This is a genomic window from Pseudomonas sp. 14P5.3.2 (assembly GCF_057799175.1).
Genome location: NZ_JBYOKU010000018.1, coordinates 1 through 114071 on the forward strand (window position 1 = coordinate 1; position 114071 = coordinate 114071).

106 protein-coding genes (1 of these 106 running past the window's edge) are annotated in these 114071 nt (G+C 61.2%); 49 read left to right on the plus strand and 57 right to left on the minus strand.

From position 1 onward, the window contains the following. Nucleotides 1-148 precede the first annotated feature (148 nt). Both AC27VU_RS16080 and AC27VU_RS16085 read left to right on the plus strand, forming a co-directional pair. Nucleotides 149-505 carry a hypothetical protein gene (locus AC27VU_RS16080; RefSeq protein ID WP_007963787.1) on the plus strand — a complete coding sequence of 119 codons (357 nt, stop codon included), beginning with the start codon at nt 149-151 and terminating at the stop codon, nt 503-505. A 70-nt stretch (nt 506-575) separates the two neighbouring features. Then, nucleotides 576-1070 (plus strand): GreA/GreB family elongation factor, encoded by a 495-nt coding sequence (locus tag AC27VU_RS16085; RefSeq protein WP_226501097.1) that lies wholly within the window; start codon nt 576-578, stop codon nt 1068-1070. Here AC27VU_RS16085 and gdhA read toward each other — a convergent pair. Both gdhA and ettA read right to left on the minus strand, forming a co-directional pair. After that, nucleotides 1067-2404: an NADP-specific glutamate dehydrogenase gene (gdhA, locus tag AC27VU_RS16090; protein ID WP_488724427.1), complete on the minus strand. Its 1338-nt coding sequence runs from the start codon at nt 2402-2404 to the stop codon at nt 1067-1069. The two genes, AC27VU_RS16085 and gdhA, sit on opposite strands and share 4 nt — an antisense overlap. A gap of 353 nt (nt 2405-2757) precedes the next feature. Next, the gene (gene ettA / locus AC27VU_RS16095; protein ID WP_003228391.1) at nt 2758-4422 is read right to left on the minus strand and encodes an energy-dependent translational throttle protein EttA; all 1665 of its coding nucleotides are present in this window, start codon (nt 4420-4422) and stop codon (nt 2758-2760) included. Between the two features lie 426 nt (nt 4423-4848). On the opposite strand from ettA, the gene morA reads away from it, so the two are divergent. The 5 genes from morA to AC27VU_RS16120 all read left to right on the plus strand — a co-directional run bounded on the left by morA (nt 4849) and on the right by AC27VU_RS16120 (nt 13466). Next, entirely contained in the window at nt 4849-8697 is a 3849-nt protein-coding gene (gene morA, locus AC27VU_RS16100; RefSeq protein ID WP_103485420.1) for a cyclic di-GMP receptor MorA, read from the plus strand. A gap of 351 nt (nt 8698-9048) precedes the next feature. Further along, nucleotides 9049-10302: a serine hydroxymethyltransferase gene (glyA, locus tag AC27VU_RS16105; protein ID WP_003228394.1), complete on the plus strand. Its 1254-nt coding sequence runs from the start codon at nt 9049-9051 to the stop codon at nt 10300-10302. 326 nt (nt 10303-10628) lie between these two features. Further along, nucleotides 10629-11942 (plus strand): C4-dicarboxylate transporter DctA, encoded by a 1314-nt coding sequence (locus AC27VU_RS16110; protein ID WP_003228396.1) that lies wholly within the window; start codon nt 10629-10631, stop codon nt 11940-11942. Between the two features lie 84 nt (nt 11943-12026). Beyond that, the gene (locus tag AC27VU_RS16115) at nt 12027-12731 is read left to right on the plus strand and encodes a FadR/GntR family transcriptional regulator (protein ID WP_262142184.1); all 705 of its coding nucleotides are present in this window, start codon (nt 12027-12029) and stop codon (nt 12729-12731) included. A gap of 24 nt (nt 12732-12755) precedes the next feature. Then, nucleotides 12756-13466, plus strand: coding sequence for a GntR family transcriptional regulator (locus AC27VU_RS16120; RefSeq protein ID WP_488724428.1), 711 nt, complete (start codon nt 12756-12758; stop codon nt 13464-13466). Between the two features lie 116 nt (nt 13467-13582). Here the strand turns inward: AC27VU_RS16120 and yjiA are convergent, their stop codons facing one another. The 3 genes from yjiA to AC27VU_RS16135 form a co-directional block, all read right to left on the minus strand. Beyond that, nucleotides 13583-14554, minus strand: a complete 972-nt coding sequence (gene yjiA / locus AC27VU_RS16125) for a GTPase (RefSeq protein WP_488724429.1) — start codon at nt 14552-14554, stop codon at nt 13583-13585. Between the two features lie 153 nt (nt 14555-14707). Then, nucleotides 14708-14905, minus strand: coding sequence for a YbdD/YjiX family protein (locus AC27VU_RS16130; RefSeq protein WP_003228401.1), 198 nt, complete (start codon nt 14903-14905; stop codon nt 14708-14710). A gap of 15 nt (nt 14906-14920) precedes the next feature. Then, on the minus strand, nt 14921-16987 hold the full coding sequence (locus tag AC27VU_RS16135) for a carbon starvation CstA family protein (protein ID WP_003228403.1): 2067 nt from the start codon (nt 16985-16987) through the stop codon (nt 14921-14923). Nucleotides 16988-17146: 159 nt separating this feature from the next. On the opposite strand from AC27VU_RS16135, the gene AC27VU_RS16140 reads away from it, so the two are divergent. Then, nucleotides 17147-17515, plus strand: a complete 369-nt coding sequence (locus tag AC27VU_RS16140; RefSeq protein WP_400507210.1) for a PilZ domain-containing protein — start codon at nt 17147-17149, stop codon at nt 17513-17515. Between the two features lie 192 nt (nt 17516-17707). Here the strand turns inward: AC27VU_RS16140 and radA are convergent, their stop codons facing one another. Genes radA through katB form a run of 3 tightly spaced genes read right to left on the minus strand, consistent with a single transcriptional unit; the run spans nt 17708 to nt 21257 of the window. Then, nucleotides 17708-19075, minus strand: a complete 1368-nt coding sequence (gene radA, locus AC27VU_RS16145; protein WP_003228407.1) for a DNA repair protein RadA — start codon at nt 19073-19075, stop codon at nt 17708-17710. Between the two features lie 43 nt (nt 19076-19118). Then, nucleotides 19119-19655: an ankyrin repeat domain-containing protein gene (locus tag AC27VU_RS16150; protein ID WP_488724430.1), complete on the minus strand. Its 537-nt coding sequence runs from the start codon at nt 19653-19655 to the stop codon at nt 19119-19121. Between the two features lie 60 nt (nt 19656-19715). Beyond that, a complete protein-coding gene (gene katB, locus AC27VU_RS16155) occupies nt 19716-21257 on the minus strand; it encodes a catalase KatB (protein WP_488724431.1) in 1542 nt (513 codons plus the stop codon). 286 nt (nt 21258-21543) lie between these two features. Between katB and mscL the strand changes: the two genes are divergently transcribed. Then, nucleotides 21544-21957: a large-conductance mechanosensitive channel protein MscL gene (mscL, locus tag AC27VU_RS16160; RefSeq protein WP_003228412.1), complete on the plus strand. Its 414-nt coding sequence runs from the start codon at nt 21544-21546 to the stop codon at nt 21955-21957. A gap of 41 nt (nt 21958-21998) precedes the next feature. Here the strand turns inward: mscL and AC27VU_RS16165 are convergent, their stop codons facing one another. Beyond that, nucleotides 21999-22775 carry a ferredoxin--NADP reductase gene (locus AC27VU_RS16165; RefSeq protein WP_488724432.1) on the minus strand — a complete coding sequence of 259 codons (777 nt, stop codon included), beginning with the start codon at nt 22773-22775 and terminating at the stop codon, nt 21999-22001. Nucleotides 22776-23094: 319 nt separating this feature from the next. Between AC27VU_RS16165 and AC27VU_RS16170 the strand changes: the two genes are divergently transcribed. Together AC27VU_RS16170 and AC27VU_RS16175 are read left to right on the plus strand one after the other, a co-directional pair. After that, a complete protein-coding gene (locus AC27VU_RS16170; RefSeq protein WP_338800051.1) occupies nt 23095-23817 on the plus strand; it encodes an autoinducer binding domain-containing protein in 723 nt (240 codons plus the stop codon). A 158-nt stretch (nt 23818-23975) separates the two neighbouring features. Beyond that, nucleotides 23976-25100, plus strand: coding sequence for a methyltransferase (locus AC27VU_RS16175; protein ID WP_488724433.1), 1125 nt, complete (start codon nt 23976-23978; stop codon nt 25098-25100). Between the two features lie 74 nt (nt 25101-25174). On the opposite strand, the gene AC27VU_RS16180 is transcribed toward AC27VU_RS16175, so the two are convergent. The 3 genes from AC27VU_RS16180 to AC27VU_RS16190 form a co-directional block, all read right to left on the minus strand. Further along, nucleotides 25175-25342, minus strand: a complete 168-nt coding sequence (locus AC27VU_RS16180) for a DUF2474 domain-containing protein (protein ID WP_488724434.1) — start codon at nt 25340-25342, stop codon at nt 25175-25177. Nucleotides 25343-25426: 84 nt separating this feature from the next. Further along, entirely contained in the window at nt 25427-26434 is a 1008-nt protein-coding gene (cydB, locus tag AC27VU_RS16185) for a cytochrome d ubiquinol oxidase subunit II (protein WP_473018235.1), read from the minus strand. A 3-nt stretch (nt 26435-26437) separates the two neighbouring features. After that, entirely contained in the window at nt 26438-27880 is a 1443-nt protein-coding gene (locus AC27VU_RS16190) for a cytochrome ubiquinol oxidase subunit I (RefSeq protein WP_003228422.1), read from the minus strand. 538 nt (nt 27881-28418) lie between these two features. On the opposite strand from AC27VU_RS16190, the gene AC27VU_RS16195 reads away from it, so the two are divergent. The 3 genes from AC27VU_RS16195 (at nt 28419) to AC27VU_RS16205 (ending at nt 30338) form a co-directional block, all read left to right on the plus strand. Beyond that, nucleotides 28419-29657, plus strand: a complete 1239-nt coding sequence (locus tag AC27VU_RS16195; RefSeq protein WP_400507201.1) for an MFS transporter — start codon at nt 28419-28421, stop codon at nt 29655-29657. 100 nt (nt 29658-29757) lie between these two features. Then, nucleotides 29758-30036, plus strand: a complete 279-nt coding sequence (locus tag AC27VU_RS16200; RefSeq protein WP_027612847.1) for a type II toxin-antitoxin system RelE/ParE family toxin — start codon at nt 29758-29760, stop codon at nt 30034-30036. Between the two features lie 14 nt (nt 30037-30050). Continuing rightward, nucleotides 30051-30338 carry a HigA family addiction module antitoxin gene (locus tag AC27VU_RS16205; RefSeq protein ID WP_003228428.1) on the plus strand — a complete coding sequence of 96 codons (288 nt, stop codon included), beginning with the start codon at nt 30051-30053 and terminating at the stop codon, nt 30336-30338. Between the two features lie 5 nt (nt 30339-30343). Here the strand turns inward: AC27VU_RS16205 and AC27VU_RS16210 are convergent, their stop codons facing one another. Both AC27VU_RS16210 and AC27VU_RS16215 read right to left on the minus strand, forming a co-directional pair. Continuing rightward, on the minus strand, nt 30344-30895 hold the full coding sequence (locus AC27VU_RS16210) for a DJ-1 family glyoxalase III (RefSeq protein ID WP_488724435.1): 552 nt from the start codon (nt 30893-30895) through the stop codon (nt 30344-30346). A 67-nt stretch (nt 30896-30962) separates the two neighbouring features. After that, on the minus strand, nt 30963-31412 hold the full coding sequence (locus tag AC27VU_RS16215; protein ID WP_488724436.1) for a DUF4879 domain-containing protein: 450 nt from the start codon (nt 31410-31412) through the stop codon (nt 30963-30965). 224 nt (nt 31413-31636) lie between these two features. On the opposite strand from AC27VU_RS16215, the gene AC27VU_RS16220 reads away from it, so the two are divergent. Together AC27VU_RS16220 and trmA are read left to right on the plus strand one after the other, a co-directional pair. Further along, entirely contained in the window at nt 31637-32932 is a 1296-nt protein-coding gene (locus AC27VU_RS16220) for an NCS2 family permease (protein WP_003228434.1), read from the plus strand. Continuing rightward, nucleotides 32929-34008: a tRNA (uridine(54)-C5)-methyltransferase TrmA gene (gene trmA / locus AC27VU_RS16225; protein ID WP_201136523.1), complete on the plus strand. Its 1080-nt coding sequence runs from the start codon at nt 32929-32931 to the stop codon at nt 34006-34008. Before AC27VU_RS16220 ends, trmA begins: the two co-directional genes overlap by 4 nt. A gap of 55 nt (nt 34009-34063) precedes the next feature. Here trmA and AC27VU_RS16230 read toward each other — a convergent pair whose 3' ends face one another. Next, nucleotides 34064-34510 carry a DUF2442 domain-containing protein gene (locus tag AC27VU_RS16230; protein ID WP_488724437.1) on the minus strand — a complete coding sequence of 149 codons (447 nt, stop codon included), beginning with the start codon at nt 34508-34510 and terminating at the stop codon, nt 34064-34066. Between the two features lie 586 nt (nt 34511-35096). On the opposite strand from AC27VU_RS16230, the gene aroQ reads away from it, so the two are divergent. Both aroQ and AC27VU_RS16240 read left to right on the plus strand, forming a co-directional pair. Further along, nucleotides 35097-35546: a type II 3-dehydroquinate dehydratase gene (aroQ, locus tag AC27VU_RS16235; RefSeq protein ID WP_400497273.1), complete on the plus strand. Its 450-nt coding sequence runs from the start codon at nt 35097-35099 to the stop codon at nt 35544-35546. Beyond that, the gene (locus AC27VU_RS16240) at nt 35543-36397 is read left to right on the plus strand and encodes a shikimate dehydrogenase (RefSeq protein ID WP_473018237.1); all 855 of its coding nucleotides are present in this window, start codon (nt 35543-35545) and stop codon (nt 36395-36397) included. Before aroQ ends, AC27VU_RS16240 begins: the two co-directional genes overlap by 4 nt. A 116-nt stretch (nt 36398-36513) precedes the next feature. On the opposite strand, the gene AC27VU_RS16245 is transcribed toward AC27VU_RS16240, so the two are convergent. Both AC27VU_RS16245 and quiC read right to left on the minus strand, forming a co-directional pair. After that, nucleotides 36514-37191, minus strand: coding sequence for a TetR/AcrR family transcriptional regulator (locus AC27VU_RS16245; RefSeq protein ID WP_201136521.1), 678 nt, complete (start codon nt 37189-37191; stop codon nt 36514-36516). Nucleotides 37192-37293: 102 nt separating this feature from the next. Then, nucleotides 37294-39195, minus strand: a complete 1902-nt coding sequence (gene quiC, locus AC27VU_RS16250; RefSeq protein ID WP_488724438.1) for a 3-dehydroshikimate dehydratase QuiC — start codon at nt 39193-39195, stop codon at nt 37294-37296. A 267-nt stretch (nt 39196-39462) separates the two neighbouring features. Here quiC and AC27VU_RS16255 point away from each other — a divergent pair, with 267 nt between their 5' ends. Then, a complete protein-coding gene (locus AC27VU_RS16255; RefSeq protein ID WP_488724439.1) occupies nt 39463-40800 on the plus strand; it encodes an MFS transporter in 1338 nt (445 codons plus the stop codon). Between the two features lie 130 nt (nt 40801-40930). On the opposite strand, the gene AC27VU_RS16260 is transcribed toward AC27VU_RS16255, so the two are convergent. From AC27VU_RS16260 to AC27VU_RS16275, 4 genes are all read right to left on the minus strand, one after another. Beyond that, nucleotides 40931-41809: a DMT family transporter gene (locus AC27VU_RS16260; protein WP_103521683.1), complete on the minus strand. Its 879-nt coding sequence runs from the start codon at nt 41807-41809 to the stop codon at nt 40931-40933. Nucleotides 41810-41925: 116 nt separating this feature from the next. Further along, the gene (locus AC27VU_RS16265; protein WP_488724440.1) at nt 41926-42741 is read right to left on the minus strand and encodes a sugar phosphate isomerase/epimerase family protein; all 816 of its coding nucleotides are present in this window, start codon (nt 42739-42741) and stop codon (nt 41926-41928) included. Nucleotides 42742-42743: 2 nt separating this feature from the next. Next, nucleotides 42744-43805 carry a Gfo/Idh/MocA family protein gene (locus tag AC27VU_RS16270; protein WP_262142434.1) on the minus strand — a complete coding sequence of 354 codons (1062 nt, stop codon included), beginning with the start codon at nt 43803-43805 and terminating at the stop codon, nt 42744-42746. A gap of 224 nt (nt 43806-44029) precedes the next feature. After that, nucleotides 44030-44806: an IclR family transcriptional regulator gene (locus AC27VU_RS16275; RefSeq protein WP_488724441.1), complete on the minus strand. Its 777-nt coding sequence runs from the start codon at nt 44804-44806 to the stop codon at nt 44030-44032. 175 nt (nt 44807-44981) lie between these two features. Between AC27VU_RS16275 and AC27VU_RS16280 the strand changes: the two genes are divergently transcribed. The 4 genes from AC27VU_RS16280 to AC27VU_RS16295 all read left to right on the plus strand — a co-directional run bounded on the left by AC27VU_RS16280 (nt 44982) and on the right by AC27VU_RS16295 (nt 49573). Beyond that, nucleotides 44982-46721, plus strand: coding sequence for an FAD-dependent oxidoreductase (locus tag AC27VU_RS16280; RefSeq protein ID WP_488724442.1), 1740 nt, complete (start codon nt 44982-44984; stop codon nt 46719-46721). Next, nucleotides 46705-47538: an aldo/keto reductase gene (locus AC27VU_RS16285; RefSeq protein WP_488724443.1), complete on the plus strand. Its 834-nt coding sequence runs from the start codon at nt 46705-46707 to the stop codon at nt 47536-47538. The genes AC27VU_RS16280 and AC27VU_RS16285 overlap by 17 nt, the downstream gene beginning before the upstream one ends. A gap of 190 nt (nt 47539-47728) precedes the next feature. After that, nucleotides 47729-48619, plus strand: a complete 891-nt coding sequence (gene ypfJ / locus AC27VU_RS16290) for a KPN_02809 family neutral zinc metallopeptidase (RefSeq protein ID WP_488724444.1) — start codon at nt 47729-47731, stop codon at nt 48617-48619. Next, complete coding sequence (locus AC27VU_RS16295; protein WP_488724445.1) at nt 48620-49573, plus strand: alpha/beta fold hydrolase; 954 nt, start codon at nt 48620-48622, stop codon at nt 49571-49573. A 115-nt stretch (nt 49574-49688) separates the two neighbouring features. On the opposite strand, the gene AC27VU_RS16300 is transcribed toward AC27VU_RS16295, so the two are convergent. The 3 genes from AC27VU_RS16300 to AC27VU_RS16310 form a co-directional block, all read right to left on the minus strand. Continuing rightward, nucleotides 49689-50282, minus strand: coding sequence for an HAD family hydrolase (locus tag AC27VU_RS16300; RefSeq protein WP_488724446.1), 594 nt, complete (start codon nt 50280-50282; stop codon nt 49689-49691). Further along, nucleotides 50279-51148, minus strand: a complete 870-nt coding sequence (gene tesB, locus AC27VU_RS16305) for an acyl-CoA thioesterase II (RefSeq protein WP_003228466.1) — start codon at nt 51146-51148, stop codon at nt 50279-50281. Before tesB ends, AC27VU_RS16300 begins: the two co-directional genes overlap by 4 nt. A 105-nt stretch (nt 51149-51253) precedes the next feature. Then, the gene (locus AC27VU_RS16310; RefSeq protein ID WP_003228468.1) at nt 51254-51823 is read right to left on the minus strand and encodes a GNAT family N-acetyltransferase; all 570 of its coding nucleotides are present in this window, start codon (nt 51821-51823) and stop codon (nt 51254-51256) included. Nucleotides 51824-51919: 96 nt separating this feature from the next. Here AC27VU_RS16310 and AC27VU_RS16315 point away from each other — a divergent pair, with 96 nt between their 5' ends. Together AC27VU_RS16315 and AC27VU_RS16320 are read left to right on the plus strand one after the other, a co-directional pair. Further along, nucleotides 51920-52840: a histone deacetylase family protein gene (locus AC27VU_RS16315; protein WP_003228470.1), complete on the plus strand. Its 921-nt coding sequence runs from the start codon at nt 51920-51922 to the stop codon at nt 52838-52840. A 292-nt stretch (nt 52841-53132) separates the two neighbouring features. Beyond that, nucleotides 53133-54371 (plus strand): TIGR03862 family flavoprotein, encoded by a 1239-nt coding sequence (locus tag AC27VU_RS16320; RefSeq protein ID WP_488724447.1) that lies wholly within the window; start codon nt 53133-53135, stop codon nt 54369-54371. Nucleotides 54372-54488: 117 nt separating this feature from the next. On the opposite strand, the gene rhlE1 is transcribed toward AC27VU_RS16320, so the two are convergent. Both rhlE1 and yedA read right to left on the minus strand, forming a co-directional pair. Continuing rightward, nucleotides 54489-55829, minus strand: a complete 1341-nt coding sequence (rhlE1, locus tag AC27VU_RS16325; RefSeq protein WP_488724448.1) for an RNA helicase RhlE1 — start codon at nt 55827-55829, stop codon at nt 54489-54491. A 65-nt stretch (nt 55830-55894) separates the two neighbouring features. Then, nucleotides 55895-56836 (minus strand): drug/metabolite exporter YedA, encoded by a 942-nt coding sequence (gene yedA / locus AC27VU_RS16330; RefSeq protein ID WP_488724449.1) that lies wholly within the window; start codon nt 56834-56836, stop codon nt 55895-55897. 162 nt (nt 56837-56998) lie between these two features. On the opposite strand from yedA, the gene AC27VU_RS16335 reads away from it, so the two are divergent. Continuing rightward, nucleotides 56999-57451, plus strand: coding sequence for an Lrp/AsnC family transcriptional regulator (locus AC27VU_RS16335; RefSeq protein WP_488724450.1), 453 nt, complete (start codon nt 56999-57001; stop codon nt 57449-57451). Between the two features lie 135 nt (nt 57452-57586). On the opposite strand, the gene AC27VU_RS16340 is transcribed toward AC27VU_RS16335, so the two are convergent. The 3 genes from AC27VU_RS16340 to AC27VU_RS16350 form a co-directional block, all read right to left on the minus strand. After that, a complete protein-coding gene (locus tag AC27VU_RS16340) occupies nt 57587-58192 on the minus strand; it encodes a 3'-5' exonuclease (RefSeq protein WP_488724451.1) in 606 nt (201 codons plus the stop codon). A 24-nt stretch (nt 58193-58216) separates the two neighbouring features. Further along, complete coding sequence (locus tag AC27VU_RS16345; RefSeq protein ID WP_003228475.1) at nt 58217-58696, minus strand: LabA-like NYN domain-containing protein; 480 nt, start codon at nt 58694-58696, stop codon at nt 58217-58219. Between the two features lie 217 nt (nt 58697-58913). Then, nucleotides 58914-59675: a DUF2076 domain-containing protein gene (locus AC27VU_RS16350; protein WP_488724452.1), complete on the minus strand. Its 762-nt coding sequence runs from the start codon at nt 59673-59675 to the stop codon at nt 58914-58916. A gap of 178 nt (nt 59676-59853) precedes the next feature. On the opposite strand from AC27VU_RS16350, the gene AC27VU_RS16355 reads away from it, so the two are divergent. Together AC27VU_RS16355 and AC27VU_RS16360 are read left to right on the plus strand one after the other, a co-directional pair. After that, entirely contained in the window at nt 59854-60528 is a 675-nt protein-coding gene (locus tag AC27VU_RS16355; RefSeq protein WP_045122649.1) for a YciC family protein, read from the plus strand. Between the two features lie 74 nt (nt 60529-60602). Then, complete coding sequence (locus AC27VU_RS16360; RefSeq protein WP_488724453.1) at nt 60603-61682, plus strand: endonuclease/exonuclease/phosphatase family protein; 1080 nt, start codon at nt 60603-60605, stop codon at nt 61680-61682. Between the two features lie 115 nt (nt 61683-61797). Here the strand turns inward: AC27VU_RS16360 and AC27VU_RS16365 are convergent, their stop codons facing one another. The 4 genes from AC27VU_RS16365 to AC27VU_RS16380 all read right to left on the minus strand — a co-directional run bounded on the left by AC27VU_RS16365 (nt 61798) and on the right by AC27VU_RS16380 (nt 66251). Then, a complete protein-coding gene (locus tag AC27VU_RS16365; protein ID WP_488724454.1) occupies nt 61798-62634 on the minus strand; it encodes an ABC transporter ATP-binding protein in 837 nt (278 codons plus the stop codon). Further along, entirely contained in the window at nt 62622-63425 is an 804-nt protein-coding gene (locus AC27VU_RS16370; RefSeq protein ID WP_103486197.1) for an ABC transporter permease, read from the minus strand. The genes AC27VU_RS16365 and AC27VU_RS16370 overlap by 13 nt, the downstream gene beginning before the upstream one ends. 9 nt (nt 63426-63434) lie before the next feature. Then, nucleotides 63435-64421 carry an ABC transporter substrate-binding protein gene (locus AC27VU_RS16375; protein WP_103486196.1) on the minus strand — a complete coding sequence of 329 codons (987 nt, stop codon included), beginning with the start codon at nt 64419-64421 and terminating at the stop codon, nt 63435-63437. Nucleotides 64422-64760: 339 nt separating this feature from the next. Then, nucleotides 64761-66251, minus strand: coding sequence for an aldehyde dehydrogenase (locus tag AC27VU_RS16380; RefSeq protein WP_488724455.1), 1491 nt, complete (start codon nt 66249-66251; stop codon nt 64761-64763). Nucleotides 66252-66473: 222 nt separating this feature from the next. Here AC27VU_RS16380 and AC27VU_RS16385 point away from each other — a divergent pair, with 222 nt between their 5' ends. Then, nucleotides 66474-67391, plus strand: coding sequence for a LysR family transcriptional regulator (locus AC27VU_RS16385; RefSeq protein WP_488724456.1), 918 nt, complete (start codon nt 66474-66476; stop codon nt 67389-67391). A 3-nt stretch (nt 67392-67394) separates the two neighbouring features. Here AC27VU_RS16385 and hrpB read toward each other — a convergent pair whose 3' ends face one another. After that, entirely contained in the window at nt 67395-69914 is a 2520-nt protein-coding gene (gene hrpB / locus AC27VU_RS16390; RefSeq protein ID WP_488724457.1) for an ATP-dependent helicase HrpB, read from the minus strand. Nucleotides 69915-70276: 362 nt separating this feature from the next. Here hrpB and AC27VU_RS16395 point away from each other — a divergent pair, with 362 nt between their 5' ends. Together AC27VU_RS16395 and AC27VU_RS16400 are read left to right on the plus strand one after the other, a co-directional pair. Then, nucleotides 70277-70696, plus strand: coding sequence for a hypothetical protein (locus AC27VU_RS16395; RefSeq protein WP_003228492.1), 420 nt, complete (start codon nt 70277-70279; stop codon nt 70694-70696). 9 nt (nt 70697-70705) lie between these two features. Beyond that, nucleotides 70706-71614, plus strand: coding sequence for a cation diffusion facilitator family transporter (locus AC27VU_RS16400; protein ID WP_003228494.1), 909 nt, complete (start codon nt 70706-70708; stop codon nt 71612-71614). On the opposite strand, the gene AC27VU_RS16405 is transcribed toward AC27VU_RS16400, so the two are convergent. Next, nucleotides 71608-72657, minus strand: coding sequence for a DUF6515 family protein (locus AC27VU_RS16405; RefSeq protein WP_488724458.1), 1050 nt, complete (start codon nt 72655-72657; stop codon nt 71608-71610). The genes AC27VU_RS16400 and AC27VU_RS16405 overlap by 7 nt on opposite strands. 464 nt (nt 72658-73121) lie before the next feature. Here AC27VU_RS16405 and AC27VU_RS16410 point away from each other — a divergent pair, with 464 nt between their 5' ends. Both AC27VU_RS16410 and AC27VU_RS16415 read left to right on the plus strand, forming a co-directional pair. Beyond that, nucleotides 73122-73601, plus strand: coding sequence for an Lrp/AsnC family transcriptional regulator (locus tag AC27VU_RS16410; RefSeq protein ID WP_007909658.1), 480 nt, complete (start codon nt 73122-73124; stop codon nt 73599-73601). A 279-nt stretch (nt 73602-73880) separates the two neighbouring features. Beyond that, entirely contained in the window at nt 73881-74090 is a 210-nt protein-coding gene (locus AC27VU_RS16415; protein ID WP_003228500.1) for a DUF2788 domain-containing protein, read from the plus strand. Here the strand turns inward: AC27VU_RS16415 and AC27VU_RS16420 are convergent. The 4 genes from AC27VU_RS16420 to AC27VU_RS16435 all read right to left on the minus strand — a co-directional run bounded on the left by AC27VU_RS16420 (nt 74085) and on the right by AC27VU_RS16435 (nt 80577). Next, complete coding sequence (locus AC27VU_RS16420) at nt 74085-74720, minus strand: pseudouridine synthase (protein WP_134787398.1); 636 nt, start codon at nt 74718-74720, stop codon at nt 74085-74087. The genes AC27VU_RS16415 and AC27VU_RS16420 overlap by 6 nt on opposite strands. A 72-nt stretch (nt 74721-74792) precedes the next feature. Beyond that, entirely contained in the window at nt 74793-76292 is a 1500-nt protein-coding gene (amn, locus tag AC27VU_RS16425; protein ID WP_177434769.1) for an AMP nucleosidase, read from the minus strand. Between the two features lie 183 nt (nt 76293-76475). Then, nucleotides 76476-78125 carry an acyl-CoA dehydrogenase family protein gene (locus tag AC27VU_RS16430; RefSeq protein ID WP_488724459.1) on the minus strand — a complete coding sequence of 550 codons (1650 nt, stop codon included), beginning with the start codon at nt 78123-78125 and terminating at the stop codon, nt 76476-76478. Nucleotides 78126-78222: 97 nt separating this feature from the next. Next, entirely contained in the window at nt 78223-80577 is a 2355-nt protein-coding gene (locus tag AC27VU_RS16435) for a 7TM diverse intracellular signaling domain-containing protein (protein WP_488724460.1), read from the minus strand. A 441-nt stretch (nt 80578-81018) separates the two neighbouring features. Between AC27VU_RS16435 and AC27VU_RS16440 the strand changes: the two genes are divergently transcribed. The 4 genes from AC27VU_RS16440 (at nt 81019) to AC27VU_RS16455 (ending at nt 84537) form a co-directional block, all read left to right on the plus strand. Beyond that, the gene (locus AC27VU_RS16440; protein WP_007960553.1) at nt 81019-81816 is read left to right on the plus strand and encodes a hydroxymethylpyrimidine/phosphomethylpyrimidine kinase; all 798 of its coding nucleotides are present in this window, start codon (nt 81019-81021) and stop codon (nt 81814-81816) included. Nucleotides 81817-81834: 18 nt separating this feature from the next. After that, on the plus strand, nt 81835-82458 hold the full coding sequence (thiE, locus tag AC27VU_RS16445) for a thiamine phosphate synthase (protein WP_262141409.1): 624 nt from the start codon (nt 81835-81837) through the stop codon (nt 82456-82458). Between the two features lie 15 nt (nt 82459-82473). Beyond that, nucleotides 82474-83757 carry a glutamate-1-semialdehyde 2,1-aminomutase gene (gene hemL, locus AC27VU_RS16450; protein WP_262141408.1) on the plus strand — a complete coding sequence of 428 codons (1284 nt, stop codon included), beginning with the start codon at nt 82474-82476 and terminating at the stop codon, nt 83755-83757. A 225-nt stretch (nt 83758-83982) separates the two neighbouring features. Next, nucleotides 83983-84537 (plus strand): tetratricopeptide repeat protein, encoded by a 555-nt coding sequence (locus AC27VU_RS16455; protein WP_003228518.1) that lies wholly within the window; start codon nt 83983-83985, stop codon nt 84535-84537. A 138-nt stretch (nt 84538-84675) separates the two neighbouring features. Here the strand turns inward: AC27VU_RS16455 and AC27VU_RS16460 are convergent, their stop codons facing one another. After that, nucleotides 84676-85005 (minus strand): DUF1820 family protein, encoded by a 330-nt coding sequence (locus AC27VU_RS16460; protein WP_003185742.1) that lies wholly within the window; start codon nt 85003-85005, stop codon nt 84676-84678. A 133-nt stretch (nt 85006-85138) separates the two neighbouring features. Between AC27VU_RS16460 and miaB the strand changes: the two genes are divergently transcribed. From miaB to lnt, 5 genes are all read left to right on the plus strand, one after another. Beyond that, entirely contained in the window at nt 85139-86467 is a 1329-nt protein-coding gene (gene miaB, locus AC27VU_RS16465; protein WP_003228520.1) for a tRNA (N6-isopentenyl adenosine(37)-C2)-methylthiotransferase MiaB, read from the plus strand. A gap of 250 nt (nt 86468-86717) precedes the next feature. Further along, the gene (locus AC27VU_RS16470) at nt 86718-87716 is read left to right on the plus strand and encodes a PhoH family protein (RefSeq protein WP_003228522.1); all 999 of its coding nucleotides are present in this window, start codon (nt 86718-86720) and stop codon (nt 87714-87716) included. Next, the gene (gene ybeY / locus AC27VU_RS16475) at nt 87709-88203 is read left to right on the plus strand and encodes an rRNA maturation RNase YbeY (protein WP_096795275.1); all 495 of its coding nucleotides are present in this window, start codon (nt 87709-87711) and stop codon (nt 88201-88203) included. The genes AC27VU_RS16470 and ybeY overlap by 8 nt, the downstream gene beginning before the upstream one ends. Nucleotides 88204-88208: 5 nt before the next feature. Further along, the gene (locus tag AC27VU_RS16480; RefSeq protein WP_003228526.1) at nt 88209-89048 is read left to right on the plus strand and encodes a CorC family transporter; all 840 of its coding nucleotides are present in this window, start codon (nt 88209-88211) and stop codon (nt 89046-89048) included. Nucleotides 89049-89062: 14 nt separating this feature from the next. Continuing rightward, on the plus strand, nt 89063-90586 hold the full coding sequence (gene lnt / locus AC27VU_RS16485; protein ID WP_262141407.1) for an apolipoprotein N-acyltransferase: 1524 nt from the start codon (nt 89063-89065) through the stop codon (nt 90584-90586). Nucleotides 90587-90760: 174 nt separating this feature from the next. Here the strand turns inward: lnt and AC27VU_RS16490 are convergent, their stop codons facing one another. Both AC27VU_RS16490 and AC27VU_RS16495 read right to left on the minus strand, forming a co-directional pair. Beyond that, nucleotides 90761-91522: a YdcF family protein gene (locus AC27VU_RS16490; RefSeq protein WP_488724461.1), complete on the minus strand. Its 762-nt coding sequence runs from the start codon at nt 91520-91522 to the stop codon at nt 90761-90763. A 104-nt stretch (nt 91523-91626) separates the two neighbouring features. Further along, entirely contained in the window at nt 91627-91950 is a 324-nt protein-coding gene (locus AC27VU_RS16495) for a hypothetical protein (RefSeq protein WP_003228531.1), read from the minus strand. A gap of 255 nt (nt 91951-92205) precedes the next feature. Here AC27VU_RS16495 and leuS point away from each other — a divergent pair, with 255 nt between their 5' ends. The 5 genes from leuS (at nt 92206) to AC27VU_RS16520 (ending at nt 98332) form a co-directional block, all read left to right on the plus strand. After that, nucleotides 92206-94812 carry a leucine--tRNA ligase gene (leuS, locus tag AC27VU_RS16500; protein ID WP_003228532.1) on the plus strand — a complete coding sequence of 869 codons (2607 nt, stop codon included), beginning with the start codon at nt 92206-92208 and terminating at the stop codon, nt 94810-94812. 88 nt (nt 94813-94900) lie between these two features. Continuing rightward, on the plus strand, nt 94901-95506 hold the full coding sequence (locus AC27VU_RS16505) for an LPS-assembly lipoprotein LptE (RefSeq protein ID WP_262141406.1): 606 nt from the start codon (nt 94901-94903) through the stop codon (nt 95504-95506). A 39-nt stretch (nt 95507-95545) separates the two neighbouring features. Further along, the gene (gene holA, locus AC27VU_RS16510) at nt 95546-96583 is read left to right on the plus strand and encodes a DNA polymerase III subunit delta (protein ID WP_473018265.1); all 1038 of its coding nucleotides are present in this window, start codon (nt 95546-95548) and stop codon (nt 96581-96583) included. 200 nt (nt 96584-96783) lie between these two features. After that, entirely contained in the window at nt 96784-96948 is a 165-nt protein-coding gene (gene arfA / locus AC27VU_RS16515) for an alternative ribosome rescue factor ArfA (RefSeq protein WP_027612891.1), read from the plus strand. Between the two features lie 61 nt (nt 96949-97009). Further along, nucleotides 97010-98332 carry a lytic murein transglycosylase gene (locus AC27VU_RS16520; protein WP_003228538.1) on the plus strand — a complete coding sequence of 441 codons (1323 nt, stop codon included), beginning with the start codon at nt 97010-97012 and terminating at the stop codon, nt 98330-98332. Between the two features lie 126 nt (nt 98333-98458). Here AC27VU_RS16520 and AC27VU_RS16525 read toward each other — a convergent pair whose 3' ends face one another. The 13 genes from AC27VU_RS16525 to AC27VU_RS16585 all read right to left on the minus strand — a co-directional run bounded on the left by AC27VU_RS16525 (nt 98459) and on the right by AC27VU_RS16585 (nt 111000). Continuing rightward, nucleotides 98459-99409 (minus strand): S66 peptidase family protein, encoded by a 951-nt coding sequence (locus tag AC27VU_RS16525; RefSeq protein ID WP_488724462.1) that lies wholly within the window; start codon nt 99407-99409, stop codon nt 98459-98461. A gap of 127 nt (nt 99410-99536) precedes the next feature. Continuing rightward, nucleotides 99537-100535 carry a lipoyl synthase gene (gene lipA, locus AC27VU_RS16530; protein ID WP_160768663.1) on the minus strand — a complete coding sequence of 333 codons (999 nt, stop codon included), beginning with the start codon at nt 100533-100535 and terminating at the stop codon, nt 99537-99539. A 25-nt stretch (nt 100536-100560) separates the two neighbouring features. Then, on the minus strand, nt 100561-101208 hold the full coding sequence (lipB, locus tag AC27VU_RS16535) for a lipoyl(octanoyl) transferase LipB (RefSeq protein WP_202370594.1): 648 nt from the start codon (nt 101206-101208) through the stop codon (nt 100561-100563). Next, complete coding sequence (locus tag AC27VU_RS16540; protein WP_003228544.1) at nt 101208-101483, minus strand: DUF493 domain-containing protein; 276 nt, start codon at nt 101481-101483, stop codon at nt 101208-101210. Before AC27VU_RS16540 ends, lipB begins: the two co-directional genes overlap by 1 nt. Nucleotides 101484-101569: 86 nt before the next feature. After that, nucleotides 101570-102727, minus strand: a complete 1158-nt coding sequence (locus AC27VU_RS16545; RefSeq protein WP_003228546.1) for a D-alanyl-D-alanine carboxypeptidase family protein — start codon at nt 102725-102727, stop codon at nt 101570-101572. 187 nt (nt 102728-102914) lie between these two features. Beyond that, nucleotides 102915-103925, minus strand: a complete 1011-nt coding sequence (locus tag AC27VU_RS16550; protein ID WP_103486251.1) for a septal ring lytic transglycosylase RlpA family protein — start codon at nt 103923-103925, stop codon at nt 102915-102917. Next, complete coding sequence (gene mltB, locus AC27VU_RS16555) at nt 103925-104935, minus strand: lytic murein transglycosylase B (protein ID WP_103486252.1); 1011 nt, start codon at nt 104933-104935, stop codon at nt 103925-103927. Before mltB ends, AC27VU_RS16550 begins: the two co-directional genes overlap by 1 nt. A 17-nt stretch (nt 104936-104952) precedes the next feature. Next, the gene (gene rodA, locus AC27VU_RS16560) at nt 104953-106056 is read right to left on the minus strand and encodes a rod shape-determining protein RodA (protein ID WP_049827977.1); all 1104 of its coding nucleotides are present in this window, start codon (nt 106054-106056) and stop codon (nt 104953-104955) included. 31 nt (nt 106057-106087) lie between these two features. Continuing rightward, nucleotides 106088-107983, minus strand: coding sequence for a penicillin-binding protein 2 (gene mrdA, locus AC27VU_RS16565; RefSeq protein WP_003228554.1), 1896 nt, complete (start codon nt 107981-107983; stop codon nt 106088-106090). A gap of 10 nt (nt 107984-107993) precedes the next feature. Then, nucleotides 107994-108461, minus strand: coding sequence for a 23S rRNA (pseudouridine(1915)-N(3))-methyltransferase RlmH (gene rlmH / locus AC27VU_RS16570; RefSeq protein WP_003185785.1), 468 nt, complete (start codon nt 108459-108461; stop codon nt 107994-107996). Nucleotides 108462-108470: 9 nt separating this feature from the next. Next, nucleotides 108471-108965: a ribosome silencing factor gene (gene rsfS / locus AC27VU_RS16575; protein WP_003228555.1), complete on the minus strand. Its 495-nt coding sequence runs from the start codon at nt 108963-108965 to the stop codon at nt 108471-108473. A 72-nt stretch (nt 108966-109037) separates the two neighbouring features. Beyond that, nucleotides 109038-109760, minus strand: a complete 723-nt coding sequence (gene nadD, locus AC27VU_RS16580) for a nicotinate-nucleotide adenylyltransferase (protein WP_103486254.1) — start codon at nt 109758-109760, stop codon at nt 109038-109040. Next, nucleotides 109729-111000, minus strand: coding sequence for a glutamate-5-semialdehyde dehydrogenase (locus AC27VU_RS16585; protein ID WP_488724463.1), 1272 nt, complete (start codon nt 110998-111000; stop codon nt 109729-109731). The genes nadD and AC27VU_RS16585 overlap by 32 nt, the downstream gene beginning before the upstream one ends. A gap of 177 nt (nt 111001-111177) precedes the next feature. Here AC27VU_RS16585 and AC27VU_RS16590 point away from each other — a divergent pair, with 177 nt between their 5' ends. Both AC27VU_RS16590 and AC27VU_RS16595 read left to right on the plus strand, forming a co-directional pair. After that, nucleotides 111178-111876, plus strand: coding sequence for a DNA-3-methyladenine glycosylase (locus tag AC27VU_RS16590; protein ID WP_488724464.1), 699 nt, complete (start codon nt 111178-111180; stop codon nt 111874-111876). A gap of 191 nt (nt 111877-112067) precedes the next feature. Continuing rightward, a complete protein-coding gene (locus tag AC27VU_RS16595) occupies nt 112068-113384 on the plus strand; it encodes a bifunctional DedA family/phosphatase PAP2 family protein (protein ID WP_003228566.1) in 1317 nt (438 codons plus the stop codon). 3 nt (nt 113385-113387) lie between these two features. Here the strand turns inward: AC27VU_RS16595 and AC27VU_RS16600 are convergent, their stop codons facing one another. Both AC27VU_RS16600 and AC27VU_RS16605 read right to left on the minus strand, forming a co-directional pair. Next, complete coding sequence (locus AC27VU_RS16600) at nt 113388-113978, minus strand: LON peptidase substrate-binding domain-containing protein (RefSeq protein ID WP_003228568.1); 591 nt, start codon at nt 113976-113978, stop codon at nt 113388-113390. 10 nt (nt 113979-113988) lie between these two features. Beyond that, nucleotides 113989-114071: the 3' end of an LrgB family protein gene (locus AC27VU_RS16605; protein ID WP_488724465.1), read on the minus strand. Its footprint extends 634 nt past the window's final position; only the last 83 of its 717 coding nucleotides appear in the window; the start codon falls outside the window, past its right edge — the gene reads right to left on this strand; the stop codon is at nt 113989-113991.

Genomic DNA, 114071 nt, shown 5'->3' on the forward strand with positions numbered 1-114071 from the left:
GGGGGGATGGTCCCCCCCCCCCACCCCCCCCCCCCCCCCCACAGGGCCCTCCGGTGTTTAACGAATTACTCACATGCCTTTCACCTACGTCCGACGAATCCGCTTCTAGACTTTCCCCATAAGCCGAAAATCGGCGCGGGAGAGTGCGATGTGGCGGTGTGCGGGGCTGTTGGGTGTTTTGCTGTTGCTCGGGGGTTGCCAGACCACCCACGAAGATTTGATCGCCAAAGGTTATCCACCGGCCTTCGCCGACGGTTTTGACGATGGCTGCGTCAGTGGCCGGCAAGCCGCCGGCTCGATCAGTGGCGAGTTTCGCAAGAACGTGCCGCGCTATCTCAAGGACAAGCAATACGCCGAAGGCTGGACCGACGGCTTTCGCCAATGTCAGGCGATGCTGGAAAACAAGGATCGCGAAGAGTATCGCAATGAGCACTGGGACGAACGCGAGCGCGCCTGGCAGCAGCAGAAAGATCAGGACGCCGGGCGGGCTTATCGCTCGCAATAGGTCGTTTCCAGACATCCAGTGAAACCAAATGCCGGCGACCATGGCCCAATTCCTATAACAGGAGGACACCATGAGCCGCGCTTTCGTCAACGAAGACAACGCCGCCGCGCAAGCCGATCAACCCGTCGAACGGCAGGTCAGTGCGCAGCCCAATTACGTCACACCGCAGGGATTGGCACAGTTACAGGCCAAAGTCGCCGAGCTGCAAAGCCTGCACGCCGAGCAATCGGCCCAAGGCGAACAGGCCGACAAGCAACGGCTGGCCGATCTGGAACGGGATCTGCGCTACTTCAATCAACGCCTCGCCAGCGCACAGGTCGCTGCCCCCGCGACTTCCACCGACAAGGTGCAGATTGGCAGCTGGGTGACCTACGCCGACGAACACAACACCGAAAGTCGGGTGCAATTGGTCGGCGAAGATCAGGCCGACGCCAGTCAGGGCCTGATCAACTGGGCTTCGCCGCTGGGCCGGGCATTGCTCGGTGCCCGGCTCAATGACGAAGTGCTGTGGCAGCGCCCCGCCGGCGATCAGGTGATTGAAGTGATTCGCATCGAACCGGCTTAAACCACACCCTGCGCGAGCATCGCATCCGCGACTTTGACGAAGCCGGCGATGTTCGCGCCTTTGACGTAATTGATCCGTCCGTTCTCTTCGCCGTAATGCACGCAGGCGTAGTGGATCGACTGCATGATCGCGTGCAGCTTGCTGTCCACCTCACCCGCCGTCCACAGCAGGCGCATGGCGTTCTGCGACATCTCCAGCCCGCTGACCGCTACGCCGCCAGCGTTCGACGCCTTGCCCGGGGCGAACAGAATGCCGGCTTCGATGAAGATATCCACAGCCTCCAGCGTGGTCGGCATGTTCGCGCCCTCGGCCACACACACGCAGCCGTTGCGCAGCAGCGTACGCGCAGCCTCGGCATCGAGCTCGTTCTGCGTGGCACAGGGCAGCGCGATGTCGCACGGCAGCGACCACGGCAACTGCCCGGCGCGGAACTCCAGACCGAACGCCGTGGCCAGTTCGCTGATGCGTCCGCGTTTGACGTTTTTCAGTTCCAGCAGTGCCTGCCACTGTTCTTCGCTCAGTCCCGATTCGCAGTACAGCGTGCCTTCGGAGTCGGACAGCGAAATCACCTTGCCGCCGAGGTCCATGACCTTGCGCGCCGCGTATTGGGCGACGTTGCCGGAGCCGGAGATCGCCACACGCTTGCCTTCGACAGTCTGCCCGCGGCGCTTGAGCATTTCCTCGGCGAAGTACACGCAACCGAAACCGGTGGCTTCCGGGCGAATCAGGCTGCCGCCGTAGGTCATGCCTTTGCCGGTCAACACGCTGGTGAACTGGTTGCTCAAGCGTTTGTACTGGCCGAACAGGAAACCGATCTCCCGCGCCCCGACACCGATGTCACCAGCCGGCACGTCCACGTCGGCGCCGATGTGGCGGTACAGCTCACTCATGAACGCCTGGCAGAAACGCATGACTTCGGCGTCGCTCTTGCCCTTCGGATCGAAGTCCGAACCGCCCTTGCCGCCGCCCATGGGCAACGAGGTCAGGGAGTTCTTGAAGGTCTGTTCGAAGGCCAGGAATTTCAGCACGCCCAGGTTCACCGAAGGATGGAAGCGCAAACCACCCTTGTACGGGCCGATGGCGCTGTTCATCTGGATGCGGAAACCGCGATTGACCTGAACCTTGCCCTGATCGTCGACCCACGACACGCGGAACACCACCGCCCGCTCCGGCTCGCAGATGCGCTCCAGAATGCCTGAGGTCAGGTAACGCGGATTGGCTTCGAGAAACGGCCACAGACTGCGCAGGACTTCTTCGACAGCCTGGTGGAATTCGGGTTGATCCGGGTCGCGTTTTTTCAGTCGGGCAAGGAAGGATTCGACGGATTCGATCATGGGAAAAGTCTCGGCAAATTTATTGTCGTTGGAAGCGATTGAGCCGGACTGTAGCAAACGATTTGCGCACAGCAACAGCGCAAAATGTCGCAGTTATGAAATTAAATGGTGCACAGGATATAAATCAGGTGGTTTTTTGGGCTGGTTTTGCACCTGATTGGGGAGATCAGATTGAAGTGATGCACCAACAGTTATACCGCCTTCGCGAGCAAGCTCGCTCCCACACTTGAAATGCGCTCCCCTGTGGGAGCGAGCTTGCTCGCGAAGGGTTCGACTCGGTTGCATCTGAAAAACCCAGGCAAAAAAAAACGGAGCCCGAAGGCTCCGCTCTTTTTCATCCAACCAGCCTGATATCAGGCCAGTTTCTTGTGGCGTACCCGATGTGGCTGGGCAGCTGCTTCGCCGAGGCGCTTTTTGCGGTCGGCTTCGTACTCGGTGTAGTTACCTTCGAAGAACACTGCTTGCGAGTCGTCTTCGTACGCCAGGATGTGCGTTGCGACGCGGTCCAGGAACCAGCGATCGTGAGAGATCACAATGGCGGCGCCCGGGAAGTCCAGCAGGGCTTCTTCCAGGGAACGCAGGGTTTCAACGTCGAGGTCGTTGGACGGTTCGTCGAGCAGCAGGACGTTGCCGCCCTCCTTCAGGGTCAGCGCCAGGTGCAGACGACCGCGCTCACCACCGGACAGGTCCTTGACGAACTTCTGCTGGTCGCCGCCCTTGAAGTTGAAGCGACCGACGTAAGTGCGCGACGGGATCTCGTAGTTGCCGATGCGGATCTGATCGGAACCGTCGGAGATCTGCTGGAACACGGTCTTGCTGCCGTCGAGGTCTTCGCGGCTCTGATCCACGCAGGCCAGTTGCACGGTTTCGCCGACTTCGATGGTGCCGGAATCCGGAGTTTCCTTGCCCATCAGCATGCGGAACAGGGTCGACTTACCGGCACCGTTACCACCGATCACGCCGACAATGGCGCCCTTCGGCATAGAGAACGACAGGTTGTCGATCAGCACGCGATCGCCGTAACCCTTGGTGACGTTCTTGAACTCGATGACCTTGTCGCCCAGACGCGGACCGGCCGGGATGTAGATCTCGTTGGTTTCCGAACGCTTCTGGAATTCCTGCGACTGCATTTCTTCGAAGCGTTGCAGACGAGCCTTGGATTTCGACTGACGGGCTTTCGCGCCTTTGCGCACCCACTCCAGTTCTTCCTTCATGGCTTTTTCGTGAGCCGACTGCTGCTTGGATTCGGCCGCCAGACGATCGGACTTGGCTTCGAGCCAACCCGAGTAGTTGCCTTCGTACGGAATGCCCGCGCCGCGGTCGAGTTCCAGAATCCAGCCAGCGACGTTGTCGAGGAAGTACCGGTCGTGCGTGATCGCGACCACGGTGCCCGGGAAGTCGTGCAGGAAGTGCTCCAGCCACGCCACCGAATCAGCGTCCAAGTGGTTGGTCGGTTCGTCGAGCAGCAGCATGTCCGGGGCGGACAGCAGCAGACGGCACAGGGCCACACGACGTTTTTCACCACCGGACAGGTGTTCGACCTTGGCGTCCCAGGCTGGCAGACGCAGGGCGTCGGCCGCGACTTCCAGTTGACGCTCCAGGTTGTGACCATCGCTGGCCTGCAGGATCGCTTCGAGCTTGGCCTGTTCGGCAGCCAGCTTGTCGAAGTCGGCATCCGGATCAGCGTAAGCGGCGTAGACCTCGTCCAGACGCGCTTGCGCGTCCTTGATCACGCTGACCGCTTCCTCGACCACTTCACGCACAGTCTTGGTCGGATCAAGTTGTGGCTCTTGCGGCAGATAACCGATGTTCAGGTCCGGCATCGGACGGGCTTCGCCCTCGAATTCGGTGTCGACGCCGGCCATGATTTTCAGCAGCGTGGACTTACCCGAACCGTTGAGGCCGAGTACGCCGATCTTGGCGCCGGGGAAGAACGACAGCGAAATGTTTTTCAGGATTTCCCGCTTCGGCGGAACAACTTTGCCCAGCCGATGCATGGTGAAGACGTATTGAGCCATGGAGAACCTTGGGTCAGTGACAGATGAATGATTGGAGCGCAGGCGATGCCCGGCCAGACCGATGCGCGTCGTTCACTTGATGGTCATCAATGCGTGCGCGCGGAAAAAGTCTGAGTCTAGGAGCTGGGCCAGACGCTGTTAAAACGTAACGAGCGAAGGAAAGACAAGGCGGAAACAGGCGAGGACGCGGAGTTTACGGGTTGTAAATGAGCAGTCCGAGCCTGTTTTCAACGCAGTATTTCCGAGCGCAGTAGTTTTAACAGTGTCTGGGCTCCCGCGTAACCGGCAAAGCTACCTTAATGACGGAAGGCAGTCCAGCCGAGTGGGGCTGGCACTTCGCCACAACTCAAGGCATGCTAGCCGCCCTTCGGGCGTCCGGCTTATAGTGCACGTCGCGCCAGTCCAGCCAAACCGCAGGATTACAGCTTGTCCAACGTTACCCCGCCAGCTTCTGTGAGCGCGTCCAATCCGGGGACCGGCTCGCCCCTGCGCGGAACACTGAAGGGTGCGTTGGCGACGCTGGTACTTTTGCTGCTGGCATTGCTGTTCTGGCAGTTGCTCGATCAACTGCGCGAGACCCAGAAAAACCAGCGCCAGTACACCATCGACTACACCGCCGACCTCGCCTCGCAGGTCAGCTTGAACATGTCGCTGAATGCGCAGATCGCCCTCAACCTGTTACCGATCGTCGAACAGCCGCAGTCGTCCGACGAACAGCAGGCACTGCTGCGCAAGCTCCAGCAATCGCTGCCCGACCTGCGCAGCCTGGCCCTGCTCAGCCCGTCCGGGAAAATCATCAACGACAGCGCCAGCGACAGCCACGACGCCGATTACCTCGGTGAACTGGTGCGCCGCAGCCGCGCCCAGGCGCATTACTTCAGCAACGCCGACGACGGCTCGGTAGTGCATCTGTTATTGCATCAGGCCAGCGGCAGCACGCGCGGCTACTGGGTTTTGCGCCTGACCCCGACCTTCTTCGACTCGCTGACCAAGCAGGGCGAAACCGGCATCCGCCCGTTGTGGCTGGTGGAAAACCGTCTCAACCATCAGATCATCAGCCGCGACGAAGCGCTGTCTTCGGCCAGGCCAGGCGTGCTGAGTCCGGACGACATGGCCAACACTGTGCTCACCGTGCCGCTGAGCAGCAGCGACTGGCAGTTGCGCGGGCTGTTCGACCGCCAGCGCGTGCTCGAAGAACTGCTGCCGGCGTTCATCGGCAAATGCCTGCTGGGTCTGGCGTTCTCGATGCTGCCGGTGATCGCCCTGCTGAACATGCGTCGCCGTCAGCGCCAGTTGCATGAAGGTCGCCGACGTTATCAGGACATTTTCGAAGGCACTGGCGTTGCGTTGTGCGTGCTCGACCTGTCCGGCCTCAAGCAGGTGTTCGACAAGGCGCAGATCCAGACCAGCGACCAGCTCAAGGCCTGGCTCGACCAGCCGGCCCAGCGCCAGCAACTGCTGCAAGAGCTGCGCGTCACCGAGGTCAATCAGGTGGCGCTGCAACTGCTCAATGTCAATTCCTGCGAGCACGCCTGGCAGTTGCTGATCGACGGTCATCCGCACAGCCAGTGCGCCATCGGCAACCAGGTGCTCGACGCCGTTCTGCAGCAACAAAAACAGCTGGAACTGGAAATCAAATTGCCGGACATCAACGGGCGCGATCAGCACCTGTGGATGGTCCTGCGCCTGCCTGAAGAACAGCACGACTATAAAGCGGTGATCCTGAGCATCAACGACATCACCAGCCGCAAGCTGATCGAACTGTCGCTGCTGGAACGCGAAGGCTTCTGGTCGGACGTGGTGCGCACCGTGCCGGATCATCTGTATGTGCAGGACGTGATCAGCCAGCGGATGATTTTCAGCAACCACCACCTCGGCCAGACCCTCGGGTACAACCGCACCGAACTGCACCAGATGGGCGAGTATTTCTGGGAAATCCTCCTGCACCCGGAGGACGCCGACTACTACCATCGCTCGCGGCAGATGCAGCGTCACGCCGGTTACAGCCAGTTGTTGCAATGCCAACTGCGTTTCCGACATCGCGATGGCGAGTGGCGGCGCTTCGACATCCGCGAACAGGCGCTGGCCCGCGACAAGCACGATCAGGTCACGCGGATCATCGGCGTGGCCAAGGACATCACCGAGCAGATCGAGGCCAGTGAATCCCTGCGCGACAGCGAACAACGCTACCGCATGCTCGCCGAAAGCATCAGCGACGTGATCTTCTCCACCGACAGCAAGCTGTCGCTGAACTACGTCAGCCCATCAGTGCAAGCGGTACTCGGCTACGACGCCGAGTGGATTTTCCAGAACGGCTGGCAATCGACCATCGCCAACCCGCAGCAACTGAGCGGCATCTACTCCCTGATGGATCGGGTCAGCAAAGCGCTCGACAAACCTGAACAACTGGCAGTGTTGCGCAACCAGGTGCAGACCCAGATGTTCCTGTTCGACTGCCTGCGCGCCGACGGCCGCAAGATCCCGATCGAGCTGCGTCTGGTGCTGGTGTGGGACGAACACGGCGCGTTCGAAGGCGTGCTCGGTGTCGGCCGCGACATCAGCCAGCAACGCCGCGCCGAGAAAGACCTGCGCATGGCGGCCACGGTATTCGAGCACTCGACTTCGGCGATCCTGATCACCGACCCCGCCGGTTACATCGTGCAGGCCAACGAAGCGTTCAGCCGGGTCAGCGGTTACGCGGTATCGGAAGTGCTCGATCAGTTGCCGAACATGCTCACCGTCGACGAGCAACAGGACGCGCACCTGCGCTATGTGCTCAAGCAACTGCACCAGCACAGCACCTGGGAAGGCGAAGTCTGGCTCAAGCGCCGCAACGGCGAGCATTACCCGGCGTGGGTCGGCATCACGGCGGTACTCGACGATGAAGGCGACCTCGCCAGTTACGTGTGTTTCTTCAGCGACATCAGCGAGCGCAAGGCCAGCGAGCAACGCATCCACCGCCTCGCCTACTACGACGCCCTGACCCACCTGCCGAACCGCACACTGTTCCAGGATCGCCTGCACACTGCGCTGCAATCGGCCGAACGGCAGAAGTCGTGGGTGGTGCTGATGTTCCTCGACCTCGACCGCTTCAAGCCGATCAACGACTCGCTCGGCCATGCTGCTGGCGACCGCATGTTGAAAGACATGGCCACGCGGCTGCTGGCTTGCGTCGACGATGACGACACCGTGGCACGCATGGGCGGCGACGAGTTCACCTTGCTCCTGCAACACCGCTCCAGCCGCGAAATGGCGCTGAACCGGGCGATTCATGTGGCCGAGCAGATCCTCGCCAGTCTGGTGCGACCGTTTGTGCTGGAAGGCCGCGAGTTCTTCGTCACCGCCAGTATCGGTATCGCCCTGAGCCCGCAGGACGGTAACGAGCTCAGCCAGTTGATGAAGAACGCCGACACCGCGATGTATCACGCCAAGGAGCGCGGCAAGAACAACTTCCAGTTCTATCAGGCCGACATGAACGCCAGTGCGCTGGAACGCCTGGAGCTGGAAAGCGACCTGCGCCATGCGCTGGAGCAGAACGAATTCGTCCTGTATTACCAGCCGCAGTTCAGCGGCGACGGCAAACGCCTGACCGGCGCCGAAGCGCTGCTGCGCTGGCGTCATCCGCGTCGTGGACTGGTGCCGCCGGGGGATTTCATTCCGGTGCTGGAAGAGCTGGGTCTGGTGGTCGACGTCGGCGACTGGGTGATCAGCGAAGCCTGCCGTCAGCTCAAGACCTGGCACCAGAACCGCGTGCGCGTGCCGAAGGTCTCGGTGAACATCTCGGCGCGGCAGTTCTCCGACGGCCAGCTCGGTACGCGCATCGCCACCATCCTGCGCGAAACCGGACTGCCGCCGGCCTGTCTGGAACTGGAGCTGACCGAAAGTATCCTGATGCGCGAAGTCAGCGAGGCGATGCAGATCCTCGCCGGGCTGAAGAACCTCGGCCTGAGCATCGCGGTCGATGACTTCGGCACCGGTTATTCGTCGCTGAACTACCTCAAGCAATTCCCGATCGACGTGCTGAAGATCGACCGCACCTTCGTCGACGGCCTGCCGTCCGGCGAACAGGACGCGCAGATCGCCCGCGCGATCATCGCCATGGCCCACAGCCTCAATCTGGCGGTGATCGCCGAAGGCGTGGAAACCCATGAGCAACTGGACTTCCTGCGCGAGCACGGTTGCGATGAAGTGCAGGGCTATCTGTTCGGACGACCGATGCCGGCGAGCCGGTTTGAAGCGCAGTTCAGTAATGATGCCCTCTTCATGTTCGACTGAATTTTTGCGGTGCCGCTCATGACGCCTTCGCGAGCAAGCCCGCTCCCACAGTGAACCGCATTTTTCCTGAAGGAACCGGCTCAAAGGTGGGAGCGGGCTTGCTCGCGAAAGGGCCGGTACAGACGCATGAAAAATCTGCGGTGCAGTCATCCCCAGCAGGCTGGCTCGCCCAAGGACTTGCCGTAAATCAGTATTCTTCGGTTGAAACGCGGCCATTGTGGAGGCCTTCAAAAGCACCGCACATCTGTCATGAACGCCACTTGTCTGCGACATGATGTCGTTTCATATGCCATCCAAAACCCATTGGGTTAGAATGCCCCCCTTTTCTGCCCCCGATCCTTGAGGACCGCCATGTTCAGCCGTGATTTGACTATTGCCAAGTACGACGCCGATCTCTTTGCCGCCATGGAGCAAGAAGCTCAGCGCCAGGAAGAGCACATTGAGCTGATCGCTTCGGAAAACTACACCAGCCCTGCGGTGATGGAAGCTCAAGGCTCGGTACTGACCAACAAGTACGCCGAAGGCTACCCGGGCAAGCGCTACTACGGTGGTTGCGAGTACGTCGACGTTGTTGAACAACTGGCCATCGACCGCGCCAAAGAGCTGTTCGGCGCCGATTACGCCAACGTTCAGCCGCACGCCGGTTCGCAAGCCAACGCCGCTGTCTACCTGGCCCTGCTGCAAGGTGGCGACACCATTCTGGGCATGAGCCTGGCCCACGGTGGTCACCTGACTCACGGTGCCAGCGTTTCCTCCTCCGGCAAGCTGTACAACGCCGTGCAGTATGGCATCGACGCCAACGGCCTGATCGACTACGACGAAGTCGAGCGTCTGGCGGTTGAGCACAAGCCGAAAATGATCGTGGCCGGTTTCTCTGCCTACTCGCAGATCCTCGACTTCCCACGCTTCCGCGCCATCGCTGACAAGGTCGGTGCCTACCTGTTCGTCGACATGGCGCACGTGGCCGGTCTGGTCGCCGCTGGCGTCTACCCGAACCCGGTGCCATTCGCTGACGTGGTCACCACCACCACACACAAGACCCTGCGCGGTCCTCGTGGCGGTCTGATCCTGGCGCGCGCCAACGCCGAGATCGAGAAGAAGCTGAACTCCGCAGTATTCCCGGGCGCCCAGGGTGGCCCGCTGGAGCACGTGATCGCCGCTAAAGCGATCTGCTTCAAGGAAGCGCTGCAGCCTGAGTTCAAGGCTTACCAGGAACAAGTGGTGAAGAACGCCCAGGCCATGGCCGAAGTGTTCATCGAGCGCGGTTTCGACGTAGTTTCCGGTGGCACCAAGAACCACCTGTTCCTGCTGTCGCTGATCAAGCAGGACATCTCCGGTAAAGACGCCGACGCTGCACTGGGCAAAGCGTTCATCACCGTGAACAAGAACTCCGTGCCTAACGACCCACGCTCGCCGTTCGTTACTTCCGGCCTGCGCTTCGGCACCCCGGCTGTGACCACTCGCGGCTTCAAGGAAGCCGAGTGCAAAGAGCTGGCCGGCTGGATCTGCGACATCCTCGCTGACCTGAACAACGAAGCGGTGATCGACGCCGTTCGCGAGAAAGTCAAAGCCATCTGCAAGAAACTGCCGGTGTACGGCGCTTAATCGCGACGTTAAATCCGCAGCATGAAAAACCGGCCAGCGATGGCCGGTTTTTTTTCGCCTGTCGGAAAGATCAAAAGATCGCAGCCTTCGGCAGCTCCTACATTTGGAATGCGCTCACCTGTAGGAGCTGCCGAAGGCTGCGATCTTTTGATCTCTGGCAACTGGTCAGACCGGTCATGCCAATTTAGCGATTTTCACTTGTCATCCCGAAAAAACCGAGCGTAGACTGCGCCTGCACTGGACATACCGGTAAGACCACAATAATTAAGTCCTGAATCTGATGTGCCCCGCACACGGCAGCCAGGACACCGACCAGGATTCCTCCCATGCTCAGATGGTGCTCGCGTTCAATCTTCCTCCAAGTGGTTCTCGGACTGGTGCTCGGCATCATCTGCGGGCTGACCCTTCCCGAATATTCCGCTCAGCTCAAACCGTTGGGCGACGGCTTCATCAAACTGATCAAGATGCTCATCGGCCTGATCGTGTTCTGCGTGGTGGTCAGCGGCATCAGTGGCGCGGGCGATCTGAAGAAGGTCGGGCGCATCGGCCTCAAGTCGGTGATCTACTTTGAAGTGCTGACCACCATCGCCCTGGTGATCGGTCTGGTGTTCGCTTTCAGCACCGGAATCGGCAGCGGCGCGAATATCCATCTGGAGCAGTTGTCCGCCGCCGACATGGGCGATATCGCCGAACGCGGCCAGCACATGCACACCACCACGCAGTTCCTGATGGACCTGATCCCGACCTCGGTGATCGGCGCCTTCGCCGACAACAACATTCTGCAAGTGCTGCTGTTCTCGGTGCTGTTCGGCAGTGCGTTGAATCTAGTCGGTGAAGCGGCCTCCGGGATCTCGCGGCTGATCAACGAACTGAGCCATGTGATTTTCCGGATCATGGGCATGATCGTGCGTCTGGCACCGATCGGCGTTTTCGGCGCCATCGCCTTCACCACCAGCAAATACGGCCTCGATTCACTGCAACATCTGGGCAGTCTGGTGGGCTTGTTCTACCTGACCTGCATGGCATTCGTCAGCGTGATTCTAGGGCTGGTGATGCGTGCGTCCGGCCTGCGCCTGTGGCCACTGCTCAAGTACCTGCGTGAAGAATTGCTGATCGTCATGGGCACCGCTTCTTCCGACGCCGTGCTGCCACAGATCATGCGCAAACTGGAACACCTAGGCATCGGCAGCTCGACCGTCGGGCTGGTGATTCCCACCGGTTACTCGTTCAACCTCGACGGCTTTTCGATCTACCTGACCCTGGCCATCGTGTTCATCGCCAACGCCACCGGTACGCCACTGGCAATGACCGACCTGTTGACGATTCTGCTGGTATCGCTGATCACTTCGAAAGGCGCCCACGGCATTCCCGGCTCGGCGCTGGTGATTCTCGCGGCGACGCTGACGGCGATCCCGGCGATTCCGGTGGTCGGGCTGGTGCTGGTACTGGCGGTGGACTGGTTCATGGGCATTGGCCGGGCGCTGACCAACCTGATCGGCAACTGCGTCGCCACCGTGGCCATCGCCCGTTGGGAAAAGGACATCGATGTGCAACGCGCAAACAAAGTACTCAGCGGTCAGCAGGGCTACACCTTTCAACCGCGTAAAACCGGAACTCCGGCGCACCAGCAAGAGTTCTGATTTTCAACCCCGCAGGAGCTGCCGCAGGCTGCGATCTTTTGATCTTGTTTGCGGCATCCCCTATGGGCTTACGGAGCTAGACAAGTGATAACCACATCAACCGTCGTCAACTCAGTCGTAGAAAAACTGCGCGCCGCCCTCGCCCGCGGTCAGTGGCGCTCCGGCGACATGCTGCCGGGTCAGCGTGAACTGGCCGAACAACTGGGCATCAGCCGTCCGAGCCTGCGCGAAGCGGTGATCGTTCTGGAAACCCTTGGTCTGGTGCGCTCGATGCCGGGCAAAGGCGTGGTAGTGCTCGACGCCCAACTCAGCGACAGCCAGAGCCACGACAGCGCGGTGGCCGGCGCCAGCCTCGAAGACGTGCTGCAACTGCGTTACACCCTTGAGCCGTTCATCGTCGGGCTGGTCGCGCAGTCGATCAGCAGCAAGGAAGTCGGGCAATTGCGCCTGACTTTGATGGACATGCGCGAAGCCCTTGAAGCGGGCGACAGCGAAGCCGGGGTGAGCGCCTACATCGCCTTCCACGAAGAGCTGTTCACCCTGACCTCGAACCCGATCTTTCAGAGCGTGGTGCAGCAGACCAGCAACGCGCTCAAGCAAAGCGCCGAAGTGCTGCGCAATTCACCTGAGCATCTGGCCGAACGCCTGGAAGAAAACGAAGCGGTGGTGCGCGCGATCCGCAGCAAGAACAGCGCCCAGGCCAGCGCCGAAATGCGCCGGCACATTCTGCGCGAAGGTCAGCGCATGGGCTTTGAGTTGAACATTCCGGATGACCACCTCAGCAACTGACTTTCTTCACACTGGAGACCGGCCATGAACAGCCTTGCCACGTCGCCGCACACTCGTCAGATGTCGGCGCCCCTGCCCTTCTCCCGCCTGCGGACGCCGGCAGATGATCTGTACCCGCGGCTGTTCGACGCGATTCTGGACCAGCGAATCGATCCGGCCAGCCGCTTCACCGAAGACAGTCTCAAGCAGATGTTCGGGGTCAGCCGCGCCGATGTGCGCCGGGTACTGACGCAGTTATCGCATGAGCAGGTGATTGTGCTGCGCGCCAATCATCGGCCACGGGTGGCCGCACCGGATGCCGAGCAGACCCGACAAACCCTGCATGCGCGGCGCCTGACCGAAGCGACACTGGTGCGCCTGGCTTGTCAGAATGCATCACCCGAGGGTTTGAAACGCTTGCGTGCACTGGTCGAACGCGAACGCCTGGCCGTGGTTCAGGAGCGGCGTGCGGCGGCGATTCGGTTGTCCGGCGAGTTTCATCTGCAGTTGGCGCAAATGGCGGGCAATGCACCGTTGGCGCATTTCCTTGGCAGCCTGGTGCCGTTGACGTCGCTGGCGATTGCGCGGTGTGATGGATCGACGCCGGGTTGCTGCGCGTGGCAGGAGCATCTGGCGATTGTCGAGGCGGTCGCGTCTGGGGATGTGTCCATGGCTGAGCGACTGATGAATCAACACCTGGATCATCTTGAGCAGACTTTGCTGGGTACAGCCCTTGAGCATCGTGTCGCCGGTTAGATCGCCTTCGCGAGCAAGCCCGCTCCCACAGTGAATTGCATTCCTCCTGACAGAATGCGGCCTACTGTGGGAGCGGGCTTGCCCGCGAAGGCGTCAGCCCTGGCGCCGAAGACCCATCAGGCAGAAGTCACTTTGGCAAACCCCGCCCGGATCTTCTCTTCCGGCAAATCATCGGCAATAAACACAATCACACTTTCCCGCGCTTCACCCTCGGCCCACTCGGTGTCCCAATCAAAGCCGTAGAGTTTCAGTACGCCCTGAAACACCAGCCGCCGATCCTCGCCAGCGATGTTCAACACGCCCTTGTAGCGCAACAACTGCTTGCCGTGTTCTTCCAGCAGCTCATTCATGAATTCGCTGAGCCGATCGATATCCAGCGGCTGGTCAGTGCGCAGCACCAGACTGGAGATGCGGTCGATGGAAGGCGCCTTGCTCACCGGACGCAGGCTCACCCCGCCACCGAGGTCGGCATTGAGATTGAAGCCACGCACGTCGAGCAGTTCCGCCAGATCGATGTTGCCATGCTCGACCACGCGGATCGGCGCGCGACGATTGATCCGCGTCAGGCGCTCGCTCAACGCGGTGAACGTGGCCTCATCCACCAGATCGGTCTTGCTCACCAGCAGGCGGTCGGCGAAACCGATCTGCGCCTGGGCGATGGTCTGCATCAGGTGCTGGTCGGCGTGAGCCGCATCCACCAGGGTGATAATGCCATCGAGCAGATAGCGTTCGCGCAGTTCTTCGTCGATAAAAAAGGTCTGCGCCACCGGGGCCGGGTCGGCCAGACCGGTGCATTCGATCACCAGGCGGTCGAAGGCGATTTCACCGCTGTCCAGGCGTTCGAGCAGCAGGTACAGGGCCTTGGTCAAATCGGTGTGGATAGTGCAGCAGACGCAGCCGTTGGCCAACGTCATGACTTGCACCGGTTCGTCGCCGAGCAACTGGGTGTCGATGCCGGCGTCGCTGAATTCGTTTTCGATCACGGCGATTTTCAGGCCATGCTCGGCTTTAAGCAGATGGCGCAGCAAGGTGGTCTTGCCGGCACCGAGGAAACCGCTGAGTACCGTTACGGGTATGGGAGAAGACAAAACACGATCTCCTGAAAGAAACACAAAACAAATGTGGGAGCGGGCTTGCTCGCGAAAGCGGTGTGTCAGTCAAATCATTCATCAACTGACACTCCGTATTCGCGAGCAGGCTCGCTCCCACAGGGGGGATTGCATCAACCGCAGGCTGTCAGCTCAACAGCACTTCGGCCCACCCTTGCCACCGTAACGCGCTTCCTGACGTTCGCGGAAGAACATCTCGTAGCTCATCACCGGTTTGTCCGGGTGTTTGGTTTGCATATGCTCGACGTAGGTGTCGTAGTCGGGCATGCCGACCATCAGGCGTGCGGCCTGACCGAGGTATTTACCGAGGCGACTCAGGTCATTGAACATGGTGCAATCCTCTGGTTACGCGTCCGGCAGGGCCTGGAATGGCGATTCTTTATCCGTACGCTCTTTTTTGCCCCAGGCGGCGATGCCGACCTTGAGCGCATAGAACAGGATGCTGAACACCACGAACAGGAACAGCGCGGTAAGCGTTGCGTTGGTGTAGGCGTTGAAGATCACGTGCTGCATCTGATCGATGCTCTTGGCCGGCGCGATGATTTGTCCGGCGGCCAGGGCATCGCTGTACTTCTTGGCCAGCGACAGGAAGCCGATCGCCGGGTTGGCGTCGAACAGCTTGATGAAGCCTGCAGTGGTGGTGCAGATCAGCAGCCAGGCGGCTGGCAGCAGGGTCACCCAGATGTAGCGCTGACGCTTCATCTTGATCAGGACCACGGTGCCGAGCATCAGCGCGATACCGGCCAGCATCTGGTTGGAGATACCGAACAGTGGCCACAGGGTGTTGATGCCGCCCAGTGGATCGATCACGCCCTGATACAGCAACCAGCCCCACATCGCCACACAACCGGCGGTGGCGATCAGGTTGGCGGTCCACGATTCGGTACGTTTCAGCGCCGGCACGAAGGAGCCGAGCAGGTCCTGCAGCATGAAACGCCCGGCACGGGTACCGGCGTCCACAGCGGTCAGGATGAACAGCGCTTCGAACAGGATCGCAAAGTGGTACCAGAACGCCATGGTGTTTTCACCCGGCAGGACACTGTGCAGGATCTGCGCGATACCGACCGCCAGGGTCGGCGCACCGCCGGCACGGGCGAGGATGGTGGTTTCACCGATGTCATGCGCCACTGCTTGCAGCGCCTCCGGCGTGATCGCGAAGCCCCAGCTGCTGACCATCTGCGCCACCGAAGCCACGTCACCACCGACCACAGCGGCCGGGCTGTTCATGGCGAAGTACACGCCTGGCTCGATCACCGAAGCGGCAACCATCGCCATGATCGCGACGAACGATTCCATGAGCATGCCGCCGTAACCGATGTAACGCGCGTTGGTTTCGTTATCCAGCAGCTTCGGCGTGGTACCCGACGCGATCAACGCGTGGAAACCGGACACCGCACCGCAGGCGATGGTGATGAACAGGAACGGGAACAGACCGCCCTTCCACACCGGCCCGGTGCCATCGACGAACTGGGTCAGCGCCGGCATTTTCAGCTCGGGCATGGTTACCAGAATGCCGATCGCCAGGGCGATGATGGTACCGATCTTGAGGAACGTCGACAGGTAGTCGCGCGGTGCCAGAATCAGCCACACCGGCAGCACGGCGGCAACGAAGCCGTAGCCGATCAGCATCCAGGTGATTTGCACACCGGTGAAGCTGAAGGCCTTGGCCCACACCGGATCAGCGGCAATCTGCCCACCGAGCCAGATCGAACCGAGCAGCAGCAACACACCGATGACCGAGATCTCGCCAATGCGGCCCGGACGGATGTAGCGCATGTAAATGCCCATGAACATCGCGATCGGGATGGTCGCCATCACGGTGAAGATGCCCCATGGGCTCTCCGCCAGTGCCTTGACCACGATCAGCGCCAGCACCGCGAGGATGATGATCATGATCAGGAAGCAGCCGAACAGGGCGATGGTGCCGGGAATGCGGCCCATTTCTTCGCGCACCATGTCGCCCAGGGAACGGCCGTTGCGCCGGGTCGACATGAACAGGACCATGAAGTCCTGCACTGCGCCCGCCAGCACCACCCCGGCAATCAGCCACAGCGTGCCGGGCAGGTAGCCCATCTGCGCCGCCAATACCGGGCCGACCAGCGGGCCTGCGCCGGCAATGGCCGCGAAGTGGTGACCGAACAGAATGTGTTTGTTGGTCGGCACGTAGTCCAGACCGTCGTTGTTGAGCACGGCGGGGGTGGCCCGACGCGGATCGAGTTGCATCACATTGTTTGCGATGAACAGGCTGTAGTAACGGTACGCAACCAGATAGATGGCCACTGCCGCGACCACGATCCACAAGGCGTTGATCGCCTCTCCTCGGCGCAATGCCACTACGCCCAGGGCGCACGCTCCTACGATTGCCAGCACTAGCCAGGGTAAGTGGCGTAGCAGGCTATTATTATTTTTCATTTTATTATTCCAGCCAGGGTGGACAAGAAAGACAGCCACCCCGAGTTTAGCGCTTACGGCGCCAAAGGCCATACCCCGACGTTGGTCTAGACGCCTTGTCGATTGGCCGCCACCCGCCGGTCGGGTCTATAGTCAGCGAACTCTTCCGAGGATTGCGCCATGAGCGAACACCCAGCCAATCGCCGTCGCTTCAAACGTATTGCGTTCGATGCCAGAACCGAGCTGAGTCAGGGCCACTTCATCTGGCCGGTGAAGTTGATCGACCTGTCGCTCAAGGGCTTGCTGATCGAGAAGCCGCAGCCGTGGCTGGGGGACAAGGAGCAGGATTTCTTCGTCGACATTCATCTGAGCGATGACGTGAATATTCAGATGGATGTGCATCTGGCCCACGAGGATCACGGGCAACTGGGGTTTGAATGCCGGCATATCAGCCTGGAATCGATCCAGCGCTTGCGGCGGTTGATCGAGCTGAATCTGGCGGATGAAACCGAGCTTGAGCGCGAATTGGGTGCCTTGATCGAAATCTAAAATAATGCTGCTCAGGTAAGGGGGACGCTGCCACCGTGGCGAGGGAGCTTGCTCCCGCTGGGTCTCGAAGCGGCCCCTGCTCTTCACTAAAAAAGCAAGGGACTGCTGCGCAGTCCAGCGGGAGCAAGCTCCCTCGCCACAGTTTATTTTCGCGGAATGGGCAGAAATTGCGGCTGGAGAGAGCGTAAGCGGTTACTCGAACAATGCGTCGAGCGCCTGCTCCAGGCGGGTCACGGCGATGATCTGCAACCCCGCCGGCGCTTCTTTTGGCGCGTTGCCCTTGGGCACGATCGCCCGTTTGAAGCCATGCTTGGCCGCTTCCTTCAAACGCTCCTGACCACTCGGCACCGGACGCACTTCACCGGACAAACCGACTTCGCCAAACACCAGCAGATCATGCGGCAACGGCCGGTTGCGCAGGCTCGACATCACCGCCGCCATCAACGCCAGATCCGATGCGGTCTCCAACACCTTCACCCCGCCGACCACGTTGAGGAACACGTCCTGGTCGTGAGTCGGAATACCACCGTGACGGTGCAATACCGCCAACAACATCGCCAATCGGTTCTGATCAAGGCCCAACGTCACGCGCCGTGGATTGGCCAGATGGCTGTCATCCACCAGCGCCTGCACTTCCACCAGCATCGGCCGGGTACCTTCCCAGGTGGCCATCACCACACTGCCCGGGACTTCTTCCTGGGCACGGGTCAGAAAAATCGCCGAAGGGTTGGAGACTTCTTTCAGGCCCTTGTCGGTCATGCCGAACACACCGAGTTCGTTGACCGCACCGAAACGGTTCTTCACCGCCCGCAACAGACGCAAACGCCCATCGGACTCGCCTTCGAAATACAGCACGGTGTCGACCATGTGTTCGAGAACCCTTGGGCCTGCCAATGCGCCTTCCTTGGTGACGTGACCGACGAGGAAAATCGCCGTACCGCTTTGTTTGGCATACCGCACCAGCAACGCCGCACTCTCGCGCACTTGTGATACACCACCCGGCGCCGATTGCAGCTGTTCGGTGAAAATGGTCTGGATCGAGTCGATCACCATCACCTTGGGTTTTTCCTGGCGGGCCGTGGCGATGATGGTTTCGATGCAGGTTTCGGTCATCACCCGCAATTGATCCTGAGGCAGCCCTAAACGTCGGGCGCGCATGGCGACCTGCTGCTGGGACTCTTCGCCGGTGACGTACAGCGCCGGCATGCTCTTGGCGAGGTTGCACAGGGTCTGCAACAGAATCGTCGACTTGCCGATGCCCGGATCACCACCGATCAGCACCACCGAACCGTCGACCAGACCGCCACCCAAAACCCGATCCAGCTCACCGGACGCGGTGGAGAAGCGCGGAATCTCCTCGATGCTGACTTCGGCCAGGGTCTTGATCTGCGCCTGCTGCCCGGCCCAACCGGTACGCCCGGTGGGCGCCGTGGCCCCGCCGCTTTCGATCATGGTTTCGGTCAGGGTGTTCCAGGCGCCGCACTCGCCGCACTGGCCCGCCCACTTGGGAAAGGTTGCGCCGCACTCGGTGCAGCCGTACATGCGCTTGGCCTTGGCCATCTGGATCCCCCGGCAAAAACCGCGATGATAACGCAGCCACCGCTCAACGCGGCGCGGCGGTGCGGATTTCGCCGTTGGCCAGACGCGCGGCACTGTTGCCCAGCGGGTCTTCGGCATTGAGGTCGGCACCCTTGGCCTTGAGTGCGTCGAGCAGTTCGACACGCTTGAACAACCCGGCGTACATCGCAGCGGTTTGTCCGGCGCCATTGCGCTGATCGGGGCTGCAATCAGTGGCCATCAACCGTCTGGCAATCTGCATCTCGCCTTTGAAAATCGCGCCCATCAGCGCCGTGTTGCCACGTTGATCCTGCGCGCAGGCATCTGCGCCCGCCGCCAGTAACCGATCAACTGCCGCGCCCTGGCCGTGATACGACGCCAGAATCAAAGCGGTGTACCCCTTGCTGTCGCGGGTATCGAGGGCATAGCCGGACTCGATAAAGGTTTCGAGCATCGGCACATCACCGCGCCGGGCGGCATCGAAATAGTAATCCTGCAACTGGGCCTTGATCGCCTCGGGGTTCTGTTCGGCCAGCGCTGTAAATGACAGGCAACCGAGCAGCAATAACAGACAAAATCGCATCAGCCGTCTCCTTGGGCAAAACGGGGCCTGAGTCAGGCCCCGCGTGATATGGCGTCGAGATCAGTCGACCAGTTTCGCCGCCAGCGCCTTGACCCGGCTCAGGTCACCGTTGGCGACTTTGGCCACACCGGTGCCGTATTCCGGATCGGCCTTATAAAGGAAGGACAGGATGATGTGCTTGCTCTCGTCATCGGTGGTGGCCAGCGAGCCGCCGAAGCTGGCGATCAGGTCCTGACGCTCCTGCTGGCTGAACGAGCGATACAGATCACCGGCCTGCTTGAAGTTCTGCTCACGCTGGATCTTCGCCTGCTGGGTGCTGCCCGACAGCGCCATTTGGCTGTAGCGCGCATTTTGTGGCTCATCACGCGGTTGCAGACGGCTCGGCTGATAATTCACCCCGGACTGCGTGGCAGCGAAGTTCATCGCACCGTCCTGATTGCCGTTGTTGACGGCAACTTTGGGCGCGTTGATCGGCAACTGCAGGGCATTGGCACCCAGACGATACATCTGCGTATCGGCATAAGAGAACACTCGGCCTTGCAGCAGACGATCTTCGGAAGGTTCGATACCCGGAACAACATTGGCCGGGGCCATCGCAACTTGTTCGGTTTCCTGGAACACATTGGCTGGGTTACGGTTCAACACCATTTGTCCAACTTTTCGCTCAGGAACATTCGGCCAGATCTTGGTAGCGTCCAATGGATCGAAATCAAACTTGGACAAATCTTGCGGATTTAGCACTTGGATGTACAAGTCCCACTTCGGGAAATCACCCTTGTTGATATGACTGACCAGATCATTAGTCATATGACTGTAATCTTTCCCCTGAACTTTTGTAACTTGCTCGGGCGTCAGATTTTTGATGCCTTGCAAACTTTTCCAGTGAAACTTCACGTAGTGCACTTCGCCCTTGGCATTGACCAACTTGTAGGCATGCACACCATTACCGTCCATTTCCCGATAACTGGCTGGAGTTCCCGAGTTGGAATACAACTCGGTCAGCGTGCGAGTGGCTTCCGGTACGTGGGAGAAGAAGTCGAAACGACGCGAGTCATCGTCCAGGTTGGTACGCGGATCGGGTTTGAACGCGTGAACCATGTCCGGAAACTTGATTGCGTCGCGGATGAAGAAGGTCGGAAAGTTGTTGCCCACCAGATCCCAGTTGCCATCGGCGGTGTAGAACTTGGTGGCAAAACCCCGTGGATCGCGCAGGGTTTCCGGGGAATGGTTGCCATGCACCACCGCAGAGAAACGCACAAATACCGGAGTGACCTGGCCGGCAGCGAACACCTTGGCCTTGCTCAGGTCGCTGAGATCATTGGTCACCGTGAAGGTGCCATGGGCACCGGTTCCGCGGGCATGCACCACGCGCTCGGGAATGCGCTCGCGGTCGAAACGCTGGAGCTTCTGGATCAGTTGCACATCCTGCAGCAACACCGGGCCGTTGGCGCCGGCGGTCTGCGAGTTCTGATTGTCGCCAACCGCTGCGCCGTTATCTCGGGTCAGGGGTGCGGCGTTCACGGAAAAAGTCAGCAGGCTGGCGGTCAGTACGCCGAGCGTACGGCGATGGGGAAAAGCCCCCAGTCCAAGAGTGGAATTCATATCAGGTTCCTCTGGTTTTTTTGGGCGCATCCAGGTGCGCCAACCAGAGGCTAGAGGGCTATGCCGGTGAACATAAATAGAAAGTTCGCAACTCGACGATTGAAAAAAATGGCTTCCTGATCAGCGGTTTACGGCGTATTTCGCGCGCGATTAGTGGCACTTTGCAAACTAATCGTGGATTCATGTGTCGATAAAAACGGGCATTGTAAGAAGGTGTTTCGCGCAGGACGCGTTTTGCTGATTTACACTGCGTACACCAACCTCATCTGTAACAAGGAAATAACCTATGGGCGTGCTAAGTGAGTTCAAGGCCTTCGCGGTCAAAGGCAATGTGGTCGACATGGCCGTCGGTATCATCATCGGTGCCGCCTTCGGCAAAATCGTTTCGTCGTTTGTCGGCGACGTGATCATGCCGCCAATCGGCCTGCTGATTGGTGGGGTGGACTTCAGTGATCTGGCCGTTACGCTAAAAGCCGCCGAGGGCAGCGCCCCGGCCGTGGTATTGGCCTACGGTAAATTCATCCAGAGCATTCTGGACTTCGTGATCGTCGCCTTCGCGATTTTCATGGGTGTCAAAGCCATCAACCGCCTGAAACGCGAAGAAGCCGTGGCCCCTTCCCTGCCACCGGTTCCGACCAAGGAAGAAGAGTTGCTCGGCGAGATTCGCGATCTGCTCAAGGCCCAGAACAACCGGCCTTGACCGCTTCATGAATGAAAACGGCGCCTGATGGCGCCGTTTTTCTACCAGTAGTTTTCCACCGCTACCTGCCCCGGCCGCCGCGACAGGCTCAGGCTCATGTGGCGTTTTTTCATCAGTGCCCGAGTGTCATCGATCATCTGTGGATTGCCGCAGAGCATGACGCGCGAGTGCTCAGGGGTCAGTTCAACACCGGCTGCCCGTTCCAGCTCGCCGTTTTCAATCAGGCTGGTAATCCGACCGTGCAAGGCGCCACGCATTTGTTCGCGGGTAACCGTGGGAATGAATCGCAGTTTATGGGCATGTTCTGCCAGGTAATCACGCTCGGCCAACCCCGCAATCAAAGGCTGATAGGCCAGCTCCCGTGTCTCACGCACGCTGTACACCAGGATGATCCGCTCGAACCGCTCCCAGACCTCGAAGTCCTGCAGGATCGACAGAAACGGCGCGACCCCGGTGCCTGTGGATAACAGCCACAGATCCCGACCATCGACAAACCGGTCCAGTGTCAGGTAGCCAAAGGCCTGGCGCTCCACCAGCAAGGTATCCCCCACCTGCAAGCGGCTCAGCTCGCTGGTGAACTCGCCCCCCGGCACCACGATGGAAAAGAACTCGAGAAACTCGTCGAATGGCGACGAGACCATCGAGTAGGCGCGCCACACGGTACTGCCGTCGGCCTTGGTCACGCCGAGGCGGGCGAATTGTCCGGCGCTGAATCGAAACCCGGCGTCGCGTGTGGTACGCAGGGTGAACAGGCTGGGGGTCAAGCGCTGCACGTCGAGCAACGTCTGGGCCGTGAACTTATCTGCGCTGGCGGTCATGGGGCACTCCATTCAACGAATGCCCCCAGTGTCGCGCAAAATCAACAGCTTAAACACCGACAGTTTGTGCTGTTGTACGCTCGGCATTTCACAATTAAATTTATTTTCACTTGTGAATATTAACTAACTGGAACCGCTCAGCTTTTGAATTAAGGATGACATTTTATAAATAACCCCACTAATAACCCTTTATTTAATTTTCAAAGCAGCCAAGAGCGAAAAGATCAGAACACCACGTAAGAAACATCCTACACTCGGGTTCGTGCCGGATCCTTTGGATCCAAACCGCACTCCCAGGAAAAGCCTCACGGAGTTTGTAATGGAAATGTGGAAGGAGTCGCAACTGAAGCAACTGACTTTCGCAAAGGAGATAGAGACTGCCTATCCGATCCTTTTGAGATTCGCTGAGAATATCGGTTTTAATTTCTGCGCGATCTCGTTGACTTCGAATAATCGGAACGACAACTTAAACCCCTTGCAAATCAACAACTACCCTCAAGAGTGGAACGAACTCTATGAACTTGAACGCTACGGCAAGATTGATCCGGTAATATCACACTGCAATCACTGTATGTTGCCGGTGATGTGGAGCGAAGACCTGTACTCGCAAACACCAGAACTCTGGCAGGCGTTGCAAGAACATGGCTTGCGCCACGGCTGGTCACAGTCGTTCCATCATGAAGCATCCGGGCTCTGCACCACGCTGAGTCTCGCCAGAAAAAAGGGTCCTTTGAGCCCGCTCGAGCTGTACGAGCATTTCGGTTACATGTTCTACGTAACCGGCCATCTGAGCGAGTTGTTCGCCAGAACCTTGCCCAGGCACACCGACCCTCTCACCCGACCGAAGCTTTCACCCCGGGAACTGGAAGTGCTGAAGCTTTCGGCCGTCGGCAAGACCGCTTATGAAATTTCGCGGATCCTTTGCCTCAGCGAACGGACTGTGAACTATCACGTGCAGAACGTGATTTCGAAGTTGAATGTGTGCAACAAGATTTCCGCAGTCATTGCGGCCACGCGCATCGGCCTGCTGGACACGCCGTAAACGCTAAAACCTGCGAGTATTCGAGCGCAAAAAAAAGTACCATTTGCGACCTTCCTGAGTGATGACGGCAACTTTGGCGTCGTGGTCCACTCGGACGGTTCCGCAGCACGCTCACCTGGGCCGCGGGCCACCCGTTGATTACCCAGAGTCCCCGTCCCATGCCCTTGCTCGATACGCCCTTTGCCCAACTCGATCTGATCCGCCAGCCTGAACAGCAGAATGAACCGCTGCAAGCCTTCGATGCGGCCGACGAATACCTGCTCAATCATCTGGCCGCCGAGCAACCGGCAGCGGATACCCGGGTACTGGTGCTCAACGACAGCTTCGGCGCCCTCGCGGCCAGCCTGGCGGGCAAGGTTCAGGTCAGCAGCAGTGGTGACTCGTTCCTGGCTTTTCAGGGCCTTGAGAAAAACCTGGTGCGCAATGGCCTGGCGTTTGATGCCGTGCGCGGCACACCGGCCAGCGAGCCGTTGGTCGGCCCCTACGACCGGGTGCTGATCCGTGTGCCGAAAACCCTGGCGTTGCTTGAAGAGCAATTGATTCGCCTGCAAGGTCAACTGGCTCCGGGCGCGCAAGTGGTGGCTGCGGCCATGGTCAAGCATTTGCCACGGGCGGCTGGCGACCTGCTGGAGCGCTACATCGGTCCGGTACAGGCGTCGCTGGCGGTGAAGAAGGCCCGCTTGCTGATCGCCACACCTGAAGCGAAAGCCCCGACGGTCTCGCCCTACCCGTCGCGTTACCTGCTCGACGAACCGGCCATCGAGTTGCTCAACCACGCCAACGTGTTCTGCCGCGAAGGGCTGGACATCGGCACCCGTGCGTTCCTCCCGCACTTGCCGAAAAACCTTGGTTCGGCCCGGGTCGCCGACCTGGGCTGCGGCAACGGCGTATTGGCGATCGCCAGCGCCCTGCGCAACCCTGACGCGCATTACACGCTGGTCGACGAATCGTTCATGGCGGTGCAATCGGCTGGCGAGAACTGGCGGGCGGCACTGGGCGAACGAGAAGTGATCGTGCGGGCCGGCGATGGTCTGGCCGGACAAGAGCCGCAATCGCTGGACGTAGTGCTGTGCAATCCGCCGTTCCATCAACAACAGGTGGTGGGTGACTTCCTCGCCTGGCGCATGTTCCAGCAAGCCCGCGAGGCGCTGGTGGTGGGCGGTGCGTTATACATCGTCGGCAACCGTCATCTGGGTTATCACAGCAAACTGGCGCGGCTGTTCCGTGGCGTCGAACAAGTAGCGGCCACGCCGAAATTCGTGATTCTCAAAGCCCGCAAGTAAAACCTCAGGCAAAAAAAACCCTCCGTGGTACGGAGGGTTGTAAACCGTGCCCAGAGGCAACGGAACGGGATGTTTCAGTGAGTGGTCAGGCCCGCCGCGCTCATGAACAGGCGCATCAGGCTGGCGGCAACGAACAGCGCGCCGACGCTCCCGATCCAGATCAGGGCCAACCAGCCGAGCCGCTGCCACAGCGGCTTTTTTTCGGCCTCTTCAATCTCGTGCAGGGAATGTTTGCCGTTCATTGCATCGTTCCTCCGTCAGGCGATGGCGTCACTGACGACACCATCGCGAGCAGGCTCGCTCCCACTGGGTGAGCGGAGCGCAGGCTAGTGATAACCGTCTTCATGGGTGACCTTGCCGCGGAACACGTAGTAGCTCCAGAAGGTGTAACCCAGGATAAACGGGATGATGAACAGCGTACCGACCAGCATGAAGCCTTGGCTCTGCGGCGGTGCAGCGGCGTCCCAGATCGAGATCGACGGCGGCACGATGTTCGGCCACAGGCTGATGCCCAGACCGCTGTAGCCGAGGAAAATCAGCACCAGGGTCAGCAGGAACGGCATGTAGTTGGCGTTGCGCGCCACCGCGCGGATCAAACCGTAAAGGGTGATCAGCACCAGAATCGGCACCGGCATGAACCAGAACAGGTTCGGCATGCTGAACCAGCGTGTCGCGATTTCCGGGTGAGCCAGCGGCGTCCACAGACTGACGATGCCGATCACCGCCAGCAGCACGAACGCCAGCGGCCGCGCGAGGTTGTGCATCTGTTCCTGCAACTTGCCTTCGGTCTTCATGATCAGCCAGGTGCAACCGAGCAAGGCATAGGCCACCACCAGCGCAGCGCCGCAGAACAGGGTGAATGGCGTCAGCCAGTCCAGTGAACCGCCGGCGTATTGCCGATTGACCACTGGCAAGCCGTCGATGAATGCCCCGAGTGCCACGCCCTGAAAGAACGTCGCCGCCACCGAACCGCCGATGAACGCCTTGTCCCACAGGTGGCGCTTGTCGTCCTTGGCCTTGAAGCGGAACTCGAACGCCACACCGCGAAAAATCAGGCCGATCAGCATGAAGATCAGCGGCAGGTACAGCGCCGACAGCACCACCGAATAGGCCAGCGGGAACGCGCCAAACAACGCCGCGCCGCCCAGTACCAGCCAGGTTTCGTTGCCGTCCCACACCGGGGCCACGGTGTTCATCATCACGTCACGGTCGGTCTTGCCCGGGATGAACGGAAAGAGAATCCCGATTCCCAGGTCGAAACCGTCCATGACCACGTACATCATGATGCCGAAGATGATGATCACGGCCCAGATCAGCGGAAGATCAATACCCATGAGTCAAATCTCCTTTTCCAGGCTGCGCTGCGAGTCAGCGTCGGTGCCTTCGTCATCGGCGGCGGACAACGGCCGCGCCGGTGTGCGTTTCTGGCCAGGACCACCGTCGTTGGTTTCCTTGCCCTCATCGGTTTTCGGCCCTTTGCGCACCAGACGCATCATGTAGCCGAGCCCGGCACCGAACAGCGCGAAATACACCACGACGAACATGATCAGGGTGATGCTCATCTGCATGAAGCTGTGGTTGGAAGACGCATCCGCCGTGCGCATCAGCCCGTAGACCACCCACGGCTGACGCCCGATCTCGGTGGTGAACCAGCCGGCGAGGATCGCAATCAGGCCGGACGGTCCCATCCACAACGCCAGATACAGGAACGGCCGCGAGGTGTAGAGGGTGTCGCGCTTGCGCAGCCACAGGCTCCACAGACCGGTGAAGATCATCAGGAAGCCGAGACCGACCATGACCCGGAACGACCAGAACACGATGGTCGAGTTCGGCCGGTCTTCAGGCGGGAACTCCTTGAGCGCCGGCACCTGCTTGTCCAGCGAGTGGGTCAGGATCAGGCTGCCGAGATACGGAATCTCCACGGCGAATTTGGTTTTCTCTTCCTTCATGTCCGGCCAGCCGAACAGGATCAACGGCGTCGCTTCGTTGCCTTTGTTTTCCCAGTGGCCTTCGATCGCGGCGATTTTTGCCGGCTGATGCTCAAGGGTGTTGAGGCCGTGGAAGTCACCGATGACCGCCTGGATCGGCGCGACGATCAGCGCCATCCACATCGCCATCGACAGCATGGTGCGGATCGCCGGGTTGTCCTTGCCGCGCAGCAGGTGCCAGGCCGCCGACGAGCCGACGAAGAACGCCGTGGCCACGAATGCAGCGGTCGCCATGTGCATCAGGCGATACGGGAACGACGGGTTGAAGATGATCGCCAGCCAGTCGGTCGGGATCACCTGACCGTTGACGATCTCGAAGCCTTGCGGCGTCTGCATCCAGCTGTTGGAAGCGAGGATCCAGAACGTCGAGATCAGCGTACCGATGGCCACCATCACGGTGGCGAAGAAGTGCAGTTTTCGCCCGACCTTGTTCCAGCCGAACAGCATCACCCCGAGGAAACCGGCCTCGAGGAAAAATGCCGTGAGCACCTCGTAGGTCAGCAACGGTCCGGTGACGGAACCGGCGAAGTCCGAGAAACGGCTCCAGTTGGTACCAAACTGGTAGGCCATGACCAGACCGGAGACCACACCCATGCCGAAGTTGACGGCAAAGATTTTCGACCAGAAGTGGTAGAGATCCCGGTAGGTGTCGTTATGGGTTTTCAACCACAAGCCTTCGAGCACCGCCAGGTAGCTCGCCAGACCAATGGTGATGGCCGGGAACAGGATGTGGAACGAGATGGTGAATGCGAACTGAATTCGGGCGAGATCGAGCGCCTCTAAACCGAACATACGTCTTCCTCTGTCAGGTAATACCGGCGATGGGGCTTGCGGCCCCTGCACCTACTGCCCCCACGAATATCGAGTGCGGCGAATTCTGATTCGTTCTTTTTTAATAACCATCGCAACGCAGGGAGTCTGGCCATTGGGCCACCAGACCATGGCCCGGGAGGGTCTTGATCTGGATCAAGCAATGTTGAAAGAGTAGTCCCATTTCCGACGAAGAACGGCGTGGTCGTTTGCCGCGTGACAAGTTGCCTCATTGCCTGAGCAACGTTCTGAAAGACATTCCCGGAGCGGCGAAATCCCTTGTGGCGAGGGAGCTTGCTCCCGCTCGGCTGCGCAGCAGTCGTAAAACCTGCCACCTTGACCTATCCAGAGAAATGCACGGGAGTGCTTCGCCCTCCAGCGGGAGCAAGCTCCCTCGCCACAAGAAACTGAGGGTTTTGGACGATAGATGTCTGGCTAACTAAATTTTTTGTCATAGCAACTTCCTGTTACAGACTGGTGATAACCTCGCGGTTCCCCCCCGAGCCAGACCTGCCTTCAGATGCCCAGCCAAGAGCCCCTGCTGTTACGTCACCATCGTCCATTTCTCGCGTTCTGGTTCGCCCGGATCTTCACCGCCAGCGGTTTTCAGATGCTCACGGTGGCGATCGGCTGGAATCTGTATCAACTGACCGGCAACGTGCTCGACCTGGGTCTGGTCGGTCTGGTCGAATTCGCGCCACGGGTGTTGTTCATGCTGCACACCGGTCACGTCGCCGACCGCTATGACCGACGCCGGGTCGCGGCGATCTGTCAGTCGTTGCAGGCGATGATCGCCCTGGCGCTGGCCATCGGCAGCGCCACCGATCACATCACCCGGGAAATGATCTTCATCCTCGCCTTCCTGCTCGGCGGCGCACGCTCCTTCGAGCTGCCGACCACCCAGGCACTGCTGCCGAGCATCGTGCCCAGTGCCCTGTTTCCACGGGCGGTCGCCGCAGCACAGTCGGCACAGCAGTCGGCCACCATCGTCGCCCCGGCGATGGGTGGCCTGCTCTACGCGTTTGGCAGTGTCTGGGTCTACGGCCCGACGGTGTTGCTCTACGTTATCGCCTGCACCTTGATGCTCAATCTGCCCGCGCGGCAGACGCCGCTGAACAAAGGCAAAGCCACGCTGGACTCGCTGCTGGCCGGGATTCGCTTCATCCGCAGCCGCCCGGACATTCTCGGGGCGATCTCGCTGGATCTGTTCGCCGTGCTGCTCGGTGGCGCCACCGCGTTGCTGCCGGTGTTCGCCAAAGACATCCTGCTCACCGGCCCATGGGGCTTGGGCCTGCTGCGTTCGGCGCCGGCGGTTGGCGCGCTGGGGATGTCGCTGTTCCTCGCCCGGTTTTCCGTCGAACGCAACGTTGGCCGGGTGATGTTCACCGCGGTCGGCGTATTCGGCGTCGCGACCATCGCCTTCGGCCTGTCGACCTCATTCTGGTTCTCGCTGGCGGTGCTGGTGGTGCTCGGCGCGGCGGACATGATCAGCATGGTGATCCGCGCCTCCTTTGTGCAACTGGAAACCCCGGACGAAATGCGCGGCCGGGTCAGCGCGGTGAACGGCCTGTTCATCGGCGCCTCGAACCAGTTGGGCGAATTCGAATCCGGCCTCACCGCGCACTGGTTCGGCACCGTACCGGCCGTGGTGATGGGCGGGATCGGCACGCTGGTGGTCACCGGGACCTGGATCAAACTGTTCCCGACCCTGGCCAAACGCGACCGGATGCATGTGCCGGTGGAAGAGGCGAAGGTCTGAGGCACATCAGCGAAATCAACACGCCAAGCACAAATTGATTGAAAAGGTGCGGTACATAGTTACCGCACAGAGTGTAATGTATCGCCTTACACTCGCCGCCATGATCAAATCCTTTCAGCACAAAGGCCTTCGTGGCTTCTATGAAACAGGTTCGACCCGCGGAATTCGCGCCGATCACGCAAAACGTCTGGCACGTATGCTGCAGTTCATGGATCGCGCAGCACTTCCCGCAGATCTTGATCTGCCGGGTTGGCGCCTGCATCCACTGAAAGGTGAACTGTCCGAATATTGGTCGCTCAGTGTTTCAGGCAACTGGCGGGTTATCTTTCGTTTTGTCGGTTCGGACATCGAATTGGTCGATTATCTGGACTACCACTGACAGGAGGCAGGCTCATGCCCATGCACAACCCGCCACACCCCGGTGAAACACTGCTCGTGGATGTCTTGCCAGAGTTAGGCATCAGTGTGAGTGAATTGGCCAGACATCTGGGCTTCGCCCGCCCTCACCTTTCCCGCGTATTGCACGGCCATGCACCGATCAGCCCGGATCTGGCAGTACGGCTGGAGCGAGCAGGCATTGGCAAGGCGCGTGTGTGGCTAGGCGTTCAAACCGATTACGATCTGTGGCAAGCAGAGCATCGGGAGCAACCAGCCATTACGCCTATCGCTGCCCACGCCTGAAGCCATCACACCAACATCTCCCCCGCCACCTTCGCCCGCAACGCCTTGCCGCCAAGCTGCTCAACCAGCGTCAGGGCAAACGCCAGTGCGCCACCAGAGCCTTGAGCGGTGATGCAATTGCCGTCGACCACCACCGGTTGATCAACAAACGTACAACCCGACAGTTGATGACTGGTAGCCGGCAGGCAGGTCATGCGCCGCTGACGCAGGACGCCGAAGGCTTGCAGGGCGATGGCCGGGGCTTCGCCTATGGCGGCGAACAGGCGTCCGGCGCTGGCCTGATCCTTGAGCAATTGCTGCAGCGGCTGATGTGCCGCCAGGTGTTGTGAACCGACAACACCACCGGGCAGGGCAATCAGGTCAAAAGTCTGCGCCAGCACATCGACCAGCATGCCATCCGCCATCAGGCGCGTACCGCGCGCGCAGGTCAGCATGCGCCGGCCTTCGATGCTGGCCGCTACCACTTCGATACCGGCGCGGCGCAGCACGTCGATCAGGGTCACGCTTTGCAGATCATCGATGCCCTCGGCGAGGGTAATCAGGGCTCTAAAGGTCATGGGCGCCATCCGCTGGGTGATCTTCCAAGCGTAGTCAGCTTTGTCCTGCCCCGTCCGGTGATAGCCGTTACTTGATGTAAAGCTGGGTCGACAGGGTGTTGCGCGGCGCGTTGAGCGAGGTGTTGCTGAAGCTGAAGGTGCCTTCCTGCTTGCCCGCCAGATCGAAGGTATACAGCGAGCCGACAGTTTTGCTGCCGGGGGTGCACTCGGTCAGATTGCCGTTATCGTAGGCACACACCGGGGCCCGTGTGCCGGTGACTTCAAAACCGTCCAGCGTGGCGTGCGGCTGGTTCTGGCCATAGCCGACTTCCAGCACATACACCTTGATGCTCGGGCCGCTGTGATTGCACTGGGTTTGCGGCTGGTTATCGCCGATGTCTTCGAGGCCGCAAGCCGGCGACTGAACCTTGATCACCTTCACTTCAGTCAACGGTGGCGCCGAGGCTGCCAGCGCCGCCGTCGACCCGGCCATCAGCCCTGCCATTACCCAGAAAGCCTGCATCCAGCGCTTGCCCATATGATCGCGTTTCCCCGAAAAATTCAGCGCGCAGTATGGCGCAGATAACCCTCCGGCAAAACTTCGACGACGTTCGGCACCAACAACCGCCATATTCCTCACGCTGCTGGTATGATGCGCGGCTTTTTCCGGCCCACCACAAATTCCCAGGCGCTTGCGACGGTCTGTGCTTTGCTGTTGAGGTCGATACATTCACGGCGCCGCGCGCGCCACGGGGAGCAGACATGCTGGAAAGGCTGTTTCAACTCAAGGCACACAACACCAACGTGCGTACCGAGATTCTGGCGGGCGTCACGACCTTCCTGGCCATGGCCTACATTCTGTTCGTCAACCCGAGCATTCTCGGCGAGACCGGCATGGACAAGGGCGCGGTGTTCGTCGCCACCTGTCTGGCAGCCGCCATCGGCTCGACCATCATGGGCCTGATCGCCAACTACCCGATCGCCCTCGCGCCTGGCATGGGCCTGAACGCCTTCTTCACTTACACCGTGGTCCTGCACATGGGCCACACCTGGCAAGTGGCGCTGGGCGCGGTGTTCATCTCGGCAGTGTGCTTCTTCCTGCTGTCGATCTTCCGCATCCGCGAATGGATCATCAACAGCATCCCGCTACCGCTGCGCTCGGCGATTGCCGCCGGTATCGGCCTGTTCCTGGCGCTGATCGCCCTGCACAACGCCGGCATCGTAGTCAGCAACCCGGCGACCATGGTCGGCCTCGGTGACCTGAAAGCCCCGGCGCCGATCCTCGCCACCCTCGGCTTCGCGCTGATCGTCGCCCTCGAAGCGCTGAAAGTGCGCGGCGCAGTACTGATCGGCATTCTGGCGGTGACCATCATTTCCATCGCCATGGGCTTCACTCCGTTTGGCGGCGTGACCTCGATGCCACCTTCGCTGGCCCCGACCTTCATGCAACTGGACATCAAGGGCGCGCTGGACATCGGTCTGGTCAGCGTGATCTTCGCCTTCCTGTTCGTCGACCTGTTCGACAACTCCGGCACCCTGATCGGCGTCGCCAAGCGCGCCGGCCTGATGGGCAAGGACGGCCACATGCCGAAAATGGGTCGTGCACTGATCGCCGACAGCACCGCGGCGATGGCCGGCTCGCTGCTGGGTACTTCGACCACCACCAGCTACATCGAATCCGCTGCCGGCGTGAGCGCTGGCGGGCGTACCGGCCTGACGGCGGTCGTCGTGGCGATCCTGTTCCTGCTGGCGCTGTTCTTCTCGCCACTGGCGGCCAGCGTTCCAGCCTTCGCCACCGCACCGGCGCTGCTGTTCGTCGCCGTGCTGATGACTTCCGGTCTGGCGGAAATAGACTGGGAAGACATCACCGTGGCCGCACCGGTTGTGGTTACCGCGCTGGCGATGCCATTCACTTACTCGATCGCCAACGGCATCGCCTTCGGCTTCATCTCCTGGACCGTGATCAAGCTGCTGTCGGGCCGCGCCCGTGAGCTGAACCCGGCGCTGGTGATCCTGTCGATTCTGTTTGTGATCAAGTTGGGTTGGTTCAACGCATGACTTTCGATTCCCAGGCCTACGCCACTCAGCTCGAAGACAAGGTCACGCGTTTGCGTGACCTGCTGGCCCCGTTCGATGCGCCAGAGCCGACCGTGTTCGACTCGCCGCTGCAGAACTTCCGCCTGCGCGCGGAATTTCGCCTGTGGCGCGAGGGCGGTGAGCGGCACTACGCGATGTTTTCCCAGGACGACAAACGCACGCCGATCCTGATCGAAGAATTCCCGATTGCCAGCCTGCGCATCAACCAGTTGATGCCGCAGCTCAAGGCGGCGTGGCAGGCCAGTTCGGCGCTGAGCCACAAGCTGTTCCAGGTGGAGTTCCTGACCACGTTGGCCGGCGATGCGATGATCACCCTGTGCTATCACCGTCCGCTGGACGAGCACTGGCATGCGGCCGCGTCGAAGTTGGCGGCTGATCTCAACGTCAGCGTCATCGGCCGCTCCAAGGGCAAGCGCGAAGTGATCGGCCACGATTACGTGGTCGAGAAGCTTGAAGTCGGCGGTCGCACCTTCAGTTACCGTCAGCCGGAAGGCGCGTTCACCCAGCCCAACGGCACGGTGAACCAGAAGATGCTCAACTGGGCGTACGAAGCATTGGGCGATCGTCCCGACGATCTGCTGGAGCTGTACTGCGGCAACGGCAACTTCACCCTGCCGCTCGCCACCCGCGTGCGCAACGTGCTGGCCACCGAGATCAGCAAGACCTCGGTCAACGCCGCACTGAGCAACCTCAGCGAAAACGCTGTGGATAACGTCACGCTGGTGCGTCTGTCCGCCGAAGAGCTGACCGAAGCGCTGAACGAAGTGCGTCCGTTCCGTCGCCTGCACGGCATCGACCTGAAAAGCTACGAGTTCGGCAGCGTGTTCGTCGACCCGCCGCGCGCCGGCATGGACCCGGACACCTGCGAGCTGACCCGGCGCTTCGACAACATCCTGTACATCTCCTGCAACCCGGAAACCCTGGCGGCCAACATCGCCCAACTGCACGACACCCACCGCATCACCCGTTGTGCAATGTTCGACCAGTTCCCGTGGACGCACCACATGGAGTCCGGGGTGCTGCTGACCCGTCGTTGATGGCGAATGCCAGATACGAGAAAGCCGTCGTGATTGACGGCTTTTTTGTGCCTGCTTACGGTGCCGTGTCGGTTTTACGTGGACGCCCGCCCTTCTTGCCATTCGCTCGTGCGGCTTCGGATTTTGCCGCACTGCTTTGACGACCGTTGCGCGAAGCTACCACCGAAGCCGCCATTCTCATGAGTGACGGGCTCGCCGAGATCATTCCGGAGATGGAAACGTCGAGGTCTTTGCCCTCGTGACAAAGCGCAGTGCCTGCAAAACCGACTGTCAGGCTTGCATAATCGTCTGCCTCAAACCCTTCGAACTCCGGATACTGGCTTACCGGTAGCAACACACCGCTGCCGTCTTCAAAACGAATGACCAGAGAGGGGGTTTCAAAGGTCACGGAAACAGCCTGCAAGCTACCTGTTTGTCGCGCTTCGCCACGTTTTATCGCGGCATCGAGCATTTCTTCCGTCAGTGGACGATGCACGGACGGCTTTGCCTTGATGACATTCATAAATCGATTTCCACTCCTTCCAGTTTGCCGAGCAATGTCAGAAGAGTCTTGTCGGCTTCTGGCTCATAACGCGCCGAACTGATCCTGTAGGTCGACGAGAAAGCGGCACGACATCCCACAGATCAATGTCGTTGTGCCAGAAACTGAACTGAAATCGGGCATTCCAGGCGCCTGCATTAACGTGGACATGTGGTGGGCAATGCTCATCTCGCAACATGATGCTTATCGACAATCCCTTGTAACTGCATACCTTCATGCTAACCCATCCGTTAGGTTAATAAGTTTCAAGATTCGATTTTCCTTGCAAATCCTACGGTCGGTGCTGCACAGCACCCAATGGCTTTCCCCCCTTTGAGACTAGCGGCGGCATGGGTGAGGAGGTGCTGAATCTTTAAGAAAAAACGTAAGCAAAGCTGTCGATACAACTCGAGCAAATCTGAAATGAAAACGGCTTGTGTGCGATCACCGAACAAAAAAGCCAAAGGTCCAGGCAGTTCAATTGACCATGGTAACCATCTGGTACATTTTACCTCCACAGGCTGAGACCCTCGGCCCAAGCCAAAAACAATAAGTGGAGTTTGCCCCCATGCCCCCTATCGTTCTGGTGCTCAACGGCCCGAACCTGAACCTGCTCGGCACCCGTGAACCTCAGACCTACGGTCACGAAACCCTGGCCGATATTTCTGCACTGTGCGGGCGCGCCGCTGAAGAATTCGGCCTGACCGTGGAATTTCGCCAGACCAATCACGAAGGCGAATTGCTCGACTGGATTCACGCGGCACGCGGACGCTGCGCCGGGATTGTGATCAACCCGGCGGCCTGGACACACACCTCGGTGGCGATCCGCGACGCGCTGGTGGCCAGTGAATTGCCGGTGATCGAAGTGCACCTGTCCAACGTGCATGCGCGTGAGCCGTTCCGCCACCACTCGTTCGTCTCGGCCATCGCCACGGCGGTGATGTGCGGCTTCGGCAGCCATGGCTATCGCCTGGCCCTGGAGCATTTCAGTCAACGGCTGAAAGGACGCGCAGCATGATCCGTAAGAACGTAATACTCGCCGGGCTGATTGGCGCGGGCATTCAGGCCTCGCGCACGCCAGCACTGCATGAACACGAGGGCGATGCCCAAGGCCTGCGCTACCTGTATCGACTGATCGACCTCGATCAGTTGCAACTCGACAGCAACGCGCTGCCCGACTTGCTGCTGGCCGCCGAGCGCATGCACTACACCGGCCTGAACATCACCTTCCCGTGCAAGCAGGCGATCATCCCGTTGCTCGATGAACTGTCGCCGGAAGCCCGGGGCATCGGCGCGGTCAACACGGTGGTGCTCAAGGATGGCAAGCGCATCGGCCACAACACCGATTGCCTGGGTTTTGCCGAAGGTTTTCGCCGAGGCCTGACAGACGCTGCGCGTGAGCGTGTCGTCCAGATGGGCGCCGGTGGTGCCGGGGCGGCGGTGGCCCACGCGCTGCTGAGCGAAGGCGTACAGCAACTGAGCATTTTCGACGTCGACCGCGAGCGCGCCGAGAGTCTGGCGAACAACCTGAACCAGCATTTCGGCTCAGGCCGCGCGGTGGCCGGGCGAGATCTGCCGGGCACGCTGAATCAGGCCGATGGTCTGGTGAATACCACGCCGATGGGCATGGCCAAACTGCCGGGCATGCCGGTGCCGGTGGAGCTGCTGCGCAGGGAATTATGGGTTGCGGAGATCGTGTACTTCCCGCTGGAAACCGAACTGCTGCGCAACGCCCGTGCCCTCGGTTGCCGCACGCTGGACGGCGGCAACATGGCGGTGTTTCAAGCGGTGAAGGCTTTTGAATTGTTCAGCGGCGTGGTGCCGGATGCGCAGCGAATGCTTGCGCATTTCCAAAGCATGAATAGCTGAAGATCAACATCGATCCTGTGGGAGCGGGCTTGCTCGCGAAAGCTGTGTGTCAGGCGCCAGATGTATAGGCTGACACACCGCCATCGCGAGCAAGCCCGCTCCCACATTGGAGGGTGTCAGGCTTGCAAGTAGCGCAACACCGACTCGCAGATCATCTCGCGATGACGCTGCTTGATGCTTTCGTCCGGCAGGTCGATCTGAAAAATCTCACCGAACGTATGGCGGTTCGAGACGCGATAGAAGCAGAACGAACTGATCAGCAAGTGCACGTCCAGCGCGTCCAGCCCGGCGCGGAACACACCCTCCTCGGCACCGCGACGCAAAATCTCGCCCAGTGAATCGAGGATCGTATTGTTCATCGCCTTGATCGTGTCCGAACGCTTCACGAACTCGGCGTTGTGGATGTTTTCGATACAGACGATGCGCACGAAATCGACATTGCGGTCGTGGTGATCGAAGGTGAACTCCACCAGTCGGCGGATCGCCACCACCGGGGGCAGCTCGGCCAGGTGCAGGCGGTTTTCGGTGCTGCGGATGTCGCCGTAAAGCTTCTCCAGCACCTCGACATACAACTGCTCCTTACTGCCGAAGTAGTAATAGATCATGCGTTTGGAGGTGTGGATACGCTCGGCGATCGCGTCGACGCGGGCGCCGGACAAACCCTGCTGGACGAACTCGACGATCGCCTCCTGCAGGATGTTCTCGCGGGTCTTTTCCGGGTTGTTCTTGCGACTCTTGCGCGGCTCGATGCCAGATACGACGGGGGCTGCGGGGAGTTCTGAAGTCATTGTCATTGCGGGCTCACGGCCATCACTGCACAGGCTGGCGATTATGGGCCGCACAACTGCGCTAAGGAAGCTGCGCGACCCGTGTTTAATCCCGCGTTTACGAATTTCCTACAACTTCGCCTGGCGCACCGCGCCGCTGCGTGATTTGGCCATCGCCGCCAGACGCACCGCGACGTTCGCCGCACCATAACCGGCATAACCGTTTTTACGCTGGATGATCTCGAAAAAGAAGCGCCCCTCGAACGGCTCGGTGTACACGTGAAACAACTCGCCACCCTGCGCGTCACGGTCGTAGAGCACGTTGTAATACGCCAACTCACTGAGGAATTCGTCGTCGAAATCGAAGCGCGCGGCGAGGTCGTCGTAATAGTTGAGCGGGATATCCAGCAACGGCACACCAGCTTCTTTGGCGCGGCTGACTTCGGCGAAGATGTCATCACAATCGAAGGCGATGTGATGCACACCGGAGCCGCGATAACTCGACAGCGCATGGGAGATCGCGGTGTTGCGATTCTCGGAGATGTTCAGCGGTAGACGGATCGAGCTGTCGCGGCTGCGCAACGCCCGGCTTTTCACCAGACCATACGGATCGGGCAGCACCACTTCATCGTCAGCCTCGAAATCCAGCAGGCTCTTGTAGAACAGCACCCAACTGTCGAGGCTGTCGGCCGGCAACGCCATGGCCATGTGATCGATGCGCTTGAGGCCGCCACGAGCCTGAGCGTTCGGCAGCAGATTGAAGTCGGTGCCATAGACATCCGCCGCTTCATCCACCAGATAAATCAGGCTGCCATCCGGTGCACGCACTGCGGCCAGTTCCAGCTCGTTGGGGCCGACCAGGCCGCGATAGGGCTGGCCCTTGTAGGCGACCGCACGAGCGAGTGCGCTGGCGCTGTCCTTGACCCGCACGGCAGTGGCGCACAGCGACGGGCCATGGGCCTCGAAAAAACTGTGGCCAAACGAATACGGTTCGGCGTTGAGGATCAGGTTGATATCACCCTGACGCAGCAGGCTCACGCTCTTGGAGCGGTGCTGTCCGGCCTTGACGAAGCCCAGGCGCTCCAGCCAGTTGCTCAGTTTGGCGCCGAGGCTTTCGTCGACGGCGAACTCAAGAAACTCGATGCCGTTGTATTCGCTGGCCGGCGGCGTTTCGAAGAGGATTTCGCGGTTGGCTACCGGCGTTGCTTGCTGTTCCAGGCGCTGACGGGTTTTCTCTTCCAGATACAGCAGCGAACGCAGACCATCGGCGGCATTCGCCCGTGGCGGTGCGGCGCGGAAACCATCGTTGAAGATCTCCAGCGACAACGGCCCGGTGTAGCCGCTCTGGATGATCGGCGCGAGGAACCCCGGCAGATCGAATTCGCCCTGCCCCGGGAAGCAACGGAAATGCCGGCTCCATTCCAGAACATCCATGGCGAGGATCGGCGCGTCGGCCATTTGCACAAAGAAGATCTTGTCGCCGGGAATGTCGGCAATCGCGCTTGGATCACCTTTCAGCGACAGGGTGTGAAAACTGTCGAGCAGCACGCCGAGGGCCGGGTGATCGGCCTGGCGGACGATGTCCCAGACCTGTTGATAAGTATTGACGTGCCGGCCCCAGGCCAGCGCTTCATAGCCGATGCGCAACCCGCGAGCGCCGGCCCGTTCAGCCAGCAGGCGCAGGTCATCGACGAGAATCCGTTGATCGCCGATGCTGTCCGCCGAGGCGTTGCTGCAGACCAACACCAGATCGGTGCCCAGTTCCTGCATCAGGTCGAATTTGCGCTCGGCCCGCTCCAGATTGCGCGCCAGTCGATCACGCCGGCAGCCTTCAAAATCGCGGAACGGCTGGAACAGCGTGATGGCGATCCCCAGGTCAGCGCACATCTGCCTGATTTCCCGCGGGCTGCCGTCGTAATACAGAAGATCGTTCTCGAAAATCTCGACGCCGTCGAACCCGGCGGCGGCAATGGCTTCGAGCTTTTCCGGCAGGGTGCCGCTCAGGGAAACGGTGGCAATGGAACGCTGCATGTTTCTACTCCCGGACTGCGCTGCAGTTTTTTACAGGGGATCGTTTTTTATCGTGAGGAAATTATTGGCTGCATCGTCTTCAGCAGCAATTTAAAGTGTACCAGCCGGTTAGTTTTGCGTGCGATTATCGAACACTATGGCGTTTCGACGAATTGACGATTTTTCGTCCACTGCCCACCATCGACTTCACATTGAGTCCGGAAATGAACCTTCGGTCGCAGTGCGTGCAAACAACACCACATAACAAATTCAAAAACGGGTGGAACAATGATTCCTTCACAGACTTCCCGCATGGCCCCGGCCATGAGCACTGCCACGGGTGGCATCGGCGACAAGATCCGCGGCGCCATGGCTGTCGGCAAGACCCGTTGGGGCATGCTGGCGCTGGTGTTTTTCGCCACGACCCTGAACTACATCGACCGCGCCGCCCTCGGCGTCATGCAGCCCATCCTCGCCAAGGAAATGAGCTGGACGGCGATGGATTACGCCAACATCAACTTCTGGTTTCAGGTCGGCTACGCGATTGGTTTCGTCCTGCAGGGACGATTGATCGACCGGGTCGGCGTGAAACGTGTGTTCTTCTGCGCAGTGCTGCTCTGGAGCCTGGCCACCGGCGCTCACGGTCTGGCGACTTCGGCCGTGGGCTTCATGGTCTGCCGGTTCATCCTCGGTCTCACCGAAGCGGCCAACTACCCGGCCTGCGTGAAAACCACGCGCCTGTGGTTCCCGGCCGGTGAACGCGCCGTGGCCACCGGCATCTTCAACGCCGGGACCAACGTCGGCGCCATGTTCACGCCGATGCTGTTGCCGCTGATTCTCCACGTGTGGGGCTGGCAGGCGGCGTTCCTGTGCATGTCGGCACTCGGCGGGATCTGGCTGCTGTTCTGGGGCTTGAAATACTTCAACCCGGAAGACCATCCCCGGGTGAAGAAATCCGAACTCGACTACATCCAGCAGGAAGTCGAACCGGAACAGGCCCGCGTACCGTTTTCACGCATCCTGCGCATGCGTGGCACCTGGGCGTTCGCCCTCGCCTATTCGCTGACCGCGCCGGTGTTCTGGTTCTACCTGTATTGGCTGCCGCCGTTTCTCAATCAGCAATACAACCTGGGCATCAACGTCACCCAGATGGGTATTCCGCTGATCATCATCTACGTGACGGCCGACTTCGGCAGCGTCGGCGGCGGCATTCTGTCGTCGTTCCTGATCGGTCGCGGGATGAACTCGATCAAGGCGCGGCTACTGTCGATGTTCCTGTTCGCCTGCTGCATCATTGGCGTGATCATGGCCGCCGGTTCGAGCAATCTGTGGGTCGCCGTCGCGGCAATCTCTCTGGCCATCGGCGCGCATCAGGCCTGGACTGCGAACATCTGGAGCCTGGTGATGGACTACACGCCCAAGCACATGATGAGCACGGTGTTCGGTTTCGGCGGCATGTGCGCAGCGATCGGCGGGATGTTCATGACCCAGATCGTCGGCCACATCCTGACCGTCACCCATAACAACTACACCGTGTTGTTCACGCTGATCCCGGCGATGTACTTCCTGGCGCTGACCTGGATGTACTTCATGGCGCCGCGCAAGATTCCAGACGTTACCGAGTAACCCCGGCCTGCACCACCCTCCCCCTGTGGGAGCGGGCTTGCTCGCGAAAGCGGACTGACACTCAACATTGATGTTGACTGATCCACCGCCTTCGCGAGCAAGCCCGCTCCCACAGGGTTGTGTCTTTATCTCACTTACGGCTCTGCTGCCACGCCGCCGCCAGGCCGCTGCAACAGATCACCGCGATCCCGATCACCGTCAACAGACTCGGCGTGTGATTGAACACCACCCACCCCAACAACCCGGCAAACACGATCTGGCAATAACCGAACGGCGCCAGCAATGCCGGCGCGGCATGGCGGAACGCCTGGGTCAGAAACAGATGCGCGGTCATCCCGCAACTGCCCAGCGCCAGCATCAACACAGCGTGAGACAACGTTGGCACTTGCCAGAAGAACGGCACCAGCGCACTCATCACCAAGGTGTTGCACAACCCGGCGAAGAAGTTGCTGGTGGTCGGGCTGTCGATTTCCGCGAGCTTGCGCGTCAGCAGTTGATAGAAGCAGAAAAACAACGCCGAGCAGAATGGCAGCAACACCGCCGGGGTGAACAATTCGCCGCCCGGATGGACGATGATCAGCACCCCGATAAAACCGCAGATCACCGCGATCCACTGTCCGCGCGTCACCCGTTCCTTGAGCAGCGGCACCGACAGGGCCGTCACCAGCACCGGCGCAAGAAAGTTGACCGCCGTGGCCTCGGCCAGCGGGATGTACAGCAGCGCAGTGGTGAAAAACAGACTGGTGCCGAGCAGGCACAACGCCCGCGCCAACTGCCACAACGGCCGTTTGGTGCGCAGCACGCGCAACCCCGACTGCGGCAGGAAAATCCCCGCCATCAGCAAGGTGTGCACCAGATACCGCGCCCACACCACCATGATGATCGGGTAGAAACCCGAAAGGTATTTCGACAGGGCGTCGTGGCTGGAGAACAGGAAGGTCGCCACGACAATCAGCAAGATCCCCTTGAAGGGTTGGTTGACACCAGAGAGCGGGGTGCTGACGGTCATCGGATTTCCTTGTGTTGCAAAAAAGATCAAAAATCTTCGCAGGCAAGTCTCGTCGCCACTGGAACAACACTGTCCCTGTGGCAACGGGGTTGCCCGCGACAGGTGCGCAGCAGCGCTTAAAGCCGCGCCAACAACGCTCGGGTGCTATCCATCGCCATCTGCGCCCGCTGCAATCCACTCACGCCCTGCTCGAGCAATTTCACCGCAGGAATTTCCAGGCTCAACGCAAGATTAGTCGGCAGCGCTTTCAGCAACCCGAGCAAGTCACAATCGCCCTCGCCGGGAAACCGCCGCTCATTGCGCGCCTGACGCAAGATCTCGGCCATGTCCGCCGGTCTCGGGCCCGCCACATCACACAATTGCGCATAACGCAGGCGCGCAGGCGCGACGTGGGCCAGATCCTCCAGCCGTGAGCCGGAGCGATCGAAATGAAAGGCATCGACCAGCACCGCGGCATTTTCCCGCTCGGCGTTGGCAACGATGCGCAACGCCTGCTCGAGGTTGCGCGCATCGGTCCAGGGCATGAACTCCAGATGCGGATGCAAACCGTAAGGCGCCGCCAGATCACACAGCGCAGCAAAATTGTCGGTGAGCCGTTGCTCGTCAGGATCGTTGCCGGCGACCAGTAACTCACTGGCGCCGAACTCCGCACCGACGGCCAGCAATTGCTCAAGATCGGCGACCACGGTTTGCGGTTTCAAGCGCAGGATTTCCACATCGAGCACAGCGATGCCAGTGTCGCGCAAACGCGCCAGCGTCTGACGCCGCAAATCAGCATCGGCCACCAACGGAAAGTGATATTCCTCGGGCGTCGCCGGCTCGAGACGCAGGCCGACATGACTGTAACCGGCACGCGCCGCCACCTCGACCATTTGCGGTGGCGACAATTCGAGTACGGTGAGACTGGCCAGGGACAGGATTCGTTCGTTCATGTTCAAGCCTCGACCACTGCAGGGGAACAGGCACGACCGCTGGCCGCCGCCTCGCGAATCGCCTCGACCAGCGCCAATGTTCGTGCGGCATCGGCGGCACTGACCAGCGGTTCGACTTCACGCCGCGCGACCTGCACAAAATGCTGCAGCTGCAAACGCAAGGCGTCACCGGCCGCGCAATGTTCCTGCACCGCGAGCAAAGGCTCGTGCCAACCGGCATCGACTTGATCGGCAGCGTAATGCCAGCGCTTGAGTTGCGGAATGCTCAGCGCCCCGGCGGTACCCGCCAGCAGATAACACGGCTGATCGACCTGACGCGGGTAGACCGGGTTCTCCCCGGAATTCAGCTCCCAGCTCCACGGCGCGGCGACGGCATCAGAACCGCTCAGCGTACCGAGTGCACCGTCGGCAAATTGCAGCAACAGCGCCACACTGTCTTCGTTGGCAAAACCACGCACCGCGTTGTCGGTGACGGCCTGCACCGATTGCACCTCACCGCACAGGTGACGCAGCAGATCAAGGTCGTGAATCAGATTGGTCAGCAACAGGCCCGCCCCCGGCTCACGGCGCCACGGGATCTCGAAATAACGGTCGGGTTTGCGTAACTGGAACAGCGCGGTAACCGTGGTCAGCCGCCCGAGCGCGCCGCTGCGCAACAACTCATGGGCGCGCACGATCAGCGGATTGTGCCGCCGATGATGGCCGACCAGCACCGGCACGCCACAGCGTTTGACCGCCGCCACCAGTTCACGCACCTCATCCAGGTGCACGCCGACCGGTTTCTCGAGCAACACCGGAACCCCGGCGGCGAGGCAATCCAGGGCGGTGCTGACGTGCTGATTATTCGGATTGGCCACGATCACCGCGTCTGGCCGCGCCTGCTCCAGCATCTGCCGATGATCGGCGAAATACGCCACGCCCCACTGCCCCGCGAGCGCGGCAGCCTGCGGGCCGGGATCGGCCACTGCGCATAAGCGGGCTTCGTTGAGGGTTTGCAGGTGCTGGTAATGCTGCTGGCCCATGTTGCCAGCGCCGATCAGGGCGATACGAAGGGGCGGAGTCAAAACGCGATCCTTTTGTGATTGTTGTTGGAAAAGTCACTCCAGCAACAATTTAGAACCGCGTTCCACAATCAAACACCCAGTGATGGGAAAACCGTGCGAACACCGCACAATTTTGTACTTGACGCTCAACCTGTAGGAGCTGCCGCAGGCTGCGATCTTTTGACTTTGATTTTCAAGATCAAAAGATCGCAGCCTGCGGCAGCTCCTACAGGGATCGGTGCGAGTCAGACGAACAATTCAGACGCCAGACTCGCCGCCGACAATTCCTCGGTGAACTTCACCAGCAACGGCGCCAATTCGTGCAGTCGCGCGCCGGGCATCCGTGCGCTTGGCCCGGCAATGCTCATTACGCCGATCACTCGCCCGTCCACCGGATGCTTGACCACCGCGGCAATCGCCGAGGTGCCCACCGCCGAACTTTCCTCGACACAGGCATAACCCTGTTCCCGCGCCAGGCGCAGGCGCTCCAGCAGTTCGATATTGGAGCGCGGCGCATTCGGCCCGACGCCCACCGGTACTTCCGCGCCCTGGCGCTCGACCAGCGACAACGCCTCGGCATCGCTCATGCACGCCAGCCACGCATGCCCGGAGGCGGTGTAGAACAGCGGCGCATCGCGGCCCATGTCCGGGTCATAACGCAAGCCCGTCCGTGCGCCCTGTGCCTTGGCGATCCAGGTCTGGCGCTCGCCATCGATCACCCCCAGACGCACCAGTTCACCGGTTTCCTGAGCCAGTCGATCCAACACCGGTTGCACGATGTCGGCACCGCTGCTCGACAGATACTGAAACCCCATCGCCACCAGTTTGGTCGACAAGTGATAGCGCAAAGTGTCGGCATTCTGCCGCACGTAACCCAGGCGAATCAGCTCGGCGAGCATGCGGTGAGTGGCACTTTTCGGGATGTCCAGTTGCTCGGCGAGGGTCTGCATCGGCAGCCCGCGCGGCTCACTGGTGAGGCTTTCCAGCACGCTGAAAACCCGTTCGATCTGACTGCCGGCCATGGGGAAATCCAAGTGAAATTTTACCGATTCTAAAAGACATCTCACGCAAAGCGAAATCCGGAACTGGCCGGGCGATAACCGCCCACTTTACTGAAACAAGCCTTGTTGCAGCCACGCTTCATTGATTAATTTCTGGAATCAAATTCCAATAAATCCAGCTGCGGAGCTTTGCCTGATGCCTGCCGAACTTCCCGAAATCGACTGCGACGTTCTGGTCGTCGGCTCCGGAGCCGCCGGTTTATCCACAGCGGTCACTGCGGCGTGGCATGGTCTGAAAGTCATCGTGGTTGAAAAAGATCCGGTATTCGGTGGTGCCACTGCGTGGTCCGGCGGCTGGGCATGGGTGCCGTGCAATCCGCTGGCCCGGCGCGCCGGCATCGTCGAGGACGTTGAGCAACCGCGCACTTACCTGCGCCACGAACTCGGCGAGCATTACGACCCGGCAATGGTCGATGCCTTCCTCACCGCCGGGCCGCGCATGGTCGCGTTTTTCGAACAGCACACCGCTCTGCAATTTGCCGACGGCAACGCCATCGCCGACATTCATGGCGATACACCCGGCGCGGGCACGGGCGGTCGCTCAGTCATCGCGGCGCCTTACGACGGGCGAAAGGTCGGACGCCTGCTCAAGCGTTTGCGCACAACCATGCGCGAAACGTCCTTCATGGGCATGCCAATCATGGCCGGCGCCGACCTTGCGGCGTTCCTCAATCTCAGCCGATCACTGAAAGCCGCGTGGCACGTAACCCGGCGTTTTACCCGGCACTTGCTTGACCTCGCGGTACACGGCCGGGCCATGCAACTGGTCAACGGTGTGGCGCTGGTCGCACGACTGGCGAAGTCCGCCGAGGACCTTGGCGTCCTGCTCTGGGCGTCGGCACCGGTGACCGAACTGCTGCGCGATGAAGCAGGGGTTTGCGGCGCGGTGGTCAGCAGCGCCAAAGGCCCGATCCGCATTCATGCACGCAAAGCCGTGGTGCTGGCCGCCGGTGGATTTGCCAACGACATCGAGCGACGCAAGGCCTTGTTTCCGCGCACGCCCACGGGTCATGAACACTGGGCACTGCCGCCGCTGGCGGTGAATGGCGACGGCCTGCGCCTGGGCGAAAGTGTCGGCGCCACGGTCAACACCGACGTGGCTTCGCCCGTGGCCTGGGCGCCGGTCTCGCAAGTGCCCCATGCCGACGGCAGCATCGGCCATTTCCCACACATCATCGAACGCGGCAAGCCGGGAATTATTGGCGTACTGCGCAACGGCCAACGCTTCGTCAACGAAGCCAACGGTTACTACGACTACGTCAGCGCCATGGTTGCCGCTACGCCTGAAGGCGAAGAAGTCGCCTCCTGGCTGATCTGCACCCGCGCCTTTCAACGGCGTTATGGCTTGGGCATGTCGCGGCCGTTTCCCGTGCCGGTGTCAGGATTTATCCGCAGCGGCTATCTGAAAACCGGCAACACCCTTGAAGAATTGGCCAGCGCCTGCGGTATCGATCCCAGCGGGTTGCGCCACACGGTAGAGGACTACAACCGCCATGCACGCTACGGCGAGGACCTGTTGTTCGGTCGCGGCGCAACGCCCTATAACCGCAAACAGGGCGATCCGGCGAACCTTCCCAACCCTTGCGTTGCCCCAATAGAGACAGGCCCCTTCTATGCCGTGAAAGTCCAACCGGGCTGCTTCGGCACCTTTGCCGGGCTCAAGGTCAACCCGCATGCGCAAGTGCTCGACGCCCATGCCCGCCCCATCGCCGGGCTCTACGCCGCCGGTGGCGACATGGCCAGCATCATGGGCGGGCACTATCCGGCGGGCGGGATCAACCTCGGCCCGGCGCTGACTTTCGGCTACATCGCCGCCCGGCATATCGCCGGCATCACTGCTTTCGAACAGGAGATCGACCATGCAGCACATCGTTAACGCCCAGGGTTTGAACATGCCGAAACTCGGCCTTGGCACCTGGCCGATGCTCGGCGACGAATGCACCCGCGCCGTGGAGCAAGCGCTGGAACTTGGCTATCGGCACATCGACACGGCAGCGGCCTACAACAACGAAGACGCCGTCGGACAAGCATTGGCGAACACACCGACACCCCGCGAGCAGATTCATGTCACCACCAAGGTCTGGTGGGATCAGTTGCAACCCGACGCGATGCGCCACTCGATGCAGCGCAGCCTCAAGGCCTTGCGCAGCGAGTACGTCGACCTGTTCATGATCCACTGGCCGAGCACCGACTGGGATCTGCCGCGCACCCTCGACACGTTGGCCTCGTTCAAGGAACAGGGCCTGGCACGCAATATCGGTGTGGCGAATTTTCCTCTGCCGCTGCTGCGCACAGTCGTCGAGGAATACGGTATTCCCCTCTCGGCGATCCAGGTCGAGTACCACGTCCTCCTCGGCCAGAACGCCCTGCTCGACTACGCCCGCCAACACGATCTGGCACTGACGGCCTACACGCCATTGGCGCGTAACAAGGTCTCGGAGATTCCACAGATTCAGCAGATTGCCGAAAAACACGGCGTGCTGCCGACTCAGGTCGCATTGAAATGGCTGCTGGATCAGCCCAACGTCGCGGCGATTCCCAAGGCCAGCAGCCGGGCCAATCAACTGGCGAACCTGGCTTCGCTGCAGGTTGAACTGGACGCTGAAGACCGCGCACTGATCGCCGCACTGCCGAAGAACCAGCGTCAGGTCAGCCCGGATTTCGCCCCGGTGTGGGATGCCTTCGATCGCTGACGCACAGCGCGCCGAGAGAAATCCGCCAACGGATTGAATTAGTCGCGTACACGCTCGTCAATAACAGGCCCGCCCTCGTCACCCGAGGCCGGGCCTGTTGGCGTGTGCTCGAATAGACGGACGACCGGACTGGCGCCACACTCTCACACCAGCAACACTCATCACCACGTACAGAAAGAGGATTTCCCACATGCTATGGAAAAAAGGCCGACGCAGTGACAACGTCGTCGATGCCCGTGGCGATGATACCCGCGGTGGCGGCGGCATGCGTTTCGGTGGCGGCAAGGGTCTGAGCCTGGGGGCGATCCTGTTGATCGTCGGCATCGGCTGGATCACCGGCCAGGATCCGTTGCAGATCCTCGGCCAGCTCACCGGGCAAATGACCGAGCAATCGGCACCGGCCTCGACGCAAACCCGACAGGCGCCACCGGCCAACGACCAGCAGGCCGAATTCGTGCGGTCGATCCTTGGCGATACCGAAGACACCTGGGGCGCGATTTTCCAGCAGGCCGGCCGCCAATATAAGGACCCGACCCTGGTGCTGTTCAGCAATCGGGTGAATTCCGCCTGCGGTCTGGCGACTTCGGCGACCGGCCCGTTCTATTGCCCGGCCGATCAGAAAGTCTATCTGGACATGGCCTTCTTCCAGGAAATGGCCCAGCGCTTCAAGGCTGCCGGCGATTTCGCCCAGGCCTACGTGATCGCGCACGAAGTCGGCCACCATGTGCAGACGCTGCTCGGCGTCTCGGCAAAAATTCAGGCGGCCCGTCAGCAAGGCCGGCAGATGCAGGGCGACGGCGGTTTGCTGGTGCGCCAGGAACTGCAGGCCGACTGCCTCGCCGGCGTCTGGGCCTACCATGCGCAGAAGCGCCTGAACTGGCTGGAACCGGGTGACGTCGAAGAGGCCTTGAATGCGGCCAACGCCATCGGTGATGATCGCCTGCAACAACAGGGTCAGGGCCGTGTGGTGCCGGACTCGTTTACCCATGGCACGTCGGCGCAAAGGGTGCGCTGGTTCAAAACCGGTTTCGCCCAAGGCCAGGTCGGCCAGTGCGATACCTTCGCGGCGAAAAACCTGTAAATGCGCAAATGGCTTTTGGCTTTACTGATCATCGGCGGCCACGCCCACGCGGCGGGCGTCGATGCCATCAGCCCCGGACGCCTGCAATTCGAGGCCGGCGAAATGGCCGTCGGCATCAGCCCGGCACCGGAAAAAATCGAGCGGGTGCTGATCGTCATTCACGGTCGTCTGCGCAACGCCGAGACCTACCGCAAGAGTGCCGAGCGCGCCACTGAACTGGCCGGGCAAACGGCGCACACGCTGGTGATCGCGCCGCAGTTTCTCAACGAAAGCGACGTCGCCCTGTACTCCCTGCCCAACACTTTGCTGCGCTGGAAAGGCAACGAGTGGATGGGCGGCGGTTTATCCACAGGGCCGAAGCCGCTGAGCTCCTACGCCGCACTCGACGCCATCGTCGCCCGGGTCAGTGATCGCAAACAGTTTCCGGATGTGCAGCAGATCGTGATTTTCGGCCATTCCGGTGGCGGACAAGTGGTGCAGCGCTACGCCCTGCTGGCCAAGGATCAGCCAGCGCTGAAAACCAACGGTATTCGCCTGCGGTATGTGGTGGCCAATCCGTCGTCGTACGCTTATTTCAACGAACAGCGGCCAGTGGCGTTCGATCACACACAGTGCCCGGGCTTCAATCGCTGGAAGTACGGTCTGAGCGATATGCCGGTGTACGCCGGTGGGCAAACGCCGATGCAGCTTGAAAGCAGTTACATCAAACGCGAGGTGATTTATCTGCTGGGGCAGCAGGACACCGACCCGCAACATCCGGCGCTGGACAAGAGTTGCGCCGCCGAGGCGCAGGGCGCGTATCGACTGGAGCGGGGCAAGGCGTTTTTCAGTTACCTGCTGCGCCGCCATCCGGAAGGGGTGAATCAGCGGCTGGTGGAAGTGCCCGGTGTCGGGCATAACGGCGATGGGATGTTGACGTCGCCGGAGGGGCAGAAAGCGCTGTTTGAGCAGTAAGTTGTGCGGTGGATGATCTGGCCTCTTCGCGAGCAAGCTCGCTCCCACAGTTGGAATGCATTCCCCTGTGGGAGCGAGCTTGCTCGCGAAGGCAATCTGACAGGCACCGAAGATCTCAGGCCAAAAGCATCCGCCGCAACTCGACACAATCCTGCGCATGCCAATCCGTCAGCTCCGGCCACGGGTTGTCCGGCAGATTCACCAGCACCGTCCGCGCCCCTGCCGCCCGTCCGCAATCGAGGTCGAAGCGGTAGTCCCCGACCATCACCATCTCGTTGGCCGGAACGTTCCAGGCTTCGGCCAGTTTCAGCAATCCGCCGGGATGCGGCTTCGGTGGCGCTTCATCGCGGCCCAGTACATCTTCCACGGCGAAGCAGTCGGCCAGGCCGATGGCTTCGAGCGTCACATGCGCGAGTTCCCGCGCATTGCGGGTCAGAATGCCCAGGCGATAGCCACGCCCGTGCAGGTCGCGCACCAGTTCCACCGCACCGGCAGCCGGTTTCGAACCCAGCGCCAGATCGCGCTCATGCTCCAGCAACCACGCGTGTTTCGCCGCGGCCTCCTCGGCCGGCAGCGAAGCGAGGTGGGTGAGAATGTCGTCCTCGGGCGGAATCGCCAGCGCCACGCGAATCGCCGCAAAGTCATGCACGGCGACGGTCAGGGTGCCGTCCATGTCGAACACCCAGTGCTTCACATCGCTCAGGCTCATGCCCAGTCCTTGCGGTGACGAATCAGGCCTTCCTGGGTCACCGACGCCACCAGTTGCCCGGCGCGGTTGTACACGCTGCCACGGGAGAAACCCCGGGAATTGCCGGCCCACGGACTGTCCATCGCATAGAGCAGCCAGTCATCGGCGCGCAGATCATTGTGGAACCACAGCGCGTGATCGAGGCTGGCGACCTGCATGTCTTTCTGCCAGACCGACTTGCCGTGCGGCAGCATCGAAGTGGTCAGCAAACCGAAGTCCGAGGCATAGGCCAGCAGGTATTTGTGCAGCGCCGGAATATCCGCCAACGCGCCGTCGGCACGGAACCACACGTATTTCACCGGATCGGCCGGTTGTGGGTTGTACGGGTCTTTTTCAGTGACCGGGCGCACTTCGATCGGTTTCGGGCACAGCAGTTTTTCGCGCATATGCTCGGGGATCAGGTGCGCCCGTTGCTGGGTCAGTTCCAGCTCCGACGGCAGGTTTTCCGGGCCGACCACCACCGGCATCTGGCTCTGGTGCTCAAAGCCTGCCTCGTCATACTGAAACGAAGCGCTGCAGGTGAAGATCGGGTGGCCTTTCTGGATGGCCGTGACCCGACGGGTGCTGAAGCTGCCGCCATCACGCACGCGATCCACCGAATACACCACCGGCAACTTGGCATCGCCCGGGCGCAGGAAATAGCCGTGCATCGAATGCACATGGCGCGCCTCTTCAACCGTCTGACTGGCCGCTGACAGCGACTGACCGAGCACCTGCCCGCCGAACAACTGACGGAAACCCAAGTCCTGGCTGCGGCCACGGAACAGGTTTTCCTCGATCGGCTCCAGGGTCAGCAGGTCGACCAGATCTTCCAACACTTGGCTCATTCAGACTCTCCTCACACAACGCTATGCCGCGCAGTCTTGGCTGCGGCGGCCCATTCAGGTTCTGGCGCGAGCCACTGTCGCGCCATTGTAAACGTCCGTGTCGGCTTAGCCATGCAGGGTTTGCAGCCATTGCTCCCTGGTGATTCGGTACAACAGATGCCGGCGCAACGGGTGATCGACGGCAACTTTGGGGTGATCGAAATCATCGGCCGGATCGTGCTGCATGCCAATCGCCTGCATGACTTTCTCCGAAGGCAGATTGCTCTGCGCGGTGAAAGAAACGATCTCCTTCAGCCCCAGCCGATCAAAGCCTGCGCGCAATGCCGTCCACGCCGCCTCACTGGCATAACCAAGGCCCCAATGCTCGCGGGCCAGACGCCAGCCGATTTCCACCGCCGGAGTGAACGGCGCGTCGAAACCGACCACACCCAGACCGGTAAAACCGATGAACTCACCGCTGTCCTTGCGCTCCAGCGCCCACAGACCGAAACCGTGCTCGGCAAAATGCCCGCGCACCCGGCCGATCATTGACGCACTTTCCAGGCGGCTGAGCGGGGCCGGAAAGTAGCGCATCACCTGCGGATCGGCGCACATCGCCGCAAATGCCGGCAAATCCTCGTCGCGCCACTGACGCATCAACAGGCGTGCGCTTTCGAGTTGCTGAATCGGCTCCATCATGCCCCTCCATTTCCATGCCGCAAGTCTACATCGCTGGTAGGATCGTTCACTCTTTCCTGCGTTCCCAATCTTCAACAGCCATACGAAATCACCATGCCACTGCCGCTGATCTACCACGAAGACTACAGCCCCGAGTTTCCGGCGGATCACCGCTTTCCCATGGACAAGTTCCGCTTGCTGCGCGATCACCTGGTCGACAGCGGCCTGACCCGCGACGCCGACCTGCTGCGTCCCGAGATCTGTCCCAACGACATCCTCGCCCTGGCCCATGACCGTCGCTATATCGAACGTTACATGAGCGGCGAGTTGTCCCGTGAAGACCAGCGGCGCCTCGGCCTGCCATGGAACGAAGCCTTGGCGCGGCGCACGGTGCGTGCGGTCGGTGGCTCGATTCTGGCGGCGGAAAAAGCCCTGGAGCATGGTCTGGCCTGTCACCTGGCCGGCGGCACCCATCACGCCCACTACGACTACCCGGCCGGGTTCTGCATCTTCAACGACCTGGCGATCATCAGCCATTACCTGCTGCAAAGCGGTCGGGTGAACCGAGTGCTGATCTTCGATTGCGACGTGCATCAGGGCGACGGCACCGCACGGATCCTGCAGGACACACCGGAGGCGATCACCGTTTCCCTGCACTGCGAAAAGAACTTTCCGGCACGCAAGGCCGAAAGCGACTGGGACATTCCGCTGCCCAAAGGTATGGGCGATGCCGACTATCTGCAGGTGGTGGATGACACGCTCAACTACCTGCTGCCGCTGTATCAACCGGACCTGGTGCTGTACGACGCCGGCGTCGATGTGCACAAGGACGACGCCCTCGGTTATCTGCAACTGACAGACGAAGGCGTCGCCGCCCGCGATGAAAGCGTGATGCGTCACTGTCTGGGCCGCGACATCCCGGTGGTTGGCGTGATCGGCGGCGGCTACAGCAAGGATCGCCACGCCCTCGCCCGCCGCCACGGCATCCTCCATCACAGTGCGCAACGGGTCTGGACGTCACACGGTTGTCACTAAGCTGTGCTGCGTTACCCACAATGGCTGTGGAACGGCCTGTGGATAACCTGAGCGAAAGGGACTACAGCCCATACCCCTCATGGCCTGCAGCACACTGACTAATTTTTAACCAGGTATCGAATCCACTAAATACCCCTGTGGGAGCGAGCTTGCTCGCGAAGGCGGCGTGTCAGTCAACTGGATGTTGAATCTACCGACGTCTTCGCGAGCAAGCTCGCTCCCACAGAGATCTCCCACATCGATCTGCGCTGTTAGAATGCGCGCCTTATCCCGCCATACCGCAGCGCACGCCATGACCCAGACTTCCGCCCCCCTCCCCGCTCACGTCGCCATCATCGGCGGTGGCCCCGCCGGCCTGATGGCCGCCGAAGTGCTGAGCCAGGCCGGCGTGCGCGTCGATCTGTATGACGGCATGCCCTCGGTCGGTCGCAAGTTCCTGCTGGCCGGGGTCGGCGGCATGAACATCACCCACTCCGAGCCTTACCCGGCGTTCCTCGCGCGCTACGCCGAACGCGCGCCGCAGATCGCGCCGTTACTGCGCAGTTTCGACGCCGACGCGTTGTGCCGCTGGATCCATGATCTGGGCATCGAAACCTTTATCGGCAGCTCCGGCCGGGTATTCCCCACCGATATGAAAGCCGCGCCGCTGCTGCGCGCCTGGCTCAAGCGCCTGCGCGACAGCGGCGTGGTTATCCACACCCGCCATCGCTGGCTCGGCTGGGATGAACACGGTGCGCTGCGCATCGCCAGCCCCGACGGCGAAATCACCGTCAAACCCGACGCCACCCTGCTCGCCCTTGGCGGCGGCAGTTGGTCGCGGCTGGGTTCGAATGGCGCGTGGATGCTGCCCCTTGAGCAAAAAGGCGTAGGACTGGCGCCGTTACAACCGAGCAATTGCGGATTCGAAGTGGAGGCCTGGAGCGAGTTTCTTGTCAGTAAATTCGCCGGCGCACCGCTGAAAAATGTCGCCATCGGTTTGAACGACGATATCCCGCGCCTGGGCGAATGCGTGGTCACCGCGACCGGGTTTGAAGGCAGCCTGATCTATGCGCTGTCGGCATCGATTCGCGAAGCGATCAATGCGCATGGCTCAGCCACGGTGCACATCGATCTGCTGCCCGGCCGTCCTGTGGATAAATTACAGGCCGCGTTGAGCAAACCACGCGGCTCGCGTTCGATGGCCAAGCATCTGCACAGTCAGGTCGGGATTGATGGGGTGAAAGCGGCGTTGTTGCGAGAGCTGAGCGATGCAGCAACGTTTGCTGATCCGGCGCTGTTGGCGCGGGCGATCAAGGCGTTACCGCTGACTTTGGTAAAAACGCGGCCGCTGGACGAAGCGATTAGCAGTGCCGGTGGCGTGATGTTCGAAGCGCTGGATCAGCGTTTGATGCTCAAGGCGTTGCCGGGGGTGTTCTGTGCGGGCGAGATGCTGGATTGGGAAGCGCCGACGGGCGGCTATCTGTTGACCGGGTGTTTTGCCAGCGGGCGATCTGCGGGTTTTGGGATGCTGGAGTGGTTGCGCAAGGACTGAGGACCGCGGCGCGCCCTTCGCGAGCAAGCCCGCTCCCACAGGAGATCTCCATTTCAATGAAGGCCCATGTGGGAGCGGGCTTGCTCGCGAAGGCGTCCTTACAGACACCCCATCAGATCAAGGCTTGCGCTTACGCGGCCCAGTGTTGAACACCGGCACCTTGCGTACAGGCTTGATCGAAGGCTCGGGCGCCTGAGTCTCGCCGCTGTCGACCCATTTACCGAGATTGCGCTTGCCGCCACCGCCACCGGACGTCTTCGGCTTTTTCGGTTTCTTCGGCTTCTTGATCACCTGACCGCTGGCGTCGGTATCCGGCACGCGGTGCTCGGGCTCGAAGTCCGGCTCGTTATGGCGCTTCAAGGTCTGACGCGTGAGCATCTCGATTGCCGAAAGCATGTTCACTTCATCCGCGCACACCAGCGAGATCGCCTCGCCCGTCGCGCCCGCACGGCCAGTACGACCGATGCGGTGAATGTAATCCTCGGCCACAATCGGCAGGTCGAAGTTGACCACCAGCGGCAAATCTTCGATATCCAGACCACGGGCAGCGACGTCGGTCGCCACCAGAATCTGCACTTCGCTGAGTTTGAAACGATCCAGCGCACGCTGACGGGTCGCCTGCGGTTTGTCGCCATGGATGCCGTCGGCGTTGATGCCCAGGCCCTGGAGTTTTTCCACCAGCGCATCGACGCCATTGCGGGTCTTGGCGAACACCAGCACCTGCTTCCACTTGTTCTTGCGCATCAGGTGCACGAACAGTTCCGGCTTGCGCTTCTTGTCCACCGTCACCACCCACTGCTTGACGGTGTTGGCCGCGACGTTGCGCGGGCTGACTTCGATACTCAGCGGATCGTTGAGCATCTGCCCGGCGAGCAGGCGGATGTCATCGGAGAAGGTCGCAGAGAACAGCAGCGTCTGGCGCTTCTTCGGCAGCATGCGGTAAATGTTCGCCAGTTCTTCGGAGAAGCCCAGGTCGAGCATGCGGTCGGCTTCATCCAGCACCAGGGTTTGCAACTGATCGAGTTTCAACGCGTTCTGGCGGAACAGGTCGATCAGGCGACCAGGCGTGGCGACCAGCACATCAACGCCGCCGCGCAGCTTCATCATCTGCGGGTTGATGCTGACGCCGCCGTACACCGCATACGTGCGCAATGGCAGGTTTTCAGCGTATTGGCGCACCGACTCATGAACCTGCTCCGCCAGCTCGCGGGTCGGCACCAAAATCAGCGCACGCGCCGAATTGGCGGCCACTTTCGGCCCTTCCATGGCCAGCAACTGCAACAGCGGCAAGGCGAAACCGGCGGTCTTGCCGGTACCGGTCTGGGCCGCAGCCATCAGGTCGCGACCGGCCAGAACGGCCGGAATGGCTTGCGCCTGGACCGGCGTTGGAGTCTGGTAGCCGAGCTTCTCGAGGGAGCGCAGCAAGGGTTCGATCAGGCCAAGGGAGGCGAAAGTCATGGGAGTACCGTAGGAAAAATCAGCGCGGTTGCGCAAAACAAGGGTGCAATGGCGCGCAGTTTACCCTAATTCACACGTTGCTCTGCTGGAATGGCGGTCTTCGGCGTCTCCACGACGAGCGGCCGCGCCGGGCGCCGCCACTGCGGCAGACCGATCAGCACCACCGCGCTGATGATCACCAGCATCGCCAGCGCTTCTTCCATGCCGATGCTCTCGCCAACAAACACGATCCCCAGCAACACCGCCACTGCCGGGTTGACGTAGGCATAACTGGTGGCCGCTGCCGGACGCACGTGCTTGAGCAGGTACATGTAGGAATTGAAGGCGATGATCGAGCCGAAGAAAATCAGATAACCCAAGGCCAGCCAGCCTTCCACCGGCGGCAAGGCTTGCAGGTGTTCGCCGCTGACCGCGCTGCCGATCAGCAGCACCACGCCGCCCACCAGCATCTCTACGGCACTGGCCATCGCCCCTTGCGGCAACGGCAGGTGTTTGCTCCACACCGAACCGAACGCCCAGGTTGCCGCCGCAAAAATCAGCAGCGCCGCGCCCATCGGGCTCGATTGCAGGTTGGAACCCATGTTGAGCATGGCGATGCCGATAATCCCCAGCGCCACCCCGGCCCACTCCAGCCGAGTATTGCGCGCGCCCCAGAAATAGCCGCAGAGCAAGGTGAACAACGGCACCGTCGCCACCGCCAACGCGGCCACGCCGGACGCCACGCCGCTGTGCTCGGCGACACTGACCGCGCCGTTACCGAAACTGAGCAGCAAAATCCCGATGATCCCCGCCGCTTTCCACTGCGCCCAGGTCGGCGCTGGCGCCCCGCGCCAGCGCAGGAAGGCATACATCAGGCTGCCGGCAATCACGAAGCGCACGCCGCCGAGCATCAGTGGCGGCCAGTATTCGACGCCGATACGGATCACCAGATAGGTCGATCCCCAAATCACGTACAGCGCGAAAAACGCGGCGATCAGCGGCAGAGAAAAACGGCGCAAGGCAGGCATGGGCAGCTCGACAGTCAGAGGCAGGGTCCGAATATTCTAGAAAGGCCCGTGGGCAAAAATAAGTTACAAAACCTGTTTATCGCGCCGGTACACTTTTGAAACAACGGAGATCGACGGGATTAACCGCGATTTCGAAAGTCTGGCAATTTCAGGAGTCCGGCCTTGGACAAATACGACCGCATGCTGCTCAGCGCCCTGTTGGAAAACGGTCGCGCGTCCTACGCCGATCTGGCGCGCAAGGTGAACCTGTCTGCCCCGGCGGTGGCCGAACGCGTCGCCAAACTTGAAGCAGCCGGGGTGATCACCGGGTATCAGGCAAACATCGACCTGTCGAAAATCGGCTTGCCGATCCAGTGCATGATCGAATTGCGCCTGCACCAGAATGGCAGCCAGAAGGTGTATGACGAACTGGTGAAAATCCCGCAACTGACCGAATGCTTTCGAGTGACCGGCGATCCGTGCGTGATGATGAAGGGCGCGGTGGGCTCTATGCCGGAGCTGGAAGAGCTGATCAATCGGGTGGCGAAGTTCGGCTTCAGCAAGACCTCGATTGTGTTGTCGAGCGCAATAGAGAAGCGCGTGCCGTTGAGCCATATCGAAGGCACCGGCAAGTAATCAGCAACTCAGAGGATCCAAATGTGGGAGCGGGCTTGCTCGCGAAGAGGGAGTGTCAGACAACATTTTTGCCGAATGACACACCGCTTTCGCGAGCAAGCCCGCTCCCACAGGGGATTTGTGGCGTTCTTGGGATCAGCGGTAGCGCTGTAGATGCTCGCTGACTTTGGCGGCGGGGACTTTCTGCAGTTTGCACAGCAGGTCGTGGTTCAGCTCACGCACCCCATGCTTGTGCCGCAGTTCTTCCGCCAGATGCGCCATCAGGTTGGCCGCCATCTCGGCGTCCGCCATCGCCCTGTGCGCCTGGCCGGTATGCGGCAGGCGGGCGAACGTGGTGAGAGTGCCGAGCTTGTGATTCGGTGCCGCCGGCATCAGGCGTCGGGCCAGCAGCAGTGAGCAGGCGAAGTTCTGCAGGCGGGTGCGATTGATCCGCCCCAGTTCGAAATCCCAGAACTTCTGGTCGAATGACGCGTTGTGCGCCACCAGCGGTGTGCAGCCGACGAATTCGTTGACCTCTTCCATCACCCGCTCTGCTGGCGGCGCACTGCGCAGCATCGCGTTGCTGATGCCGGTCAGTTGTTCGATGAACGCGGGGACGCGCACGCCAGCGTTCATCAGGCTCTGGTAACGCTCGACGATGCGCCCGTTCTCCAGCATGACCACGGCGATTTCCGTGGCGCGACAGCTGCTGTTCGGCGACAGGCCGGTGGTTTCAAAGTCGATGACTGCAATGCGTTCCAAACCGGGTTCAACTCCGAACAAAAATCAATTTTTGAGCAACAACGCGCCTTCGATCGGCACATAACGGCTGGCGGCGCGGATCAGCGAGTTGGCGGTCAGGCCCGGCACACCGTAGGCCACTGCCTGCACGCCGTGCTTGTTGATGATGCGTTCGAGCAGCATGTCGAAGTCGCCGTCACCGGAGGCCAGGACGATTTCGTCGACATGGTCGGCGGCGTCCATGATGTCGAGGGTGATGCCCACGTCCCAGTCGCCCTTGGCCGAGCCATCACTGCGCTGGATGTAGGGTTTGAGTTTCACGGTGAAACCGAGGTTGCGCAGGATCTGCTGGAACTGCTGCTGCTTGCTGTCGCCACGGTCGATCGCATAGGCATAGGCCTCGACGATCTGCCCGTCCTTGCTGATGTCAGCCCACAATGCGGCGTAGTTGAAATGGCAACCATAGGCCTGACGCACGGTGTAGTAGAGGTTCTGCACATCGGCGAACACTGCGATTTTTTTCACCGGAATTCCTGTGAGCGCGCGAGCGCACGAAGCGGAATCAGGCACCAGGCCCGAAAAAGGCGCTCAGTATGCCAGTAAAAAGCAGTGTGGCGAGGGAGCTTGCTCCCGCCGGACTGCGCAGCAGGCCCTTCTTTTTAAAAGAAAGGGCCGCTGCGCGCCCCAGCGGGAGCAAGCTCCCTCGCCACAGAAACGGTGTTGCCTGGTGCCTGACCGTTAGTCAGACGAACGAATCGTCGTCATCAAAGAACGACGAGTTGTCATCGCTGTAGTCGGTGTCAGTGAATCCGCCCTGGTCATTGCCAGAGAAACCGTTATCGGCCACACGCTGATCATTGCCCCAGTCGTTACCGCTCTGGTCGGCCACCTGCGCCGGCTCTTCCTTGATCACTTCAACGATTTCTTCGGGCTGCTGGTTGTGATGGAACAGACTGCTGATGCCCTGCGCCAGCATCACGCCACCGGCCACGCCAGCGGCGGTTTTCAGGGCGCCGCCGAGGAAGCTGCTGCCTGCAGCCGGTGCTGCTTGCTGCGGGGCATAGTTAGGCGCAGGCGCCCCCCAGTTCTGTTGTGCCGGCGGCGCACCAAAATTCTGTTGTGGCGCCGGTTCACGCCAGCCGCCGGTGGAAGCCGGAGCGCTCGGGGCAGGTGCCGGGCGCGAGCTGCCGCCGCCGAAGATGCTCGACAGGAAACCACCGCCGCCGCTGGGCGCCGGGGCCGCGCTCTGGGACTTGGCCGCTTGCAGTTCAGCCTGCAATTGCTGGACTTGCTGGGTCAGCTGCTTGTTCTGTTCGTCGAGGCTCTTGATCGCTGCCTCTTGCACCAGAATCGCCTGGGTCATGAAATAACCTGCCGCCGGCTGGCGGGTCAGGTGTTCCTTGATCCGCGCCTCGGCCTGGGCGTCGCGCGGGGCTGCCTCCGTTTCGGCCTGTTGCAGCCGGGAAAACAGTCCATCGATCAGGGTTTGCTCTTCGCTGTTCATGGCGACCTCGTAGATTGCCGGGGATAACGTTGCCCGTGTCCACTGTGGACATGGCGCACCTCTGTAATGGAGGCAGTGACAGGATGTTTCAACGACCTTTACCGAATGTTTACGTTTGTGTCGGCCCGCCCATCATCGGTTAAAGTGAGCCACTGTTTTCGACCTGCGATACCGACTGATGAATGCCTTCGATGTACTGCGCGACTCGCTGTATTTTTTCAAACGCCATCTGGCCAGCATCGTGCAGTTGTGTCTGCCGCTGGTGATCTTCGAGGCCGCGCTGCAGCAAGTAGTGGATCACGCCACCGACCCCGACAGTTTCTCCGCCGCCAGCGTGGTCGTCGGCCTGCTGGTGTATCCGCTGTACACCGCTGCGCTGATCCTGTTCCTCGACGCCCGCACCCGTGGCGAAGCCCCGCGCACTCTCGACCTGCTGGCGATGTCCGCCCGCCTCTGGCCGCGCTTCGCCCTGCTCACGGCGCTCAATACGTTGCTGATCCTGCTGGGACTGTCGCTGTATTTCCTGCCGGGCCTGATGCTGATGGTGATGCTCGCGTTCGGTGAATACCTGCTGGTGTTGCGCGGCATGGGGCCGTTGCAGGCGATGAAGGAAAGCCTGCGCCTGACGCGCGGGCATTTCTGGCGCATCCTGCTGTGCATTCTGTGTGTGATGGGACCGTTGTGGCTGCTCAAGGGCGCGACGCTGGCGGTGTACCCCGATCCACAGAATCCGCTGATCGCGGTCATGATCGACAGCGCACACAGCTTCCTGCAACTGTTCACCAGTGTGGTGCTGTTCCGCCTGTTCATGCTGATCAGCGAATTGCCTGACAAACGTAACGGCGCGGTCTGACCTCGTGGCCCTTGGGCCAAGCGTTCACCGTCAGGTATGCTCGGAGCCATCTTTGTAACGCGATAAGCCGAGCCATGCCCCGTCTACTGCGCTACACCCTGTTGCTGATTGTGCTCGCCATCGTCCTGATCGGCGGGCTGATCTACAGCCTGACATGGCGCCCCGGCGCCCGCGAAACCCTGCCGGTCAGCTGCATCGGTACGCCGCCGACCCTGGTGCCCGGACAAGCCCTGAAAGTCATGACCTGGAACGTGCAGTACCTGGCGGGCAAGCGCTACGTGTTCTGGAACGATCTGGCCCACGGCGACGACGAGTCGCCAACCCTGGAAGACATGGCTTTCAGCCTCGACGAAGTGGCGCGGGTGATCCGCGACGAGCAGCCCGACGTGGTTCTGTTGCAGGAACTGGATGACGGCGCCAAGGCCAGCGATTACCAGAATCAGCTCAAGCTGCTGCAAGAACGGGTCACCGACCTTTACCCATGCAGCGCCCACGCCTTCGACTGGAAGGCCGATTTTGTCCCCGACCCGCACATCTTCGGCAGCGTCGGCCGGCAACTGGCGACCCTGAGCCGTTATCGCATCGAACATGCCGAACGCCTGCAATTGCCGGTACCCCCGGCGAATTTCATCTCGCGCCAGTTCGAACCCAAGGACGCCCTCCTCGCCACCAAACTGCCGCTGAGCGACGGCGGGCAACTGACGGTGTTCAACACCCATCTGGATCGCGCCAGCCAACCGGACGACACCTTGCGGGCGCAAGTGACGGCGGTGGCCAAAGTGCTCGACACGTACGAAAGCCAGGGCCTGCCATGGCTGATCGGCGGTGACTTCAATCTGCTGCCGCTGGGCCAGTACCAACGCCTGCCCGATGAACAGCGCAAGCCCTACTCCGTGGACAGCGCGCTGCATCTGTTATGGGACAAGTACCCGATGATCCCGACCAACAACGAAGCCAGCGGCATCGACCGCGCCCACTGGCTGACCCATTACCCCAACGACCCCGGCCTCGATGGCCCGGATCGCACAGTCGATTACCTGTTCTACAGCCCGAAGATCAAACGGATCGAGGCGATGGTGCGCCAGGACGATACGCTGCGCATCTCCGATCATTTGCCGGTGATTGCGCGGTTCCTGCTGCCCGCCACCCCCTGATCACCAATTGCCCCCTGTAGGAGCTGTCGAGTGAAACGAGGCTGCGATCTGTTGATCTTCAAAAACAAGATCAAAAGATCGCAGCCTTCGGCAGCTCCTACAGGGGTTCATGTGATCAATGCACTTCCTCGAGGTCGTCATGCAGCAGCCCGAAGATCTCCCGCTTCATGTCGATAAACGCGCGCTCCATGACCATGTCCAGTGAGCGCGGGCGCTCGATCGGCACGTCGAGGATTTGCTTGATCCGCCCCGGCTTCGCGCCCATCACATAGACCCGATCGCCGAGCAGAATCGCCTCGTCGATATCGTGGGTGACGAACAGCACGGTCTTTTTGCTGTTGCCCCAGACCCGCAGCAACAGCTGTTGCATCTGCAAACGGGTCTGGCTGTCGAGTGCGCCGAACGGTTCGTCCATCAGCAGGATCTGCGGATCATTGGCCAGCGCCCGGGCAATCGCCACGCGCTGCATCATCCCGCCCGACAGTTGCTTGGCGTAGCTGTCGGCGAAGCCACTGAGGCCGACCTCATTGACGTAATAATCGACAATCTCCTTGCGCCGCGCCGCCGGCATGCCGCGCCGCTTGAGGCCGAACTCGACGTTCTGCCGCACGGTCAGCCACGGAAACAGCGTGTAGCTCTGGAACACCATGCCGCGATCGGCACCAGGGCCTTGCACTTGCTGACCGCCGACGTAGATCTCGCCAGAAGTCGGCTCGGCGAGGCCGGCGGTCAGGTACAACAAACTTGATTTGCCGCAACCCGACGGCCCGACCAGCACCGCGAACTGCTGATCCGGCACCTCGAACGACACCTGTTCCAGCGCAGTGAACGTACCGCCATCGGGCTTTTTGTAGCGCAGGCTGACCTTGTCCACTTGCAGGCGCGGGGCGGCTTGCGGCGCGGCAGCACGCGGTTCGATGAAACGATGATTGGCGGCGGTTACTGAGCCCATGCGGCAACCCTCAAGCGGAGAAAGCGGAACAGTTGATCGGTGACCAGACCCAGCAGACCGATGATCGCGATGGCGAGGAAAATCACGTCGACCTGAAAACCGCGCATGGCTTTCAGACTCAAGTAACCGAGGCCACTCGACGCCGCGACCAGTTCAGCCACCACCAGATAGGTCCAGGCCCAGCCCATGGTCACGCGCAAGGTGTCGAGCACGCCGGGCACCGAGGCCGGGGCGATCACATGCAGCACCGCATCGCGGCGATTGGAGCCGAGGGTGTAAGAGGCGTTGATCAGGTCCTTGGAAATCGCTTTGGAGACGTCAGCGATCATCACCAGTTGCTGGAAGAACACGCCGAAGATGATCACCGACACGCGCTGCTCCAGACCGATGCCGATCCACAAAATGAACAGCGGCACGAACGAGGTCACCGGCAGGTAGCGAATGAAGTTCACCAGCGGTTCGAGGAATGCCTGGACGATGCGAAAGCTGCCCATTAACAACCCCAGCGGCACCGCCACCAGCGACGACACAATGAAGCCGACCATCACCACTTCGACACTGGCCCACACATGCGTGCCGAGGGTGCCGTCGCGGCTCAGGCGCACCGCCGCTTCGAGCACCGCGCCGGGCGTTGGCAGGAACATCCCCGGGACGATGCCGCCGTAGGACAACCCGGCCCACAGGCCGATCAACAACACCCAGGCCAGACCGCTGGCGCTCCACACCACTGGCACCGGCAATCCGGTCTTGGGCGTCAGGCAGCGGCTCAGCCATGATTTGCGCTTGAACATGCGGACCTCCTAGAGCGGGCTGACGAAACGGTTGTCGACCAGCTCGTCGTGGCTGACGTTGTAGGGCTTGCCTTGCAGTTCACTGGCGGTCTCGTTGGCGAGTTTGATCAACGCGGCGCTGTCACCCGGTTTGCCCGGCGAGCCGAGAAGTTTTTCGCTCATGGCCTGATCGTAGAAACGCACACCTTTGGCGGCAGCGGCCAGTTCCTTCGGATCAGAAAGATAACCGCCGACGCCTTTGGCCATGATCGCGTAGGCCTCGTCCGGGTGTTCCTGGGTGTACTTGACCGCCTTGTACAAACCGGCGACCAGCGCCTTGACGTCCTGCGGCTGTTTTTCGATGACGCTGCAATTGAGCGCCACCACATCGACGATCACACCCGGCGTGCTGCTGCTGTCGATCAGCACCTTGCCCTGCTGCTTGTCGCGGACCATCGACAGGTGCGGCTCCCAGGTCACGGCGGCTGGCACGCGACCGGCGATGAACGCGGTGGCGGCATCGTCGGCCGTCATGTTCTGCACGGTGATGTCGCTCATTTTCATGCCATTCTTTTTCAGCAGGTACGACAGCCAGAACTGCGACGTCGAACCTTCGTTGACGGCCACCGCCTGGCCCTTGAGCTCTTGCAACGACTTCACGTCCTTGCCGACCAGCACGCCGTCACCACCATGGCTGTCATCCAGCGCCGCCACAGCCTTGAAGCAGAACTGCGGACGGTACTTGAGCACTTCGTCGATGGTCGAGGCCGAGCCGGACAGTTGCCCGGAGGCCTGGGCGGCCATGTACATCGAAGCTTCCTCAACCACCGGCAATTCGACAGTCAGACCGTTTTCCTTGAAGTAGCCCAGGTCCTGAGCCAGGTACAGCGTGCCGTAGCCGACCCAGGTGGTATGGCCGATGGACAGGGTGCCGGCCTGGGCGCCAGTCGCGACCGTGGCGGCCAGGGCGGTGATTGCCAGAGGATGGGTGAGACGGATACACAAGGACTTGATCATGGAGCACTCCCGACGCTGTTGATTTAGTTTTGTCATGGGCAGTACGGCCGGCCCCGATGAGGTGAATTCACGCTGCGGTCTCTGCTGGACTCTGGCGGGAAACACTGGGCTGGCAAGATCGATGGTGGCCCATGTGCGGGCTGAGGAAAATCAGGAAATTGTTGGCTGCAAATGATGAAAAAACTGCTTAAGACGCACCGTAAAAGCGCGACCTGAGCGGAGATGGTGCACAGCTTTGAAAGCAAAAGATCGCAGCCTTCGGCAGCTCCTACACAGAGCAACACTGGCCCATGTAGGAGCTGCCGAAGGCTACGATCTTTGCTTTTGAATCAACCGCAATCAGCGCAACTGAAACCAGGTGGTTTTCAACTGGGTGTATTTGTCGAACGAATGCAGCGACAGGTCACGGCCGAATCCCGATTGCTTGCCACCGCCGAACGGCACTGTCACGTCGAGGGCATCGACAGTGTTGACCGATACCGTACCCGCCCGCAGTCGTCGCGCCACGCGGTGCGCGCGATGCAGATCATCGGTCCACAGCGACGCCGCCAGCCCATATACACTGTCGTTGGCCAGGCGCACCGCCTCGTCTTCACCATCGAACGGCACCACCGCCAGCACCGGGCCGAACACCTCTTCGCGAAACAGCGCCATGTCGGCATTCACGCCGGTAAAAATCGTCGGTTCGATGAAGTTGTCCGAGCCGTTCAAGCGCCGCTGCCGACCACCACACACAAGACTCGCACCCGCCTGCTCGGCACCGCGAATGGCGCGCATGATGCTCGCCGTCTGCCGCTGATCGACGATCGCCCCGGCACGACTCTGCGGGTCGAGCGGATCCCCCGGCAACCAGAGTTCGGCCTGGGCTTTCAGGCGCTCGACAAACTCATCATGAATCGAACGCTCGACCAGCAACCGCGAGTTCGCCGAGCACACTTCGCCCTGGTTGAAGAAGATCCCGAACGCAGCTTTTTCCGCCGCCAGATCCAGATCCTTGCAATCGGCAAACACCAGATTGGCACTCTTGCCGCCGCACTCCAGCCACACCTGTTTGAGGTTGGATTGCGCCGAGTACTGCATGAAATACTTGCCGACCTGAGTTGAGCCGGTGAACACCAGGCAATCGACATCCGGGTGCAGGCCCAAGGCTTTGCCGGTCTGCTCACCCAGCCCCGGCAACACGTTGAGCACGCCCGGCGGCAGGCCCGCTTCCAGCGCCAGCTCGGCCAGACGCAACGCGGAAAACGGTGATTGCTCGGCCGGCTTGAGGATCACTGAGTTACCCGCCGCCAGTGCCGGCGCGAGCTTCCACGCGGCCATGTCCAACGGAAAATTCCACGGCACCACCGCCGCCACCACGCCCAGCGCTTCACGGGTGATGGTCGCCAGCACATTGACGGCGCCGGGGGCGATCTGGTCGTAGAGTTTGTCGATACTTTCGGCGTACCAGCGAAACACCCCGGCGGCGCCCGGCACATCAATGTTGTAAGCGTCCATCACCGGTTTGCCCATGTTCAGCGAATCGAGCAGGGCCAGCTCTTCGCGATGCTCCATCAGCAGGTCGGCCAGACGCAGTAGCACCTGCTTGCGCTCGGCGGGCGGGCGTTGTGCCCAGGTGCCGGCCTCGAACACTTGTCGCGCATTAGCCACCGCCGCGTCGACATCGTCCTCGCCACACGCGGCGACATTGGCCAGCCACTGGCCGGTGGCGGGATTGGCCGCGGCGAAGGTCTGCCCCGATTGCGCGGTGCAGTGCTGGCCATTGATTACGGCTTTATCGGGAAACTTCAAGGCAACGGCCTGGCGCTGCCACTCTGCAAGTTCGAACACGTCGAATGCTCCTTGGACGTTATTGTGCAGTCGATGGTGGCGCAGGCCCGGACGGGCGAAAAATAGTAAAAATGTCTTCGCAGGCAATGAAAAAACTGCTCAATCGGTTTCCCTAAAACCGCTGTGGGTGACTACTGTTCAAGGACAAAAACATCGTCGCGCAGCGGACGCGGCGGCGCACAAATTGCTTGGAAGTCGAGTCCGCTCGTCCTGAGGTTTGCCGTGGCCGCCTACAATTTGCGTCAGCTGAAATACTTCATCACCACCGTCGAATGCGGCAGCGTTGCCGAAGCCTCGCGCAAGCTGTACATCGCGCAACCGGCGATCTCTACGGCGATCAAGGGTCTGGAAGACAGCTTTGCGGTGCAACTGCTGATCCGCCATCACGCTCAGGGCGTTTCCCTGACGCCCAGCGGTGCACGGTTTTTTCGCAAGGCGCAGGAGCTGTTGCGCATGGCCCGGGAGTTCGAGCAGAACGCCCTCGCCGACAACGATATCGTCGCCGGACAGATCGACATCGGCTGCTTCGAAACCGTCGCGCCGCTGTACCTGCCGCAGTTGATTGCCGGATTTTCCGCGCTGTATCCGGGAGTGAAAATCCGCATCCGCGACGGCGAGCAGCAGGAACTGGTGCAAGGCCTGACCTCGGGTACGTTCGATCTGGTGATCCTCTACGAACACGAACTGGATGCCACCATCCAGACCGAACCGCTGATGCCGGCACAACGGCCGTATGCGCTGCTGCCGGCCGATCATCGCTTCGCCGAGTACAAGCAAGTATCGCTGCGCGATCTGTGCCTGGAACCGATGATTCTGCTCGACGTGCAGCCGAGCCGAACCTACTTCGTCAGTCTTTTCGAAGAACTTGGCCTGACCCCGCGCATCGAGTTCAGCTCGCCTTCGATCGAGATGGTGCGCGGCATGGTCGGCCAGGGTTTTGGCTTCTCGGTGCTGGTGACGAAGCCGCACTCGGAGTGCACCTATGACGGCAAGAAAGTAGTGTGCGTCGACATTGTCGAAGATGTCACCGGTTCAGGCCTGGTTGCCGCGTGGCTCAAACGCGGGCAACTGACCAAACCGGCGCAGTTGTTCGCCGATTATTGCCGGGAACAACTGACGGGCAAGGCTGCGATCTTTTGATCTTCAGGTGCCGCGTGGCTTGGCCCGCGCCGTGGCCTCGGCCACCAACGGATCATCCGGCCAGTAATGCTTCGGATAACGCCCCTTCAGATCCTTCTTCACCTCGGCATAGGTGCTGCGCCAGAAGTTGGCCAGATCCTGCGTCACCTGCACCGGCCGGCGCGCCGGGGACAACAGGTGCAGCTTGACCACTTGCCGGCCGCCGGCAATTCGCGGCGTCTCGGCGAGGCCGAACAGCTCTTGCAAACGCACCGCGAGAATCGGTGGCTGTTCGCTGTAATCCAGACGAATCGATGACCCCGACGGCACGCTGATGTGGTGCGGCGCCAGCTCATCAAGCTTCTGCGGCAACGGCCAGGGCAGCAGATTGCGGACGATGCTCGACAGGTCAAGATTGGCGAAATGGCTGAGCCGCGAGACCTTGCCCAGGTAAGGCATTAACCAATGCTCGAGGGTTTTCAGCAACGTTGCGTCGCTGACATCCGGCCACTGACTGTCATCCTGCGTGGCCAGATCCAATTGCCGCAACAGGGCAACCCGCGCCTGCCACTGCCGCAACTCCGGCGTCCACGGCAACAACTCCAGCCCCTTGCGCCGCACCAGATTGACCAGCGCCTGACTGCGCGCCGCTTCGTCGAGACCGGTCAACGGTTCGCGGCTGAGGATCAGTTCGCCGACCTTGCGCTGACGCTCGGCGCGCAGCACGCCTTCGCGCTCGTCCCAGTCCAGTTGATCGACGACGTGCACTTGCTCGGCGAGCACCGAATCGAACAGCGCCGGATCGAAATCCGCCGCCAGGTAAATCCGTTCCTCACGCTGACCCTGACGGCTGCCGAGGTCGGCGATGACAATCCACGCTTCCTTCATCAGGCTGTCGGCTTCGGCAAACAACGCCGCCCGACCATTGGCCAGACGATATTCGGCGCCACCGGCACGCCGCTGCTGGGCAACACGATCCGGGTAGGCCAGCGCCAGCAACGCTCCGAGCCAGCGCGGGTGATCGGGATCGCTGACCGGCGCGCTGGCCTTGCCGCGCAGGTAACCGCGATATTGCCGCGCCAGTTGCCGGGCGCGCTGCACGCCGCCCTGAGCACCACGCGCCGCGCGTTCTTCGCCGGAGAGCAGCACCAGGCGGCTGTGCAGATCGGCACCGGCACCGCGCAAAATATCGCGCTCGCCGAGCAGTGCGGCGACGTCGCACGCCATGTTCGCCAGCCCCAGCGCCTGACCGCGCAGCAACAGATGGGCGATGCGCGGATGCGCCGGCAGTTCGGCCATGGCCTGACCGTGGGAAGTCAACGCCTCGCCTTCAAGTGCGCCCAGGCGCTGCAACAAATCCTGCGCCTGTGCATAGGCCGCTGCCGGCGGCACATCGAGCCACACCAGTTCGCCCGGGGTCACGCCCCAGCGTCCGAGTTGCAGCGCCAGACTCGCCAGATCCGCCGACAGTATTTCCGCACTGCCGTAAGCGGCGAGTTGCTCGTGCTGATCCTGCGACCACAAGCGGTAACACACGCCCGGCTCCAGACGCCCTGCCCGGCCCGCACGCTGGGTGGCACTGGCCCGGGAAATGCGCTGCGTATCGAGGCGGGTCATGCCGCTGCCCGGGTCGAAACGCGGCACCCGCGCCAGCCCGGCGTCGATCACTACGCGCACGCCGTTGATGGTCAGGCTGGTCTCGGCGATGTTGGTCGCCAGCACCACTTTGCGCTGGCCGGTCGGCGCCGGGTCGATGGCAGCGCGCTGGGCATTCAGATCCAGTTCGCCGTGCAACGGGCAGAGCAATACATCTTCACGCTCGCCGATGGCATCGCTCAGTTGCTGATGCACGCGACGGATTTCCGCCTGCCCCGGGAGGAACACCAGCAAGCTGCCGCTTTCATCGTGCAGCGCTTCGATGACGGTCTGGGTCACGCGCTGATCGATGTACTCGCCGGGCTGGAACGGCCGGCCCCAGCGCATCGTCACCGGGTACATGCGCCCTTCGCTGCGCAGGATCGGCGCGTCATCCAGCAACCCGGCCAGACGCTCGCCTTCCAGCGTGGCGGACATCAGCAGAATCTTCAGCGGCTGTTCAGCGCGGAACAGTTCACGACCGTTCAAACTCAAGGCCAAGGCCAGATCGGCGTCGAGACTGCGTTCGTGGAATTCGTCGAAGATCAGCAGACCGACGCCTTCCAGCGCCGGATCATCCTGCAGACGCCGGGTGAGGATGCCTTCGGTGACCACTTCGATACGGGTGTTGGGGCCGACCTTGCTGTCGAGGCGGATGCGATAGCCGACGGTTTCGCCAACCTTCTCGCCCAGTTCGCTGGCCAGACGTTCTGCGGCTGCACGCGCAGCGAGACGGCGCGGTTCGAGCATCAGAATGGTCTGCCCGGCCAGCCACGCTTCATCGAGCAAGGCCAGGGGCACGCGGGTGGTTTTACCGGCGCCGGGCGGTGCTTCGAGCACGGCTTCGTGGCGTGTCGCCAAGGCTTCACGCAGGGCGGGTAAAACTTCATCGATCGGCAAAGAAATCATGCTGGCTCCCCAGGGCATGCCCACAGTAAATTGCGAGTCGCGTTAAAGCTGTGAGCGTGCCAGGCAAGGCGCGGGACGCAGGTAAGGGTCGTTTCCTTGCCAAGTTCCGCAACGCAGCATGGCGCGTTCACAGCTTTAGCCCGGAGGGCCGAACCCCGCCAGGATTCATCAACCTTCACGCGGTGTCGATCTGGAGAAAACAACTTCAATCCTCAACGTATTTCGGTGGGGTGAGACGAGGCCGCAATTTACTGTGGGCGCGCCCTGCCGAGGGCGAGTATAACGGCGAACTGCCGGGCGTTTGTCAGGGTCTTAATTTCAAATGACGACGCTTCGTTTTCAAATGACTCAGGAGATTTTCCATGCGCTTACCTTCTCGCCTGATCGGCGGTGTACTGGTCGCCACCCTGCTCACTCAACTCACGGCCTGCGGTTCGATTTTCTACCCGGATCGTCGTGGCCAGATCGACGGCAAGATCGACCCGGCGATTGCCGTGCTCGACGCAGTGGGCCTGCTGTTCTACGTCATTCCCGGCCTGATCGCTTTCGCGGTCGACTTCACCACTGGCGCGATCTATTTCGAACCGGGCCACACCGCTCAGGTCGATCCGGCCAAGCTCAAACAGGCGGTCGGCCCGGACGGTCAGGTCGATAACCTCAAGTTGCAGGCTATTCTCGAAACTGAACTGGGCCGCAACCTGCCACTGGACGATCCGCGCCTGATCCAGCACAAGGGCAGCACGCAACAACTGGCGATGTTTGGCCTGCAACCCGCCGCATAAGGAAATCACATGACCACCAGCCCCGAACATGCCCGCCTGCTGCGGCTGGCAACCCGCGCTTCGGTGGCGGTGGCTTGCACGCTGATCATCGCCAAAGCCATCGCCTGGTGGCTGAGCGGTTCGGTGAGCATGCTCGCCGGCCTCACCGACTCGGCGCTGGATGGCGTCACCTCGCTGCTCAATCTGCTGGCGGTGCATTACGCACTGCGCCCGGCCGATGACGATCACCGTTACGGCCACGGCAAGGCCGAATCGCTGGCGGGCATGGCGCAGGCGCTGTTCATCGGTGGCAGTGCGGTGCTGATTGCGTTTCAGGCGTATGAGCGCATTCAGCAACCGGAGCCACTGGGCGCGCCGTGGCTGAGCATCGGCGTGATCGTATTCTCACTGCTGCTGACCGCGGCGTTGCTGACGCTGCAACATCGAGTAATCAAGCAGACCGGCTCCAACGCCGTGCGCGCCGACTCGCTGCACTACCGGTCGGACATGCTGCTCAACGGCAGCATTCTGATCGCGCTGATCCTCGCCGGCATGGGCTTTCATCAACTCGATGCGTGGTTCGGCCTGGGGATTGCCGGGTACATTTTGTGGAGTGCGATCCAGATCGCCCGAGAAAGCTTTTCGGTGCTGATGGATGAAGAGCTGCCAACCGATGTCAGTCAGCACATGCTCGAACTGGCCTGCGGCGTACCCGGTGTGTTGGGCGCGCATGACTTGCGCACACGGATCTCGGGTAACCACTGGTTTGTGCAATTGCATCTGGAATTGCCGGGAGAGCTGACCTTGTCAGTCGCCCACGGCATCAGCGATCAGGCGGCCGATGCGATTCACGCCGCCTACCCGCGGGCCGAAGTGCTGGTGCACGCCGACCCGCAGGAAGTGGTCAAGACCGAACGGGCACAAACCCGGATTCAGTAAGACACCTGATAACCGCGACTGCTCAGGCAATTACCCTGGGCCTGACGGTACGCCTGCACCACTTCAGGCGCCGGCTGATACGTCGCGGTGCGCGGATCGAAACCGCTCTGCTGCACGGCGTATTGGTAGCACTGATAACCGTCCTGCTGCACCTGCTCCGGCGACTGGCCGTTGGCCGGATAAGCCTGCACGTCATACCCCTGGCTTTGTGGTTGAGGTGACGGCGGCTGAACCGGCGGCTCGACCACCACGTAATCCTGGGTCGACTCCTCATACGCATAGTACGAACCGGCAGCGAGGAACAGCAGCGCACCGCCGATCCACACTTCACGGGCGTAGTCCGGCAGATAGTGGGTACGAATGCCCCGTGGCGGCTGCACGACGATGTAGCGTGGGCCTTGCGGGCGATACCAGTAGCCACCGGAATAGAAGTAGTCTTGGCCGCGATACGGCACGCGGTATTCGCGATCCGGGAAGCGGTCGATCACATGCCCCGGGCGGTATTGCGGGCCGGGGCCCCAACCGTTGCCATGCCCGTCCGGGCGACCCGGCCAGCGATTATCGTTGGGCCGATTGTTGCCGGCCTGCCAGTGCTGGTTGTTGTAGCCGTTTTGCGGACGCTCGTCGCGGTAGTAACCCTGGCGCGGCTCCTGAGTCTGGCGCACGGCGTCGGGCCGTGGCTGGATCGGCAGGTTGTTGGCCGGTGGCGGTGGCGTCTGATGAACCGGAGCAGGCGAGTTCGGCGCACGGTTCTGGTTCTGCCACTGGCCATTGTTGTGCTGCTGGCCGTTGTGCTCGAACTGGCGGCTGTTGTCGCCACGAATGATTTCGTTGTTCTGCGGCCGCGGCTGGTTTTGCGGCGGCGGATTGTTCTGCCCGTGCGGCGGATTGTTGCCACCATGGCCTTGATTGTTGCCCTGATGCTCCGGACCACGCCCGTCATTCTCGGGACCACGGTTCTGCGGCTCATCGGCAAGCGCTTGCGCACTGACACTCACACATAGCAAACCAACACTGGCCAGACGCCAGATGCGCGACTTCATGCTTTTCCTCACTGCGGGCTAGGCCTGTAATTGAGTGGACCTGTAGCTAAGACCGGGAAACCACAGTCCGGGTTCTGCGACAGGTTATCAGTCACGCAACTTATTTATTGAGGCCGGCATTCTCCGTGGCGGGCAAATCGCAGGCAAGAAAAAAGGGAGACCCGTCGGCCTCCCTTTAGAGAACTTCGTCCTGGCTCGACGCTTTTGACGTCGGCTCACCTCACGCCGTCTTCTGGACAGTGTGCAGCTCGGGGGCCGGCACATCCCCGGTGGGGGTGGTGGCCGCGGCGGGCCTGATTGGGCGGGCCGCAGTGGACTGTGTTACCGAGCAGTGATTCTGGTGATAAGAATAGGCCGCGAGGCGCGACAGAGGATTGCGAAGATTGCTCAAATAAACACCGCTTGCGCAATTTTTAACCCTGGATAGATAATCCGCCGCAATAGTTACAACCAAGGACAGATTCATGAGCAAACTCGACCGTTATGACCTGAGCATTTTGGCGGAATTGCAGCGCGACGCCCGCATCTCCAACCAGGAACTGGCCGAGCGCATCGGTCTGTCGCCCTCCCCCTGCTCGCGCCGGGTCAAGCAACTGGAAGACGACGGCTACATCTCGCGCCAGGTCGCCCTGCTCGATCGCAAGATGCTCGGCCTGAGCCTGACCGCCTACGTGCTGATCGGCATGGACCGGCACACACCGGAGCGTTTCGAGAACTTCGAAGCGGCGATCCGCACCCTGCCGCAGGTGCTGGAATGCAGCCTGGTGACCGGCGTGGATGCCGACTATCAGTTGAAAGTGGTGGTGCCGGACATGGATCATTATCAGAAGCTGCTGCTGGGGCATCTGACCCGGATTGAAGGCGTAACCAGCGTGCGTTCGAGTTTTGTGTTGAATCAGGTGCTCAATAGCACTGAATTGCCGCTGACGCATCTGCGCAGCTAATCAAAAGCCCCTCACCCCAGCCCTCTCCCGGAGGGAGAGGGGGCCGACCGAGGCGTCTGGCATCATCCATCGACCTGAACCTTCGAGTCGATTATGGATTCACAGACGCAAGATCAGGTCGGTGTAACTCGTGAGCATCGCACGGTCAGTCCCCTCTACCTCTGGGAGAGGGCCAGGGTGAGGGCCAGGCTTCGGATCAGACCCAGATCAATGCCACCCAACGAACCTTGGCATATAATCGCCGCGCCCTTTTAGCCGCGCGCATGCCGGAGAACTCTAATGGATCCTGCAGTATTCGAAGAGTGGATGATGACTGGCCTGGTCAGCATCCTGATCATTTTCATGGGTTTCATCGTCTGGGATCTGGCGAAGAAGTCCAAGGCCGGGCGTTTCGGCTCGTTCATCCTGTTCTTCGTCCTGGGCCTGGGCGTGGCCGCATTCATCATCAAGAGTGTGGTGATCGGCCTGATCGAATCCGGCGCTCTATAGACGCGCCGGCACTTCTTTCCACTGACCCTGATCGAGCCCTTCGAGCGTCCAGTCGCCAATCCGCACCCGCACCAGCCGCAACGTCGGCAACCCCACCGCGGCGGTCATCCGCCGTACCTGACGGTTGCGCCCTTCACGAATCACCAGCTCCAGCCAACTGGTCGGCACCGTCATGCGAAAGCGCACCGGCGGATTGCGCGGCCACAGTTCAGGTTCCTCCAGTTGTCGCGCCTCGGCAGGCAAAGTCATGCCGTCATTCAGCTCGACACCTTCGCGCAGACGCTGCAACTGCTCGCCTGTCGGCACGCCTTCGACCTGCACCCAGTAAGTCTTCGCCAGTTTGTGTTTCGGATCAGCGATGCGCGCCTGCAACTGGCCGTCATTAGTCAGCAACAACAAGCCTTCGCTGTCGCGATCAAGGCGTCCGGCCGGATAGATACCGGGCACGTCAATGTAATCCTTGAGCGTCGCCCGCCCGCCTTCGTCGCTGAACTGCGTCAGCACATCGAACGGTTTGTTGAACAGGATCAGCTTCGGCTCGGCCGGCGGCGCCTTGGCGACACGACGTGGAGCTGAGGAGGATGGCTTCGCACCGGGACGGCGGGAAGGAGGACGCGGTGGACGGGACATGGGCAAAACAACATCTGGCGATCTGGGCTGACAATGCTAGTGCCCCGACCGCCAAATGACCACGACTAACCGTTAACGGAACGGCGGCTCGTCGAAGCTGCGCAGTTTGCGCGAGTGCAGCGAGTTGAGTTCGGTGCGCAGCAGATCCACCGCCTCGATGCCGATCTTCAAGTGCTGGCTGACCGCACGCTCGTAGAACGCGTTGGCCGAGCCCGGCAGCTTGATTTCACTGTGCAGCGGTTTGTCCGAAACGCACAGCAGCGTGCCGTATGGCACCCGCAGGCGATAACCCTGGGCGGCGATGGTGCCGCTTTCCATGTCCACCGCCACGGCGCGGGACAGGTTGATCAGCGGACGTTCCTGCGCCCAGCGCAGCTCCCAGTTGCGGTCGTCGTAAGTCAACACGGTGCCGGTGCGCAGGCGTTTTTTCAGCTCTTCGCCCTTCTCGCCGGTGATATTGGCCGCGGCTTGTTGCAGCGCCAGCTGCACTTCGGCGAGTGCCGGGATCGGAATGTTCGGCGGCACCACACGGTCGAGAATCCCGTCGCGACGCATGTAGGCGTGAGCCAGCACGTAGTCGCCGATGGTCTGCGACTGCCGCAGACCGCCACAGTGGCCGATCATCAGCCAGCAATGCGGACGCAGCACCGCCAGGTGATCGGTGATGTTCTTGGCGTTGGACGGGCCGACACCGATGTTGACCAGGGTCACACCGTGGCCGTCATTGGCGATCAGGTGATAGGCCGGCATCTGGTAGCGGTGCCAGACCACGCCAGCGGCAATCGCCGACGCTTCGCCGTGATCCATGCCCTTCTCGATGATCACGTTGCCCGGCAGCACCATGCGCACGAAACGCGGGTCGTTGCGCAGTTGTTCCAGGCCATGAACGATGAACTGGTCGACGTAGCGGTGGTAGTTGGTCAGCAGGATCCACGGCTGCACATGACGCCAGTCGCTGCCGGTGTAGTGCACCAGGCGACGCAGGGAGAAGTCGACGCGCGCGGCATCGAACAGCGCCAGTGGCAGCGGATCGGTGTTTTCCCAATCGTAGAGACCGTCGGCGATGCCATCGGTGGCGGCGGACAGGTCGGTACTCGGGAACACCCGCGCCAGCACCGCAGCGGTAACGCCGGAGCCGGCCAGTTCATCGCCCTGCTCGACCACGTACGGATACGGAATGTTCTGCTGGCTGACGCCGACTTCCACGGTCACGGTGAAGTCGTGCATCAACGGCACCAGCTGTTCCAGCAGGTATTTGCGGAACGCCTTCGGATGGGTGACGGTGACGCTGTAGGTGCCCGGCAGTTGCACCTTGGCGTAGGCGCGGGTGGTCTGCGGCACTTCGCCCTGACACAGGTAGGTCAGACGCAGTTCGGGGTAACGAAACAGAGCACGCTGTTCGGCGTCGGGCTCGACGCGATCCTTGAGATACCGCTTGAGCGCCGAGTTCAGCGCAGTGGTGGCCCGCTCATGCAGCTCGGCCAGACGATCCACGGCTTGTTCGGCGGTTTGAACGACAATAAACGCTTCGGTCACGATCAGCTTCCTGTGTTCTGACTTGCAGAGCTTCATCTTGCCTGCAACATCGCGTCACGGGAACAGTGGCGTTGTGGCTATACCCAAATCTCCCTATCAATGGAGATCCCCCTGTGGGAGCGGGCTTGCTCGCGAATGCGCAGTGTCAGTCGACCTATCCATTGACTGACCCAACGCATTCGCGAGCAAGCCCGCTCCCACAAGGGGATTTGTGTTGGGTCAGAAACCCTGCGGGGTTGAGCGGGCGACGATGGCTTCGACGTCCAGCCCACGCGGCAGTGCACCGTAGACCCGGCCGCCACCGCTCAAACGGCTGGCAATAAACGCATCACTCACTGCTGAGTTTCCGGCCTCCAGCAACAGCTTGGCCTGCAGCCCCAGCGCAATGTCCTCGGTCAACTGCCGCGCCCGATACTGAATGTCGCTGGTGTCCTTGAACTGTGCCTGCAACAGCTGGATATGCGCGGCCAAGCGCTTATCGCCATGGCCATCGCCCAATTCGCTGAACAACACATCGAGCACACCCGGTTCTTTCGACAGCGCACGCAATACGTCCAGGCACTGCACATTGCCCGAGCCTTCCCACGTCGAGTTGACCGGCGCTTCGCGATACAGGCGCGGCAGAATGCTCTCCTCGACATACCCCGCGCCACCCATGCATTCGGCAGCTTCATTGATCATTCCGGGGGCGCGTTTGCAGATCCAGTATTTGCCCACCGCCGTCACCAGCCGGGCGAATTGCGCTTCATGGCGATCATCCAGATGATCCAGCGCCTTGCCCATGCGCAGGCTCAGGGCCAGTGCGGCCTCGCTTTCCAGCGCCAGATCGGCCAGCACGTTCTGCATCAACGGTTGCTCGCTGAGCAATTTGCCACCGACCTTGCGGTGCGCGCAGTGGTGGCTGGCCTGGGTCAGCGCCTGACGCATCAAGGCGCTGGAGCCGACCATGCAATCGAAACGGGTCATCGCCACCATCTCGATGATGGTCGGTACGCCGCGCCCCTCTTCGCCGACCATCCACGCCAGCGCGCCGCGAAACTCGACTTCACTGGAGGCGTTGGACTGGTTGCCGAGTTTGTTTTTCAGGCGCTGGATGTAGAACTGATTGCGCGTGTCGTCCGGGCGATGGCGCGGCAGCAGGAAGCAGGTCAGGCCCTTGTCGGTCTGCGCCAGCGTCAGGAACGCATCACACATCGGCGCCGAGCAGAACCACTTGTGCCCGAGCAGTTCATAGGCTTGGCCCGGACCACTGGCACCCACCGGATAGGCCTTGGTGGTGTTGGCGCGCACATCGGTGCCGCCCTGTTTTTCGGTCATCGCCATGCCGATGGTCACGCCGGCCTTGTGCGCCATGCCGATGTTGCGCGGGTCATATTCGGTGGCGAGGATCTTCGGCAGCCACTGTTCGGCCAGATCCGGCTGCAAGCGCATGGCCGGGACGCTGGCGAAGGTCATGGTCAACGGGCAACCGCTGCCCGCCTCGGCCTGGCTGTGCAAATAGCTCATGGACGCGCGGGCGACATGCGCGCCGTCCTGCGGATGAGCCCATGGCAACGACGTCAGGCCATGTTCGATCGCGGTGCGCATCAGCTCGTGATAAGCGGGATGGAATTCCACCAGATCGATGCGATGACCGTAGCGGTCATGGCTGACGAATACCGGTTTGTTCTGATTGGCGAGGAACCCGGCTTCCATCAGCGGCCCACCGGCCAGAGCGCCATAGGTGTCGATCCGCGACTCGGCCCAACCGGCACCAAAACGGCGCGACCACTCCTGCAATGGCAGGTCGATGCGGTACAGGTTGGCGCCATCCAGCGACGGTGGCTGGTTGGTGACTTCGTGGGTTTCGGCGAACTGATGCAGGTTCATGGCGGGGCTCCTTTGGTCAGCCAAGGAATCCAGTTAAGCACCGGTCCGCCGCTGATCAAAGTGTCATATGCGCCGAACTTCCGGCGCTTTCACCCTATTACGCGCTGAGCACCCGACGCTCCAGCGCCGTTTGCAGGTCTTCGAATTTCACCGGTTTGTTCAGGTAATCGATGCGCGTGCCCGGTGCGCAGTGCTCGCGATCCGTGCCCAGGGCCAGCATGAACACCGGCAGATTGGCGCAGCCGGGCAACCCATGAATCTGGCAGCACAACGAGGCCCCTTCGTGGCTGGGCAACTGGCAATCGATCAGCACCGCATCGAAGGCCTCGCGCTGCAGATAATCCAGCGCCGCCGCGCCGTTGTCCGCCGTGCGTACGCGGAACCCCAGTTTGAGCAGCATGCCGCGCATCACCAGTTGGTTGACGCTGTTGTCATCCACCAGCAACACCGTGCAGTCCTGCGGCGCACGGCTGCGCTCGTGCAGCGCGTCCGCGGTGGGTGCCGCTTCGACTTCCGGCAGCTCGAACTCGACATCCAGTTGAAAACGGCTGCCGCTGCCAGGTTGGGAGCGGTGCGTGAGCTTGCCGCCGAGCAGTTCCACCAGTTGCCGACAGATCGCCAGCCCCACGCCCAGCCCACCGTATTCGCGGGTCATCGAGCCATCGAGCTGGAAGAAGCGCTGGTACATCGTCGCCTCGCCCAGATCGGTGAAACCGATGCCGGTGTCGATCACCGCAAACGACAGTGCCAAGCGATTGCCCGCCGACGGTTTGCCGGTCACTCGCAGCGCCAGACCGCCGACCCGGGTGAACTTGATCGCGTTATCCAGCAGGCACTCCAGGCACTGCGCCAGTTTAGCGCTATCGCCGTGCAAGCGATCCGGCAGGGTCGGCAGCACCTCGACCTTGAAGTCCAGCGACTTGCTGGCCGCGTTGCCATCGAACTGCACGCGCAAGGCCTCGACCACCGCGCGCAGGCTGAAGCTGCCCGGCGTCGCCTTGAGCTTGCCGGCCTGCAGTTCGGTGAGGGTGAGGATGCCGTTGACCATGCGCATCATGTCCCGGGCGGAACCGGCGGCGGTTTGCTGGTATTGCTCCAGTTCAGGTTCCAGCTCGACGGTCTGCATCAGTTCCAGCGAACCGATCACGCCGTTCATCGGCGTGCGCAATTCGTGGGTCAGCGTCGCGAGGAATTCATCCTTGAGCTTGTTGCTATGGGCCAACTGCTGGTTGAGTACTTCGAGTTTCTGCCCGGCATCGAACAGAGTCTGCGCCTGTTGCTCGCGCATGGCGTTGATGCGGTCGGCCAGCGCCAGCGACAGCAGCGCCACTTCGATCGCCGAGCCGATCTGGCTGGCGTACATGGTCAGGAACACGTTCGGCAGCAGGCCGAGCACCATCAGCGTATTGACGATGCCGCCGAGCAGGAATGCCGACCAGGCAATGATGAAATAACGCGCCACCCGCAAGCCGCGCCACCAGGCGAGAATCCCGGCGGCGAAGATCACCACGGTGAACACCAGCGCCAAGAGGGTCGCCAGGCGCAGCGACAAGGCGTAACTGGTCATCAGCGACAGCCCGACCACCAGCGCGCCGAATGCGATCAGGGCGATCAGCAAGCGGTCGAGCCAGCGGCTGTGGGTTCTTGTCTGCAGGAAACTGCGGGCGAACTGGCTGCCGAACAGGCCGGCGCAGCCGATGAAAAACGGTGTGGAGGCGTTGGTCCACCACGGATTGTCCGGCCAGAAATACTCGACCGCCGCGCCGTTCACCGACAGTTGATAAAGGCCGAACGAGGCAATGTAGAAGATGTAATAGAGGTAACTGGTGTCGCGCACGCTCAGGTAGATGAACAGGTTGTAGACCAGCATCCCCAGCAGCACGCCATAAATGATCCCCAGCACATACAGGCGCACCGGTTGATCCTCGAGGTACGCGGTGCTCGACCATAACGTCACCGGTGCCTGGATCGAGCCTTCGCTGGCCAGGCGCAGGTACACGGTACGTTGTTGCTCCGGCTTGAACTCAAGGTCGAACAGGTAGTTGTTCTGGCGAATCTCGCGACTGGCGAACGGCAAGGCGTCGCCGGTTTGCCGGATCAGTCGGTAGTTGCCATTGGCATCGGCCATATAAAGGTCGAGGTGATCGAGCGGCGGATACGCCAGTTCCAGCAGCCAGGTGCGCTGGGCGGCCGGGTTGTTCGGACGGTAATGCAGGTCGATCTTCAGCCAGAACGCCGAGCGCGAGTAACCGGCATTGAGCGTGGCTTTATCGTGAGGTTTGAAATTGCCCGCCGCCGCTTGAGCGCGGACGTCGGCGATGCTCGCCTGACCGCTTGGGTCCTCGAACACTTGCAATGAGCGGCCCAGGGGAAGGCTCTGGGTATTTTCGTCGAACTCGACGGCGCTTGCGAAGAGGGGCAAGCAGAACAGCAACATCAGCAAATAGCGCATTGAAGCCCCAGCGTGGCTCGTCCGGTTGTGTCAGGAAGCCCCCCATTCCCTTTGAGTAGACGTAAAACCGGTATTACCTGTTATTGGTTTGGATCCAGACTAGCATAGCCGTTGATGGCCATTGAGCACCATCGAAATTTTTCCTACAAAGGCTCTAGAACGGGCGTTTCAGAGCAAAGCAGCGAGCTAGAGCTGTTGAGTTGGTCAGCTCAATCATTGCGATCCGCTTTTGTGGCGAGGGAGCTTGCTCCCGCTCGGCTGCGCAGCAGTCGTAAAACCTGTAAATGCGCGGTGCCTGAATAAATGCAGGGGGCTGCTTCGCAACCCAGCGGGAGCAAGCTCCCTCGCCACAATGGTAGCTGCAGTGTTGTCCGACAATCTGCTCGCAAACACCATCAGGACTGAACCCCAAAATCAGGTTTGGTGGTAAGCTCGCGCACCATGAATATCTACAGCTCCCGCCCCGTTGTCCTCTGTCTCTCCGGCCACGACCCCAGTGGTGGCGCCGGCTTGCAGGCAGATATCGAAGCCCTGCTCGCGCAGGGTTGCCATGCGGCTCCGGCCGTCACCGCCCTGACCGTGCAAGACACCGTCAACGTCACTGACTTCCGCGTCCTCGACCGTGAGTGGGTACTGGCCCAGGCCAATGCCGTGCTCAACGACTCCGAAGTCGCTGCGGTCAAACTGGGCATGCTCGGTTCGCTGGAAATGGTCGACACCGTGGTCGAACTGCTTTCGGCGCACCCGCACCTGCCGGTGGTCTGCGACCCGGTGCTGCGTGCTGGCGGCGGCGGACGCCTGGGCAAGGACGAAGTCGGTTATGCGATGCGCGAGCGTCTGCTGCCGCTGTCGATCATTGCCACCCCCAACCTTCCCGAAGCGCGGATTCTCGCCGAATTGCCCGAAGGCACGGCGGACGAGTGCGCGGAAAAACTCTTGCCGTTCGTCAAAAACCTGCTGATCACCGGCGGCCATGGCGACGAAACTGAAATCCACAATCGCCTGTACAGCCGTGACGGCCTGCGTGAAACCTTCTATTGCCAGCGTTTGCCGGGCAGTTATCACGGTTCCGGCTGCACATTGGCCAGCGCCCTCGCCGGTCGGCTGGCCCAGGGTGAAAACCTTGCCAGCGCCGTGCGTACTGCACTGGATTACACCTGGCGCACCCTGCGCGACGCCGAACAACTGGGCAAAGGCCAGTTCGTGCCACGTCGCCTGCCGCTGGATTTTTGCTCGTAACGTCGTGAGGTCTGCCTGATGAAACTCCGTGGCCTGTACGCCATCACCGACAGCCAATTGCTGGCGGGCAAGTTTCTGTCGTACGTGGAGGCGGCGCTGGAAGGCGGCGTCACCCTGCTGCAATACCGCGACAAAAGCAGCGACGAGGCCCGCCGTCTGCGCGAGGCCGAAGCGCTGCGTAACCTGTGCGAGCGCTACAAGACGCAGTTGATCATCAACGATGACGCCGAACTGGCCGCGCGTCTCAACGTCGGCGTGCACCTGGGCCAGACCGACGGCCCGCTGTCGCCGACCCGCGCCCTGCTCGGCTCCAAGGCGATCATCGGTTCGACCTGCCACGCGCAGCTCGAACTGGCTGAACAGGCCGCCAAGGAAGGCGCGAGTTATGTCGCCTTCGGCCGCTTCTTCAATTCCAACACCAAACCCGGCGCGCCAAGCTGCAGCCTCGATCTGCTCGACGAGGCCAAACGCAAGCTGCACCTGCCGGTCTGCGCGATTGGCGGCATCACCCTCGACAATGCCGGGCCGCTGGTGGCCCACGGGGTCGACCTGCTGGCGGTGGTCCACGGTTTGTTCGGTGCCGAGAGCACCGCCGAAGTGACCCGCCGCGCCCGCGCCTTCAACGAACTTCTGAAAATCTGATTTGAGAGCCCGATCATGTCTCGTTCCGAAACCCTGTTTGCCAATGCCCAGAAACACATTCCCGGTGGCGTGAACTCGCCGGTTCGCGCGTTCAAGAGCGTGGGCGGCACACCGCTGTTCTTCAAGCATGCCGAAGGCGCCTACGTCACCGACGAAGACGACAAGCGCTATGTGGATTACGTCGGTTCGTGGGGGCCGATGATCCTCGGCCACAGCCACCCGGATGTGCTCGACGCGGTGCGCAATCAGCTGCAACACGGCCTGTCCTACGGCGCACCGACCGCGATGGAAACCGAGATGGCCGATCTGGTCTGCTCGCTGGTGCCGTCGATGGACATGGTGCGCATGGTCAGCTCCGGCACCGAAGCGACCATGAGCGCGATTCGTCTGGCCCGTGGTTACACCGGTCGGGACAGCATCATCAAGTTCGAAGGCTGCTACCACGGCCACTCCGACAGCCTGCTGGTCAAGGCCGGTTCCGGCGCGCTGACCCAAGGTGTGCCGAGCTCCGCCGGTGTCCCGGCAGCGTTTGCCAAACACACCCTGACCCTGCCGTTCAACGACATCGACGCAGTGGAAAAGATGCTCGCCGAAGTCGGTCAGGACGTCGCCTGCATCATCGTCGAGCCAGTCGCTGGCAACATGAACTGCGTACCACCGGCGCCGGGTTTCCTCGAAGGCCTGCGTTCGCTCTGCGACAAGCATGGCGTGGTGCTGATTTTCGACGAAGTGATGACCGGTTTCCGCGTTGCCCTCGGCGGCGCCCAGGCGCACTACGGCGTGACCCCGGACCTGACCACGTTCGGCAAGATCATCGGTGGCGGCATGCCGGTCGGCTGCTTCGGCGGCAAGCGTGAAATCATGGAGCGCATCGCGCCGCTGGGCCCGGTGTACCAGGCCGGCACCTTGTCGGGCAACCCGCTGGCGATGGCCGCCGGTCTGACCACCCTGCGCCTGATCAGCCGTCCGGGGTTCCACGCCGAACTGACCGACTACACCACGCGCCTGCTCGACGGCCTGCAACAACGCGCCGATGCGGCGGGCATTCCGTTCGTGACCACGCAAGCGGGTGGCATGTTCGGCCTGTACTTCAGCGGCGCCGACGACATCGTCACCTTTGAAGACGTGATGGCCAGCGACGCGGCAATGTTCGGGCGCTTCTTCCACCTGATGCTCGAAGGCGGCGTTTATCTGGCACCGAGCGCTTTCGAAGCCGGTTTTACGTCGATCGCCCACGGCGAAACCGAGCTGAAAATCACCCTGGACGCTGCCGAGCGCGCCTTCGCCGCACTGAAGTAATGGCCGTCCCGCTGACGTTGGCCATGGCCAGCGTCAGCTTTTACCTACACCCACGCCGTTTTTCCCACGCCTCTGCTAAAAATCCGCCAGAAAGTGGGCGATATATTCCCCGCGCAGCAGAAAAACGAGTAAAGACTTTGTAAGGTTGGCCCCGCTTATTTCATAATGCGCGCTTATTGGATCCCTCGATGGGTCCGCGTGCCCTTCAGAGGTAAGTCGATTCCCATGAACCGCACCGGCCGCACCCTTGCCTTGGGCTGCCTGTTGCTCCTTCAGCCCCTGCTCGCGCATGCACAAGCAGGCGGCAACTCGTTGTTGATCCCGGCGATGGGTCGTTGCACCCTCAATACTCAGCCGCAAGACGTCACGCAGGCACTGGCTGCCTGCCAGAAAGCGGCGGATGAAGGGGATGCGCAAGCGCAATACGAGTTGGGTGAGTTCTACTACGACGGCAAGAATGCGCCGCGCGACCTCAATCAAGCCCTGAGCTATTTCGAAAAGGCCTCGTTGCAAGGCCATGCTCAGGCACAGTTCAAGCTCGGCACCATGTTCTTCCACGGCGAAGGCGTGCAGGCCAACAACATTCAGGCGTACATCGTGCTGAAGATGGCCGCGGTCAACGGCGCCGAAGATGCGCTGGACACCGCCGACGAAGTCTCGGAAAAAATGTCCCGCGAAGACCTCGAAACCGCGACCCAGGTGCTCGGGCAAATTTTCCGTAAATACCTGATGGAACTGCAGAGCGCGGATGGGCGTACGCCGTTTTCGCCACTTCCCTGATTTCTGCGCCGACCTTTCCGGCCCCTTCGCGAGCAAGCTCGCTCCCACAGTAGATCTCCAGTGTTCAGAAGATCCCCTGTGGGAGCGACGGTGCGACGATTCGACTTGCTCGCGAATGAGACGACTCGGTTTTGCGGCTTACTTCTCAGGCATCGGCATCGGAAACGGCATCACATTGCCGACCGCGCCACGGGCTTCGCTGATTTTCGGGGTGCCCAGACGCTCCACCTCGTCGATGCGCACGATCGAATGCATCGGCACAAAGCTGCGCACCACGCCTTCGAACTGCGCCTTGAGCTTCTCTTCGCTCGGATCGACGACCACTTGCGTGCGCTCGCCAAAGACGAACTCTTCCACTTCCAGAAAACCCCACAGATCACTTTGATAGATCTGCTTGGCGTACATTTCGAACACCTGGCCCTGGTTGAGGAAAATCACCTTGTAGATTGGAGCTTCGCGTTTGGTCATGGCGGGCGGATAACATCGGGGATAAAAATGAGGGCGCAAACTATAGCATAGCCACCGGACGCACAGCGGTAGGAACCTGAGGGCTTGTTCCCTATAATGCGCGGTTCTTTGAATCACGTGACGACCCTACTCCATGGCCAAGAAGCTTTACATCGAAACCCACGGTTGCCAGATGAACGAGTACGACAGCTCGCGCATGGTCGATCTGCTGGGCGAACATCAGGCCCTGGAAGTCACCGCGCGTGCGGAAGACGCCGACGTGATTCTGCTCAACACCTGCTCGATCCGCGAACGCGCCCAGGATCGGGTGTACTCGCAGCTCGGCCGCTGGCGTGAACTGAAACTGGCCAATCCGGACATGGTGATCGCCGTCGGCGGTTGCGTGGCCAGCCAGGAAGGCGCGGCGATCCGTGATCGCGCGCCGTACGTCGACGTGGTCTTCGGCCCGCAGACCCTGCACCGCCTGCCGGAAATGATCGACGCGGCACGCAGCAGCAAGCTGCCGCAAGTCGACGTGTCGTTCCCGGAAATCGAGAAATTCGACCACTTGCCCGAGCCGCGCATCGATGGCCCGAGCGCCTACGTGTCGGTGATGGAAGGTTGCAGCAAGTACTGCACGTTCTGCGTGGTGCCCTACACCCGTGGCGAAGAAGTCAGCCGGCCGTTCGATGACGTGATTGCCGAGATCATCCACCTCGCGGAAAACGGCGTGCGTGAAGTGACCTTGCTCGGGCAGAACGTCAACGGCTATCGCGGCCTGACCCACGACGGGCGCCTGGCCGATCTGGCCGAGCTGATCCGTGTGGTCGCTGCCGTCGATGGCATCGACCGCATTCGCTACACCACTTCGCACCCGCTGGAGTTCTCCGACAGCCTGATCCAGGCCCACGCCGAAGTGCCGGAGCTGGTCAAACACCTGCACTTGCCGGTGCAGTCGGGTTCCGACCGGATCCTCGCGGCGATGAAGCGCAACCACACGGCGCTGGAGTACAAGTCCAAACTGCGCAAACTGCGCGCTGCCGTACCGGGGATCTGCATCAGCTCGGACTTCATCGTCGGCTTCCCCGGCGAGACCGAAAAAGATTTCGAGCAGACCATGAAGCTGATTGCCGACGTCGGTTTCGACTTCTCCTATTCCTTCGTCTACAGCCAGCGCCCGGGCACCCCGGCCGCCGATCTGGCCGACGACACCCCTGAAGAGCTGAAAAAAGAACGCCTGAACGCCTTGCAGCATCGCTTGAATCAGCAAGGGTTCGAGATCAGCCGACAAATGGTCGGCTCGATCCAGCGCATTCTGGTCACCGACTATTCGAAGAAGGACCCGGGCGAGCTGCAAGGGCGCACCGAGAATAATCGTATCGTCAACTTCCGCTGCGATAATCCGACCCTGATCGGCCAGTTCGCCGACGTGCACATCGACGCGGCGCAACCGCACTCGCTGCGCGGCTCGCTGGTTCAGTAAACGTAAGGCGTCAAAGTGCCTCTGTGGCGAGGGAGCTTGCTCCCGCTCGGTTGCGAAGCAGCCGCAAACCAGACACCTCGATCATCCTGAATGATCGAGGCTGGAGGACTTGGGAGCGCTGCGCACTCCAGCGGGAGCAAGCTCCCTCGCCACAGTTATCCAGTGAGACCGTTTTAAGAGCTTTCGCACCCACGCCACTGGCGTTATCCTTGATTTCATCTTAATTGCCCCAGGGCGGCTAAATACGACCTTGAACGCACCCATAGAACCACATCGTTTTATCCTCGAGCCCTTTGAGGCTCGCCGCTTCGCCAATCTGTGCGGGCAATTCGACGAGCACCTGCGCTTGATCGAACAACGCCTGGCCATCGAGATCCGCAATCGCGGAAACCAGTTCGAACTGATCGGCGACCCCAAGCACACCACGTCTGCGGAAAATCTGCTGCGCCGCCTGTACCGGGAAACCAAGGGTACCGAGCTGTCGCCGGACATGGTGCACCTGTTCCTCCAGGAATCGGCCGTCGTCGAACTGGACAACCACGCCCCCGCCGAAGCCTCCGTTGCCCTGCGCACCAAGAAAGGCATGATTCGCCCACGCGGCTTGAATCAGCTGCGCTACGTGAAGGAAATCCTCGGCAACGACATCAACTTCGGCATCGGTCCGGCCGGTACCGGCAAGACCTATCTGGCCGTGGCTTGCGCCGTTGATGCCCTGGAGCGCGAGCAGATCCGCCGCATCCTGCTGGTGCGTCCGGCGGTTGAAGCGGGTGAAAAACTCGGCTTCCTGCCCGGCGACCTGAGCCAGAAGATCGACCCGTACCTGCGCCCGCTGTACGACGCGCTGTACGAAATGCTCGGCTTCGAATACGTGGCCAAGCTGATCGAACGTCAGGTGATCGAAGTCGCGCCGCTGGCCTATATGCGCGGTCGGACGCTGAACAACAGCTTCATCATTCTCGACGAAAGCCAGAACACCACCGTCGAGCAGATGAAGATGTTCCTGACCCGGATCGGCTTCGGCTCTACCGCCGTCATCACCGGCGACATCACCCAGGTCGACCTGCCGCGCGGCACCAAGTCCGGGCTGCATCATGTGATCGAAGTGCTCAAGGACGTTCCGGGCATCAGCTTCACGCACTTCCAGCCCAAAGACGTTGTGCGTCACCCGTTGGTGCAACGGATCGTCGAGGCCTACGAGCGCTTCGAGACCCGTGCCGAAGCCGCCAAGGAAACCTCGCGCGATGCTTGAGCTGGATCTGCAAATCGCTACCGAAGCGAACGCCCCGAGTGAAGCCGACTTCCGCAAATGGTGCGAACTGGCCCTGCGCCAGCGCAGCGCCGACTCGGAAATGACCATTCGCCTGGTCGACGAGGAAGAAGGTCGCGAACTCAATCACACCTGGCGCCACAAGGATTACGCAACCAACGTCCTGTCGTTCCCGGCCGAAGTCCCGGACGAGTTTCTCGACATCCCGCTGCTCGGCGATCTGGTGATCTGCGTGGCTGTGGTCGAACGCGAAGCTGCCGAACAAGGCAAGGAACTCCAGGCCCATTGGGCACATCTAGTCATTCACGGCTGCTTGCATCTGCTCGGTTACGACCATATAGATGACGACGAAGCCGAAGAAATGGAAGCACTGGAACGCGAGTTGCTTGCCGAACTGGGCTATCCCGATCCGTACGCGGACGACGAAGCCGAAACCTCCCCTATCGTTACAACAAAGGATTCAGAGTAATCGCTATGAGCGAAGATCGATCGAGCAACGGGCAGAAGTCATGGCTGGGTAAACTGACCCAGGCTTTTGCCCACGAGCCGAAGAACCGTCAGGAGCTGCTTGAGCTGCTGCGTGATGCACATCAGAACAAACTGCTGGACAGCGAAGCGCTGGCCATCGTCGAAGGCGCCATTCAGGTGGCTGACCTGCAAGTACGCGACATCATGGTCCCGCGCTCGCAGATGATCAGCATCAAGGCGACCCAGACCCCTCGTGAATTCCTGCCCGCCGTGCTCGACTCGGCCCACTCGCGCTACCCGGTCATCGGCGAAAGCCACGACGACGTGATGGGCGTGCTGCTGGCCAAGGATCTGCTGCCGCTGATCCTCAAGGAGAACGGCGACAGCTTCAACATCAAGGACCTGCTGCGCCCGGCCACGTTCGTGCCGGAGTCCAAGCGCCTGAATGTGTTGCTGCGTGAATTTCGCGCCAACCACAACCACATGGCCATCGTCATCGACGAGTACGGCGGCGTGGCCGGTCTGGTGACGATTGAAGACGTGCTGGAGCAGATCGTCGGCGACATCGAAGACGAGCACGACGTCGAAGAAGACAGCTACATCAAGCCGCTGCCCAGCGGTGACTTCCTGATCAAGGCCCTGACGCCGATCGAGAACTTCAACGAGTTCTTCGACAGCGAATTCTCCGACGACGAGTTCGACACCGTTGGCGGTCTGGTGATGAGCGCGTTCGGGCACTTGCCAAAACGCAACGAAATCACTGAAATCGGCGCCTATCGTTTCCGCATCCTGAACGCCGACAGCCGTCGGATTCATTTGCTGCGACTGACGCCAATCGCTCGTTAAATCTAAGGACTGAAATGCGCTGGACAACCCGCCCCGGCTGGCCCGGTAACCTGCTGGCCGTGGCGGCCGGTGCAATCACTACCTTCGCCCTGGCCCCGTTCAACATCTGGCCGCTGGCCCTGCTCGCGGTCGGCCTGTTCTATGCTGGCCTGCGCGAGCTGAAACCGCGTCAGGCACTGGGCCGTGGCTGGTGTTTCGGTTTTGGCCTGTTCGGCGCCGGGACCAGTTGGATCTACTACAGCATTCACCACTTCGGTGGCGCCTCGGTGCTGCTGGCCGGGTTCCTGATGCTGCTGTTCACCGCAGCGATCGCGCTGTTCTTCGCCCTGCCCGCGTGGGTCTGGGCGCGCTGGTTGCGCCGCAACGAGGCACCGTTGGCCGATGCGCTGGCGTTTGCTGCACTGTGGGTCGGTCAGGAGGCCTTTCGCGGCTGGTTCCTCACCGGTTTCCCGTGGCTCTACTCCGGTTACAGCCAGCTCGACGGCCCATTGGCCGGGCTCGCGCCGGTCGGTGGCATGTGGCTGGTGTCCTTCGTTCTGGCACTGACTGCCGCGCTGATCTACAACGCGCCGCGCCTGCTGCAATCCGCTCGCAAAGGTTTTATCGCCGCAGGCCTGGTGTTGCTGGTCGGGCCTTGGGTGGCGGGCATCGCGCTCAAGGGCCACGCCTGGACCAGTCCGGCCGGTGCACCGCTGACTGTCGCGGCGATTCAGGGCAACGTCGAACAAAGCATGAAATGGGACCCGGCGCAGCTCAACGCGCAACTGGCGCTGTACCGCGACCTGAGTTTCCGCTCCAAACCGGTGGACCTGCTGATCTGGCCGGAAACCGCGGTACCGGTGCTCAAGGAGTCCGCCGAGGGCTACCTGAACATGATGGGTAACTTCGCCGCCGAGCGTAAATCGGCGCTGATCACCGGGGTGCCGATCCGCGAGACGGTGCGCCACGAAAAACGCTTCTTCAACGGCATCACCGTGGTCGGCGAAGGCGATGGCACCTATCTCAAACAGAAACTGGTGCCGTTCGGTGAGTACGTGCCGCTGCAGGATCTGCTGCGCGGCTTGATCGCGTTCTTTGATTTGCCGATGTCCGACTTCGCTCGCGGCCCGGCGGATCAGCCGTTGCTGCAGGCCAAGGGTTATCAGATCGCGCCGTTTATCTGTTACGAAGTGGTGTACCCGGAGTTCGCCGCCGGTTTGTCGGCACGCAGCGATCTGCTGCTGACGATCAGCAACGACACCTGGTTCGGCACCTCGATCGGCCCGTTGCAGCACCTGCAAATGGCGCAGATGCGCGCACTTGAGGCGGGCCGCTGGATGATCCGTGCTACGAACAACGGCGTGACCGGACTGATCAACCCGTTCGGGCAGATCACCGAGCAGATTCCGCAGTTCGAGCAGGGCATTCTGTATGGCGAAGTGGTGCCGATGCACAACCTGACGCCGTACCTTGAATGGCGTTCGTGGCCGCTGATTATTCTGTGCGTGCTGCTGTTCGGCTGGGCACTGATGGCGAGCCGGATGTCGAAAACCCTTTAAAAGCAGGTCACTGACCTGTGGCGAGGGAGCTTGCTCCCGCTCGGCTGCGAAGCAGTCGTAAATCCAGCGCACGCGATCTGTCTAAGACAGTGCGTTTACCTGGATCAGGCCTGCTGCGCAGGCCAGCGGGAGCAAGCTCCCTCGCCACAAAAGGCCTCACTGCCACTGAGTGATTTAGCGGTAAAACAGCGAATACCCCACCTGCCCCACCGCCTCATTCAGCAACTGTCCGCTCTGCCAGATCGATTTGAACTCCGGCAGCCAGCCACCAAACGGTCGTGCATTGTCGGTCCCGAGAAACCCTACGGGCGCCGGCACCACTTCAAAACCTGCCTGCTGAAAACACCAGACGGCGCGCGGCATATGCCAGGCCTGGGTCACCACCACGACGCGTTTGATCCCCTGTGGCAGCAACATATCGGCGCTGAATTTGGCGTTCTCCCATGTGGTACGGCTCTCGCCCTCCTGCCAACGTGTGGTCACGCCGAAATCATCGCGCAGCGAATCGGCCATCAGCTTCGCTTCCGTCGGCGGTGTGCCGTAATGCAAACCACCCGTGGTCAGGATCGGCAAGCCGGACGCCTTGGCCAGCCGCGCGGCGTAGCGCTGCCGCTCCAGGCCAACGCCGGTCGGCTGATCCTCGTTCCAAGCCAGATCGCCGCGCTCACGCCCGGAACCCAATACCACGATGGCGTCAGCCCGCTGCGCCAGCATCGACCACGCGTCACGGGGCAGCGGCGGCTCACGCTCCAGCGCCTTGGCGCCCCACTGCACCACCACTGGCAGGCTCATCAGCCAGAAACCACCCAGGCCAATGGCGAAACACGCAGCGGCCAGCCGCGGTCGGGAGCGGCGCAGCCACCAGGCGACCAACAACAGCAGCAAAAGAATGCCGGGCGGCAATAAAAGTTGTTTGATGAAGTAACGAAAAGGCATCGGGGCATCTCCAGAGATGCCCGAAGCCTAAGAGTGTTAATAGAGCGTTACAACCGATAGGGTCGGATCCTGTTGAAAAAGATCCGTTTCCTGCTGCCTTGCGCTTACTTGGCCTGCAAAGAGCGAACCTTGATGGTGTCTTTGCCGGGCGCCTTGTCCTTGAGCCAGATGACCTTGGCCGATTGTGGTGCATCGAGCTGCTTCACTGCCTGAGACAAGCTTCCATGCGTTTCACGTTCACAGCGATCCAGATAGGCCTTGACCAGTTTGAACTCGGCGGGGCTCAAGCCACGCAATTCCAGTTCCAGGGGGCGCTCGTCGCGCAGCCGGCCAGCGGTTTTGGCAGCGTCGAGGGCCATGCCCAGACGATCCATCAACCGTTCGTACAACTCGGGTTTCGTCACGTTTTTTTGCCGTTGCTCCACCATCCCTCACCTCATTGAAGATAAGACTCACTCCCCAATAAGAGCTTAGCTTCGCTGCACAAACCGGCTGAACGCCGCGACCAACGGCCCTCGCCACGGTTTTCCGGGGCCAGACAGCTGTAATCAGGGTTTCCCTAGGCCAAGCGCGGTCATGTATGCTACGGCGCTTCCTGTAATTCCACTTCCAGCTTGTCCGGAGCATTCCCGGAGGGCGCGTTGAAGAGGATTAGGCCACCCCTATCCAGTACAAAAGTAGCCATGCACGAACAATATCAGCCCCGTGAAATCGAAGCCGCCGCCCAGTCGTTCTGGGACGAGCAAAAGTCCTTTGAAGTCAGTGAACAGCCAGGCAAGGAGACCTACTACTGCCTGTCGATGTTCCCTTACCCCAGCGGCAAGCTACACATGGGGCACGTGCGCAACTACACCATCGGCGACGTGATCTCCCGCTACCAGCGCATGCAAGGCAAGAACGTTCTGCAACCGATGGGTTGGGACGCCTTCGGCATGCCGGCAGAAAACGCCGCGATGAAGAACAACGTGGCACCCGCCAAGTGGACCTACGAAAACATCGCCTACATGAAGTCCCAGCTGCGAAGCCTGGGCCTGGCGGTGGACTGGTCCCGTGAAGTGACCACCTGCAAACCGGATTACTACCGTTGGGAACAATGGCTGTTCACCCGCCTGTTCGAAAAAGGTGTGATCTACCGCAAGAACGGCACCGTGAACTGGGACCCGGTCGACCAGACCGTACTGGCCAACGAGCAGGTGATCGACGGCCGCGGCTGGCGTTCCGGCGCGCTGATCGAAAAGCGCGAAATCCCGATGTACTACTTCAAGATCACCGCCTACGCGGATGAGCTGCTGGAGAGCCTCGACGAACTGACTGGCTGGCCGGAACAGGTCAAGACCATGCAGCGCAACTGGATCGGCAAGTCCCGCGGCATGGAAGTGCAGTTCCCGTACAACGTCGACTCGATCGGCGAAGCAGGCACCCTCAAGGTCTTCACCACCCGTCCGGACACCCTGATGGGCGCAACCTACGTTGCCGTGGCTGCCGAACACCCGCTGGCCACCCAGGCCGCGCAGAACAATCCTGAGCTGCAAGCGTTCATCGCCGAATGCAAGGGCGGCAGCGTCGCTGAAGCCGACGTTGCCACTCAAGAGAAGAAAGGCCTGCCGACCGGCCTGTTCGTCGAGCATCCGCTGACCGGTGAAAAACTCCCGGTATGGGTCGCCAACTACGTGCTGATGCACTACGGCGACGGCGCGGTGATGGCGGTTCCGGCGCACGACGAGCGCGATTTCGAATTCGCCCACAAGTACAACCTGCCGGTCAAATCGGTGGTGCGCACCAGCTCCGGTGACACCAACCCGGCTCCGTGGCAAGACGCCTACGGCGAGCACGGCACGCTGATCAACTCCGGCGAGTTCGACGGTCTGGACTTCGCTGGCGCGTTCGATGCCATGGAAGTTGCACTGATCAAGAAAAACCTCGGTGCCTCGCGCACCCAGTTCCGCCTGCGCGACTGGGGCATCAGCCGTCAGCGCTACTGGGGCTGCCCGATCCCGATCATCCACTGCGCCACTTGCGGTGACGTGCCGGTCCCGGAAGACCAGTTGCCGGTGGTTCTGCCGGAAGACGTGGTGCCGGACGGCGCCGGTTCGCCGCTGGCGCGCATGCCGGAATTCTACGAGTGCAGCTGCCCGAAATGCGGCCAGCCTGCCAAGCGTGAAACCGACACCATGGACACCTTCGTCGAGTCGTCCTGGTACTACGCCCGCTACGCTTCGCCGCACTTCGAAGGTGGCCTGGTGGAAAAATCCGCGGCTGACCACTGGCTGCCGGTGGATCAGTACATCGGCGGTATCGAACACGCGATTCTGCACCTGCTGTACGCGCGTTTCTTCCACAAGCTGATGCGTGACGAAGGCCTGGTCAGCTCCAACGAGCCGTTCAAGAACCTGCTGACCCAGGGCATGGTGATCGCCGAGACTTACTACCGTCGCGAAGCCAACGGTGCCTACACCTGGTTCAACCCGGCGGACGTGGAACTCGAGCGTGACAGCAAGGCCAAGGTCATCAGCGCCAAACTGAAATCCGACGGCCTGCCGGTGGAAATCGGTGGCACCGAGAAAATGGCCAAGTCCAAGAACAACGGCGTCGACCCACAGTCGATGATCGATCAGTTCGGCGCCGACACCTGCCGCCTGTTCATGATGTTCGCTTCGCCGCCGGACATGAGCGCAGAATGGTCCGACTCCGGCGTGGAAGGCTCGCACCGTTTCCTCAAGCGCGTCTGGCGTCTGGCTCAGGCCCACGTCACCCAGGGCCTGCCGGGCAAACTGGACATCGCCGGCCTGAACGACGAGCAGAAAGCCGTGCGCCGCGCCATCCACCTGGCCATCAAGCAGGCCAGCCATGACGTCGGCCAGAACCACAAATTCAACACCGCCATCGCTCAGGTGATGACGCTGATGAACGTGCTGGAAAAAGCCGCGCAAGGCACCGAGCAGGATCGCGCACTGATTCACGAAGGCCTGGAAGCCGTTACGCTGCTGCTGGCTCCGATCACGCCGCACATCAGCCATGAGCTGTGGAATCAATTGGGCCACGCTGACCCGGTGATCGATGCTGGCTGGCCAGCGGTCGATGAAAGCGCCCTGGTGCAGGACAGCCTGCAACTGGTCATTCAAGTGAACGGCAAGCTGCGTGGCCAGATCGAAATGCCGGCCAGCGCCACTCGCGAGGAAGTCGAAGCGGCAGCCCGCGCCAACGAAAACGTGCTGCGTTTCGTCGACGGTCTGACCATTCGCAAAGTGATCGTTGTACCGGGGAAACTGGTCAACATCGTCGCCAGCTAAATTGGATTGGGCGTCAGGTTCGCCTGACGCACTGTAAAACCTTTCGGGCCGCAGGGTCGGCCCACATGGTTTCAAGGGGAGCAACACAATGATCAAACGCAATCTGCTGGTGATGGGCCTCGCTGTTCTGCTGAGCGCCTGCGGTTTCCAGCTGCGTGGCACTGGCACCACCGAACTGGCAATCAAGGAACTCGACCTGAGCGCCCGCAACGCCTATGGCGACACCGTCACCCAGCTGCGTCAGGTGCTGGAGTCCAGCGGCGTCAAGGTCTACAGCGGTGCACCGTACAAGCTGTATCTGGCTGACGAGCAGGAAAGCCAGCGCATCCTCAGCTACGCCGGCGCCGGCCGTACTGGCGAATACCAGGTCAACACCGTGCTGAACTACAACATCGTGGGCGAACACAATCTCAACCTGTTGAGCGACAAGCTTGAAGTACAGAAAGTGTTCATTCACGACGGCAACAACCTGGTCGGCTCCGATCAGGAAGCCAACGACGCCCGCAACGAAACTCGTCGCGAGCTGGTTCAGCGCATGATGCTGCGCCTGCAACAGCTGACTCCGGGTCAACTGGAGAAACTGCAGCAAGCGGCCAACGATCGCGCCCGGGCTGAAGCCGACGCGCTGAAGGCGGCACAGAAGGCTGAAGCGGAAACGCCGCGTCAGTCGCCGCTCGAACTGCCGCAGCAGTAAGACGTACGGGGCGCTCAGGCGCCCCGTTCGCCCTCTCTTATGAAGCTCGCTCCCGCTCAACTCGGCAAACACCTGCAAGGCGCTCTTGCGCCCGTCTATATCATCAGCGGCGATGACCCGCTGTTGTGCCAGGAGGCCGCCGACGCCATCCGCAGCGCCGTCCGCCAGCAAGGTTTCGACGAACGCCAGGTGTTCGCCGCCGATGCCAATTTCGATTGGGGTACCTTGCTGCAGGCCGGTGCCAGCATGTCGTTGTTCGCTGAAAAGCGCCTGCTGGAGCTGCGTTTGCCCTCGGGCAAACCCGGTGACAAGGGTGCTGCCGCGCTGATCGAATACTGCTCGCGCCCTGCCGAAGACACTGTGCTGCTGATCAGTCTGCCAAAGCTCGATGGCAGTGCGCAGAAGACCAAGTGGGGCAAGGCGCTGGTCGAAGGCCAGCAGACCCAGTTCATTCAGATCTGGCCGGTGGATGCCAATCAGCTGCCGAGCTGGATTCGCCAACGCCTCTCGCAGGCCGGATTGTCGGCCAGCCAGGACGCGGTTGAACTGATCGCCGCACGCGTCGAAGGCAATCTGCTCGCCGCCGCGCAGGAAATAGAAAAGCTCAAGCTGATGGCCGAAGGTGGGCAGATCACCGTCGAAACGGTGCAGGCCGCCGTGGCCGACAGTGCGCGCTTCGACGTGTTCGGCCTGACCGACGCCGTGCTCAACGGTGAACCGGCCCACGCCTTGCGCATGCTCGAAGGCCTGCGCGGTGAAGGTGTCGAGCCACCGGTGATCCTCTGGGCGCTGGCGCGGGAGTTGCGCCTGCTGGCCAATATCTCGCTGCAGTACAGCCAAGGCACGCCGCTGGACAAGTGCTTCAGCCAGGCGAAACCACCGGTCTGGGACAAGCGCAAACCGCTGATGAGCAAAGCCCTGCAACGCTATTCGGCACAACGCTGGGCGCAGTTGCTGCTCGAAGCCCAGCGCATCGATGCGCAGATCAAGGGGCAAGCCGCCGGTTCGCCGTGGATGAGCCTGAGCCGATTGGCATTGTTGATGTCCGGCCAGCGTCTTTCACTGCCCGCCGAGTAGGACGTTCAACCGCATAACGCCCTTTCGCGAGCAAGCCCGCTCCCACAGTCGACCGAGTTCTATCATGTGAATGCGATCGACTGTGGGAGCGGGCTTGCTCGCGAAGGCGTCAGAACATTCCTACATATCAGGGACTGGACAGACGTCCAACATCGGCAGATTATTTCCCCCGCAAAAACCACTCACTCGAGAGATCCATCATGAGCAAAAAGCCATCGAAACATGGCCCGAACAAGGCCAAATCCATCATCGCCCAACCCCTGTTCCGCAGCCGCCAGGAACGACCAACCAAGGGTAAAGGCAGCTACCGCCGCGAAGCCTTCCAGTCTAATAGCTGGGAGGCTTCTTACTTTCTGGCTGCCTGAAGCACAGTACCCCCCGGTCATGTTAAGGTCTGCACCTGATTCGTATCCCCTGGAACTGTGCATGCCCTTCAGTCTTTCCCGTCGTTGGCCCGTTCGCCAACTGATCGCTGCCTCCAGCTTCATTCTGCTTGTCGCCTGCGCGGAAAAACCTACCGCCGCCGATGCGCAACCATTACAGACCGTTCCTGCCGTCACGGCCCCAGCGATCATCCCGCCGGTAGTGCCGTCCGCCGACTCTCTCGACTTGCAGCCAACCCAGACCTTTGCCGAATGGCAGGCAGGTTTCCGCAAGGATGCGCTGGCAGCCGGTATCCGTGCAGATGTGTTCGACCGCGCGTTTGCCAATGTCAGCTTCGATGCCAGCGTGATCAAAGCCGACCGCAGCCAGCCGGAATTTTCCCGTCCGGTATGGGAGTACCTCGACGGCGCCCTGTCGCCGCTGCGGGTGCGCAAGGGGCAGGCGCTGATCAGTCAGTACGCCGACATCCTGCAAAGCATCGAGCAGCGTTATGGCGTGGATCGCCAGGCACTGGTGTCGGTATGGGGCATGGAAAGCAACTTCGGTCAGTTCCAGGGCACCAAATCGGTGATCAACTCGCTGGCGACCCTGGCCTACGAAGGCCGTCGCCCTGCATTTGCTCATGCACAACTGATCGCGGCGCTGCAGATCCTGCAACAGGGCGACATCACGCCAGAAAAGATGCTTGGCTCGTGGGCGGGTGCGATGGGCCAGACCCAGTTCATTCCGACGACCTACAACACCCACGCCGTGGATTTCGACGGTGACGGTCGCCGCGACATCTGGGGCAGCCCGGCCGATGCGCTGGCCTCCACCGCGCACTACCTGCAAAGCTCAGGCTGGCAGCGTGGTCAGCCGTGGGGCTTCGAGGTGCAACTGCCGAGCGGTTTCAACTACACCCTGGCCGATGGCGCGATGCGCAAGACCGTTGCCGAATGGCGTCAACTGGGCGTGATCCTGCCCAATGGCGGTCAGGCCCCGGCCGGCTCGGAACAGCTGTCTGCCGCCCTGCTGCTGCCGGCCGGCTACCGTGGCCCAGCGTTCCTGATCCTCGATAACTTCCGGGCGATCCTCAAGTACAACAACTCGTCGTCCTATGCACTGGCGGTCAGTCTGTTGTCCGAGCGTTTCAATGGCGCAGGCCTGATCAACGGCACCTGGCCGAAAGACGATCTGCCACTGAGCCGTTCCGAACGCATCGAATTGCAGAACCTGCTGAGCGCACGTAATTACGATGCGGGCACGGCGGACGGGATTATCGGCGCCAATACCCGCAAGGCGATCCGCAGTGCCCAGCAGTCGTTTGGCTGGCCGGCGGACGGATATCCGACGCATAAGCTGCTTGAGAGCCTGCGCTCCCAATAGAAAGATCGTCGTATGGCTGAAGCCGCCTTCGCGAGCAAGCCCGCTCCCACATTGGTTCTGTGTACGACACGAATCAAATGTGGGAGGGGGCTTGCTCCCGAAGACTGACTCACTAGCAACCAAACCCTAGCGTTTGATCACTACATCCTGTTCCAACATCAATTCCTTCTTCCCGGCATCCAAGCGAACCAGCGCCCCCATAGGCAGCGTCAGGTTCGGATCACAATGCCCGCTGCGCCACCCCGACAGCACCGGAATCCGCAACGGCTCGAAGGTCTGCTTGAGCAAGCGATTCAACGCCTCGACATCCACCCCGGCGACATCCCCCACCAGCACACCGCGCAATCTGGCCAGCTTGCCAGCCAGACGCATCTGCGTGAGCAGACGGTCGATCCGATACAGCGGCTCGTTGACGTCTTCGATCAGCAGAATCACCCCTTCGACGTCAATCTCATAAGGTGTGCCCAGCGTCGAGGCAATCATCGCCAGATTGCCGCCAAGCAAACGCCCGTGAGCGATGCCAGGTTCGACCGTGGTCAATGGATAAGCCACCGGATGGCTCAACACACTCCCCGCCTTCAACTGACCGCGCAGCATGGCGAAGAATGAGGTGACGGTGGGCGGCTCCTTGTCGCCCAGCAGATCGGCATTGAGCAGCGGGCCGTGGAAGGTCACGAACCCTGCGTAGCGACTGATTGCCAGATGCAGTGCGGTGATGTCGCTGTAGCCGACAAACGGCTTGGCGTGGCGACTCAGCAAGTCGTAATCGATCCGGTCCAGCAGGCGCGGCGTACCGTAGCCGCCGCGCAGGCAGATGATCGCGTCGACTTCAGGGTCGACGAAAGCGGCGTGCAGGTCGTGGAGGCGCACGTCATCGCTGCCGGCCAGGTAGCCGTCCTTCTCGTAGACACCGGGGAACACCTTCAGCGCATAGCCGCGGGCACGCATCCACTGCACAGCCTTGTCAGTGTCCAGCGCGCCGGGGCCGGCGGGGGCAATCACGCCGATCTGCCCTTCGGACGGCAGCGCCGGCACAGGCTTATGCGGAAAAAGGGTGTGAGTCGGTCGAACGGTCATCCATGGGTCTCCCTGTGAATTCATGAACACACAGTAGTCAGGTACAGAGACAAACAAAAGAGTGCTCGGCAGGCCCAAACAAAAATACCCGCCGAGGCGGGTATTTTTGGAGGCTATCAGCGCCGGATCAGGAACCGAGCAGCTCGGCCTTGACCAGTTTCGCCTGCTCGTCAGCGTGATACGAAGAACGTACCAGCGGGCCGGAAGCAACGTTCTTGAAGCCCATCTTGTAACCTTCCTCGGCGAACCAGGCGAAGGTGTCCGGGTGCACGAAACGCTGCACCGGCAAGTGGCTGCGCGACGGTTGCAGGTACTGGCCGAGGGTCAGCATGTCGATGTCGTGTTCGCGCATGCGCTTCATGACTTCGATGACTTCTTCGTCGGTCTCGCCCAGGCCGAGCATCAGGCCGGACTTGGTCGGAATGTGCGGCATCATCTGCTTGAAGCGTTGCAGCAGGGTCAGCGACCACTGGTAGTCCGAACCCGGACGCGCAGCCTTGTACAGGCGCGGCACGGTTTCCAGGTTGTGGTTGAACACATCCGGCGGCTCGGCGGCGGTGATTTCCAGGGCGATGTCCATGCGGCCACGGTAGTCCGGGACCAGGGTTTCCAGCTGCACGTTCGGCGACAGCTTGCGGATCTCGCGAATGCAGTCGGCAAAGTGCTGGGCACCGCCGTCACGCAGATCGTCGCGGTCAACCGAAGTGATCACCACGTACTTGAGCTTCAGGTCGGCAATGGCGATCGCCAGGCTTTCCGGCTCGTTGACGTCCAGTGGCTTCGGACGGCCGTGGCCAACGTCGCAGAACGGGCAGCGACGGGTGCAGATGTCACCCATGATCATGAAGGTCGCGGTGCCGCCGGAGAAGCACTCGCCCAGGTTCGGGCAGGACGCTTCTTCGCAGACGCTGTGCAGCTTGTGCTTGCGCAGCAGACTTTTGATCCGGTCGACTTCCGGCGAAACCGGGATGCGCACGCGAATCCAGTCAGGTTTCTTCGGCAGTTCGGTGGTCGGAATGATCTTGACCGGAATGCGTGCAACCTTCTCGGCGCCGCGCAGCTTGACGCCGGCTTCAACCTTGGGACGCGGGGCCGGGCGCTCGGTCACGTCGAGCGTCGGGATCATGGTTTGCACTGCATCAGTAGTCATATCAGTCGATTCCGCCCGTCAGGGTCGTCTGCTCAGCATAGTCGAGGTGTTTGACGAGCTGCGCGCGCAGCCGGGCACTTACCTCGGCAAATTCAATCGATCCTGCGTGATCGCTCAGCTGGGTCATCGCCAGCCCGGCATAGCCGCAGGGATTAATCCGTCGAAACGGCTCCAGGTTCATATCCACGTTCAGGGCCAGGCCATGAAAGGAGCAACCGTGGCGAATCCGCAAACCCAGAGAAGCGATTTTCGCTCCGTCGACGTAGACGCCGGGAGCATCTGGCTTGGCTACAGCGGTCACGCCGTAGCTGGCCAGCAATTCGATCAGGCACTGTTCCATGCGCGTGACCAGATCACGCACACCAAAACCCAGCTTGCGCACGTCCAGCAACAGGTAGGCCACCAGCTGGCCGGGGCCATGATAGGTCACCTGCCCGCCGCGATCGACCTGTACCACCGGGATATCCCCCGGCAGCAGCAAATGTTCGGCCTTGCCGGCCTGGCCCTGGGTGAACACCGGAGGGTGCTCGACCAGCCAGATTTCGTCGGCGGCATCGCTGCCGCGTTCGTTGGTGAAGCGTTGCATGGCATGCCAGACCGGCTCGTAAGCCATCTGGCCAAGTTCGCGAAAGCCCAGCGTGCCCGGCATCACAACACCATGTGTACGAAACCGGTCGCCCGCAGTTCGCTGTTGATGTTGTACAGCTGATCCTGATCGGTCGCGACGATGTGCAACTGGATGGTGGTGTACTTGCCGTTGCTGCTCGAGCGTTCGTCGACACGCTCATCGTTGATGGTCGCGAATTTCTTCACGATCTCGATGATCTTGTCTTTGTGCCCGACGCCTGTATCGCTGATTACCTTAACCGGATAATCAACCTGGGGGAATTCGATCTTTGGCGCCTTTACTTCGGTATCGGTCATGGCGTAACGGCCTCGTAAGCGTAAGCCGTGGTAACGCACATGGCCCCGATCCGGATGGGAACGGGGCCATGCAGGTCAACACTCAATCAGTTGAACAAGCCGTAGAAGAATAGACGGATGCTATCCCACATGCGACGGAAGATACCACCCTCCTCGACAGCGTCCAGGGCGATCAGGTCGGCGCTGTGCACCACCTTGTCGTCCAGTTTCACTTCGACTTTACCGATCACGTCGCCCTTGGCGATTGGCGCGGTCAGTTGCGGGTTCATGGTCATGCTGGCAGCGAGCTTTTTCAGCTGGCCTTTTGGCAGGGTCATGGTCAGGTCTTCAGCCAGGCCGGCCTTGACTTGACTGGTGGTGCCTTTCCACACCGGGGCCTGAGCCAGTTCGGTGCCCTTCTGGTAGAAGGTCTGGGTTTCGAAGAAACGGAAACCATAGGTCAGCAGCTTCTGGGTTTCAGCAGCACGGGCCACTTCGCTGTTGGTGCCGAACACCACGGCGATCAGACGCTGGCCATCACGTACAGCCGAGGACACCATGCAGTAGCCGGCTTCGTCGGTGTGACCGGTTTTCAGACCGTCAACGGTCTTGTCGCGCCACAGCAGCAGGTTGCGGTTCGGCTGCTTGATGCCGTTCCAGAAGAACTCTTTCTGCGAGTAGATCGCATAGTGAGCCGGGTCTTCGTGGATGATCGCGCGCGCCAGGATCGCCATGTCGTGAGCCGACGAGTAGTGCTCAGGGTTCGGCAGACCGGTCGGGTTCATGAAGTGGGAGTTGGTCATGCCCAGATCGGCGACCGTCTTGTTCATCAGGTCGGCGAACGCGTCTTCGCTGCCGGCGATGTGCTCGGACAGCGCCACGCTGGCGTCGTTGCCGGACTGGATGATGATGCCGTGCAGCAGGTCGCTGACGGTTACTTGCGAGCCGACTTTGATGAACATCCGCGAACCGCCGGTACGCCAGGCGTTTTCGCTGACGGTCACCGGGTCGTTTTCACCGATCTGGCCACGACGGATTTCCAGCGTAGCGATGTACGCGGTCATCAGTTTGGTCAGGCTGGCTGGCGGCAGACGCTGGTCACCGTTGTTCTCCACCAGCACGTTGCCGCTGCTGGCGTCCATGAGCACGTAGGCTTTTGCAGCCAGTTGAGGTGGCGACGGCATCATCTCGGCCGCGAAGGCGGCTGGCGAGAGGAGCAGCGGGACTAGCAGACACAGGCGTTTGGCAAAGGTGGTGATGTTCATCCGTCTCTCGAAATCGCTAATGGAAACTTGCCCGAGGGCAAAACTATTCAGACAGCCTTCTAACGGGCCATCGCGTGTTCAGTTGCTCACTCCAGTCACCCTTGCCGGGCTTTTGTTCTTCGACGAGCCAACAACCTGGTTCACCCCCCAAAACCGCAAGTGAACCGTCAATCAAGTGCTACGTTTCTTACTCTGTGACCACACTCGGCGAACCGAGGTTGGCCAGGCGCACGCTGTTCTGCACCTGGGCGATTTCACCCGGCGAACCGATCGGCCCCAGGCGTACCCGGTGCAGGGTCTGCTGATTGCGCACGATCGAGCTGATGAACACCGGAGCGCTCACCATCCCGCTGAGCTTCGACCTCAGGAGTTCTGCAGCGTCCGGGTTGGCGAACGCGCCCACCTGCAGATACTGGCCAGACGCTGGTGCAGAAGCGTTTTTTTTTGCGCTGATCTGTACAGGTACAGTGTCAGAGGCATGTTGCTGCGGCGGCGGGGTCCACTGTTCGATGGTACCGGCCGAGGCCGTGATCACCGGGGCGCTATTCTGCGCGACTTGCGGCTCGTTGAGCATCAGAGGCGCCGGACGGCCCTTCGCGGCCCACCATTGCTGCGGATCGATGCCTTCGACCTTGACCCGCGCGGTGCCGATTTCGGCATAACCGAGCTTCTTCGCGGCCGCGTAGGACAAGTCGATGATCCGGTCCGAATAGAACGGCCCGCGATCGTTGACCCGCAGGATCACGCTCTTGTTGTTGTCCAGGTTGGTCACCCGAACGTAACTTGGCAGTGGCAGAGTCTTGTGGGCGGCACTCATGCCGTACAGGTCATACACTTCGCCGTTGGCGGTGTTCTGCCCGTGAAACTTGGTGCCGTACCAGGACGCCGTGCCCGAGGCGACGTAGGTCTTGGATTCCTGCAACGGGAAATAGGTCTTGCCCAGCACGGTGTACGGGTTGGCCTTGTACGGGCCGGTGTGCAGGGTCGGCGTGGCATCCGGGATCCGCGAAACGTCGACATCCCACCAAGGCGCGCCGTCTTTGTGGGCGCGGTTGATGTCCAGCCCCGGCTGCGCACGCACGGCGGTGGAAGAGGTCTTCTGGGTCGGCGCGCGGCTGGTCGAACAACTGACGACCAGTACCGCCAACGCAGCGAAAGCCACCAGCTTCAGGGGTTTATTGATAGGCAATGCCCGCATTACTTGACGCCCCGTGCTTTTACCAGCTCTTCAGACAGTTGATATACGGCCATGGCGTACATCACGCTGCGGTTATAACGCGTGATCGCGTAGAAATTCTTCAGGCCCATCCAGTATTCAGGGCCGTTATCGCCTTCGAGGCGAAATGCAGTAACCGGCATATCATCGCGCAGCGCATCATGACTTGACCAGCCCAGCGCCCGCAACTCTCCAACCGTCTTCGTCGGCTCGATGCCGGTGGTCAGGCCTTCATCGACCTGCTCGCCGCGCACATCGGCGCGGCTGACCACCGGTTCCCCGGCGACCCAGCCATGCCGTTTGAAGTAACTGGCAACGCTGCCGATCGCATCGTCCGGATTGGTCCAGATATTGATGTGACCGTCACCGTCGAAATCCACCGCATAGGCGCGAAAGCTGCTCGGCATGAATTGCGGCAGGCCCATCGCCCCGGCGTACGAGCCTTTGAGGGTCAATGGATCAACTTGTTCTTCACGGGCCAGCAGCAGGAACTCACGCAATTCCTTGCGGAAAAATTCGGCACGGGGAGGATAGTCGAAACCGAGCGTGGACAACGCATCAATCACCCGGTAATTGCCGGTATTACGTCCGAAAAAGGTCTCGACGCCGATGATCGACACGATGACTTGTGCCGGCACGCCGTATTCCTGCTCGGCACGGGCCAGTACGGCCTCGTGCTGGCGCCAGAAGTCCACGCCACGGGCGATGCGCGCGTCGGTGATGAACATCGGGCGATATTCTTTCCACTGTTTGACCCGCTCGGCGGGCTTGGAAATCGCGTCAAGAATCGCCTGCTTGCGCTGGGCCTCGCGAAACACCGCCATCAGTTGCTCACCGGCAAAACCGTAGTCGCGGGTCATTTCACCGACGAATTCGGCCACCTGCGGTGAGCCTTCGTAATCGCCGGCCAGCGCTTCCTGCGCGCTGCCAAGGATGCCGACCAGGCCGACCCACGGCGCGTAACGAGTCGCCCAGCTGCGCATGACTTGCATTGAACTCTTCACCTTATTCAAACCTGTGCGATCCACTTGCGATGCGTATGAATCGACATCAAAACCCCAAACGCTGACAGCAGTGTCACCAGCGAAGTTCCTCCGTAGCTAATGAACGGCAACGGCACCCCCACCACCGGCAACAGGCCACTGACCATACCGATGTTGACGAAAACATAAACAAAAAACGTCATGGTTAACGCGCCGGCGAGCAGTTTGCCGAACAGCGTCTGCGCCTGGGCGGTAATCACCAGCCCGCGACCGATCAACAGCAGATAGATCAGCAGCAGCGCGCAGATGCCCACCAGACCGAACTCTTCGCCGAGGACGGCGATGATGAAGTCGGTGTGGCTTTCCGGCAAAAAGTCCAGGTGCGACTGGGTGCCCAGCAGCCAGCCCTTGCCGAACACACCGCCGGAACCGATCGCGGCTTTCGACTGGATGATGTTCCAGCCGGTGCCGAGCGGATCGCTTTCCGGGTCGAGGAAGGTCAGGATCCGCTGCTTCTGGTAGTCGTGCATGATGAAGAACCACATGGCGATCGCCACCGGTACGGCGGCGGCCAGCACGCTGAGGATCCAGCGCCAGCGCAGCCCGCCCATGAACAGCACGAACGCGCCGCCGGCCAGAATCAGCAGCGACGTACCAAGGTCGGGCTGGCGCACAATCAGAATGAACGGCACACCGATCAGCAACAGGCTGATGCCCACATGCTTGAGCTGCGGCGGCAGTGTGCGCTTGGACAGATACCAGGCAATTGTCGCCGGCATCAAAATCTTCATGAATTCCGAGGGCTGGAAGCGGATCACCCCGGGGATGTTGATCCAGCGCGTCGCGCCCATGGCGTTGTGGCCCATGATGTCCACCACCATCAGCAGCACCACGCCGACCACGTAACCGAGCGGCACCCAGCGCGCCATGAAACGCGGTTCGAACTGGGCGATGACGATCATCGACACCAGGCCGATGCCGAACGAAGTGGCTTGTTTGCCCAGCAGATCCCAGCTCTTGCCGCTGGCCGAATACAGCACGAACAGACTGCCTGCGGCGAGAATCAGCAGCAGGATCAACAGCGGGCCATCGATATGCAGACGTTGCAGCAGCGTCGCGCGGCGACGCATCACATCCTCGCTGGAGAGCATGCGATCAAAATTATTCATCACGGGCCGTAGCCTCCGCACTGATAGGACCGGCGTATTCGGCCTTCAACCGACCATCCTGGTCCAGAAGCCAGGCATCCATGACCTGACGCACCACTGGCGCGGCGACACCCGAGCCGGACTCACCGTTCTCGACCATCACCGAGACCACGATTTTCGGGTTGTCGGCCGGGGCGAAACCGACGAACAAGGCGTGGTCGCGGTGGCGCTCCTGAACCTTGGAGCGGTCGTATTTCTCACCTTGTTTGATCGCGACCACCTGAGCGGTACCGGACTTGCCGGCGATGCGGTATTGCGCACCGATCGCCGCCTTGCGCGCCGTACCCCGGGCGCCGTGCATAACCTGCTGCATGCCGTGGTTGACCTTGGTCCAGTCCGACGGGTCGCGCAGGACAATATCCGGCATCGGGTTTTCGTCTACCGGTTTGGCGCCTTCGATGGTCTTGGCCAGGTGCGGCCGGTTCCAGATGCCTTTGTTGGCCACCAGCGCCGTAGCCTGCGCCAGTTGCAACGGGGTGGACTGCATGTAGCCCTGGCCGATCCCCAGAATCAGGGTTTCGCCCGGGAACCACGCCTGTTTGCGCGTCGCGCGTTTCCACTCGCGGGACGGCATCAGGCCGGGGGATTCTTCGAACATGTCCAGCGAGACCTTCTGGCCGATGCCGAACTTGTTCAGGTAGGCCGACAACCGATCGATGCCCAGCTTGTGCGCCAGGTCGTAGAAGTAGGTGTCGTTGGAACGCATGATCGCCGTGTCGAGATCGACGAAACCGTCACCGGTGCGGTTCCAGTTGCGGTACTTGTGATCGTAGTTGGGCAGCATGTAATAACCGGGGTCAAACACCCGGCTCGACGCTGTCACCACACCGGCATCGAGACCGGCAATCGCCACCGCTGGCTTGATCGTCGAACCCGGCGGGTACAGACCGCGCAGCACCCGGTTGAACAGCGGCCGGTCGATGGAATCGCGCAGCTCGGCATAGGCCTTGAAGCTGATGCCGGTGACGAAGAGGTTCGGGTCGAAACTCGGCTGACTGACCATCGCCAGCACTTCGCCGGTGTTCGGATCGAGCGCAACCACCGCGCCACGGCGCCCGCCCAGCGCGGCCTCGGCCGCTTCCTGCAGTTTGATGTCCAGGCTCAGGACGATGTCCTTGCCGGGAATCGGATCGGTACGCTTGAGCACGCGCAATACGCGGCCTCGGGCATTGGTCTCGACTTCCTCGTAACCCACCTGCCCGTGCAATTCCGGCTCGTAGAAACGCTCGATGCCGGTCTTGCCGATGTGGTGAGTGCCGCTGTAGTTGACGGGGTCGAGGGTCTTCAGCTCTTTCTCGTTGATGCGCCCCATGTAACCCACCGAGTGCGCAAAGTGCGCGCCCTGCGGGTAGTGGCGCACCAACTGCGCAACCACTTCCACCCCAGGCAGGCGGAACTGGTTCACCGCGATCCTGGCGATCTGCTCTTCGGTCAGCTCGAACAGGATCGGCACCGGCTCGAACGGCCGGCGCCCCTGACGCATGCGCTTCTCGAAGATCACCCGGTCCTCGGGCGTCAGCTGCAGCACTTCGACGATCACGTCAAGCACTTGCTGCCAGTCGCCGGAACGCTCGCGGGTCATGCTCAGGCTGAAGCTCGGGCGGTTGTCCGCCACCACCACGCCGTTGCGGTCGAAGATCAAGCCGCGGGTCGGCGGAATCGGCTGCACGTGGACGCGATTGTTTTCCGAGAGCGTCGAGTGGTACTCGTACTGGATCACCTGCAAGTAGTACAGCCGCGCAATCAATACGCAGATCAACAGCATGACCGCAATGGCCCCGAACACGACGCGGCTACGCACCAGGCGGGCGTCCTTTTCGTGGTCCTTGATGCGGATCGGCTGAGACATGAGGGCAGGACTACTTGTGGTAAGGGTGACCGGACAGCACGGTCCAGGCACGGTACAACTGTTCGCCGATCAGGATCCGCACCAGCGGGTGCGGCAAGGTCAACGGCGACAACGACCAGCGCTGATCGGCGCGGGCGCAGACTTCCGGCGCCAGCCCTTCGGGGCCGCCGACCATGAAATTGACCGTGCGCGAATCCAGCCGCCAACGGTCGAGTTCGACCGCCAGCTGCTCGGTACTCCAGGGCTTGCCGTGGACTTCCAGCGTGACGATCCGCTCGTTCGGCCCGACCTTGGCCAGCATGGCTTCGCCTTCCTGACGGATGAAACGGGCCACGTCGGCGTTCTTGCCACGGGTATTGAGCGGAATTTCCACCAGTTCCAGCGCCAGCTCGGACGGAAGACGCTTGGCATATTCATGCCAGCCTTCTTCCACCCACTTGGGCATGCGTGAACCGACGGCGATCAGTCGCAGTCGCACAGCAATCCCTTACAGCTGGTCTTTGTTGAGCTTGGTGAAATGCTCGTGGGTGTTTTCCGGGCTGTGGTGTCTGGCGTCTGCCGCACGGCTTTGCTCGGCACCGGCCCACAGGCGTTCCAGGTCGTAGAACTGACGCGCCGAGGCAGTCATCATGTGCACGATCACCAGGTCGAGGTCGAGCAGCACCCAGTCGCTGTCGCCCTTGCCTTCTTCGCCCAGCGGCTTGGCGCCCTGCTTTTTCACTTCTTCACGGACCTTGTCCAGCATCGCGTTGATCTGGCGATTGGACGTACCGGTAGCGATGATCATGTAGTCGGTGATGCTCTGCTTGTCGCGAACATCGATGATCTGGATGTCTTGTGCCTTGACGTCTTCCAGGGCGGCCACGGCAACCTTGACCAGTTCGTCGCCTTTCAGCGGCTCGTTGGTGTTGGCCACTTCCGGCAGCGGCGCGCTCTTGAACGTGCCTTTACGCTTAACTTTGCTTACATCTTTGTCAGTCATATAAAACTCGTTTTGCTCATGTATTCGGCGGCTTGGCGATACGTGGATTCGTATCAGTGAAGCACGCCTTGTTCAGTTCGACGCACGGTACAGACCGTGCGCATCGATGTAGGCCAGGACCGCGTCGGGCACCAGGAAACGTACCGACTTACCGCTGGCCAGCAGTTGACGGATCTGGGTGGCGGAAACCGCGAGCGGTGTCTGCCAGACGAATGCAATCTGTCCGCTCGGCCCTTTCAGGGCCAGCGGGTCGCTCACCGAACGCGCTGCCAGCAGGTTGCGCAAGGCATCCGGCGGTTCGCTGTCGGCGTCCGGGCGCTGTAGCACCAGGATGTGGCAATGCTGGAGCAACTCTTCCCAGCGGTGCCAAGTGGGCAGGCCGCAAAATGCGTCCCAGCCCAAAAGCAGAAAAACCTGGGTCTCGGCGGCCATTTCGGCACGCATCAACTCCAGGGTATCGATGGTCCAGGACGGCTTGTCCCGCTGCAATTCGCGGGCGTCCACCACCAGCGGCGGCACTCCGGCCACCGCGCATTCAACCATTGCCAGCCGATCCTGCGCCGACACCTGCGGCGTATCGCGATGCGGCGGCCGGGCGCTGGGCATCATGCGCAGCTCGTCGAGCGCCAGCGCTTCGGCGACTTCCAGCGCACCGCGCAAATGGCCGATGTGCACCGGATCGAACGTGCCGCCCAGTACGCCGATGCGCCGGGGTCGGAGTTCGCTGTCAGGCAGCGGCGCTGTCAGGTCGAGGTCGGTCAAGTCAGACCGTCGCCTGGCCGCGCAACTGGCCATCACCGACCACGATGTACTTCTCGCAGGTCAGTCCTTCGAGGCCCACCGGGCCACGGGCGTGCAGCTTATCAGTAGAAATGCCGATCTCGGCACCCAATCCGTATTCGAATCCATCGGCGAAGCAGGTCGGGGTGTTGATCATCACCGACGCCGAGTCGACTTCCGCGACGAAACGCCGGGTGTCCGCAAGGTTTTCGCTGACGATCGAGTCGGTGTGATGCGAGCCGTAATGGTTGATGTGTTCGATGGCCTGGTCCAGTCCGTCGACCACGCGGATCGACAGGATCGGCGCCAGATACTCGGTGCTCCAGTCGTCTTCGCTGGCCGGCACCGCGTCGATGAGCGCCCGGGTGCGTTCGCAGCCACGCAGCTCGACGCCTTTTTCGCGGAACTGGGCTGCCATCGACGGCAGGAAATCCTTCGCAACACTTTGATCGACGAGCAAGGTCTCCATCGCGCCACAGATGCCATAACGGTAAGTCTTGGCATTGAAGGCGATGCGCTGGGCTTTCGCCAGATCCGCGTACTCGCTGACATACACGTGGCAGATGCCGTCCAGATGCTTGATCACCGGCACGCGCGCATCGCGACTGATGCGCTCGATCAGGCCCCGGCCACCGCGTGGCACGATCACGTCGACGTATTCGGGCATGGTGATCATCGCGCCGACGGCGGCGCGATCCGTGGTTTCGACCACCTGCACCACGGCTGCCGGCAACTCGGCCTCGGCCAGACCGCGCTGGATGCAGGCGGCAATCGCCCGGTTGGAATGAATCGCTTCGGAGCCACCGCGCAGGATGGTCGCGTTACCGGACTTCAGGCACAGGCTGGCGGCATCGATGGTCACATTGGGTCGGGATTCGTAGATGATCCCGATCACGCCCAGCGGCACGCGCATCTTGCCAACCTGAATGCCGGACGGACGAAAGCTCATGTCGCGGATCGCCCCGACCGGGTCCGGCAGTGCCGCGACCTGGCGCAGGCCGACGATCATCCCGTCGATGCGTGCCGGGGTCAGTTCCAGACGTTCCAGCAAGGCCGGCTCCAGACCATTGGCGCGACCGGCGGCCAGATCCCGCTCATTGGCTGTGGCCAGCTCGGCGCGCGCGGCGTCCAGCGCATTGGCAGCTGCCTGCAGGGCGCGGTTTTTCTGCGCGGTGCTGGCACGGCCGATGACCCGGGAAGCTTCGCGGGCGGCGCGACCCAATCGGGTCATGTAGTCAAGAACGGACTCAGTCATGGTCTGCTGGGGTCTTGGCAAAGAGGAAAGCGGCAGATTATAGCTGTCGCGTCCCGGGACTAACAGCGGTGACAGGCGGATGGTCGAAATGGACTGCAATTTGCCGACGTTCAGCCGTAATTAAGCCTCGGATTGCTATCATCACGACCTCTTCCGCCTGGATAAACCTCGTTTGCCATGTCCAACCTGACCGTTCGCGCCACCGCCGAGCGCCTGCCACTGGGCCTTCCGGACGCTTTTTTCGACCGTGACGCGCAAGTGCTGGCCCGCGATCTGCTCGGCAAAGTCATCCGCCACCGAGTCGGCGATCTGTGGCTCAGTGCCCGGATCATCGAAACCGAAGCCTATTACTGCGCGGAAAAAGGCAGTCATGCATCGCTCGGCTACACGGAAAAGCGTAAGGCTTTGTTTCTGGACGGTGGGCACATCTATATGTACTACGCCCGGGGCGGCGATTCGCTGAACTTCAGCGCCCAAGGGCCAGGCAACGCGGTGTTGATCAAGTCCGCCTACCCGTGGGTCGATGAAATCAGCGGGCAGGCGAGTCTGGCGCAGATGCTGCTGAACAACCCTGACACTCAGGGTCGGCCGCGCCCTTCGCAAAAACTTTGCGCCGGACAGACGCTGCTGTGCAAAGCGCTGGGCCTGAAAGTACCAATGTGGGACGCCAAGCGTTTCGATCATGAACGGATACTGGTGGAAGACACCGGGCCGGCGCCGTCCCAGATTATCCAGACCACCCGTCTGGGCATCCCCCATGGCCGCGACGAACACCTGATGTACCGCTTCGTCGACGCCACGTACGCCCAATGGTGTACACGGAACCCGCTGCGCCGGGGCCAGGTCGAAGGTCGCGATTATTTTTTGCTGTCCTGAAGTGACGGATTTGAAATAGATGAAATCCCCCTGTGGGAGCGGGCTTGCTCGCGAAGGGGCCGTGTCAGGAGCGGATAAGTTGAATGACACAGCGCATTCGCGAGCAAGCCCGCTCCCACAGGGGAACTGAGTGCTGTTGAAAGTAGCCTGCACCCTTTGGGGCCAATTGAAGATTTGATGGAGTTGCTTGTATGGGCCCATGGCTCGATAGCGTGACCGGGTGGCTCGCCGCCAATCCGCAGTGGCTGGCCGCTGCGGTGTTTATCGTCGCATTCGTGGAGTGTCTGGCGATTGCCGGAATTATCGTGCCCGGCACTGTGTTGTTGTTTGCCGTGGCCGTACTGGCCGGCAGCGGCGCACTGTCGCTGAGTGAAACCTTGCTGCTGGGCTTTCTCGGCGGGATTCTGGGCGATGCGGTGTCGTATTACCTGGGCCGGCATTTCCACCAGAACATCCGCCGTTTGCCCGGCCTGCGCCATCACCCGGAATGGATGGCCGGGGCCGAAACCTACTTCCAGCGTTACGGCATTGCCAGCCTGCTGGTCGGCCGTTTCATTGGCCCGCTGCGGCCAATGCTGCCGATGGTCGCCGGCATGTGCGACATGCCCTTCCCACGCTTCGCCGCCGTCAGTCTGCTGGCCGCTGCCGGCTGGAGCGTCGCCTACCTGCTGCCGGGTTGGGCCACCGGCGCGGCAATCCGCCTGCCATTACCGGAAGGTTTCTGGCTGCAAGCCGGGATCGTCGCCGGCAGTATCGCGGTGATGGTCGGCCTGAGCGTCAACAGCAGCCTGCGTCAGCATCGCCGCGCCACGCTGTGGATCAGCAGCATGAGTCTGTTGATTCTGCTCGGCCTGTTCGTCGGCTATCCGTATCTGAGTGCGCTCGATCAGGGTGTGATGACGCTGGTGCAGGAGCACCGTCAACCCGTGCTGGATGAGATTGCGGTCACCTTCACACTGATCGGTGAGTTCCGCAACATGTTCGTGTTCAGTGCATTGCTGACCGGCCTGCTGTTGCTGTGCAAGCAATGGCGACAGGCTATTTTCGTCGGCGGCACACTGCTGTTCACGGCGCTGGCAAACACCGCGACCAAGCAATTCTTCGCTCGTGTTCGACCGGAAGTTCTGACCGAACCGCTGACCAGTTTCAGTATGCCCAGCGGCCATGCGTCAGGGTCGTTTGCGTTGTTCCTGACCCTCGCCGTGCTGGCCGGACGCGGACAACCGCCGCGCATGCGCCTGACGTGGCTGCTGCTCGGCTGTATTCCGGCCATGGCGATTGCGCTGTCACGGGTGTATCTGGGCGCGCACTGGCCGACCGATATTCTGGCCGGGGCGATGCTGGCAGCGTGCGTCTGCGCTGCGGCCTTGTGGCTGAGCCAGCGCAACACGCCGCTCGAACCCATGCCGCAGAAAGTCTGGTGGCTGGTGCTGCCGGCACTGGTCGCACTGTTCGGCTTCTTTGTTCTGCGGCATTTGCCGCATACGATGCTGCGCTACGCCTACTGACGCTCAGGCGAACAACTCGCCCTGCAGTTCATCAAGCAGCGCCTGGATCGCATCCAGCCGCTGCTGCGGATCGTCGAGTTGCAGCAGGTCGATCTTGTCCTCTTCGGCGAACGGCAGCAGATACGCCAGTTGATTGGCCAGTGACTGCTGGCCCAACGCCTCAGTGCCCATGTTCAAAGCCTCGACCATCGGGTGTTCGGCCAAGGCCTTGAGCAGCGCCACCAGATCGGCGTCTTCGTCCTGCAGCGGTTGCTCCGGCTCATCGTCCAGCCACTCGACGTCAGCGAGTATCAACTGATCACGCTGCACTTCAGTGTGCAGCACCTGAAAACGCCGCCCACCCTGCACGCGAATCCCCAGCAGACCATTGTCCTGTTGCTGGAAATCGGTGATCCGCGCCTCGCAGCCGACCAGGGCAAAGCCTTCTGGCGCAACGCCAACTTCGTGGCCGTCAAGGATGCACACCACGCCGAAACCGCCGCCCTGTTTCATACAGCGGCCGATCATGTCCAGGTAGCGCGCCTCGAAGATCTGCAAGTCGAGGTTGCAGCCGGGAAACAGCACTGTGTTGAGCGGAAAAAGCGGCAGACTCATAGACATTTCCTTAGACCACCATCGACACCGCCAACGGCAGGAACACCGCCGTGGCCACGCCCATCAGACTCATCGCCAGCGCCGCGAAGGCGC

Bases quoted from the DNA above. Each gene is read 5' to 3' on its own strand.
- AC27VU_RS16080 (WP_007963787.1), top strand. From the start codon at position 149: ATGTGGCGGTGTGCGGGGCTGTTGGGTGTTTTGCTGTTGCTCGGGGGT.
- AC27VU_RS16085 (WP_226501097.1), top strand. From the start codon at position 576: ATGAGCCGCGCTTTCGTCAACGAAGACAACGCCGCCGCGCAAGCCGAT.
- gdhA (WP_488724427.1), bottom strand. From the start codon at position 2,404: ATGATCGAATCCGTCGAATCCTTCCTTGCCCGACTGAAAAAACGCGAC.
- ettA (WP_003228391.1), bottom strand. From the start codon at position 4,422: ATGGCTCAATACGTCTTCACCATGCATCGGCTGGGCAAAGTTGTTCCG.
- glyA (WP_003228394.1), top strand. From the start codon at position 9,049: ATGTTCAGCCGTGATTTGACTATTGCCAAGTACGACGCCGATCTCTTT.
- AC27VU_RS16110 (WP_003228396.1), top strand. From the start codon at position 10,629: ATGCTCAGATGGTGCTCGCGTTCAATCTTCCTCCAAGTGGTTCTCGGA.
- AC27VU_RS16120 (WP_488724428.1), top strand. From the start codon at position 12,756: ATGAACAGCCTTGCCACGTCGCCGCACACTCGTCAGATGTCGGCGCCC.
- AC27VU_RS16130 (WP_003228401.1), bottom strand. From the start codon at position 14,905: ATGTTCAATGACCTGAGTCGCCTCGGTAAATACCTCGGTCAGGCCGCA.
- AC27VU_RS16135 (WP_003228403.1), bottom strand. From the start codon at position 16,987: ATGAAAAATAATAATAGCCTGCTACGCCACTTACCCTGGCTAGTGCTG.
- AC27VU_RS16140 (WP_400507210.1), top strand. From the start codon at position 17,147: ATGAGCGAACACCCAGCCAATCGCCGTCGCTTCAAACGTATTGCGTTC.
- radA (WP_003228407.1), bottom strand. From the start codon at position 19,075: ATGGCCAAGGCCAAGCGCATGTACGGCTGCACCGAGTGCGGCGCAACC.
- AC27VU_RS16150 (WP_488724430.1), bottom strand. From the start codon at position 19,655: ATGCGATTTTGTCTGTTATTGCTGCTCGGTTGCCTGTCATTTACAGCG.
- katB (WP_488724431.1), bottom strand. From the start codon at position 21,257: ATGAATTCCACTCTTGGACTGGGGGCTTTTCCCCATCGCCGTACGCTC.
- mscL (WP_003228412.1), top strand. From the start codon at position 21,544: ATGGGCGTGCTAAGTGAGTTCAAGGCCTTCGCGGTCAAAGGCAATGTG.
- AC27VU_RS16165 (WP_488724432.1), bottom strand. From the start codon at position 22,775: ATGACCGCCAGCGCAGATAAGTTCACGGCCCAGACGTTGCTCGACGTG.
- AC27VU_RS16170 (WP_338800051.1), top strand. From the start codon at position 23,095: ATGGAAATGTGGAAGGAGTCGCAACTGAAGCAACTGACTTTCGCAAAG.
- AC27VU_RS16175 (WP_488724433.1), top strand. From the start codon at position 23,976: ATGCCCTTGCTCGATACGCCCTTTGCCCAACTCGATCTGATCCGCCAG.
- AC27VU_RS16180 (WP_488724434.1), bottom strand. From the start codon at position 25,342: ATGAACGGCAAACATTCCCTGCACGAGATTGAAGAGGCCGAAAAAAAG.
- cydB (WP_473018235.1), bottom strand. From the start codon at position 26,434: ATGGGTATTGATCTTCCGCTGATCTGGGCCGTGATCATCATCTTCGGC.
- AC27VU_RS16190 (WP_003228422.1), bottom strand. From the start codon at position 27,880: ATGTTCGGTTTAGAGGCGCTCGATCTCGCCCGAATTCAGTTCGCATTC.
- AC27VU_RS16195 (WP_400507201.1), top strand. From the start codon at position 28,419: ATGCCCAGCCAAGAGCCCCTGCTGTTACGTCACCATCGTCCATTTCTC.
- AC27VU_RS16200 (WP_027612847.1), top strand. From the start codon at position 29,758: ATGATCAAATCCTTTCAGCACAAAGGCCTTCGTGGCTTCTATGAAACA.
- AC27VU_RS16205 (WP_003228428.1), top strand. From the start codon at position 30,051: ATGCCCATGCACAACCCGCCACACCCCGGTGAAACACTGCTCGTGGAT.
- AC27VU_RS16210 (WP_488724435.1), bottom strand. From the start codon at position 30,895: ATGACCTTTAGAGCCCTGATTACCCTCGCCGAGGGCATCGATGATCTG.
- AC27VU_RS16215 (WP_488724436.1), bottom strand. From the start codon at position 31,412: ATGGGCAAGCGCTGGATGCAGGCTTTCTGGGTAATGGCAGGGCTGATG.
- AC27VU_RS16220 (WP_003228434.1), top strand. From the start codon at position 31,637: ATGCTGGAAAGGCTGTTTCAACTCAAGGCACACAACACCAACGTGCGT.
- trmA (WP_201136523.1), top strand. From the start codon at position 32,929: ATGACTTTCGATTCCCAGGCCTACGCCACTCAGCTCGAAGACAAGGTC.
- AC27VU_RS16230 (WP_488724437.1), bottom strand. From the start codon at position 34,510: ATGAATGTCATCAAGGCAAAGCCGTCCGTGCATCGTCCACTGACGGAA.
- aroQ (WP_400497273.1), top strand. From the start codon at position 35,097: ATGCCCCCTATCGTTCTGGTGCTCAACGGCCCGAACCTGAACCTGCTC.
- AC27VU_RS16240 (WP_473018237.1), top strand. From the start codon at position 35,543: ATGATCCGTAAGAACGTAATACTCGCCGGGCTGATTGGCGCGGGCATT.
- AC27VU_RS16245 (WP_201136521.1), bottom strand. From the start codon at position 37,191: ATGACAATGACTTCAGAACTCCCCGCAGCCCCCGTCGTATCTGGCATC.
- quiC (WP_488724438.1), bottom strand. From the start codon at position 39,195: ATGCAGCGTTCCATTGCCACCGTTTCCCTGAGCGGCACCCTGCCGGAA.
- AC27VU_RS16255 (WP_488724439.1), top strand. From the start codon at position 39,463: ATGATTCCTTCACAGACTTCCCGCATGGCCCCGGCCATGAGCACTGCC.
- AC27VU_RS16260 (WP_103521683.1), bottom strand. From the start codon at position 41,809: ATGACCGTCAGCACCCCGCTCTCTGGTGTCAACCAACCCTTCAAGGGG.
- AC27VU_RS16265 (WP_488724440.1), bottom strand. From the start codon at position 42,741: ATGAACGAACGAATCCTGTCCCTGGCCAGTCTCACCGTACTCGAATTG.
- AC27VU_RS16275 (WP_488724441.1), bottom strand. From the start codon at position 44,806: ATGGCCGGCAGTCAGATCGAACGGGTTTTCAGCGTGCTGGAAAGCCTC.
- AC27VU_RS16280 (WP_488724442.1), top strand. From the start codon at position 44,982: ATGCCTGCCGAACTTCCCGAAATCGACTGCGACGTTCTGGTCGTCGGC.
- AC27VU_RS16285 (WP_488724443.1), top strand. From the start codon at position 46,705: ATGCAGCACATCGTTAACGCCCAGGGTTTGAACATGCCGAAACTCGGC.
- ypfJ (WP_488724444.1), top strand. From the start codon at position 47,729: ATGCTATGGAAAAAAGGCCGACGCAGTGACAACGTCGTCGATGCCCGT.
- AC27VU_RS16295 (WP_488724445.1), top strand. From the start codon at position 48,620: ATGCGCAAATGGCTTTTGGCTTTACTGATCATCGGCGGCCACGCCCAC.
- AC27VU_RS16300 (WP_488724446.1), bottom strand. From the start codon at position 50,282: ATGAGCCTGAGCGATGTGAAGCACTGGGTGTTCGACATGGACGGCACC.
- tesB (WP_003228466.1), bottom strand. From the start codon at position 51,148: ATGAGCCAAGTGTTGGAAGATCTGGTCGACCTGCTGACCCTGGAGCCG.
- AC27VU_RS16310 (WP_003228468.1), bottom strand. From the start codon at position 51,823: ATGGAGCCGATTCAGCAACTCGAAAGCGCACGCCTGTTGATGCGTCAG.
- AC27VU_RS16315 (WP_003228470.1), top strand. From the start codon at position 51,920: ATGCCACTGCCGCTGATCTACCACGAAGACTACAGCCCCGAGTTTCCG.
- AC27VU_RS16320 (WP_488724447.1), top strand. From the start codon at position 53,133: ATGACCCAGACTTCCGCCCCCCTCCCCGCTCACGTCGCCATCATCGGC.
- rhlE1 (WP_488724448.1), bottom strand. From the start codon at position 55,829: ATGACTTTCGCCTCCCTTGGCCTGATCGAACCCTTGCTGCGCTCCCTC.
- yedA (WP_488724449.1), bottom strand. From the start codon at position 56,836: ATGCCTGCCTTGCGCCGTTTTTCTCTGCCGCTGATCGCCGCGTTTTTC.
- AC27VU_RS16350 (WP_488724452.1), bottom strand. From the start codon at position 59,675: ATGAACAGCGAAGAGCAAACCCTGATCGATGGACTGTTTTCCCGGCTG.
- AC27VU_RS16355 (WP_045122649.1), top strand. From the start codon at position 59,854: ATGAATGCCTTCGATGTACTGCGCGACTCGCTGTATTTTTTCAAACGC.
- AC27VU_RS16360 (WP_488724453.1), top strand. From the start codon at position 60,603: ATGCCCCGTCTACTGCGCTACACCCTGTTGCTGATTGTGCTCGCCATC.
- AC27VU_RS16365 (WP_488724454.1), bottom strand. From the start codon at position 62,634: ATGGGCTCAGTAACCGCCGCCAATCATCGTTTCATCGAACCGCGTGCT.
- AC27VU_RS16370 (WP_103486197.1), bottom strand. From the start codon at position 63,425: ATGTTCAAGCGCAAATCATGGCTGAGCCGCTGCCTGACGCCCAAGACC.
- AC27VU_RS16375 (WP_103486196.1), bottom strand. From the start codon at position 64,421: ATGATCAAGTCCTTGTGTATCCGTCTCACCCATCCTCTGGCAATCACC.
- hrpB (WP_488724457.1), bottom strand. From the start codon at position 69,914: ATGATTTCTTTGCCGATCGATGAAGTTTTACCCGCCCTGCGTGAAGCC.
- AC27VU_RS16395 (WP_003228492.1), top strand. From the start codon at position 70,277: ATGCGCTTACCTTCTCGCCTGATCGGCGGTGTACTGGTCGCCACCCTG.
- AC27VU_RS16400 (WP_003228494.1), top strand. From the start codon at position 70,706: ATGACCACCAGCCCCGAACATGCCCGCCTGCTGCGGCTGGCAACCCGC.
- AC27VU_RS16405 (WP_488724458.1), bottom strand. From the start codon at position 72,657: ATGAAGTCGCGCATCTGGCGTCTGGCCAGTGTTGGTTTGCTATGTGTG.
- AC27VU_RS16410 (WP_007909658.1), top strand. From the start codon at position 73,122: ATGAGCAAACTCGACCGTTATGACCTGAGCATTTTGGCGGAATTGCAG.
- AC27VU_RS16415 (WP_003228500.1), top strand. From the start codon at position 73,881: ATGGATCCTGCAGTATTCGAAGAGTGGATGATGACTGGCCTGGTCAGC.
- AC27VU_RS16420 (WP_134787398.1), bottom strand. From the start codon at position 74,720: ATGTCCCGTCCACCGCGTCCTCCTTCCCGCCGTCCCGGTGCGAAGCCA.
- amn (WP_177434769.1), bottom strand. From the start codon at position 76,292: ATGAAGCTCTGCAAGTCAGAACACAGGAAGCTGATCGTGACCGAAGCG.
- AC27VU_RS16430 (WP_488724459.1), bottom strand. From the start codon at position 78,125: ATGAACCTGCATCAGTTCGCCGAAACCCACGAAGTCACCAACCAGCCA.
- AC27VU_RS16435 (WP_488724460.1), bottom strand. From the start codon at position 80,577: ATGCGCTATTTGCTGATGTTGCTGTTCTGCTTGCCCCTCTTCGCAAGC.
- AC27VU_RS16440 (WP_007960553.1), top strand. From the start codon at position 81,019: ATGAATATCTACAGCTCCCGCCCCGTTGTCCTCTGTCTCTCCGGCCAC.
- thiE (WP_262141409.1), top strand. From the start codon at position 81,835: ATGAAACTCCGTGGCCTGTACGCCATCACCGACAGCCAATTGCTGGCG.
- hemL (WP_262141408.1), top strand. From the start codon at position 82,474: ATGTCTCGTTCCGAAACCCTGTTTGCCAATGCCCAGAAACACATTCCC.
- AC27VU_RS16455 (WP_003228518.1), top strand. From the start codon at position 83,983: ATGAACCGCACCGGCCGCACCCTTGCCTTGGGCTGCCTGTTGCTCCTT.
- AC27VU_RS16460 (WP_003185742.1), bottom strand. From the start codon at position 85,005: ATGACCAAACGCGAAGCTCCAATCTACAAGGTGATTTTCCTCAACCAG.
- miaB (WP_003228520.1), top strand. From the start codon at position 85,139: ATGGCCAAGAAGCTTTACATCGAAACCCACGGTTGCCAGATGAACGAG.
- ybeY (WP_096795275.1), top strand. From the start codon at position 87,709: ATGCTTGAGCTGGATCTGCAAATCGCTACCGAAGCGAACGCCCCGAGT.
- AC27VU_RS16480 (WP_003228526.1), top strand. From the start codon at position 88,209: ATGAGCGAAGATCGATCGAGCAACGGGCAGAAGTCATGGCTGGGTAAA.
- lnt (WP_262141407.1), top strand. From the start codon at position 89,063: ATGCGCTGGACAACCCGCCCCGGCTGGCCCGGTAACCTGCTGGCCGTG.
- AC27VU_RS16490 (WP_488724461.1), bottom strand. From the start codon at position 91,522: ATGCCTTTTCGTTACTTCATCAAACAACTTTTATTGCCGCCCGGCATT.
- AC27VU_RS16495 (WP_003228531.1), bottom strand. From the start codon at position 91,950: ATGGTGGAGCAACGGCAAAAAAACGTGACGAAACCCGAGTTGTACGAA.
- leuS (WP_003228532.1), top strand. From the start codon at position 92,206: ATGCACGAACAATATCAGCCCCGTGAAATCGAAGCCGCCGCCCAGTCG.
- AC27VU_RS16505 (WP_262141406.1), top strand. From the start codon at position 94,901: ATGATCAAACGCAATCTGCTGGTGATGGGCCTCGCTGTTCTGCTGAGC.
- holA (WP_473018265.1), top strand. From the start codon at position 95,546: ATGAAGCTCGCTCCCGCTCAACTCGGCAAACACCTGCAAGGCGCTCTT.
- arfA (WP_027612891.1), top strand. From the start codon at position 96,784: ATGAGCAAAAAGCCATCGAAACATGGCCCGAACAAGGCCAAATCCATC.
- AC27VU_RS16520 (WP_003228538.1), top strand. From the start codon at position 97,010: ATGCCCTTCAGTCTTTCCCGTCGTTGGCCCGTTCGCCAACTGATCGCT.
- AC27VU_RS16525 (WP_488724462.1), bottom strand. From the start codon at position 99,409: ATGACCGTTCGACCGACTCACACCCTTTTTCCGCATAAGCCTGTGCCG.
- lipA (WP_160768663.1), bottom strand. From the start codon at position 100,535: ATGATCCCGACGCTCGACGTGACCGAGCGCCCGGCCCCGCGTCCCAAG.
- lipB (WP_202370594.1), bottom strand. From the start codon at position 101,208: ATGCCGGGCACGCTGGGCTTTCGCGAACTTGGCCAGATGGCTTACGAG.
- AC27VU_RS16540 (WP_003228544.1), bottom strand. From the start codon at position 101,483: ATGACCGATACCGAAGTAAAGGCGCCAAAGATCGAATTCCCCCAGGTT.
- AC27VU_RS16545 (WP_003228546.1), bottom strand. From the start codon at position 102,727: ATGAACATCACCACCTTTGCCAAACGCCTGTGTCTGCTAGTCCCGCTG.
- AC27VU_RS16550 (WP_103486251.1), bottom strand. From the start codon at position 103,925: ATGCGGGCATTGCCTATCAATAAACCCCTGAAGCTGGTGGCTTTCGCT.
- mltB (WP_103486252.1), bottom strand. From the start codon at position 104,935: ATGCAAGTCATGCGCAGCTGGGCGACTCGTTACGCGCCGTGGGTCGGC.
- rodA (WP_049827977.1), bottom strand. From the start codon at position 106,056: ATGCGTCGCCGCGCGACGCTGCTGCAACGTCTGCATATCGATGGCCCG.
- mrdA (WP_003228554.1), bottom strand. From the start codon at position 107,983: ATGTCTCAGCCGATCCGCATCAAGGACCACGAAAAGGACGCCCGCCTG.
- rsfS (WP_003228555.1), bottom strand. From the start codon at position 108,965: ATGACTGACAAAGATGTAAGCAAAGTTAAGCGTAAAGGCACGTTCAAG.
- nadD (WP_103486254.1), bottom strand. From the start codon at position 109,760: ATGGCCAGTTGCGCGGCCAGGCGACGGTCTGACTTGACCGACCTCGAC.
- AC27VU_RS16585 (WP_488724463.1), bottom strand. From the start codon at position 111,000: ATGACTGAGTCCGTTCTTGACTACATGACCCGATTGGGTCGCGCCGCC.
- AC27VU_RS16590 (WP_488724464.1), top strand. From the start codon at position 111,178: ATGTCCAACCTGACCGTTCGCGCCACCGCCGAGCGCCTGCCACTGGGC.
- AC27VU_RS16595 (WP_003228566.1), top strand. From the start codon at position 112,068: ATGGGCCCATGGCTCGATAGCGTGACCGGGTGGCTCGCCGCCAATCCG.
- AC27VU_RS16600 (WP_003228568.1), bottom strand. From the start codon at position 113,978: ATGAGTCTGCCGCTTTTTCCGCTCAACACAGTGCTGTTTCCCGGCTGC.